The sequence below is a fragment of the Cupriavidus sp. SS-3 genome, assembly GCF_035818815.1.
Classification (GTDB): Bacteria; Pseudomonadota; Gammaproteobacteria; order Burkholderiales; family Burkholderiaceae; genus Cupriavidus; species Cupriavidus taiwanensis_C.
Genome location: NZ_JAYLVT010000013.1, coordinates 54910 through 165607 on the forward strand (window position 1 = coordinate 54910; position 110698 = coordinate 165607).

A 110698-nucleotide genomic window follows, 5' to 3' on the forward strand; every position below is an offset into this window, starting at 1 on the left:
TTCGGCAAGGTGGTGGTGCGGCTGGACTGAGGCGGCCGGGCCGCTACTTGCGGGCCTTCGCCCGCGTATTCTTCCTGGCGGCGGCGCGGGCCGCTTCCTTTTGCGCCGCGGCCGCCTCGTTCAACTGCTCCAGCCACGCCATGCCCTCGACATACGACAGGAAATGCCGCAGGTATTCCGGCGAGGTCTCGCGCATCAGCGACAGCGAGCGATGCACGAGATGGTCGGTATTGAGCGGCCCGGCGTTCTCCGGCACGCGTTCCAGCGACTCGCGGAACTGCTGCTCGACGCTGACCCGGGCCCAGGTCTCGCGGAAGTAGTCGGCGAGGGTGTCGACCAGCGGCGTATCCGCGCCTTGTGCCGGCGCCGGCAGCGCACGGACATCGTTTGAAGCCGTGGCGATGGCCGGCCTCGCGCGCGCGGTGAGGTCGTGGACCAGTGCGCCAAGGGCGCTTGCGGCTTGCACCGGCGCGGGCTGGCCAGTGGCTTCGCCGAAGTTGTCGGCGTTGCGCTGCAAGATGGCGGCGTATGCGGCGACCAGGCCCTGCAGGCGCGCCTCCAGCAACTGGCGCGCCGCGCCGCCGTGTCCGGCCGCGCGGACGGCCAGTGCCTGCATCAGCCGGAAGCGCACCGGGTCGGCACGATCGGCGCCGCTGGCTTGCCAGGCGTCCAGTTGCGCGCGGGCACCGGCCGCCGCGTCGAGCTCAGCCATGCGCCTTCACCGTGCCGGTGGTCACGCGTGGCACCGGCGAGATTTCCACGCGCCGGTTCTTTGCGCGGCCCGCCGCATCGGCATTCGGCGTGACCGGCTGCTGCGAGCCGAACGCGGCCGAGAACACCGACGAGGGCGGGATGCCGGCATCGATCAGCGTACGGGTCACGGTCAGGGCGCGCTGCGCCGACAGTTCCCAGTTGTCGGCAAAGCGCCGGTTGCCCTCGCGCACCTGCTGGTCGTCGGTAAAGCCGCTGACCATCAGGATCTCGTCGCGGCTGCGCAGGTAGGCCGACAGCGGCTGGGCCAGGCTCTTGAGCAGGTCGCGGCCTTCAGGTTGCAATTCGGCGGAATTCAGCGCGAACAGCACGCTGCCGCTGATGCCGATGCGCCCGTTCACCAGCGTCACGCGGCCGGCCGCGAGCGGCCCGGCCAGCGCCTTTTCCAGCGTCTGGCGGCGCTGGGCTTCTTCCTGCCGCTGCTTCACCTCGGCTTCGAGCCGCGCCGACAGCTCCATCTGCACGCCGATGACCCCCAGCAGCACCAGCACGAACGCGCCCAGCAGCACCGACATCAAGTCGCCGAAGACCGCCCAGGCCGGCACGGTGGGCTCAACGCCGGCGTCGAGTTCTTCTCTCATGCCGCCTCTGCGCTGGGCGCCTGCCGGGCTGCGTGCAGCTGCAGGTCTTCCAGGATCTGCTTCTGCGACAGCATGCTCAGGTCCACCACCTCGCGCGCCTGCGCCACGTAGTAGGCCAGTTGCTCGTCGCTGCGCGTCATCGACTTGTCCAGCGCGGCCTCGATGCGCTGCAGGTGGTCGATCAGCTTGCCGTTCGATTCGCTGAACATCTGCACCGCCACGCCGAAGGCTTCGCCCAGGCTGGCCACCTCGACCGCACTGCCGGTGACCTGCGCGGCGATGTCGGTAAGCTTGCCGGTCTCGGACTCCACCTTGTCGGTGAAGCGCGTGCCGATGCGCTCGAGCAGGTCGGCGGTGGTGGCGACCAGCGTATCCACCGCGGTGCGCTGTTCGGTGGAGGCGTGGTTGACGGCGTCAAGCAGCGTGCCCAGCGTTTCCATCATGCGGCTGCGTTCTTCCAGCATGGCGTGGTCGCGCGCCATGCCCTCGGTCAGCTTCTCGCGCAGCTGCGCAATGACCTCGGCGGCGGCGCGGGGCGCTTCGCTCGCGGCCTGCAGCAGGCGCGAGACTTCGGCGACGGTATCGGTGGCCTGGGCCTGGGCCTGTGCCGCCATGTCGCGCGCCGTGACGGCCAGCGTTTCGCAGATCTCTCGCTGGCGCGCGGTGGCGTGCGCGCTGGCCTGCTCCCATTCGCCGCGCAGCGCAGCCGCCATGGTGCCCAGCGATTCGGTCCAGGCGGCCAGGCGCTGCGCGTCCTGCGCCACCAGCTCCGCCTGCAGCGCGGTGGCGGCCTTCGGCGCCTCGGCCGCGGCCTGGACCAGGCGGTCGATCTCGGCGAGGGTGGTGGTGGCGTGCGCCTGGGTCTCGGTCGAGATCGCGCGCGCGGTCTGCGCCAGCGCCTCGCAGACTTCCTGCTGGCGCGCGGCGGCGTGCGTGCTGGACTGCTCCCATTGCTCGCGCAGCGTGGCGGCGATGCTGTGGAGGGTCTCGGTCCAGCCGGCGAAGCGCGCTGCATCGCGCTCGGCCAGTTCCGCCTGCAGCGCGACCGCGGCCTTCGGCGCTTCCGAGGCGGCCTGCACCAGGCGGTCGATTTCGGCGAGGGTGCGGCTGGCATGTGCCTGCGTCTGCGCGGAGATCTCTTGCACGTTCTGCGCAAGCGTCGCGCTGATTTCATCTTGGCGCGAAACCGTCTGCGCGTTCAGCTGCTGCCATTCCTGGCGCAGCGTTGCGGTGATGGTGCCAAGCGTATCGGTCCACGCGGCAAAGCGCGCTTCATCGCGCGACGCCAGTTCGGCCTGCAGCGCAACGGCGGTCTTCGGTGCTTCGGCGGCGGCCTGCACCAGGCGGTCGATCTCGGCCAGCGTGCTGCTGGCATGCGCCTGCGTCTGCGCCGAGACCTCGCGCACGTTCTGCGCCAGCGTGGCGCTGATTTCGTCGTGGCGGCTGACGGTGTGCGCGTTCAGCTGTTCCAGCTGCTGGCGTAGCGTGGCCGTCATGCCGCCGAGCGTGTCGGCCCAGGCCGACAGGCGCTGCGCGTCCTGCGCGGCCAGCTGGGCCTGCAGGCCGGCGTGCGAGGCGTCAACGCTGCGCACCAGCGCCGCGGCGTGCTCGCCAAACGTTGCCGCGGCGGCCGCCAGCGCCTGCTGGTTGTCGCCGGCCAGCTTTTCGCCGGCCTGCTGCTGTTGCGACAGCGCCTCGCGCCAGGCTTCGGCGGTGCTGGCCGCGACGGAGTCGAAGCGGCTGGCGACGCCGTCCAGCAAGCTGGCCGAACGTTGTTCGAAAGTTTGGCTGAAGCCATCGAGCGATGTGCGCAGGTCCGCCGCCAGCGCCTCGCTGGTGCGCTGATGGCCGGCTAGGGCCTGGTTCCAGGTATCGGCGACACCGGCGGTGGCGCGCTCGAACCGGCTCGAAACACCGTCCAGATGCTGTTGCACCGCCTGCGTGACGGTGTCGCGCAGCGCCGTGGTCTCGCGCGCCAGGCCGGCCATGGTCGCGTCCACCGCGGGCTGGATCGCGGCACCGGCGGCGCGGGCGCTGTCGGCAATGCTGTCCTTCAGCGATTGCTCCACCGATGACGCCAGGCGCGCATAGACCGCCTCGGTCTTGCCGTGGAAGGCGTCCTGACTGGCCACCAGCCGCTCGGCCAGGGTCTCGTGCTGTTGCGCCATGGCGCGCATCATGGCCTGCATCTGCTCGGCCAGCGCCGGCATCACTTCGGCCTGGCGCTGCAGCAGCTGCAAGGCCTGGTCGCGCTGATGGCCGCGCGAATAGCTGCGCAGCGTGGTGGCGATGCGGGCGTCGAGCGCCTGCGCGGCCTGGATGCGCTCGCGCCGGCACAGCGCGGACAGCAGGCCCAGCATGGCCGAGGTGGCCACGCCCGCGACCGAGGTGCCGAAGGCAAAGCCCAGCCCCTTGACCGGCGCCGCCAGCGAAGCGCGGATCGCCTGCAGGTCGGTGGCGCCTTCCAGCGCGATGCCGGTGCCGCGCAAGGTGGCCACCATGCCGAGGAACGTGCCGAGCATGCCCAGCAGCACCAGCAGCCCGACCAGGTACGGCGTCAGCGCAGGGCCGGGCAGGCCGACGCGTTCGCCTTCGACGCGCAGCCGCACGCTGTCGCGCAGGCTGGGGTGCAGGCGTTCCAGCCAGCCACCCAGGCTGGCCGGCGCTTCGGCCAGTCCGGCCAGCGCCTGCGCCAGCGTGGCGGTGGCCTGGCGGTAGCGCAGCAGTTCGAGCGCGCCGCCCACGTAGAAGCCGCCGATCAGCAGGGTGACGACCAGCGCCAGGAAATTGGTGCCGGCATAGCCCGCGCCAATCCAGCAGACGACCGCCAGGCCCGCCAGGAACGCAACAATATGAGATAGGTATCGGGTCATGATGTCCGGGTTAGCTGTCTTGCAGCGCCGCCAGCAGGCCTTCGACGGGCTGCCAGCGGATCTCGAGTTCGGCGAGCAGCACGCTCTGCATATCCTTGCGGAACACGCCCAGCCATGCGCCGGCGCGGACCGCCGCGGGTTGTCCTTGTGCCTGGGCCTGCGCCTCCAGTGCCGCGGCTTCGGCCTGGCGCAGGCGCTGGAAGTGCGCCTCCAGCAGGCTCGGCACCGCGCCCAGCAGGCTTTGCTCGCGCGCGCCGAGCACGCGCTCCATCACCGCGTCGACCATGGCCAGCTTGGCCATGGCCGGCGTACCGGCCGACAGCGCCGCCCGCAGGCCGCCGCGCAGGCTGCCGATGCTGGTCTCCATGGTCTGCTGCAACGTCAGGTAGCGCTGACGATGCACCGCGTAGTCGACCTGCGCATCGACCGGGTCCGGCAGCGCCGACGGTCTCGCCGGACCGCGGCGCCGGCCGGCCGGCGCGGCGTCTTCGGCGATGGCGTCGGCCAGCCGGGCGCGCACACGCGCGCATTGCTGCGCTTCGGTGCCGCCGCCGCCACTTGCCGGGGGCGGCATCGCCGGCACTTGGGCCTTCAGCGCCGACGACAGCGCGATCGCATCCGCCCAGCCGAGCCATTGGCTCAGCTGGCTGGAAAGCGAGCTAGCAGGGGCGGGGGCGTCGGCGTCAGCCAGGCGGGCCAGCAGGCGGACCAGCGTGGGTCCGCTCAAGCCTGTGCGCCGGGGCACTTGTAACATTCCGCTGGATTCGAAAAATGCAGCAGTTTACACGCCCCGGGCAGAGGCGCGGCCGGCGGGGGCGGTGGAGGATGGCGGGAAGTCCGCTCCGGACCCGCGCTGATCCGCCAGCATGGGAAGTCGTGGCCTAATCCTCGGCCACCTGGCAGAACCGCAGCCGGTTCCCGAACGGATCGGCCACCTGCAGCATCCGCCCCCAGCCCACATCCTCCACACCGGGCTTCGCGTACGGATAGTCCTTGGCGTGCAGCTCCCGGTGCAGCGCATCGATATCCTCCACCGGCACGAACACGGTCGACCCCGGCGTGGCATCGCCATGGTGCTCGCTCAGATGCAGCGTCAGGCCGCTGCGCCTGACCTGCGCGTAAAGCGGCAACCCGTCTTCGAAGCGATGCTCCCAGTCGAGCGTGAAGCCGAGGAAATCGAGGTAGAACTCCATGGCCTTGTCGACCGAGAAGATGCGGAGGATGGGAATGCCGGCCGACAGGTTCATGGTGTCTGGGTGCGGGAGTGGCGCGGAATCCTGGATGATAGCCGCCGCATAAGCATTGGCAACAATCTTCGTTGGCTCGGCCCGGTTCCGCGACTAAGCTGGCGCTCCGATTTGCCTCCTGGAGCACCGCCATGACCCCGACCCACAATTCCCGTCGCCGCCGGCTTCTGGCCGCGGCGGCTGCAGCCGCTGCGCTGCCTGGGGTCAGCCTGGGGCAGGGCCTGACGACATTGCGCATCGGCTATCAGAAGTCATCCACGCTGATGATCCTGCTGAAATCGCGGCAGACGCTGGAAAAGGCGCTGGCGCAAAAAGGCGTGGCGGTGCAGTGGTATGAGTTCACCTCCGGCCTGCCGCTGCTGGAGGCGCTCAACCTCGGCAACATCGACCTCAGCGCCGACGTGGCCGATGCGGTGCCGCCGTTCGCGCTGGCCGCGGGTGCGTCGCTCACGTATTACGCGACCGAGACCCCTTCGCCGCAGGCGCAGGCGATCGTGGTGCGCGCCGATTCGCCGATCCGCGAGGTGGCCCAGCTCAAGGGCCAGCGCGTGGCGTTTGCCAAGGGCGCCGGCGCGCACTACCTGGTGCTCGAGGCGCTGGCGCGCGCCGGGCTGTCGATCCGCGACATCGAGCCGGCCTACCTCAGCCCGGCCGATGCGCGCGCGGCGTTCGAGCGCGGCAGCGTGGCGGCGTGGGTGATCTGGGACCCGTTCCTGGCCGCGGTGCAGCGCCAGTCCAATGCGCGCGTGCTGCGCGACGGCGAAGGGCTGTCGAGCTATCGCCGCTTCTACCTGGCGGCGACGCCGTTCGCGCGCACGCATGCCGAAGTGCTGGAGGTGGTGTTCGACGCGCTGCGCGACGCGGGCGACTGGGTCAAGCGCAATCCCGCCGAGGCCGCGCGCTGGCACGCGCCGCTGATCGGCCTGGATGCCGCCACGGTGGAGGCCGCCAACGCGCGCCGCAGCTATGCCGTGCGCACCGTCGACGCGGCCGCGCTGGCCGAGCAGCAGCGCATTGCCGACGCCTTTGCCGCGCAAGGCATCCTGCCGCGCAAGGTGGCGGTGTCGGCCTCGCCGGTCTGGCGCAAGGCGTAGGCCGCGGCGCGCCAGCGCAGGCCGGGCATCCGCTGTCCAGCAGGGCGCAGCCAGCGCCCTGTAGGTCCTGAACCGCATCTCATCGTCCGGCTGCAGGCCGAGCCTGCACGCGTGCCCGGCACGCCGACTTTCGCGCCCCACCTCCACCACCGCACGCTATTGCGGGCGCCAGCGCCAAGCCAGCCGCCATGGCCAACCCGCGCACTGAACCTGCGACCGATTCGTAGGGAATAACCCTTGCCGGCCGAAAAATATATCACAACATGATGTATTGTTCGGGACTCCCGAAGCCGACGCCGCCTGTTGGTGTCGTCGCGTCGTCCCCCGCTTCAAGGAGCCTGCATGCGCATACGCAAGCAAACCGACTTTTGTTCCGGCCTGATGTTCATCATCCTTGGCCTCAGCTTTTCCTTCGTTGCCCGCGGCTATTCGATGGGCACCGCCGCCAGGATGGGGCCGGGCTATTTCCCGTTCTGGCTTGGCATCGTGCTGGCGCTGCTGGGCGCCGTGGTCGCGGCCGGATCGTTGTCGCACAAGAGCGATGAAGATCGCATGGCACGCTGGGACATCAAGACGCTGCTGTGGATCCTGGGCTCGGTGGTGCTGTTCGGGCTGGTGCTCAAGCCACTCGGGATGGTGCTGTCGGTGCTGGCGCTGGTGCTGGTGTCGTCGATGGCCAGCCATGAGTTCACCTGGAAGGGCGCCATCCTCAACGCCGCGGTCCTGTTGCTGATCAGCACCGTGGCCTTTGTCTACGGCATCAACCTGCAGATGCCGGTGTGGCCGGCCGCTTTCGTCAACTAGGGGATATCGGATGGAGTTGCTGAGTCATCTTGCGCTGGGGTTTTCCACCGCGCTGTCGCTGCAGAACCTGGCCTATGCCTTCCTGGGCTGCGTGCTCGGCACGCTGATCGGGGTGCTGCCGGGCCTGGGGCCGCTGGCCACCATCGCCATGCTGCTGCCGATCACCTACACGCTGCCGCCGGTGGCCGCGCTGATCATGCTGGCCGGCATCTATTACGGTGCCCAGTACGGCGGCTCGACCACCGCCATCCTGGTGAACCTGCCCGGTGAATCGTCGGCGGTAGTGACCACGCTGGACGGCTACCAGATGGCGCGGCGCGGGCGCGCCGGGGTGGCGCTGGCCACCGCGGGACTGGGCTCGTTCTTCGCCGGCAGCGTGGCCACGCTGATCCTGGCCGCGTTTGCCACGCCGCTGTCGGAACTGGCGTTCAAGTTCGGCCCCGCCGAGTATTTCTCGCTGATGGTGCTGGGCCTGATCGGCGCGGTGGTGCTGGCCTCGGGTTCGCTGGTCAAGGCAGTGGCGATGATCGTGCTGGGACTGTTGCTGGGGCTGGTTGGCACCGATGTGAACTCGGGCGCCGCGCGCTTCTCGTTCGACGTGCCGGAGCTGACCGACGGCATCAGCATTACCGCGCTGGCAATGGGGCTGTTCGGCTTTGCCGAGATCATCGCCAACCTGGAGCAGAAGGAACATCGCGAGACCTTCACCGACCGCGTCACCAACCTGTTCCCGACGCGGGAAGATTTCAGGCGCATGATCCCGGCGGTGCTGCGCGGCACCGCGCTGGGTTCGTCGCTGGGCATCCTGCCGGGCGGCGGCGCCTCGCTGGCTTCGTTCGCGGCGTACTCGCTGGAGAAGAAGGCGTCGAAATACCCGGAAGAATTCGGCAAGGGCGCGATCGAAGGCGTGGCCGGTCCGGAATCGGCCAACAACGCCGCGGCGCAGACCTCGTTCATCCCGCTGCTGACGCTGGGCATTCCACCCAACGCGGTGATGGCGCTGATGGTGGGGGCGATGACGATCCACAACATCCAGCCCGGCCCGCAGGTCATGAGCAGCAATCCCGCGCTGTTCTGGGGCCTGATCGCGTCGATGTGGATCGGCAACCTGATGCTGGTGGTGCTGAACCTGCCGCTGATCGGCGTGTGGGTGAAGCTGCTGACGGTGCCCTACCGCTTCCTGTACCCGGCCATCCTGGTGTTCTGCAGCATCGGCGTCTACTCGGTCAACAACACGGTGTTCGACGTCTTTGCCGCGGCCAGCTGCGGCCTGATCGGCTATGTCTTCCACAAGCTGCGCTGCGAGCCGGCGCCGCTGCTGCTGGGCTTCGTGCTGGGGCCGATGATGGAAGAGAACTTCCGCCGCACCTTGCTGCTGTCGCGCGGCGATTTCTCGGTCTTTACCACGCGTCCGCTGTCGCTGGGCCTGCTGGTGGCCGCGGCGGCGCTGGTGGCGGTGGTGGCGCTGCCATCGATCAAGGCCAAGCGCGAAGAGGCGTTCCAGGAGGAATAACGGGGGAGCGGGGCAAGGCATTCTCGAGCATCGAGAACGACGGGCTGTTTCGTTCCTTGCGGACGAAACAGCCCTGGCCTTGCGCATGCAGGGCGTCTGCGCGCCGCGCCTCTTGCCGCAGGCGATCAGATCACGCCCATGGCCGGATCGCTGACCGTATCCTCGCCGGTCTCCATGCGTCCGGCAAAGCGGCGCGCAAACGCCGGGCTGGCCTCGCAAGTCACGACGAAGTCGTACCAGTTGCCGCTTTCGGCCACCGGCCATTCCAGCGTTTCGACCTTGCCCCGCCTGACCCGCTGCGTCCACGGGCCGTCGTCGCGATAGGCCAGCGCCTTGATGGTGAAGGTCACGTCGGCATCGCCGTCGTTATGCAGCTTGACCTGGATCGTCGGCTTCCTGCACGGGTTGTAGCAGACCTGGATTTCGGCGGAGCTGGTAGCCGCCTCGCCGACATCGCCGGTGAAGGCGCGGTGATAGCCGTTGGGGCCCAGCACCCACAGGTCGTACTTGCCGCCGTCGGCATTGACGTCCCACACGTCGTCCAGCGCCTTGCCGGCCTCGACCACGTAGCGGCGCGGAATGCGGTCCAGGTGCAGCTTGTCGTAGACATGGAACACCGCGCCCGCCTGGTGCGCGCTGTCGTTGGCGAACAGCAGGCGCACGGTGCGGGCGGCGGCATCGACGCGCGCGCTGGTGTGCAGCTCATACGGCAGCTTGCGCGACGGGCGCACGCCGTTGGCCTGCGCCGGCAGCGCCGGCGTGACGGGCACCGGGATGGCGGGCTGCGTCTGCTGCCAGGCGGTCAGGCTGGTGGCGTCGGCGCGCGTGGTGCGCCCCGCCAGCACGGGCAGCGTCTCGGTGTTGGGCGTGGCGAAGTTGAAGGCGCTGGTCAGGTCGCCGCAGACCGCGCGGCGGTAGGCGCTGATCTGCGGCTCCATCACGCCGAAGCGCGCTTCCAGGAAGCGCAGCACCGAGGTATGGTCGAACACCTCGGAGTTGACCCAGCCGCCGCGGCTCCACGGCGACACCACCCACAGCGGCACGCGCGGCCCTGGCCCGAAGGGCTTGCCGTCCTGCGGCGGCTGCCTGGGCGTGGCGGGCGGGAAGTTGAAGTACTCGAAGGCCATCTGCGCATCGTCGAGGGTCGACTTGCCGGCCAGCGTGCCGTCCGGGTTGCGCGACGGCGCGCTCGGCGGCGGGCTGTGGTCGAAGAAGCCGTCGTTCTCGTCGAAGTTGATCAGCAGCACGGTCTTGCTCCAGACCTCGGGCGATGCCGTCAGCGCATCGAGGATGGACTGCACGTACCAGCCGCCCTTGGCCGGGCTGGACGGGCCGGGGTGCTCGCTGAACTCTGCCGGCGGGATAATCCACGATACCTCCGGCAGCCGGCCGTTGACCACGTCGTCGCGCAGCGACTGCAGGAAGCCGCCGTCGGGCATGGTGTTGCAGAAGCCCTTGGCCAGCTCGCTGTACTGGTCGTCGATATCCGGGTTGTAGGGCGGATTGACGCCCGCGCCCGCGGTGTTGGACAACCTGCGCCCTTCCGGCATCTTCTCCATCTCGGCGCGCCAGTGCCGGAAGCTCATCATCTGGTTGCAGCCATAGTTGTCCGGCACGTTCTGGTAGACCTTCCAGCTCACGCCCGCGTCCTGCAGGCGGTCGGCGTAGGTCTTCCAGGTCCAGCCTTCGGTGGACGGGCCCACGTCGGCGCCGGCGTTGAACTCATTGATCATCACCGCGACGTTGTCGCCGGTGGGGCCGTTGCTGCCGGTCCAGTAGAACAGGCGGTTGGGGATGGTGCCGGTGTGCATCGCGCAGTGGTAAGCGTCGCACAGCGTGAAGGCGTCGGCCAGCGCGCGCTGGAACGGGATCTCGGCGTAGTCGTAGTAGCCCATCGACAGCGCCTTCTTGGCCACCGGCCAGCGGTCCATGCGGCCGTGGTCCCAGGCGGCCTGCGCATCGGGCCAGGTGTGCGGCGTGCCGCCGGCGCGCTGCGCGTTGCCCTGGGTTTCGTCGAGGTGGTAGGGCGTCAGCGTATTGCCGTTGGCATCGGTCTGGTAGAACGCGGTCTTGCCGTTCGGCAGCGGGATGGCAAAGCGGTCGCCGTAGCCGCGCACGCCCTTGAACGTGCCGAAGTAATTGTCGAACGAGCGGTTTTCCAGCATCACCATCACGACGTGCTTGACGTCCTGGATGGTGCCGGTGGCGTTGTTGGCCTCGATCGCGAGGGCGCGGCGGATGCTGGGCGGAAAGCTGGCCAGCATCGCGGCGGCGGCGCCGGTGCCGAGGCTGGTCTTGAGGAACTGTCGCTTGGACGGATTGAAGGTCATGGCGTGGGTGGGGTCGTTCTGTCGCTGGATCGGAATGCGGCCCGCGTCAGGGGCAAATCAGAGGGCAAATCAGGGGCCACATCGGGTCAGGGCGCGCAACGCGTGCTGCAACTGCCAGGCTTGCCGGTGTGGCCGGGCTTGCCGGCCGTGTCCGGCGCGTTGCCGTTGGCGGCGGGCTGGTGGGTGCCGCCTCCCGCGCCGGGAGCGTCATCGCCGCCGCAGGCGGCAAGCATCAATGCCAGGGTCAGGGTGCCGGCCGCCAGCCATGGCCGGGCGGAATGCGACAGCAGGGTGGGTCTCATTGGTGCAGGGCCTTTTCTTCTGGTTGAGGAAGAGAACGATGGCCGCGCCCGCTGCGCCGACAGACGGCTGCACGCATCGGACTTCCGCCGGGGCGGATGACAAGCGCGGATCTGGCCGGTTGCTGCCGGGATGGCCGTGGCTTGTCGCGACAGCGGGCGATTGTTGACCGATCAAATGTCAGATGTTTGACAGGGTGCACTTTCGGCAATTTTGCTTTGTAACCAAAAGTGTCAGCAAGCAGGCGTGGCAATTGCAGGCACTGCCGGGTTGCTGCCGTTCATCCGTTCAACCCGACACAGGAGACCGTTATGCCCGACACGTCCGACGCCAAGGCCAAGCCCACGTCAAACTCCACACCCGCCACCACTGCCCAGGGCGCTCCGGCCGGTTACGGCGATGCCCAGCGCGGCACCGGCGGAGAGCTGCACCAGGTTGCCGGCGGCACGCATGTCCCGCTGACCACCAACCAGGGCGCGCCCATCGCGGACAACCAGAACTCGCTCAAGGCCAATCCGCGCGGCCCGACGCTGCTCGAAGATTTCATCCTCCGTGAAAAAATTACACACTTCGACCATGAGCGCATTCCTGAGCGGATCGTCCATGCGCGCGGCACCGCGGCACACGGCTATTTCGAGCTCACCGATTCGCTGGCGCAATTCACCACCGCCAGCATCCTGACCGAGGTCGGCGTGAAGACTCCGGTGTTTGCGCGCTTTTCCACCGTGGCGGGTGGCGCGGGCTCGATCGACACGCCGCGCGACGTGCGCGGCTTCGCGGTCAAGTTCTATACGAAGGAAGGCAACTGGGACCTGGTCGGCAACAACATCCCGGTGTTCTTCATCCAGGACGCGATCAAGTTCCCCGACGTGGTCCACGCGGTCAAGATGGAGCCCGATCGCGCGTTCCCGCAGGCGGCCACCGCGCACGACACCTTCTGGGATTTCATCTCGCTCACGCCGGAGTCGATGCACATGGTCATGTGGATCATGTCGGACCGCACCATCCCGCGCTCGCTGCGCATGATCGAAGGCTTCGGCGTACACAGCTTCCGCCTGCTCGACGACCAGGGCCGGTCCACCTTCGTCAAGTTCCACTGGCGCCCCAAGCTGGGACTGCAGTCCACGGTGTGGGACGAGGCCGTCAAGATCGCCGGCGCCGATCCGGATTTCCACCGCCGCGACATGTTCAATGCGATCCAGTCCGGCAACTTCCCGGAATGGGAACTGGGGGTGCAGTTGTTCACGGAGGACGATGCGGCCAAGTTCCCGTTCGACCATCTCGATGCGACCAAGATCATCCCGGAAGAGACCGTGCCGCTGAAGATCATCGGCCGCATGGTGCTGGACCGCTGGCCCGACAACTTCTTTGCCGAGACCGAGCAGGTAGCGTTCTGCCCCGCCAACATCGTGCGCGGCATCGATTTTTCCAACGATCCCTTGCTGCTGGGCCGGCTGTTCTCCTACCTCGACACGCAACTGCTGCGCCTGGGCGGCCCCAACTTCAACCAGATTCCGGTGAACGCGCCCAAGTGCCCGTTCGCCAACCACCAGCGCGACGGCCATATGCAGATGCAACGGCCCAAGGGACGCGTCGCCTACGAGCCCAACTCGCTGTCCGACGACTCGCCGCGCGAGACGCCGGACCTGGGCTTCCGCCATGCGCTGGTGCCCGAGCAGGGCGACAAGGGCCGCATCCGCGCCGAGACCTTTGCCGACCACTACAGCCAGGCGCGCCAGTTCTATCGCAGCCAGACCCGCGCCGAACAGGCGCATATCGCCTCGGCGCTGGTGTTCGAGCTGTCGAAGGTCGAGCACGTGCATGTGCGCGAGCGCATGGTGGCCCACCTGCTCAATATCGACCCGGACCTGGGCCGGCGCGTGGCCGACGGCCTGGCGCTGGACCAGGTGCCCGAGCCGCTGCCCACCGCCGCGCCGGTGCAGGACCTGCCGCCGTCGCCGGCGCTGCAGATCATCGGCAAGATGAAGGACACGCTGCAGGGGCGCGAGATCGGCATCCTGGTCGCTGACGGCTCCGACGGCGCCACCGTCGAGGCGATCCGGCAGGCGGCCAGCGCCGCCGGCGCGACGGTGAAGATCGTCGCGCCCAAGGTGGGCGGCGCGCTGCTGGCCGATGGGTCGAAGCTGCCGGCGGACGGGCAGCTGGCAGGCACGCCCTCGGTAATGTTCGATGCCGTGGCCGTGGTGCTGTCGGCCGACGGCGCCGCCATGCTGGTAAAGGAAAGCGCGGCGCTGGATTTTGTCTGCTTTGCCTACGCCCATTTGAAGGCGATCGCAGCCGATGCCGGCGGGGACATGCTGCTTGCCCACGCCAAATTGCAGCCGGACGCTGGCATCGTGCCCGCCGGCGACACCGCGCGCTTTATCGCGGCGGCAAAGACCCGCCAGTGGGATCGTGAGCCGCAGGTGCGGATGCTGGCGTAGACAAGCCGTGCCGGGCAGGCACATCACAACGGCAAAACCGGGGCGCCGCCTGGCCCCGAGCCAGTGGCACTGCGCAAGCCTGCGGTGCAGAAGCGGCCGGCGCTGTTCGGACCGGCTGACTTGCCCATGCGGCTGCAGGCGGCCTGCTTGTCGATGCCCCCCACTCCAGTAGGGAACAGTTCCCCGCATCCCTACCGTTAGCCCCCGCAACAAGGAGCACGGATGCGAGACCGCCGCCGGGGCCATGCGCCCCGGCGATCCCGCGTACCGTGCCGACCGGCAGGAACGGGCGCGCAGTGGCATGCCGCAGTCGGGCATGCAACAGGGTTGGAACCATAACAACGGAAGCGCATACGTCTTCTTGGACGGTAAGGGGAGTGATCATGAGTGTTTTCAGGAGTCTGTCTATCCGCACGCGGCTGCTGGCCGGGTTCGGCACGCTGGCGGGCGTGGTGCTGGTGGTGTCGGCGTACTCGCTGCATGCGCTTGGCGATGCGACGGCGGGTTTCAATGACTACCTGAACGGGTTGAATGCCCGGGCGGAAATGGCTGCGCAGGTGCGCAACGCGGTCGACCGGCGTGCCATCGCGGCGCGCAACCTGGTGCTGGTGACGGACGCTGCCGAGCTGGAGCGCGAGAAGGCTGATGCCCTGCGAGCGCACGCAGACGTGCAGGCCCGGCTCGCGCGGCTCAGCGAGATGGTGCGCCAGCCTGGCGTCAGCGATGAGGCGCGCAAGCTGGTGGAGGAGGTCGCCAAGGTCGAGGCGCAGTATGGTCCGGTCGCCACCGGCATTGTCGGGCTGGCGGTCGAGCGCAAGATCGAGGAAGCCATCGGTCGGATCGACAAGCAATGCCGTCCGTTGCTGGCGGCGCTGATCAAGTCGACCGATGCCTACGCCGAGTTCACCAAGACCCGGCAGAAGGAAATGGAGCGCAGGCTGGAGGCGGACTACGAGCGCCAGCGCAACCTGCTGGTGCTGATCTCGCTGGTGTCCGCGGTCATTGCGCTGGCCGGCGGCGTGCTGATCACACGTGCCATCACGCGCCCGATCCAGCGAGCCGTGGAGGTGGCCGGCACCGTTGCCGGCGGCGACCTGGGCGCGCGCATCGAAGTGGACCGCCATGACGAGACCGGCCGGTTGCTGGCGGCATTGCGCGACATGAACGAGCGCCTGACCGCCACCGTCACCCGCGTGCGCGCCAGCAGCGGCAATATCGCCATCAGCACCAGCGAGATCGCAAGCGGCAATGCCGACCTGAGCAGCCGCACCGAGGAGCAGGCGGCCTCGCTGGAGCAGACCGCGGCCAGCATGGAGGAGTTGACCGAGACCGTGCGCCAGAACACCGAGAATGCGCGCCAGGCCAGCGAACTCGCGCGCAGCGCCGCCGATGTGGCGCAACGCGGCAGCCACACGGTGCAGCGCGTGGTCGGCACGATGCAGGACATCAGCGCCAGCTCGGACAAGATCGCCGAGATCACCGGCATCATCGAGGGCATTGCGTTCCAGACCAATATCCTGGCGCTGAACGCCGCGGTGGAAGCGGCGCGCGCCGGCGAGCAGGGACGCGGCTTTGCCGTGGTGGCGAGCGAGGTGCGCGGGCTGGCCCAGCGCTCCTCCAGCGCGGCCAAGGAGATCAAGGAGCTGATCGAGGCATCGGGGCGGCAAGTGCAGGATGGTTCGTCGCTGGCGAGCGAGGCCGGCCAGACCATGGCCGAGGTGACCCAGGCGGTGGCGCGCGTGACCGGCATCGTCGAGGAGATCGCGACGGCGTCGGCCGAGCAGACCCGCGGAATCGAGCAGGTCAACCAGGCCATCGTGCAGATCGACCAGGTCACGCAGCAGAACGCGTCGCTGGTGAGCGAGGCGGCCAATGCCTCGCGCGCGCTGGAAGAGCAGGGCCGCGAACTGAGCGAGGTGGTGGCGTTCTTCCGCCTGCCGGGTGAGGGTGGTGGACGTATCGGGGCGCCCGGTTTGGCGCCGCGTGCGGTGGGTGCGATGGCGACGGCGTAGCGCCGCCGTACTCCCTCTCCCGAAGCGGGAGAGGGGAGTAAACCGGCAGGTGCATGGGCGGCGCGGGGCGGGTAGACTTGCCTGTCCCGCTACACTTCTTCCCCGCCATCGCCATGCCGAACCTGCCGATCTCCTTCGAAGACGTCGTCGCCGCCCACGACCGCATCCGCGCCGCCGCCCACCGCACCCCGGTGCTGACCTCCGCCACCGCCGACGCGGCCACCGGGGCGCAGCTGTTCTTCAAGTGCGAAAATTTCCAGCGCATCGGCGCCTTCAAGTTCCGCGGCGCCTATAACGCCATCGCCCAGTTCACGCCGCAGCAGAAGGCCGGCGGGGTGCTGGCGTTCTCCTCCGGCAACCATGCACAGGCGATCGCGCTGTCGGCGCGCCTGCTGGGCGTGCAGGCGGTGATCGTGATGCCGCAGGACGCCCCCGCGATCAAGATCGAAGCCACGCGCGGCTATGGCGCCGAGGTGGTGCTGTACGACCGCTACCGCGACGACCGCGAGGCCCTGGGCCGGCGCATCGCCGCAGAGCGCGGCATGACCCTGATCCCGCCCTACGACCACCCACACGTGATGGCCGGGCAAGGCACGGCGGCCAAGGAACTGTTCGAGGAAACCGGCCCGCTGGACATGCTGGTGGTGTGCCTGGGCGGCGGCGGGTTGCTGTCCGGCTGCGCGGTCGCGGCACAGGCGATGTCGCCGGGCTGCGCGGTGTACGGCGTCGAGCCCGAGGCCGGCAACGACGGCCAGCGCAGCCTGCGCAGCGGCGAGATCGTCCGCATCGACACCCCGCGCACCATTGCCGACGGGGCGCAGACGCCTTACCTGGGCAGCCACACCTTTGCCGTGATCCGCGAACTGGTCACGGACATCGCTACCGTGTCGGACGCCGAACTGGTCGAGACCATGAAGTTCTTCGCCGGCCGCATGAAGATCGTCGCCGAGCCCACCGGCTGCCTGGCCGCGGCCGCGGTGCTGCATGGCAAGCTCGATGTGAAGGGCAAGCGCGTGGGCATCATCGTGTCGGGCGGGAATGTGGATCTTGGGGCGTTTGCGGGGTTTATCGGCTAAGGCGGCCGGCGCTCAGCGTTTTGCCGCCATGCTCGCGTCCACGGTTTGCTTCACGAAGGCCCTGACCGCGGGCGACATCTCGCGCTGGCGATAGGCCAGTGCGAGATGGACTGCCAGGCGGAAATCCGTAACCGGTTTGTAAAAGACGCCAGGCTGCGAGAAGTTCTGCATTGACTCTGGCACGATCGCGACCCCGTATCCCGCGGAGGCGAGACTGGCGGCCGAAATGAAGTCCTGCACGCGATACTCGAGACGTGGTGTAAAGCCTCCCGCCTTTCCCAGTGCGGTCAATGCGAAGCCGAACCCTTCCTCGTCGGCAAACTGCGGAATGATGAACGGCTGATCGGCAAGCTCCCGGGCCGCAACCGGTCCGCGCCTGGCCAGCGGGTGGTGGCTTGCCATCGCAGTCAGCAAGTGCTCGGTTTGCACGATCTTCGTCACGATTCCTGTCGGGCATAGTCTGCGTGGCCTGACAATCCCCACATCGATCCGGCCATCGTTCAGCGCTTCGAGCTGGCGTGGCGTTTCCATGGGTACGACTTCGACGCGGACCAGTTCATGGTGCTTGCGGAAGTCCGCCAACATCCTTGACAGCAGACCGGTGCTGACGCCGGAGGCGACGTAGCCAATGCGGATAACCCCGGCAAGCCCTCTGGCAGCCAGCCGGCCGACCTGGTCGGCGCGCGCTATGTGGCGCAATGCCGCTTCCGCTTCCGAGTAGAACAGCCGCCCGGCATCGGTCAGCGTGACCGGCTTGCGCTTGTTGCGGTTCAGCAGCGTGACGCCCAGGTCTTGCTCCAGCCGTTGGATCTGGGTGCTCAGGCCTGACTGCGCAACCCCCAGGCGATCCGCCGCCTTCGCAAAGTGAAGTTCCTCTGCCACCGCAAGGAAGCACTGCAGCTGACGGACATCGAGCATCGTTTAATCACAAAAACAGAACAAAGATTACTCCATGCTAGCTGGAACGTATCAAAGATTCCAGATGAAATGACGCCATCGACTAGCGAGAGGCATTACTGGAGACCGCAAATGAATGAGCTTTGGCACCCGCAATTGGGCGAGTCCGAATCGAGGTGGCAACAAAAGGCGCACGCCTTGGCGACGCAAGCGTTTGCGCCGCTGGCCGAGGAAATCGACCGCGACCAACGCTATCCGGTCGAGCATCTGCCCAGGCTGCTTGAGGCGAAGATCTCCGGCATGTTCGTGCCGAAGGCATACGGCGGCGAAGGTGCGTCACTGGCGGCTGTGGCCGCCGTGGTCGAAGCCGTGGCACAGGGTTGCGCATCGACGTCGGCAATTCTGGCGGCGCTGGCGCTGGGCGCGTTTCCGATTCTGCTGGCCGGCAGCGAAGCCCAGAAGCAGGCGCTGCTCGGCGGGCTGGCCCGGCGCGGTGAGGCGGTGAACTTTGCCCTGAGCGAACGCGAAGCGGGTTCGGACCCGTCCGCCATCCAGGCGACGGCGGTGCGCGAGGGCGACGGCTGGCGTATTCGTGGCGAGAAGTGCTGGCTGGGCAACGGTGGCCACTCGAAGCACTTCATTGTCTTTGCCCGCACCGGCGAGGTGGCCGCGCGCAAGGCGATTTCGGCATTCGTGGTGCCGCGGGATACCGAGGGTCTTGTCGTCGATTTCTATGAAGACAAGATGGGCATCCGTGGCACGACGACTACCAACCTGAAGCTCGATGCCTGGGTGCCCGCAGACAGCATTGTGGGCGCCGAAGGCGATGGCCTCAAGCTGGCTCTGGCAACGCTCACCGTCGGGCGGGTGGTGGTGGCGGCCCAGGCCAACGGCATCGCCCTGTGTGCGTACGACGCGGCGCGGCGCTACGCGGTAACGCGCAAGACCTTTGGCCACACCCTGATCGACCATCAGGGCGTCGGCTTCAAGCTGGCCGATGCGGCCATGCGCCTGTCGGCGGCGCGAATGCTCACGTATGAAGCGGCTCGACGTTATGACGAGGGCAAGGACATCGGAACGCTCGGCGCCATGGCCAAGCTCTATGCCAGCGAGGCGTCCCACGATGTCGTGGACGACGCGGTGCAGATCCTTGGTGGCCGGGGCTATGTGAAACCGAATGTCGTGGAGCGATGCTATCGCGACCAGCGCATTGTCGAGATCTACGAAGGTACGTCCGAAATCCAGCGCATCGTCCTTGCACGGGCCGTCAAGAAGGGTGCGCTCGCCGATATCGAGGCCGCGCAATGACGCATACGAAGCCAACGGATGCCAACATGCCGAACCCGGAACCATGCCAGCCGCAGGCAGGCTGGCGCGCCGTCGCCGGCCTCTACCACGCATTTTTCACCGGTATCGTCCTGTCGACCGTAACCCGCAAGGGAACGCCGGCGGCGGCGGAACTGGTCTACGAGATCTTCTGCCGCCAGCGCCGCGAGCGTTTCCTGGCCGGACTGAGCAAGCTGGGCATCGACGGACTGCCGCCAGCCGTGGCGGCGGCCCAGTATCACTACCTCTCCAACCATATCGGTGGCGTCGCCGTGCAGTACATGCATGAGAGTGACCGGAAGGCGTGGATCCGCTACAACGCCCCGCGCTGGATCTGGTCCGGCACGGCGCTTTGCGGCATTCCTTCCGAAGTCTCGCGCGCGATGCTGGCAGGCTGGCATGCCCAGAATGGCGTGACCCTTGGCAAGCCGCGCCTGGGCTTTGTCTGCACCAAGCAGGCAGCAGACGGGCAATCCGGTCTGGAAGGCTACTACTACGAGTACGACCATGATCTCGAGCCTCATGAGCGGCTGCGCTTTGCGCGCAATGAAGAGGCGCCGGACTTCGATGCTGCCGCGGCACCGACCCTGCCTACCGACACCTGGCCGCAAGCACGGCTCGACAAGGCCAAGCGCAACTACGCGATGGAATACGTGCGCACCGCGCTTCCCGTCGCCGCAAACCTCTGGGGTCCGCACGAAGCGGAGCGGCTGCTGCGCCTGACCGCGAGGATGATCGGCATGCAGTTCTATCACGAGACCGCTGCGCAGCTCGGCACGCCGGTCGACAAATCCGCTGCCAGCTTCGCCAGGTTCATGGAGACGCTGGCTCGGGCCCAGGATGATGCGTGCGAGATCGGTGGCTTCGGCAGCCAGGTCTACCAACGCGGCTGGACGCTGATGGATTCGGTGCCCGATGCACATCCCTGTGTGGCCGACGCATGGTGCGGCCTGTTCGAAGGGGCCCTGGCAGCGCATAACCATCGGCTGACCCTGAAAACCAGCTGGCACAAGGGCAAGCAAGGCTATGCCTTTGAGTGGGCGATCGAAGGAGATTGAGATGGCCGATGCAAGCAATGCTGAAGTCCGCCAAGGGGCGCTCTCCGGGCTGCGCGTCGTCGATGCATCGCGCGTGCTGGCGGGCCCGTTCTGCGGGCAGATCCTCGGCGACCACGGCGCTGACGTGATCAAGATCGAGGCGCCCGAGGGCGATGAGTGCCGGGGCTTCGGCCCGCCTTTCGTGGATGGGGCATCGGCCTACTTCCGCGCCGTCAACCGCAACAAGCGCGGCATGATCCTCGACATGAATCGCGAGACCGACAGGGAGACCTTCTGGCAACTGCTGGAGACCGCGGACGTCCTGATCGAGAACTTCAAGGCGAGCACGCTGAGGGCATGGGGCATCGACAATCCGTCCCGCATGACCGAGCGTTTCCCGCGGCTCATCCACTGCCGCATCACGGGCTTTGGCGATGACGGCCCACTGGGGCAACTGCCTGGCTACGATGCGGCAGTGCAAGCCATGGCCGGCCTGATTAGCATCAACGGCGAGCCGGGAGGCAGTCCCATTCGCCTTGGCGTGCCGGTTGTGGATCTGACCACGGGCATGAATGCCGCAATGGCGGTGCTGCTGGCTTTGAATGCGCGCCACCAGACCGGTCGCGGTCAGCTTGCCGACGTGAGCCTGTACGACTCCGCGGTATCGGTCGCCCATCCGTTCCTGGCCAATTTCCTGGCCTCCGGGGTGACGCCGAAGCCGACCGGGAACAGTCATCCGAATATCGTTCCGTACGACGTTTTTCAGACCGCGACTTGCCCATTGTTTGTGGCGGTCGCCAATGACCGCCTGTTCGGGAAGCTGTGTCAGGCATTGGACGCCGGGCACCTGGCGGATGACGAGCGTTTTGCCACCAATCGCCAGAGGGTGATCCATCGCGAAGCGTTGACGACCGAGTTGTGCCGGGCCTTTGCCGTGGTGGATGGCGAATCCTTTGGCAAGGCGCTGCTGGCCCGGAACGTTCCTGCCGCGCCCATCCTGAGCATTGCAGACGTTGCCGGGGCGCCCCATACCCTGCACCGGCAGATGGTGGTCAGGCAAGGCGACTACGTTGGTCCCGGTGTTCCCATCAAGCTGAGCGGGACGCCGGCGTCGGTTCGGAGCGGTCCGCCCGCCTTGGGTAGCTTGAAATGCGTAGCGGGCGCAGCGACCGCCGTGTGGAAGAAGTGAGTCGTCAGCAAGCAGAGAACAACCAGAGGAGACCGAAATGAAGCGCATCGTTCAAGCCGTTCTTTTTTCTGCCGCGTTGTTGGCCAATGCAGCGGTCGTCGCGGCGAACACGTATCCAGGCAACAAGACCATCAAGATTGTCGCGGCGTTCTCGGCCGGCAGCGCCACCGACACCAGCGCGCGGATCCTCGCGGAAGAACTGCGCAAGGACCTGGGGACAACGGTCGTCGTCGAGAACCGCCCCGGTGCCCAGGGCGTGATCGGTACCGAATACGCAGTCAAGTCACCGAAGGATGGCTATACCCTGACCATATCGAGCAGTTCCATCAATTCGATCAATCCCGGGCTGGTGAAGAATCTTCCGTACGATGCGACGCAAGATTTCACCCACATCGCGCGCCTGACCACCATGCCGGCATTGCTGCTGGTTCGGCATGACAGCGATATCAAGACGGTGGCGCAGCTTGTGGAACGGGGCAAGAGCGGCAAGCTGAACTTTGGCTATGGCTCGCCGGGTGGCCAGGTTGCGGCGGAAGCGTTCAACCGGATTGCCGGTATCCAGGCCGTTGGCGTTTCCTACAAGAGCCAGCCTCCGGCGCTGACAGACCTGGCCGGCGGACAGATCGACTATGTCGTCGGCGACCTGTCGGTCGCGACGGCGCTGATGAGGGGAGGAAAGATCCGCGCGCTGGCGGTCAGCACGGAGCATCGCCTGCCCGAGTGGAAGAACGTCCCCACGTTTGCGGAATCGGGCTTCAAGGCCTACGACCTGGTCTTCTGGGTCGGCCTTGCCGGGCCGGCAGGGATGCCGCCGGAAGTCGTGCAGCGCCTGAATGCGTCGGTCAACAAGGCACTGGCCAGGCCTGAGGTGCGCGAGCGCTTCATGGGCATGGGCATGGAGGTCGCGCCCAATGGGGTCGAGGCGCAGCAACAATTTGTGCGCGCGCAGCTGCAAAGCTGGGCCACCCGGATGAAAGAGGCGAACATCAAGCCCGAGTGAACTGGCAATGCGCTCGATCGGGGCCTGGCCCGCCAAGGCTACACGGAGGCCCCGCATTGGCTGCGAGGCGGCGCCGGCCGCGGTCAGTGGACGGTGATGCCAGGCACTCGCCCTTGGAAGTGCTGCAGCAGGCTCTGGATGAGGAAGATGGTGACTAGCCGGACGATACCCTTGGTAGAATGCGGTATGGCTCGCCTGACTCCTCCCTCCTCGCCGAAGTTCCTGCTGCCGCGCGCTGCCGATGCCGTTGGTCCGCAGAACGAGGCGGAACGTCGTCTGTATGAACGCATCGTGGATGGGCTCAACAGCGGCGAAGGGACCGAATACGCGCGGGTTGAAGATTTCGCTGCCGAGTTCCGCGCCCGCCTGCGAAACCGCAAACGCTAAGCCGTGGCGCTGCGCCTGAGGCTGCGTCCCGCCGCGCGCGGTGACGCCGATGCGGCCCAAGACTGGTATGACGATGCCGCGTCAGGCCTTGGCGAGGCCTTTACCGACGAACTGCTAAGCGTGCTGGCCTTCCTGGTCGAGCATCCGACCGTTGGCTCGCGCCGCTATGCCCATCTGCTTCCGGACGCATCGCTGCGCGTCTGGTCCCTCGATCGCTTTCCCTTCCTGGTGTTCTACCGCGTGAGCGGTGAGGTGCTGGACGTCGTGCGCGTTCTGCATGAGCGCCGGGACATCGTGGCGAGTCTGATTGCCCATTGACCCGGCGCACTGAGCACCGTCGACATCCGCGGCAAAGGGTTAGTTGAGCGGGTAACTGCCAGGGAATCCTCGCCGGGCCGGGCTCTCTAAGCTCCAGACCGTGACGATAAAGGCCAAGGCAACCATGTCAGGCAAGACCCAATACGACGTACTCGACACCGGCACCGGCAAGCCAGTCAAGCTGTGGACGCGCGGCGTGCCGGTGGAGGGGGCCGCGCGCGAGCAACTGGTGAACACGGCCCGGATGCCGTTTATCTTCCGCCATCTGGCGGTGATGCCGGACGTACATCTGGGCAAGGGCTCGACCATCGGCTCGGTGATCCCCACGGTTGGCGCCGTTATTCCCGCGGCGGTGGGCGTGGATATCGGTTGCGGCATGATGGCGGTGAAGACTTCGCTGACCGCTTCCGACCTGCCCGACAACCTGGGCCAGCTGCGCAGCGCGATCGAGCATGCCGTGCCGCATGGCCGCAGTGCGCAGGGCGGGCGGCGCGACCAGGGTGCCTGGGGCAATGCGCCGGCGCATGTCGATGCCGCCTGGGCCGAGATGGCGCCGGGCTTTCGCCGCATCACCGACAAATACCCGCACCTGGCGCGCGCCAACCACCGCAATCACCTGGGCACGCTGGGCACCGGCAATCACTTCATCGAGGTGTGCCTGGACGAGGCGCAGTCGGTCTGGTTCATGCTGCACAGCGGCTCGCGCGGCATCGGCAATGCGATCGGCACGACCTTTATCACGCTGGCGCAGCAGGACATGCGCCAGCACCTGGCCAACCTGCCGGACCGCGACCTGGCTTACCTGGTGGAAGGCTCCTCGCACTACGAGGACTACATCTACGCGGTGTCATGGGCCCAGGCCTACGCGCGCCGCAACCGCGAACTGATGATGGAGGCGGTGCTGGCCGCGGCGCAGCGGGTGCTGCGCAAGCCGTTCCAGGCGCAGCTGGAAGCGGTGAACTGCCATCACAACTACGTGCAGAAGGAACATCACTTCGGCGCCGACGTGCTGGTCACGCGCAAGGGCGCGGTCAGCGCGCGCGCCGGCGAGCTGGGCATCATCCCGGGCTCGATGGGCGCGCGCTCGTTCATCGTGCGCGGCAAGGGCAATCCGGAGTCATATTGTTCCTGCAGCCACGGCGCGGGCCGCACCATGAGCCGCAGCGAGGCCAAGCGCCGCTTCACCGTGGCCGACCAGCAGCAGGCCACGCAAGGCGTGGAGTGCCGCAAGGACGCCGCCGTGATCGACGAGATCCCGATGGCGTACAAGGATATCGACGCGGTGATGGCGGCGCAGTCCGACCTGGTCGAGGTGGTGCATACGCTGCGGCAGGTGGTGTGCGTGAAGGGATAGGGCGGGCGTGGTCGGTCGCCCGATGTTCAATCGACGACCAGGCTCATCTTGGCGGTGAATTTCTGCCAGCGATCGATGTCGGCGTTCACCAGCTTCTGGAATTCAGCGGGTGTGCTGGTGGTCGTCGCAAAGCCGAGTTGCGTCAGCGACGCCTTGATCTCCGGCTTGGCGATGGCCTTGGCGATTTCCGCGTTCAGCTTCTGTACGATCTCGGGGGGCGTATTGGCCGGGGCGAGGATGCCGAACCACTGGTCGACGTCGTAGCCGGCCACGCCAAGCTCGCTGACCGTGGGGACGTCGGGCAGGAACGGCGAGCGAGCCTTCGACGTGACGGCCAGCGCGCGCAGCTTGTTGCTCTTCAGGTAAGGAATGGTGTTGGTCAGCGTATTGACGCTGACCTCGGCCTGGTTGCCCAGCACGTCGGCGATGGCCGGAGCGCAGCCCTTGTACGGCACGTGCAGCATGTCGATCTTCGCCGAGAGTTTCAGCAACTCGCCGGCGAGGTGCTGCGGCGTGCCGTTGCCGCATGACGCGTAGCTGGGCGGCGTGTTGCTCTTGCCGGCCGTGAGCAGGTCGTTGAGCGTGCGCAGCTTCGAGTGCGCGGGCACGGCGATCACCGAGGGCACCGAAGCCAAGGTGATGACCGCGCTGAAATCCGACTTCGGATTGAACTGCAGCTTCTTGAAGACGCTCGGGTTGATGGCGAAGCTGCTGTTGACGATCAGCAGTGTGTAGCCGTCACCCGGGCTCTTGGCGACAAACTCCGCACCGATATTGCCGCTGGCGCCAGGACGGTTGTCGACCACCACCGGCTGCCCCAGCGACTTGCTGAGGTCTGCTCCGATCAGGCGCGCCAGCGAATCGGTCCCTCCTCCGGCCGGGAACGTCACCACCATGCGGATGGGCTTCTGCGGGAAGGTACTCGCCAGGTTCGCTTCGGCGCGGCCCGACACGGTTGCCAGGCTGCTTGCGACAAGGAGCAGGGATGCCAGACTGCGGACGACGGATAGGGGTCTCATTGATATGCCTCGTCGGTTAGGGTGAAGGGAAGGGGGAAGCCGGTCAATCGGGATCTATACGCACCGCCTCGCTGCACTCGCCGCCCGCGCGTGCCAGCGCCGCGGCCGCCGCAAGTGCCGCATCGTTGCCCGCATGGATGCGGTAGAGGGGTTGCCCTGGCGCTACCTTTGCCCCGATCGTGCACAGCAGGTCGACGCCCGCACCCAGCTCGCGCGGCGCCCCGGCGGCGCGCGCGACCCCAGAGATGCGCAGTCCATCGATGGCGGCCACGCGGCCTTGCATGGCCGCGCTTACCACGCAGGTATGCGCGCCGGGCGCCACGGGCTCGGTGCGCGCGCCCTGCGCGGCGGCAATGCGGTCGAATGCGGCCTTGGCCTTGCCTTCGCTGAGCAACGCGGTGGCAATGCGCAGGCCCTCCGCGGGCGAGCCCACGCGTGCATCGAAGGCGATGATTTCGCCGGCGAAGCGCAAGGCTTTATCGCGCAGGTCCGCGGGGGCACCGGGATCGTTGGCGAGCACCTGGCGCACATCGCGCACTTCCAGTGCGGGCCCGATGCCGCGGCCGATCGGCCGGCTGCCGTCGGTCACCAGCGCGCGCACGTGCAGGCCGAGCCCCTTGCCGACATGCTCGAACATCGCGCCCAATGCCTCGGCGTCGGCGCGCGTGGCCAGCTTGGTCTGCGCGCCATAGGGCAGGTCGACGATGATGTGAGTGGCGCCGGCGGTGTATTTCTTCGACAGGATCGACGCCACCGACCAGCGCCGCGAGTCCAGGCGCAGCGGGCGCGTGATCGCGTTCATCACGTCGTCGACCACCGAATGGTTGAGGCGACCGTTCCAGGCGATGCAGGCGCGTGCCTGGGCCACGCAACGGCGCACGTCGTCGTGCGCCAGGTCGACGCGCGCCACGGTCTCCATGGCGTCGGCCGTGCCGGCAGCGGAGGTGATCGCGCGCGACGAAGTCTTGGGCATGGCCAGCCCATATGCCGCAACGATCGGCACCACGATCAGCGTGATGCGGCTGCCGGGCACGCCGCCGATGGAGTGCTTGTCGACCACGATGGGCTCGTCCCATTCGATGCGGGGCGTGAATGCCGTACGCGCACGTGCCAGTGCCACCACCTCCTCGTCGCCCAGCGAGCGGGTCGCGGCAACCAGGAACTCGGTCAGCTCGGACTCGGTGTACCGGCCCGCCATGGCGTCCTGCAGCACCGCGACGTAGGCGGCTTCGTCGAGCGGCTCGCCGCGCAGCTTGGCCATCAGGTTGGTGCGGCTGGTCGGTGCTCCGTCACTGAATGCGCGCGTGCCTTGGCGCAGCGCCTGGACGAAGCGGGCCTTGCCCACCTCCAGCGTGCTGTCGTTCGACACCGTCATGCACCGGACTTCCGGAGGCAGCGCCGCACCCGTCCGTGCCACCCGCCTGGCAACCTCCTCGCCCGATTCACGCCCGCGTGCGGCAATGCGGCGTGCCAGCACGTCATGCGGCGCCGTCACCAGGACCACCACGAAGCGCGGCAGGCGGGCGGCAAGTTCCGCGATGACGGCGCGCGAGCCGTTGGCGACGACGTTGCGCCCACGCTCCAGCTCCGACACCAGCGAGCGCGGCAGGCCATAGCGCAGCTCGTGCGCATCCCAGGTCACCAGAAACTCGCCGTTGGCCTGGCGCCGCGCGAACTCCGCCTCCGAGACTCCCTCATGCGCCTCGCCGGCCGCACCCTCGGGCCGCGTGATGACGCGCCGGGCGAATACATAGTTGTCATCGAGCGCCGCCCGCGCCCCGTCCATCAGCGAATCCTTGCCCGCGCCACTGGGGCCCACCACAAAGAAGAACGTGCCGCTCGCGTCCATGGCCAATACCTTAGATGTCGAAGTTGTTTGGCAATGCTAGCACCGGTCCCACGGCTGTCAAGAAAAGTTCGATGTCTAAGGTTATGCAAGCAGCGGGCCAGCGCCCGAAGATCCAGCAGGCACGCGGGATGCGAGCGTTCGTAGGGGAAAACACGGGGGCGCGGCGTGCGCGTTTGCGGTGCCTGGTGCCGCCAATGCGCGCATGGCGCACCGATGGAGTGAACGCTACATTGGAGGGCGCGGCGGCGCGGTCCGCCAACGCCGCTCGCACGGTGGAGGCGCTATCATGTGCGCTGTTGCGGGCACCGTCGATCCGGTGCCGCATGGATGCGTTTCACTTTCCGCTTACCACTATGGCCACAAGAAAGCCGGATGCCCCGGTCACGATCACGCCACCGGAAGAAGCCGATGAAGAGCGGCTTGCCCACCTGGTGAAGGACGCCGCGCGCGCCTATATCCGGGCGCTGCAACTGCGCCTGGCGGAACATTCGGTGTCGTACGGCCACTGGACCATCCTGCGCATCCTGTGGCGCCATGACGGCCTGTCGCAGCGCGAACTGAGCGAGCGCGCCGGCGTGACCGAGCCCACTACCTTTGCGGCGGTCAAGGCGCTGGAGGCGCTTGGCTACGTCGAACGCACGCACCTGCCCGGCAACAAGAAGAAGGTGCATGTGTTTCTCAGCAAGACCGGGCGCGCGCTGCGCCGCAAGCTCGAGCCGCTGGCGACCGAGGTCAATGCGCTGAGTGTGGAGGGCGTGAGCGAACAGGACGTGGCGACCACGCGCCGGGTCCTGATCACCATCGCCAAGCGCCTGGTTGCCGACGAGATCGCCTCGGCGGAAAACGGACGGCGCGTGCCGTCGACGCAGGAAGTCGGGCGGCTGCTGTCGGACCTGTAGCCCGAGGCTGCCATCGCCAATGAAAAGGCCCCCGCCGGCGCGGCCGGCGAGGGCGAATGCCTCGGGTAGAAGGCGTGAAACGGTGTGCGGGCGCCGTCGCGGGCAGGCTCCCGGGCTCGGGGGCTCAGGGGCTCAGGCTTCGTCCAGCCCGATATCCACGGCCGGCGCGGACTGCGTGATCCGGCTGGTCGAGATGTAGTCGACGCCGGTTTCCGCCACCGCCCGGATGGTCTCCAGCCGGATGCCGCCCGACGCCTCGACCTTGGTGCGGCCATTGACGATCTGCACCGCCTCCTTCATGTCGGGCACCGACATGTTGTCCAGCATGATCACGTCGACGCCGGCGGCCAGTGCCTCGCGCACCTGCTCGAGCCGGTCGCATTCCACTTCCAGCTTGGTCAGCACCGGCAGCTTGCGGCGCACGCGTTCCACCGCCGCGGCGATGCTGCCGCAAACGGCGATGTGGTTGTCCTTGATCATCACGCCGTTGTCCAGGCTCAGCCGGTGGTTCAGGCCGCCGCCGCAGGTGACCGCGTGCTTTTCCAGTGCGCGCAGGCCGGGGGTGGTCTTGCGGCTGTCGATCAGGCGCGCCCTGGTATGCGCAATGGCCTGCGCATAGGTGGCGGTCTGGTTGGCGATGCCGCACAGCCGCTGCATGATGTTCAGCGCGGTACGCTCGGCCGTCAGCACGCTGCGCGCATTGCCGCTCACGTTGAGCAGCACTGCGCCCTTGCCGACCTTGTCGCCGTCGGCCACGCGCACGTCGATCGACAAGGCCGGATCGTAGCGGGCGAAGATGCGTGCCGCCACGTCGATGCCGGCGACGATCATCGGCTCGCGGGCGTTCATGCAGAAGGTGCCGGTCTCGCCCGGTTCGATCATGGTCTGGACGGTCAGGTCGCAGAGTCCGATGTCTTCGGTCAGCCAGAGGTCGATCAGCTTGTCGGTGGCATAGAGGTCGTACATGTGAAGGCTCCTGAACGGTGGGTGTCGTACCTCAATAATCTTAGAGATCGAAGTACATGGCGTAATACTAGCGCCTTGCCGCGCCCTGTCAAGGAATATTCGACGTCTAAGTTTATGCGCGCCGGAAGCGGCACGCGGGCGCGCTAGCGCCCGAACTGCCCCAGCACCGTCCCCACTGCCTCCAGCCCGGCCTCGATCATGTGCTGCATGTAGCTGCCCATCTGCGGCATCACCAGCATCAGCACCAGCAGCCCGCCCGACAGCGTCACCGGGAAGCCCACCGCGAAGATCGACAGTTGCGGCGAGGCGCGGTTGAGGATGCCCATGGCGAGGTTCAGGATCAGCAAGGCGGCGATCATCGGCAGCGCCAGCAGCAGTCCCGAGGCGAACACCATGCCGCCGGCCCGCGCCACGGCCAGGGCGCCGCCCGCGGACAGCGGGGTGCCGCCGGGGTTGCCACCAATAGGCAGGCTGTTGAAGCTGTCCACCAGCGCGCCCAGCATCAGCAGGTGGCCGTCCAGCGCGAGGAACAGCAGCACCGCGACCAGGTTCAGGAAGCGCGACAGCACCATGGTCTGGCCGCCGGCGGCGCGGTCGAAGAAGGAGGCGAACGACAGGCCCATCTGCAGCCCGATGATCTCACCGGCCTGCTGCACCGTGGCAAACACCAGGCGCATGACGAAGCCCGTGGCCAGGCCGATGCCGACTTCATTGAGGATGATCATCAGCCCGCCGAAGGAGTACACCGGCACCACCGGCAGCTGGGCGATGGTGGGCGAGACCACCATCGCGATCATTGCCGACAGCGCGATCTTGGCGCGCCGCGGGATGGTCGACTCACCGAACAGCGGCGCGGTGCCGACCAGCGCGAGGATGCGGAAAAACGGCCACAGGAAAGCCGCAAGCCAGCCGTAGAGCTGGGCTGAGGTGAACTCGATCACGGCGGCGGGTCAGCGGGCAGGCAGGGGGAGGGACGGCAACGGGGGCAGTGGCGGATGGCGGCCGCCGTCAGTGCGCCAGCGCGGGAATGCTCTGGAACACCTCGCGCATGTAGTCGACCATCGCGTTGATCATCCACGGGCCGGCCAGCACCATGGTGGCGAACAGCGCGATCAGCTTGGGGATGAAGCTCAGCGTCATCTCGTTGATCTGGGTCGCGGCCTGGAACAGGCTGACCACCAGGCCGGCGGCCAGTGCCACCAGCAGCAGCGGGGCGGCCAGCAGCAGGGTCATCTTCATCGCCTGGGTGGCGATGGTCATTACGGTCTCTGGGGTCATGGCTCTTGCGAAGAAAAGGCTGGCGCTGGCGGCCGGCGTCAGCCCATGAAGCTCTGCGCCAGCGAACCCAGCAGCAGCTGCCAGCCATCCACCAGCACGAACAGCATCAGCTTGAACGGCAGCGAGATGGTCGCCGGCGGCACCATCATCATGCCCATCGCCATCAGCACGCTGGCGACTACCAGGTCGATGATCAGGAACGGGATAAAGATGGTGAAGCCGATCTGGAACGCGGTCTTGAGCTCGCTGGTAACGAAGGCCGGCACCAAAATGCTGAGCGGCACTTCCTCCGGCCCCTGCATCTCGGGCGCCTTGGCCATCTGCGCGAACATGGCCAGGTCTTTCTCGCGGGTCTGGCGCAGCATGAAGGCCTTGAGCGGCTCGGCGGCCTTGGCCGCGGCGGCTTCGAGGCTGAGCTTGTTTTCGGACAGCGGCTTGTAGGCGTCGTTGTAGACACGGTCGAACACCGGCGCCATCACGAAGAAGGTCAGGAACAGCGACAGCCCCACCAGCACCTGGTTGGGCGGCGAGGTGGCCGTGCCCAGCGCGTTGCGCAGCAGCCCCAGCACGATGATGACGCGGGTGAAGCCGGTCATCATCAGCATCGCCGCGGGCAGGAACGACAGCGAGGTCAGCAGCACCAGCGTCTGCACCGGCAGCGACCAGATCTGGCCGCCGCCCGGGGCGGGCTTGCTGATCACGCCGGGCAGCGCCTGGGCCCAGGCTGGCGCGGGCGCCAGCGCGGCAATGGCCAGCGTCAGCGCCAGCAGGCACAGCAGCGGCAAGGACAATAACGAGGCCGGGCGCGCGGCGCGGGCAGGGCGCGGCAGCGGTCGCCACAGCGTGGCACGCGGGGAAGTCATGATTTGAAGTGGGCCTGCATCGAGCGCAGCAGCTTTTCAGCAAAAGTGCCGCCGGTGGGCGGTTGCGACGGTCCGGCGACGACGTGCGCGCCGGTCTGGCCGGCGGCCGGCGAGCCGGCCGCCATGGTGTGCAGCGGCCGGATCTCGCCGGGGCTGACGCCCAGCACCAGCCAGGTATCGCCGACCTCGACCAGCACCAGGCGCTGGCGTGCGCCCAGCATGGTGCTGCCGACCACCTTCATCGCGCCGCCGGTGGCGTGGCGCACCAGGCCGGCACGCCGTGCCATCCAGGCCAGGCCCAGGATCAGCGCGATGATGGCGAACAGCCCCAGCCCGGCCTGCGCCAGGCTGGCCGCGCCGCTGATGGCTGGCGCCGGCGTGCCTTCGGCCGCCATTGCGGCGCCGGGAAGCGCGGCAAGCGCAGCCAGCGGGGCGCGGGTTGCGGCTGTCATTTGTTCAGCTTCCGGATGCGTTCGGACGGCGTGATGATGTCGGTCAGGCGGATGCCGAACTTGTCGTTGACCACCACCACTTCGCCCTGGGCGATCAGGTAGCCGTTGACCAGCACGTCCATCGGCTCGCCGGCCAGGCCGTCCAGCTCCACCACCGAGCCCTGCGCCAGCTGTAGCAGGTTCTTGATCGGCACCTTGGTGCGGCCCAGTTCCACGGTCAGCTGCACCGGGATATCGAGGATCATCTCGATATCGTTGCGGAAGCCGCTCGGCGCTTCCTTGGCCAGCGGCGGGAAGACCGTGGCGGCGGCGGGCGTGGCGGCTGCCGATGCCGGCGCGGCAGCGGCGGGGATCTCGGCGGAAGTGGCGCTGGTCTGCTCGGCCAGCGCGCTGGCCCAGTCGTCCATCGGGTCGACCGGCTTGTCCTCGATGCCGTCAGTCATAATCGGTGTCCTCGGTATCCAGGTGGGAATCGCCGTCCTGGTGATTGATCATTCGTTCTACCCGCAGCGCGTACTGGCCGTTCATGGTGCCGAAGCCGCATTGCATCACGGGCACGCCGTCGACCTTGCCGAACACTTTCTCGGGCAGCTCGATCGGCAGCACGTCGCCGGCGCGCATCGCCAGCACCTCGGCCACGGTGCTCTGCAGGTGCGCGAACTCGGCCACCAGCTCGACCTCGGCCGCGCGCAGCTGCGTCGACAGTTGCGTGACCCAGCCCTTGTCGACCTCTTTCTCGTCCTGCAGCGGATTCATCAGCAGGTCCTTGAGGGGCTCGATCATCGCGTACGGCAGGCATACGTGCAGCTGGCCGCCGACGGCGCCCAGCTCGATGTGGAAGGCGGTGGTGACCACGGCCTCGTTGTGCGTGGCGACGTTGGCAAACTTGGGGTGCATCTCCGAGCGGATGTACTCGGTCTCGATCGGGTGCACGGTGCGCCAGGCATTGCCGTAGCTGGTCAGGGTCAGCTCCAGCATGCGCTGGATGATGCGTTGCTCGGTCTGGGTAAAGTCGCGGCCTTCCACGCGGGTGTGGAAGCGGCCGTCGCCGCCGAACAGGTTGTCGACCACCAGGAAGACCAGGTTGGGATCGTAGACGAACAGCGCGGTGCCGCGCAGCGGCTTCAGGTGGACCAGGTTGAGGTTGGTCGGCATCGGCAGGTTGCGCGCGAAGTCGCCGAACTTCTCGATCCTGACGCTGCCCACGGAGATGTCCGCGCCGCGGCGGATGAAGTTGAACAGCGCCGTGCGCAGCGAACGCGCAAAGCGCTCGTTGATGATTTCCAGCGTATGCAGGCGGCCGCGGATGATGCGTTCCTGCGTCGCCAGGTTGTAGGGGCGGACCCCGCCCTCGTCGGGCGCAGTCTCGCTGGCCTTGGGCGTATCGGCCTCGCCGGATACGCCCTTGAGCAGCTCGTCTACCTCGTCTTGCGAGAGGAACTTGTCGTAGGCCATCTAGTGTCCTGCCCCTTGTGCGGCGTTATGGATGAAACGTGCTGCCCTGGCTTGCGCTTACTGCACCACGAACGAGGTGAACAGCACGTCCAGCACGTGTTGCGCCGGCAGGCCGCCGGCAAACGGCTTGCTGATGGTGTCGCGGATGTCGTCGGCCAGCTTGCGCTTGCCGTCGACGGTGGCCAGTTCGGCCGGCTGCCGCGCGGACAGCAACAGCAGGATGCGGCTGCGCGCCTCGGGCAGGTACTGGGCCAGGCGCGCCTGGGTGGCGGCGTCAGCCACCTTCAGCGACAGCCCGGTATGCAGGAAGCGGTCGCCGTCCTCGCTGCGCAGGTTGACGGTGAACGCGTCCAGCGGCACGAAGATCGGCGGCGGGACAACCGGAGCGGCGGGCGCAGCGGGCGCCGCCGGCTGGCGGTTGCTCAGCACGCTGCCCAGCACGAAGCCTCCGGCACCCAGTGCCACCACCAGCACGCCGGCGCCGATCAGCAGCAGCCGGCCGCGCTTGCCTGTGTTGCCAGTCCGGGGAGGGGAAGCCGTGTTCGCCATGAGAAGCCTGTATCGGAATGCCTGCCATTCTTCCGGAATCGCAGGCCAGCAAAGGGCCGAAAAAAAGGGGGAAACCCTTTCAGCTTGGCCATTTGAGCGGAAAGGGAGCAGGCACGGCTACGCGAGCGGGCGCCTTTGTGTTGCGCGCCTGCAGGCTGGTTAACGCAGCTTGGTCGGGGAACTTGAGGGCGCCGGGGCAGGGGATGGCGGGACGGCGCACCACAGAGCGGGATGGGATGGACATTATGGCCGGCCCTGCCGCGCTGGACAGTGCCCTGTTTCCCCATTCCCTACTACGCTACTCGGGTAGCAGACCATGCAAAACAACAACTCTTCCATTTGCCAAGCCGTTGTTTGGTATGAGTTTTTTCTCAAATAGTCTTATATAAGATATAAGACATTTGACCCACGAGCCGCTTCGGACTACAATCGCGACGTACCGAGTCTTTCTAAACCTAATTACTCAGCAGGTTCCCATGCTTGAAAACTATCGCGCACATGTGGCCGAGCGCGCCGCGCTTGGCATCCCCCCTCTGCCCCTGACTGCCAAGCAGACGGCCGAGCTGATCGAACTGCTGAAGAACCCGCCCACCGGCGAAGAACAGACCCTGGTGGACCTGATCTCCAACCGCGTGCCGGCCGGCGTCGATGACGCCGCCAAGGTCAAGGCCTCGTACCTGGCCGCCGTGGCGCTGGGCAAGGAGAAGTGCGCGCTGATCTCCCGCGCCAAGGCCACCGAGCTGCTCGGCACCATGCTGGGCGGCTACAACATCTCGCCGCTGATCGAGCTGCTGGACGACGCCGAAGTCGGCACCGTCGCCGCCGATGCGCTGAAGAAGACCCTGCTGATGTTCGACGCCTTCCACGACGTGAAGGAGAAGGCGGACAAGGGCAACGCCAATGCCAAGGCCGTGCTGCAAAGCTGGGCCGACGCCGAGTGGTTCACCAGCCGTCCGGAAGTCCCGCAAAGCCTGACCATCACCGTGTTCAAGGTGCCGGGCGAAACCAACACCGACGACCTGTCGCCGGCCCCGGACGCCACCACCCGCCCGGACATCCCGATGCACGCGCTGGCCATGCTGAAGAACAAGCGCGAAGGCGCTGCGTTCCAGCCTGAAGAAGACGGCAAGCGCGGCCCGATCAAGTTCATTGAATCGCTGAAGGACAAGGGCCACCTGGTCGCCTACGTGGGCGACGTGGTCGGTACCGGCTCCTCGCGCAAGTCCGCCACCAACTCGGTGCTGTGGTTCACCGGTGAAGACATCCCCTTCATCCCGAACAAGCGCTTCGGCGGCGTGTGCCTGGGCAACAAGATCGCCCCGATCTTCTACAACACCATGGAAGACGCCGGCGCGCTGCCGATCGAGCTGGACGTGTCCCAGATGGAAATGGGCGACGTGGTCGAACTGCGCCCGTACGAAGGCAAGGCCCTGAAGAACGGCGCAGTGATCGCCGAGTTCAAGGTCAAGTCCGACGTGCTGTTCGATGAAGTCCGCGCCGGCGGCCGCATTCCGCTGATCGTCGGCCGCGGCCTGACCGCCAAGGCGCGCGAGGCACTGGGCCTGGCCCCGTCGACGCTGTTCCGCCTGCCGCAGAACCCGGCCGACACCGGCCGCGGCTACACGCTGGCGCAGAAGATGGTCGGCCGCGCCTGCGGCCTGGCCGAAGGCAAGGGCATCCGCCCGGGCACGTACTGCGAACCGAAGATGACCTCGGTGGGCTCGCAGGACACCACCGGCCCGATGACCCGCGACGAGCTGAAGGACCTGGCCTGCCTGGGCTTCTCGGCCGACCTGGTGATGCAGTCGTTCTGCCACACCGCCGCCTATCCGAAGCCGGTCGATGTCAAGACCCACCACACCCTGCCCGAGTTCATCAGCACCCGCGGCGGCATCTCGCTGCGCCCCGGCGACGGCGTGATCCACTCGTGGCTGAACCGCATGCTGCTGCCGGATACCGTCGGCACCGGCGGCGACTCGCACACCCGCTTCCCGATCGGCATCAGCTTCCCGGCAGGTTCGGGCCTGGTGGCCTTTGCCGCCGCCACCGGCGTGATGCCGCTGGACATGCCGGAATCGGTGCTGGTCCGCTTCAAGGGCCAGATGCAGCCGGGCGTGACCCTGCGCGACCTGGTCAACGCGATCCCGCTGTACGCGATCAAGCAAGGCCTGCTGACCGTGGCCAAGCAAGGCAAGAAGAACATCTTCTCCGGCCGCATCCTGGAAATCGAAGGCCTGCCCGACCTGAAGGTCGAGCAAGCGTTTGAACTGTCGGACGCCTCGGCGGAACGTTCGGCCGCCGGTTGCACGGTGCGCCTGAACAAGGACCCGATCATCGAATACATCAACAGCAACATCACGCTGCTGAAGTGGATGATCGCCCAGGGCTACCAGGATCCGCGCAGCCTGCAGCGCCGCATCAAGGCCATGGAAGCATGGCTGGCCGATCCGAAGCTGCTTGAGCCGGACGCCGACGCCGAGTACGCCGCCGTGATCGAGATCGACCTGGCCGACGTGCACGAGCCGATCGTGGCCTGCCCGAACGACCCGGACGACGTCAAGACCCTGTCGGACGTGGCCGGCGCCAAGATCGACGAAGTCTTCATCGGTTCGTGCATGACCAACATCGGCCACTTCCGCGCGGCTTCCAAGCTGCTGGAAGGCAAGCGCGACATCCCGGTCAAGCTGTGGGTGGCCCCGCCGACCAAGATGGACCAGAAGCAGCTGACCGAGGAAGGCCACTACGGCGTGTTCGGCACTGCCGGTGCGCGCACCGAAATGCCGGGCTGCTCGCTGTGCATGGGCAACCAGGCACAGGTGCGCGAAGGCGCGACGGTGATGTCGACCAGCACCCGCAACTTCCCGAACCGCCTGGGCAAGAACACCAACGTGTACCTGGGTTCCGCCGAACTGGCGGCGATCTGCTCGCGCCTGGGCCGCATCCCGACCAAGGACGAGTACATGGCCGATATTGGCGTCATCAACCAGAATGGCGACAAGATCTACAAGTACATGAACTTCGACCAGATCGAGGACTTCAAGGAAGTGGCCGACGGCGTGACGGTGTAAGTTGCCGTAGCTTAGCTGGCGTAAGGAAGGGGCCCCACGGGGCCCCTTCCTTTTTGCAGGATGGCACGCATGGGCGGAGGCACCCGGCACTGCCGTGCAGCTGCCCTGCAAGCCTGCCAACACCGGTTTATGATCGGGCTCTTTCGTTGTCCGGCAGCTTCCCCACGATGCGGAAGCGCCTGAACCAGGAGCCCGTGTGCCCGATCTGTCCGCTTTTCCCATCACCCGCAAATGGCCGGCACGGCATCCCGACCGCATCCAGCTCTATTCGCTGCCCACGCCCAACGGCGTCAAGGTGTCGATCATGCTGGAGGAAACCGGGCTGCCGTACGAGCCGCACCTGGTGCGCTTCGACACCGATGACCAGTTGTCGCCGGAATTCCTGTCGCTGAACCCGAACAACAAGATCCCGGCCATCCTCGACCCCCACGGCCCTGGCGACAAGCCGCTGGCGCTGTTCGAGTCGGGCGCGATCCTGCTGTACCTGGCCGACAAGTCGGGCAAGTTGATCCCCGCCGATCCGGCGCGCCGCTACGAGACCATCCAGTGGGTGATGTTCCAGATGGGCGGCATCGGCCCGATGTTCGGCCAGCTGGGCTTCTTCCACAAGTTTGCCGGCAAGGACTACGAGGACAAGCGCCCGCGCGACCGCTACGTGGCGGAAAGCCGGCGCCTGCTCCAGGTGCTGGAGCAGCGCCTGGAAGGCCGCGCCTGGATCATGGGCGACGAGTACACCATCGCCGACATCGCCACCTTGCCGTGGGTGCGCAACCTGGTCGGCTTCTACGAGGCGGGCGACCTGGTCGGCTTCAAGGACTTCGTCAATGTGCGGCGCGTGCTGGATGCGTTCGTGCAGCGTGCGGCGGTGGTGAAGGGACTGGATACGCCGCATCGGGGCTGAGCGCGCCGGGGCAGGGCCGCGCCCGGGGTGGGGCATCGTCCTGCATGGTGGCTTCCGCGGCGCCTACAGAGCGCCGGTCGCGCTACGTCCTATAGTCCAGGCACAGGCGCGCGGCCTTGCGTGGCCTGAGGAGCCCGGACCATGCCGATGCCCACCCCCTTGCGCCTGTTGCGCACCGCCATGCTGGCGGGCGCCGTGCCCGTGATCGCCACGCTCGCCGCCTGCGGCGAATCCGCCAAGCTGCCGTCCGAAGCCGGCTTCGGACCCACGCCGCAGCTGCCGCCGCCGCACGAGACCGCCATTCCCACCGTCAAGATCGCTCCGGCCATCGGCTGGGCCTCGGGCCAGCGTCCGATGCCGGCCGAAGGCATGGCGGTGACGGCCTTTGCCGACCAGCTGGACCATCCGCGCTGGGTCTATGTGCTGCCCAACGGCGACGTGCTGGTGGCCGAGAGCAATGCCCCGCCCAAGCCCGACGACGGCAAGGGCATCAAGGGCTGGATCATGAAGATGGTGATGAAGCGCGCCGGCGCCGGCACGCCCAGCGCCAACCGCATCACGCTGCTGCGCGACAGCAACGGCGACGGCGTCGCCGACCAGCGCTCGGTGTTCCTGAAGGATGTGAATTCGCCCTTCGGCATGGCGCTGGTCGGCAATGACTTCTACGTGGCCGCCACCGATGCGCTGCTGCGCTTCCCCTACCAGCCCGGCCAGACCGAAATCAGCGCCGCGCCGCAGAAGGTGGTCGACCTGCCCGGCGGACCGCTCAACCATCACTGGACCAAGAGCCTGATCGCCAGCCGCGATGGCAGCAAGCTGTATGTGACGGTGGGCTCGAACAGCAACGTGGGCGAGAACGGCATGGACAAGGAAGTCGGCCGCGCCGCGATCTGGGAGGTCGACCGCAGGACCGGCACGCACCGCATCTTCGCCAGCGGCCTGCGCAATCCCAACGGCATGGCGTGGGAGCCGGTCACCGGCATGCTGTGGACCGCCGTCAACGAGCGCGACGAGATCGGCAGCGACCTGGTGCCGGACTACATCACCTCGGTGCGCGACGGCGGCTTCTACGGCTGGCCCTACAGCTACTACGGCCAGCACGTGGACCAGCGCGTGAAGCCGCCGGCACCGGACCTGGTGGCCAGGGCGATCGTGCCCGACTACGCCGTGGGCGCGCACACCGCCGCGCTCGGCCTGGCCGCGGCCAGCGGCAACAGCTTGCCGGCGCGCTTCAGCGAAGGCATGTTCGTCGGCCTGCATGGTTCGTGGAACCGGCGCCCGCTGGCGGGCTACAAGGTGATCTTCGTGCCGTTCAGCCAGGGCCGGCCGCAGGGCGCGCCGTTCGACGTGCTGACCGGGTTTGTCGACGACGACGGCAAGGCGCGCGGGCGCCCGGTGGGCGTGGCGATCGACCAGCGCGGCGGCCTGCTGGTGGCCGACGATGTCGGCAATACGGTCTGGCGGGTCAGCGGCGCCAGATAGTCGGGCCGCGGCGCGGCACGCCGGCGCGGCTAGAATGGCGCGATCCCGCGCTGCCTGCCGGCGCCGACTTCGCTGCCGCCCATGTCGCTCACCGTCTTCGCCGTCGTCCTGCTTGCCGCCTTCCTGCATGCCGCGTGGAATGCCGTGGTCAAGGGCGGCGGCGACAAGCTGCTGTCCACCGTGATGGTGGCGGTCACGGCTGGCCTGATGGCCGCGCTGGCGCTGCCGGCGCTGCCGCAGCCGGCGGCCGTCAGCTGGCCCTTCATCGCCGCGTCGGTGGGCGTGCACGTGGTGTACTTCGCGCTGGTGGCGCGGATCTACCGCAGCGCCGACATGAGCCTGACCTACCCGCTGATGCGCGGCTGCGCGCCCTTGCTGGTGGCGCTGGCCAGCGTGGGCTGGCTGGGCGAGCACCTGTCGTCGCTGGCATGGGGCGGCATCGCCGTGATCAGCCTGGGCATCCTGGCCATGGCCGGCGGCGCACGCGGCCACCGTGGCCTCCCGGGTAGCCGCGAGGGCGTGTGGCTGGCGCTGCTGAACGCGCTGGTGATCGCCACTTATACGCTGATCGATGGCACCGGCGTACGCCGCTCCGGCGCGCCGGTAGCCTATGCCTTCTGGATCTTCGTGCTTACCGCGGTGCCGCTGGCGGCGTGGGCACTGGCGACGCGCCGGCGGCAACTGGCCGGCTACGTGCGCCGCAACCTGGTGTTCGCGCTGGTGGGCGGGGGCGGCACGCTGGCGTCCTACGGGCTGTCGCTGTGGGCAATGACGCGCGCGCCGGTGGCGCCGGTGGCCGCCTTGCGCGAATCTTCGATCCTGTTTGGCGCGCTGATCTCCGCGCTGCTGCTCAAGGAGCACGTCGGCGCCGCGCGACTCGGCGCGGCCTGCCTGATCGCCGCCGGCGTGGCCACGCTGCGCTTCGCCTGAACGGGTGAAGCCCGGTTCCGGGTGCTCGCCTGAGCGCCTGGCTGCTGCCTGTGCGCGGCGCTGTCTATACTTGGCTTGACCGGGTTCTCAGGACGCATCAGTGCTGCGTCCGCACACCAACATCACCAACACACGCCCGCCCGTCTGGACATCGTCGCCGAGGAGTAGGCATGGACCACACCGCAGATTCGTTTCGCGCCTTTGAGCTGGCTGGCTGGGAAGACCCGGAAGTCGTCAGCCGGTACCAGGAGCACCTGTCGCACGTGACCCGGCAATCGGTCGAGGCCCTGCTGGACGCCGCGCATGTAGCCGGCGGGCAGCGCGTGCTCGATGTCGCGTCCGGCTCCGGCTACGTCGCGGCCGGGGCGGTGCAGCGCGGCGCCGAGTCGGTCGGCATCGATTTCGCGCAGGCGCAGGTGCAACTGGCGCGCAAGCTGCATCCCGAGGTCCAGTATCAGCAGGCCGACGCGCAGGCGCTGCCGTTCGACGATGCCAGCTTCGACGCCGTGGTCAACGGCTTTGGCCTGTGCCATATGTCCGACCCGGACGCGGCGCTGGCCGAGGCCTTCCGGGTCCTGCGCCCGGGCGGGCGCATCGCCTTCACGGTATGGGATACGCCCGAGCGCGCGGTCGGCTTCGGCGCGGTCTATGCCGCGATCCGCGCCTATGGCTCGATGGATGTCGATATCCCGGTCGGGCCGAACTTCTTCCTGTTCAGCGATCCTGGCCATTGCCGCAGCGCGTTGCAGCAGGCCGGCTTTGTCATGCCGACCTGCCGCAGCGTGCCGCAGGTCTGGCGCTTCTCCACGCCCGACCAGCTGTTCGACGCGCTCGCCCAGGGCACCGTGCGGGCAGCCGCCACGCTGCGCGCGCAGACCCCCAAGGCGCGCGACGAAATCCGCGCCGTGCTGCGCGGCACCGTTGCCGGGTACATGCGCGGGAGCGGCTTCGAGGTGCCGATGCCGGCGGTGCTGGCGGCGGCGGTCAAGCCCTGAGGCGGCACGGGATTGTCGGGTCTCCGCCGACACCGGCGCCGCTAGCGTCGGCCAGACCCCACCACTCCATCCCGGGAAAGTGCAGCAATCCCCGCTGTAGCCGGCATTAGTCCGGTGGCACGGTCGTTGCGGAATGGACCGCGAGCGCGGCGCCGCGGCTCGTTGTGCCACCCGCCAGCAATGGCTTCCCGGAGAGTCCCGATGAATACCCGATCCCCATGCCAGAACGGGCAGGCCGCGTCGCGCCCGTCCGCCATCCGACACCGTTCGCGCCAGGCCATGGCGCTGCTGCGTGTGCTGGGCCTATGCCTCAACAGCGTCGCCTGCGCGCAGTCCGAGGCGCCGCAGGCCGCCACGGCGCCCGCCGTGCAGGCAGTGACACCGGAGCGCAAGTTTGCGCCCGGCTACCTGGAGGCCGTTGCCACCGGCTATGACAATGGCCTGGCGTGGCAGGAGCCGGAAGGCATCGCCCCGTTGCGGCCGCCGCGCGAGGCGCGCGGTGTGCTGGCGGCGCAGACCGGCGCGGTGCCGGTTGCCATGCCGGCGGGAGTCCGGCCGCAGCCGGTGCGCTGAAGCTGGACCGGGGGCCGTCAGCGATCAGGAAGTGGTGTGGGATATTGGTGCTGCGCCAGCGTCGCCGGTTTTCCCGTCAGGCGCCCTGGCCCTCGGTCCAGTCTTCGACGCGCAACCCCGGGTATGCCGTAAAGTCGCGGACGTTGCGCGTGACCACGGTCAGCCCTTCGGCAATGGCATGGGCCGCAATCAGCTTGTCCAGCGCGTCGGCCTTGCGTTCGCGCGTGGCGGCACGGACCGGACCATAAGCGCGCGCCGCCGCGGCATTCAGCGGCAGCACCGGCACGCGCCCGATCAGCGCCTGCAAGGCGCGCCGGGCTCGCTGCGGATCCCGCGACACGGTAACGCCGAACTCCAGTTCGGCCAGGCTGATGGCGGACAACACCACGTCACCCTCGAAGCACCGGGCAAGGCGTTCGGCAACCCGGGGCGGCTGGTTCTTCATCAGGTAGATGCACATATTGGTGTCGAACATATACCTGGCCATCAGAACCCCTCCCGCTCGGACTGGGCCTGGTCTTCGCGCCCTGGCGCCATGAAGTCGTCCGGGAAGTCGGCGAACACATCGAGCAGTCCGGTCAGGCGCCGTCGCGCGGGCCGGATGCGCAGCTCGTCGCCGATCCGCTCAATTTCAAATTGCATGTCGGTGTCGGGATAGGCCAGTTCCGCGGGTATGCGCACCGCCTGGGAATTACCGTTGCGGAAGATACGGGTGAAAGGCATTGAGAGTTCCATGTACATCCCTGTATGTACAAAGCATAGCACCATGACAGCAGAAGTACATCCTTGTGTGTATGGGCTGATTCTCAATCGGCTACTGTCTACAATGCGCCACGTCGTCCCGGATCCCTTGCCACCATGGATATCGAACTCGCCCGCACCTTCCTGCAAGTCGTGCGCGACGGCAGCCTGCTGGCCGCCGCCGACAAGCTGCATGTCACCCAGACTGCCGTCACCGCGCGCATCAAGAGCCTGGAGGCGCAGCTGAACTGCCGCCTGTTCGAGCGCAACAAGGCCGGGGCGCGGCTGACGCCGGACGGGCAGCGTTTCCTCGGCTATGCCAGCCAGCTGGTGCAGACCTGGGAGGCGGCGTGCCGCGAGCTGCCGTTGCCGGCGGGGCTGGCCAGCCTGTTCCGCTATGGCACCGAGATCAGCCTGGGGAATCCGCTGGTGCTGCTGTGGGCGACGCGCCTGCGCCAGCGCATGCCGGCGCAGGCGGTGCGGGCGGAAGTGGGCGAGGGGGCTGAGCTGCAGCGCAGGCTGCAGTCGGGCGCGCTCGATGCCGCGCTGGTGTACCAGCCGGAATACGCGCCCGGCATGCACGTTGAAGCGCTGATGGAAGAGAAGCTGGTGCTGATCCGCTCGACGCAGCGCGACGGCGGCTATGTCTATGTCGACTGGGGCCCCGAGTTCCGCCGCCAGCATGACAGCGCGCTGCCGGAGCATGCGCGCGCGTCGCTGTACTTCAACCTGGGGCCGCTGGCGTTGCAGTACATCCTGCAGTACGGCGGCAGCGGTTATTTCCGCACGCGCGTGGTGCAGAGCTACCTGGACAGCGGGGCCTTGGCGCGCGTCGCCGGCGCGCCGGAGTTTTCGTATCCCGTGTTCCTGGTTTGCGCCGAAGCGCCCGCGGGCCCGGCGCGCGAAGCCGTGGATATCCTGCGCGAGATCGTGCGGGAAGAATCCGATTGGTCGCAGCGCTGGGACTTCCCGCAATAGGGCTCAGGGGTTGCCGCCCGGCAATCAGATTCGCACCGGCACCAGCTGACCCGAAGGTGCGGGCACGGCCACCAGGCGCCACTGGCGCACGCGCCGCGTCCGGCCGCCGCCACCCCGGCGTGGCGGGCGCGGTTCCAGGCCGGCAAAGCGTCCGTGCAACTGCGCGCGCGCAAACACGGGTTCCGGCACCCGCGTGCCGATCAGCCACGTGACGCTCCCCCCCAACGCCACCAGCCCCAGCGCAAGCCCTATCCAGAGGATGGCTTCCATGTTCCCGCTCCGTCGAATCGTTGTCTGTGGTTCCAGTATTGGCACAAAGCGTGCCGACGGGTAAATGAAAGTTATTTGCGCTTCATATCAATAAAATTGCACTCAACGGGCTTTTCGCTGCGGGCGGGGCGGTCCGCCGACGGTAAGAAAAATCATCTGTTCCGACGAATCTCCCGGGCGTGGCTCGGCCGACACTGGCCCGGTCAATGTCAAAACCCCCTGGAGACCCCCGATGCAACGCCTGATCTTCGAAGCCGAACACGACGCCTTCCGCGAATCCGCCCGCCGCTTCTACCAGCGCGAGGTCGGCCCGCACGGCGAGCGCTGGCGCGAACAGGGTTGCGTGGACCGCGAGGTGTTCCGCAAGGCCGGCGAGCAGGGCTACCTGCTGATGTGGGCCGACGAGCAATACGGCGGCGCCGGTGTGCAGGACTTCCGCTACGAGCAGATCCTGATCGAGGAAAATGCGCGCCACGGCGACTCCGGCTTCTTCGGCACGCTGCACTCGCGCCTGGTGGCGCCCTACATCGGCCGCATCGGCAATGAAGAGCAGCGCCAGCGCCTGCTGCCCGCGGCCGCGCGCGGCGAGTCGATCTTCGCCGTGGCCATGACCGAGCCCCAGACCGGCTCCGACCTGGCCGGCATCCGCACCCGCGCCGAGGACCATGGCGACCACTGGGTGCTGAACGGCGCCAAGACCTATATCTCGAACGGCCAGCTGGCCGACGTGGTGGTCGTGGTGGCCCGCACCGACCCGGAGCGCAGCCATGGCCTGACGCTGTTCATCGTCGAACGCGGCATGCCCGGCTTCGAGCGCGGGCGCAAGCTGCGCAAGCTGGGCCTGCACTCGCAGGACACCTCGGAGCTGTTCTTCGACAACGTCAAGGTGCCCAAGGCCAACGTGCTGGGCGAGCCGGGCCAGGCCTTCCGCTACCTGACGCGCCACCTGGCCGAGGAGCGCCTGATCGGCGCCTGCGGCTACATGGCGTCGGCGCAGGTGGCCTTCGACATCACGCTGGACTACGTGCGCGAGCGCAAGGCCTTCGGGCGCGCCATCGGCACGTTCCAGAACTCGCGCTTCAAGCTGGCCGAATTGCGCGCGCAGCTGGATGCGCTGCAGACCTTTGTCGACCAGTGCGTGCTGCAACACAATGCCGGCACGCTGACGGTGGAGACGGCTGCATCGGCCAAGCTGCTGACCTCGGAGCTGCAGGGACGCATGGTCGACGAGGGCGTGCAGCTGCACGGCGGCGCCGGCTATATGGAGGAGTACCGCATCTGCCGCATGTATGCCGATGCGCGTATCTCGCGCATCTATGCCGGCAGCAGCGAGATCATGAAGGAGATCATCGGCCGCGGCCTGGGGCTGGATGACCGGGTGAAGGCATAAACGCATTCAGGACAGATCCGACGGCACGGCCGGCAACGGCCGTGCCGTTTGTCGTTTTTGGCGAATGGTCAGGGTTTTCGCGTACCTAAAGGCTTTTGTCAGGCGAATGAAAGCCGTTTGTAAAGCGGTTCGGTTTGAATGCGGGCGGGAGATCGTGTCCGGGTGGCGTAGACAGCATCAGGACAGCGGGCGAGGGCGCACCAAGACAGCCACGCCGCGCAACCGCATCGCGGACGGTGGCGCAGGATGATTTTTTGCGCTGGCGGTGAACCGTTGGGCGGGCACGGTCGTTTAACCGCAGACCGTTTTCGAACCGAGCCTGACTGACCGTGCCTTTTGCCTTATCCCGTATTGCCGCAGGTTCCCTGCTGGTATTGGCGGCCGTAGCGAGCCTGGCTGCCGAACGTCCCACCGATCCGCAAGCTTCCGCAAACTCCGCGGATTCCACCCAAGCCGCACCGGCCGATGGCCCGTGCGCGCCGCCACCCGCTGGTGCTGCGCTGACCCTGGCCCAGGTGCGCCTTGACGCGTTGCGCTGCAACCGCACCATCATCGCCGCGCGCCGTGGCGTGGAAGCCAGCCAGGCCGATGTCCAGATCGCGTCGCAGCGCCCCAATCCCGTGCTGAGCCTGGGCGTGGAGAACATCAACCCGCATGCCGGCGTCGGCGCGGGCAACCTGCGCAGCAAGACGGTGGATTCCACGGTGCGCGTGGACCAGCTGATCGAGACGGCCAACAAGGGCAACCTGCGCGTCGACGCCGCGCGCAAGGCCAGCGCCGCCGCCGGCGAAGTGGTGCAGGCCGTGGTGGCGCAACAGGCCGGCATGGTGGAGCAGGCCTACTTCGATGCCCTGGCCAGCCAGGAACGCGTCGCCGTGCTGCGCGAAACGCTGGCGCTGTACGAGCGCACCCGCCAGGCCAGCGAGACGCGCCTCCGGGCCGGCGACGTGGCGCGCGCCGACGTGACCAAGCTGCAGCTGGACGCGCTGCGCGCGCAGAGCGATATGCGCCAGGCCATCACCGACCATTACCGCGACAAGGCCCTGCTGGCGCAGGCGATGGGCGTGCCCGGCACGCTTGCCGACAACCGGCTGGTGGCTGACTGGCCGGCGCTCGATGCCGCCGTGCCGCCGCCGGACGCCGATACGCTGCAGCGCCGCCCCGACGTGACTGCCGCCGAGGCGCGCCTGGCCGCCGCCGCGGCGTCGCGCGACCTGGCGCGAGCCGGTCGCGTGCCCGACGTGACCATCGGCGCGCAGGCCGAGCACTATCCGACCTCGCCAAGCAACAACTATGGCTCCGGCAACAGCTTCGGCGTGTTCCTGTCGATCCCGCTGCCGGTGCGCCACAGCAACGGCGGCGAGGCGCGCCGCGCCGAGGTCGATTACTACGCCGCGCTCGACGACCGCAACCGCGTGATGCTGGAAGCCGGCAACGAGATCGACCGGCTGCGCAGCCAGTTGGAAACCGCGCGCCAGTCGCTGCGGCAGATGCGTGATGAAGTGCTGCCCGCCGCGGAAAGCGTTGCTGGCAGCGCGGAGTTCGCCTACAGCAAGGGCGCCACCGGTGTGCTCGATTTGCTCGATGCGCGCCGCGCGCTGCGCCAGACCCGGCTCGATGCGGTGGCGGCGCAGGGCGAATACGCCAAGGCACTGTCGGCGTACCGCGCTGCGCTGCAGACTTCGACCACCGCGGCGCCGGCCCGCACTGCCGCCACGCCCGCGCGTCCCTGAACCGCCGTTCCCGCGATCCCCTTCATGTCTTTCCTGTCACGCATGTCCCGTCGCATGTCATTCCCCAGCGCCGCCTTGCCGGCCCGCATTTCCGCCCTGTTGGCGATGTCGTTGTGCGCGCTCGCGCTGGCCGCTTGCGGCAAATCCGAAGCCCCCAAGGCCGATGATGATCCCAAGGTCAGCGGCAACACCATCCAGTTCCCCGCCAGCGTGAAGACGCTACCCGGCATCGCCGGCGAGGCCGCCACCACCGGCGGCGAGCGCATGCTGAGCCTGCCCGGCCGGCTAGTGTGGAACGAAGACAAGACCGTGCGTGTGGCGACGCCGTTTGCAGGGCGCGTGACCGAGGTGCTGGTGCAGCCCGGCGCCACCGTCAAGGCCGGCCAGCCGCTGGCGATGCTGACCTCGCCGGATTTCGGCGTGGCCCAGGCCGATGCGCGCAAGGCTGCCGCCGACAGCGCGGTCGCGGCCAAGGCGCTGGCGCGCCAGCGCGAGCTGTATGGCGCCGGCATCATCGCGCAGAAAGAACTGGAGCAGGCCCAGGCCGATGCCGCGCGTGCCGCGGCGGACCTGCAGCGCACCCGGGCGGCGCTGAGCCAGTACGGCGCGGCCGCGGCAGGCCCGGATGGCGTCAACCAGCGCTTCGCGCTGCGCAGCCCGATCGACGGCCTGGTGGTCGAGCGCAACATCAACCTCGGCATGGAGCTGCGCCCCGACCAGCCTCCCGCCGCGCCGCTGTTCCTGGTGACCGACCCGACCACGCTGTGGGCGCAGGTCGATGCGGGCGAGGCCGACCTGAAGCTGTTCAGGCCCGGCGTCGACGTGCAGCTGACCACCGCCGCCTGGCCCGGCGAGACCTTTGCCGGCACCGTGGTCAAGATTGCCGACTATGTCGATCCGACCGCGCGCAGCATCAAGGTGCGGCTGAACGTGCCCAATCCCGAACGCCGCCTGAAGGCGGAGATGTTCGTTACCGCCAGGCTGCCGGCGGCATCGTTCAAAGGCATCGCGGTGCCGTCCAAGGCGGTGTTCCTGGCCGACAACCGCAACTATGTGTTCGTGCGTACCGCGCCCAATACCTTCGAGCGTCGCCAGGTGCGCGTGGGCGTGACGCTGCCCGGCACCACCGAACTGCTCGAGGGCGTGAAGGACGGCGAGACCGTGGTCAGCGAAGGCAACCTCTACCTGCAGGACATCCTGCGCGATGCCACCGCGGTCAACGCGGCGCGCGCGGCGGAAAAACGTTGAGGACGATCGCCACATGATTTCGCGTATCGTCAGCTTTGCCCTGCACCAGAAGCTCTTTGTCTGGCTGGGCCTGATCCTCTTCGTCGGTGGCGGCATCGCCGCGTTCAAGAACCTGCCGATCGAAGCCTTCCCGGATGTCTCCGACATCCAGGTCAACGTCATCACGCTGTACCCGGGCCGCGCCGCCGAAGAGGTGGAGCGCCAGGTCACGATCCCGATCGAGACCGCGCTGGCCGGCACGCCCAACGCGGTGCGGGTGTTCTCGCACACGCAGTTCGGCCTGTCGTTCATGATGGTGACCTTCAACGACAAGGCGACCGACGTGGCCGCGCGCCAGCAGATCCTGGAGCGCCTGCGCAGCGTTGACCTGCCCGACGGCGTGCATCCGGACCTGGCGCCGCTGTCCACTGCGATCGGCGAGATCTACCGCTTCCGCCTGACCGGCAAGGGCTATACGCCGCAGGAGCTGCGCACGCTGCAGGACTGGGTGGTCGAGAAAAACCTGCGCCAGGTGCCGGGCGTGGCCGACCTGGTGACCATCGGCGGCACCATCAAGCAGTATGAGGTCAACCCCAACCTCGCGCGCATGCGCGACGCCAAGATCTCGCTGTCGCAGCTGTTCACCGCGCTGCAGCGCGCCAACTCGAATGCCGGCGGCGGCGCGGTCGCGCACGGGCGGCAGCAGTTCCTGCTGCGCTCGCTGGGCAGCTTCCGCACCTCGGCCGATATCGCCAACGTGGTGGTGGCCGAGAACAACGGCACCCCGATCCTGGTCAAGGACATCGCCGAGGTGCGCGTCGGCAGCGCGCCGCCGCAGGGCCTGATGGGGCAGGACGACGAAGAGGATATCGTCTCGGGCATCGTGGTGATGCGCAAGGGCGAGAACCCGTCGCTGGTGCTGGAGGCGCTGAAGCAGAAGATCGATCTGCTGGACGACCAGATCCTGCCCAAGGGCGTGAAGATCGTGCCGTACTACGACCGCTCCACGCTGATCGACAAGACCCTGCATACGGTGTTCGGCAACCTGGTCGAGGGCGCGCTGCTGGTGATGGCGGTGCTGTACCTGTTCCTGGCCAACGTGCGCGCCGCGGCGATCGTGGCGCTGATCATTCCGCTGGCGCTGCTGTCCACCTTCATCGGCCTGACCTGGGTCGGGATTCCGGCCAACCTGCTGTCGCTGGGCGCGATGGACTTCGGCATCATCGTCGACGGCGCGGTGATCGTGGTCGAGAACATCTTCAAGCGCCTGGGCGAGCTCAAGGCGCAGCAGATCCAGGACAGCCGCGCGCGGCTGCATGCGATCCTGCAGGCCACCACCGAGGTGGGCCGCCCGACCGTGTTCTCGATGGTCATCATCATCGCGGCGCACATCCCGATCTTTACGCTGCAGCGGCACGAGGGCAAGATCTTCGCGCCGATGGCGTACACGGTGACGGGCGCGCTGATCGGTTCGCTGATCCTGTCGCTGACGCTGGTGCCGCTGCTGTGCCACCTGCTGCTCAGGAAGAACATCGCGCACGACGACAACTTCCTGGTGCGCCACTGCAAGCGGCTCTACGAACCGATGCTGGCCTGGGCGCTGGACCACAAGAAGCTGGTGGTGGGCGCGGCGCTGGGCTTGCTGGTGGTGACCGTGGGGGCGGGCAAGTTCCTCGGCAGCGAGTTCCTGCCCGAGCTGGACGAGGGCTCGATGTGGGTCAGCTTCGACCTGCCGGCCTCGGTCTCGATCGACGAGGCGCGCGACCAGGCGCGGCGGCTGCGCAGCGTGATCCGCCGGACGCCGGAGGTCAATACCACCATCTCCAAGGTGGGCCGCCCCGACGACGGCACCGATCCCAAGCTGATCAACACCGTCGAGATCCTGGTCGACCTCAAGCCCGAGAAGCAGTGGCGCCCCGGCCTGGACAAGCGCGCCATCATCGGCGAGATCGACCGCAACCTGCGCCGGCTGCCCGGCATCGAGCCCAATTTCTCGCAGCCGGTGCGCGACAACATCCTCGAGAGCATCTCGCAGATCAAGGGCCAGATCGTGATCAAGGTGCAGAGCGACAGCCTCGAGCAGAACAAGAAGGTGGCCGACCAGATCCTGGCCAACGTGCAGTCGGTCAAGGGCGTGATGCGCGCCTTTATCGACCGCGACGGCGAGCTGCCGCAGTACGTGCTGGAATTCGACCGCGCCCAGGCCGCGCGCTACGGCATCAACGTGGCCGACGTGCAGGACCTGATGGAAACCGCGCTGGCCGGCAAGGCCGCGACCGAGCTGTGGGAGGGCGAGAAGCACTTCAGCGTGGCGGTGCGCCTGAAGCCGTCGGAACGCGCGCTGCCCAACCTGCCCAATATCTTCATGCAGACCGCCGACGGCGCGCAGGTGCCGCTGTCGCAGCTGGTGAGCTTCCGCGCGGCCTCCGGCGCCATGAACATCAGCCGCGAGAACGGCCAGCGCACCACCTCGATCGGCATCTTCATCCATGACCGCGACATGGGCAGCGTGGTCAAGGACATGCAGAAGCTGGTGGCAAAGAATGTCAGGGCCGACGACGTCAAGATCAGCTGGTCGGGCGAGTTCGAGAACCAGGAGCGCGCCATGGCGCGGCTGTCGATCGTGGTGCCGCTGTCGGTGCTGGTGATCTTCCTGCTGCTGTTCAATGCGTTCAAGTCGTTCAAGAGCGCCACGCTGATCATCTCGAATATCCCGTTCGCGCTGATCGGCGGCGTGTTTGCGCTGCTGCTGACCGGCATCCCGCTGTCGGTGTCGGCGGCGATCGGCTTTATCGCGCTGTTCGGCCAGGCGGTGCTCAACGGTGTGGTGATGGTGACCTACTTCAACCAGCTGCGCGAAGAGGGCATGCCGGTGCGCCAGGCCGTGCTGACCGGGTCGATGGACCGGTTGCGCACGGTGCTGATGACGGCGCTGCTGGCTATGCTGGGCCTGTTCCCGATGGCGGTCTCGCGCGCCATCGGCTCGGAGACGCAGCGTCCGCTGGCCATCGTGATCATCGGCGGGCTGATCACCGCGACCGTGCTGACGCTGATCGTGCTGCCGACGCTCTATGAATGGATGGTGGGCCGGAACTGGCCGGACGAGGAGGGCGCGGCGCCCGACGAGAACCGGATCACGCCTTCGATTTCAGGCTGATGACAGCGCCGCGCGAGAGCCCTTGCCTCGCGCAGCCTGTCTGGCATCGCAGACATGGCGATGCGCGGCGCCGCCCCGCAGTGGGCGGCGTTTTTCATGGCGAGGCGCAATCCACAAGCCCGGCGCAAGCCGGTATCGCCAGGCATGTGCAGCGCGCGAATCTATGTCGGAATAGTCTGACGTTCCTTTCGGAGCCGAACGCCTGCTGACCCCATCCCCCCGGGCCTACTCTGTACATACGGCATGGCCAGCAGCATAGCCGCCGGCCTCTCATGCGTACCCTTACGCAATCACCCGGAAAGGAGCTCGACATGATGAAGAAATGGCTGACCGCAGCAGTGTGTTCGATGATGGTTGCCGCCCCGGCAGGCTTTGCCCTGGCGCAGACGACGGCACCGGCAACGACGGCCGGAACGGCTGCAACCGGCGCAAGGGCCGACTATGACGCCGCGGTGAAGCAGGCCGACGCGGACTACAAGGCTGCCTCCGCCAAGTGCGACGGCATGAAGGACAACGCCAAGGACGTCTGCAAGGCCGAGGCCAAGCGCGACCGCGATGTTGCCAAGGCCCAGGCCGAGGCCCGCCGCGACGGCACGCAAAAGTCCATGGCCAAGGCCGAGAAGACCAAGGCCGACCGCGACTATGACGTCGCCAAGGAAATGTGCGACGACAAGAAGGGCAACGACAAGGACGTCTGCAAGAAGGACGCCAAGGCCGCACATGAAAAAGCCCTGACCGCCGCCAAGGTCGACAAGGCCGCCGCGACCGGTTCGCGCGCCGACGTGGCGGAAGCCCGCGCCGATGCGAAGAAGGACACCACCGACGCCGCCTACAAGGCCGACAAGGAACGCTGCGACGCACTGTCCGGCGAGTCCAAGGACAAGTGCCAGGCCGACGTGAAGGCCAAGTACGGCAAGTAAGCCGCTTCAGCACGGCCTGCCCCGCGGGGGCGGGTCGTACACCGCACCACTCGCAAGGGGACGCTGCCGCGCCCCCTTGCCATGACATCAAGGAGCAAGCGATGAACTGGGATCAGATCGAAGGCAAGTGGGAACAAGCCAAGGGCAAGGTCAAGGAGAAGTGGGGCAAGCTGACCGACGACGACATCACGCAGATCAACGGCAAGCGCGACCAGCTCGCCGGCCGCATCCAGGAGCGCTATGGCTACACCAAGGAGCAGGCCGAGGAAGAGATGAAGGCATGGGAACGGGATGTGCGGTGGTAAGACGCCGTACAACGGTCTTGCAAAGCGCCTGCGGGCGCTTTTTTTTGGGGCCAGACGGCTCAAAAGCCAAAGGAGCCAAGGTAAACCCTAGTAGTCTACATATATAGACTTTTTATACTGTCCCCCCACCACCCGCCGGCATCCGCCGGCGCCGCAATCTGCCCGGCACCGGGCTCCCGTCCATGCCGGAACCTCTTTCCAGCGAACTGCTGTCCCGCAGCCGCCAGCCGGTCTACCTGCAGCTGGCCACCATCTTTCGCCGCCAGATCGAAAGCGGCGCGTGGCGCCAGGGGGCGCGCATACCGTCGCTGGAGCAGCTGTGCCGCCAGTACGGCGTGGCGCGCATGACCATGCACCATGCGCTGTCGATGCTCGACGAAGAAGGGCTGCTGGAGCGCTCGCGCGGGCGCGGCACCTTCGTCAAGGCGCCGTGCCAGGCGCGGCGTCAGGTGTCGCTGTCGACCAGCTGGGACGAGGCCGTCGCCGTCGGCGCGCAGCTCGATACCGAAGCCATGGTCGAGTCGGCCGGCAAGGTGCCGCTGCCCGAGGATCTGGGCATGCCCTGCAGCGGCGCACGCGCACCGGCCTACCACTTCCTGCGCCGGCTGCACCGCCTCGACGGAAGCCCCTTCGCCGTGGGCGAGGTCTATATCGACGCGGATGTGTTCGCGCGCGACCCCGAGGCCTTCCGCCACGGCGCGTCGGTGCCGGTGCTCGACCGCTTTCCCGGCCTGTCGGTCAGCACGGCGCGGCAGCGGCTGTCGATCGTCGCGGCCGGCGCCGAATCGGCGGCCGCGCTGGCACTGGCGGTGGGTGCGCCGGTGGCCGAGCTGCGCCGCTTTGCCTGCGTGCCGTCGGCCACCGCGGCGGGCGCCGAGCGCATCGTCTATTTCGCCCGCATTGAATTCCCGACCGAGTTCGTCTGCCTGGATTTCGACCTGCTGGCCGCGCGCCCGCATCCGGCATGACTGACCGGCCCCAAGCCAACCCTCCAACCACCGGACCCCTGATGGACAACGCACAACCGATGAACGGCGCCGAGAGCCTGGTCAAGACCCTGCTGGCCAATGGCGTGGACACCTGCTTTGCCAACCCCGGCACCAGCGAGATGCATTTCGTCGCGGCGCTGGACCGCATTCCCGGCATGCGCTGCGTGCTGGGGCTGTTCGAGGGCGTGGTCACCGGCGCGGCCGACGGCTACGCGCGCATGGCCGGCAAGCCCGCCGCCACGCTGCTGCATTGCGGCCCCGGGCTGGCCAACGGGCTGGCCAACCTGCACAACGCGCGCCGCGCGCAGACGCCGGTGGTCAACCTCATCGGCGACCAGGCCACCTATCACCGGCCGCTGGACGCGCCGCTCACCGCCGATACCGAAGGCTGGGCCCGGCCGGTCTCGGTGTGGACGCGCACCGCCACGCGGGCGGCTTCGGTGGGGGCCGATGCCTCGGCCGCGGTGCAGGCTGCCTGCACCGCGCCGGGCGGCGTCGCCAGCCTGATCCTGCCGTCCGACGTGTGCTGGGATGCGGGCGGCGTGGTGGCGGCACCGTTGCCTCCGCTGCCGGTTCCCAGGGTCTCGCCGGACGCCGTGCAGCAGGCTGCGCGCGTGCTGCGCTCGGGCCAGCCGACGCTGATCGTGCTGGCCGGCAGCGCGCTGCGCGAGGCGCCGCTTGCCGACGCGCACCGCATTGCCGCAGCCACCGGCGCGCGGCTGATTTCGCCCATGTCCAATGCGCGCGTGGCGCGCGGGCGCGGGCGCCTGGCGCTGGACCGCGTGCCGTATTCCGGCGATGCCGCGCGCGACAAGCTGGCCGGCATCCGCAACGTGATCCTGGTCGGCGCGCCGGCACCGGTGACCTTCTTCGCCTACCCGGGCAAGTCGCCGCGCCCGTATCCGGAGGACGCCGCGGTGCATGTGCTGGCCCGCCCGGAAGAAGACCTGGCCGAAGCGCTGGCGCGGCTGGCCGATGCACTCGGCGCGCGCCAGGCGCAACTGCCCGCCGCCGCCGCGCCCGCGCCGGTGGAGCCCGCGCGCGGCGCGGTCACCTCCGAGGCGGTGGCGCGCACGCTCACCGCGCTGCTGCCCGAGCAGGCCATCGTGGTGGAAGAGAGCGTCAGCTTCGGCCGTGCGTTCTATCCCGGCACGGTGCACGCGGCACCGCACGACTGGCTGCAGCTGACCGGCGGCGCCATCGGCGCTGGCCTGCCGCTGGCGCTCGGCGCGGCCGTCGCGGCGCCCGGCCGGCGCGTGGTGGCGCTGCAGGCCGACGGCTCGGCCATGTACACCCTGCAATCGCTGTGGACCATGGCGCGCGAACAGCTCGACGTGACCGTGGTGGTGCTGGCCAACCGCAAGTACGCCATCCTGCTGGGCGAACTGGCCGGCGTCGGCGCCAACCCGGGCAAGACCGCGCTGGACATGCTCGACATCGGCAACCCGGACCTGGACTGGGTCAAGCTGGCCGGCGGCATGGGCGTGGAAGGCGCGCAGGCCACCGACATGGAGCGCTTTGCCGACCTGTTCCGCATGGCCAATGCGCGCAAGGGGCCGTTCGTGATCGAGCTGGTGATCTAGTCAGTCGCGCGTTTCAGTCGGTCAGGTCCGGCCACCCCGGCGCCTCGTTGGCGCCGGGCAGTTGCTGCACCACGTATTCATGCAGGCGCGAAAGCTCCAGCGCGATGCCCTCCGGAAAACCCTGCCGCCCGCCGCGCTTGTCGATCAGCAGCTCGACCAGGAAGGCATGCAGCGCGGCCGGATTGGCGGACAGCGCCGCCAGCTGGTTGCCGATGCGCGGATAGCGGCGGCACAGCACCAGCGGGCGCGCCCCGGCCGGCAGCGACACCAGCCAGCGCATGGCCACGTCCGAGAGCGCCGCATCCTCTGGCGACGGCGCACGCCGCAGCTCGCTCCAGTCCGGCGCGGCCTGCACCGGCGGCTCGCCGTCCAGGATCTTCTTGGCTTCCTCGACGGTGACGAATTCAAAAGAGAGGGGTTCCATGCCGGCTCCGGGGGGCAGACCAACGCGCGACGCGGGTCTCTTGCTGCATTCTAGCGGGGTACGTGATCGAGTCTGGCGTTTTGCGGCGACCTGCGGGCAGGCCGATCGGGATCGATGTGCCGGCGCGGGTCGAGTAAAGTATGGCCCCGTCCGCTCTCATCGATAGCTAAAACAAATGGCAGGCATGCAAAGAAAACAGGCAACGCTGGTCGGGCTCGTCGCGGTGCTCCTGTGGAGCTCGATTGTCGGCCTGATCCGCGGCGTCAGCGAGAGCTTCGGCGCGACGGGCGGTGCCGCGCTGATGTACACGGTTGCCTCCGTGCTGCTGTGGGTCTCGGTGGGCCACGTCCGGCTGCGGGCATTGCCCCGCGCCTACCTGGTCTGGGGCAGCGTGCTGTTCGTGTCGTACGAGCTGTGCCTGTCGCTATCGATCGGCTACGCCAACAGCGGCAGGCAGGCGATCGAAGTAGCCATGGTCAACTACCTGTGGCCCAGCTTCACCTTGCTGGCCGCCATCCTGTTCAACCGGCAGCGGGCCGGCTGGCTGATCGTGCCGGGATTGCTGGTGGCTATCCTGGGGATCTGCCAGGTACTGGGCGGCGATCAGGGACTGGATGTGGCGGGCATGGCGGCCAACGTGCGCGACAACCCGCTCAGCTACGGACTGGCCTTCGCGGGCGCGGTCATCTGGGCCGGCTATTGCACCGTCACGGCCCGCATCGCCCAGGGCAAGAACGCCGTCACGCTGTTCTTCATGCTGACCGCGCTCGCGTTGTGGGCCAAGTACCTGTTCACCGGCGGCGAAGCGATGGCGTTCAGCGTTGCGGGCGTGGTCTACCTGGCCCTGGCGGCCTGCGCGATGGGCTTCGGTTATGCGGCGTGGAACGTCGGCATCCTGCACGGCAACGTGACCGTGCTCGCCGGTGCATCGTATTTCATTCCGGTGCTGTCGGCCGCCCTGGCCGCGGCGCTGCTGCATGCGCCGCTGTCCTTCGCGTTCTGGAAGGGGGCGGCGATGGTGGTCGCGGGGTCCATCCTTTGCTGGCTCGCCACGCACGGCAGGGGCGAGCGCGCCGCGACAGCCGCTGGATCCAGCCAGGCGACATAGCGTAGCGGGGCACCGGCACCACCAGGATGGCTGCCGGAGCAGCGATGGCGCATCGAGATGCGTGAGCGGCCTACCGCGTGTGGCCCGGCAGCCCCAGCGCGTGCTCGATACACCGGATGATCTCGGTATCCTCGAACGGCTTGCCGATAAAGCACGCCGCCCCTGCCGCCTGCGCGCGCGCTTCATAGCCCTGCTTGTCGAAGGCCGTCATGAAGATCACCGGCATGCGCAGGCCGCGCGCGCGCAGCGCGGCGCAGAGCGCGAAGCCGTTCATGCCCGGCATCTGCACGTCCGCGATCACGCAGTCGATGCCGTCGAGCGACGGCGACGCCAGCAGCTCCGCCGCGCCGGGGTAGAGCTCCACGGCCAGGTCGAAGGCGCGCAGCAGCCGCCCCATGGCCTGCCGCACGGCGGCGTCGTCGTCGACGATGGCAATCACGGGCGTGGCATTCACGCGAACTCCTCGAACAGGCGTGCGCGGTGGCAGGGGTCACGCACGCCCCCTTGCTGCGTGGGCGGCACTAGAAGGTGTGCCGCAGCCCCAGCGCAAACGTCTGCGGATCGGCGCCGGCGCGGACGCCGAGATCGTTGATGGCGAAGTCGTAGATCGCGTTGTCGGCATTGTCGATGCGGCTGTAGTAGGCATACAGCGCGGTGCGCCGCGACAGCGGATAGTCGTAGCCGACCGTGAACTGCGTGGCGTGGGTTTGCGCGCCGCTGCGGAAGAAGCCGATGGTATCCGTCGACGATCCGGTGCCGTTCGCCGCATAGGCCACGCCGATGCGCACGCTGCCGGTCCCGATCTGCTGCACCAGCGAGGCGTAGTACGCATTGCGCTGCAGGTCGCCGGTATCGGTGCGGTAGTGCAGGTGTTCGACCACCGCGGCCAGGCGCGTGCCGGGCAGCAGCTGCCACGCCACGCCGGCCTTGAGTGCGTCGTCGTTGCGGCCGGCGGCCTGGTAGTGCTGGTGGCGTTCCCAGGCCAGGGTCGCGTTGAGCGGGCCGCGCTCATAGACCGCCGCCACCGAGTACAGCGCGGGATTGCGCGCGACGGTGGTCTTCTCCTCCGGCAAGCCCCAGCCCAGCCACAGGCTGACGCCGGCCCAGGGCGGCGTGCGGTACTGCACGATGTTCTTCTGGCGCCGGTCGAACGAGCTGGTGTTCTCGACATTGTCGGTGCTCGAGGCCGAGCCGTTGCCGATCAGCGCCATATAGCCGGCGGTGGTCGGATAGTACGGGTCGTAGCCCATGGTCGCCTCGGTGTAAGGCGTGTGCCAGTGGCCCAGGAACAGCAGGCCATGGCTGCCCTGCAGGCCGATGCGCGAATTGCGGCTGGCGATCTGGCCCTGGCCGGAATCGAGCGACAGTGCGCTTTCGATCTGCCACACGGCCTTGAGCGCGCCGCCCAGGTCTTCTTCGCCGCGCAGGCCGAATACCGAGCGGTTGTTGTTCAGGCGCACGACACTGCCGAGGGCGGTGCCGTCGGTCGCGGTGCTGGCACGGCTGTACTCGAGGGACGTGTTCAGGCGGCCGTAGACGGTGACGCTGCCGGCCGCCAGCGCAGGCGCGCACAGCACGGCGCAGCACGTGCCCAGCAGCGCGCAACGGGCCGGGCTAGTTCGCGGCATCGTCGGCGGGCGGCTTGCTGGCGGCGTTCAGGGTCGGACCCGGGGTTCCGGTGATCTTGGGCATGCACTCGGCGTGGAACCACGCGGCCGTCACCGGTTCGCCGGCAAGCATGCGCTTGATCGGCGGCACCACCTGTTCGCCGATCAGCATGCCAAGCAGGCCGACCAGCGCCACCACCGGCGGCGCCGGCGAGCGGACCTGCATCAGTGCGTAAATGATGCCGACGAGGATGCCGGCGGCCAGGGAGACAAGGTAGAGCTTCATGGAATCGGATTCCTGACGAGGTTGGCGAATCAGCGCGTCGCCGACGGCGCGGGCGGCAGGCCCACGCCCAGCAGGTGCCGCACGCGCGGCGGCGTCTCGCGCGCATGGAAGCGCGTGATCTCGCGCTGCAGGTCGGCATCGGCATGCGGCACGCGGCGGTGCTGGCGCAGGTGCTCGGCCCAGGATTCGACCAGGAACCATTCGGTCAGCAGTTCCGGATCGGCCGGGTCTTCCATCACGCCCCAGTTGAAGGCACCGTCGCGCAGCCGTTCTTCCGAGAGCTTGTGCACCGCGCGCAGGAAGGCATCGCGGTCTTCCGCGCGGACGCAATATTCGATCAGGATCATCACCGGTCCGCGGTCATGCGCGATCTCGTCGGCGCCCTCCGGCTCCGGCCAGTGCTGGGCCGGTGCGAGGTCTTCCTCGCCACGCGGCAGGCGCAGCCGATGCAGCAGCAGCGCCGCGGCCAGCAGCCCGCCGGCGGCGACCAGCAGCCCGCCGGAGATGCCCAGCGCCTGGGCCACGAAGCCCCACACCAGGCTGCCCGCCGCCATCGCGCCGTTGAACACCATCTGGTAGACCGCCAGCGCGCGGCCGCGCACCCAGTTGGGCAGGATCGCCTGCGCCACGCCGCCCAGCGTCGTCAGTGCGGTGATCCAGGCGGCGCCAAGGAACAGCAGCAGCGGCAGCGCCACCCACACCGGCGGCGCGATGCACAGCGCCGCCATCACCACGGCGGTGACGATGGCCGACAGCAGCACCAGGCCGTCGGCGTCGAGGCGCCGCTGCAGCCGCGGCATCACCAGCGCGCCGAGGATCGCGCCGAGGCCGACCGCGCCCAGCAGCACGCCATAGAGGCTGGCGCCGCCCTGCAGCAGCTGCTTCGCCACCAGCGGCAACAAGGCCCAGATGCTGCTGCCGAAGGCGAAGTGCACGGCCGCGCGCGCCAGCACGATATGCAGCTTGCTGTGCGCGCGGGTAAAGCGCAGCCCCGCGCGGAACGCGCCCAGGAAATGCTCGCGCAACGGGTCGGCGGCGCGCTGCGGGCGCTTCCACCACAGCAGCGCGGCGATCACGAAGACATAGCTGACCAGGTCCACGCCATAGGTCGTGGCCGCGCCGAACGCCGCCAGCAGCAGGCCGCCGGCGGCCGGGCCGATCGCGCGCGCGATATTGACGCCCAGCGCATTGAGCGCGACCGCGCGCTTGAGCTCCTGCTGCGGCACCAGTTCCGGCACGATCGATTGCCAGGTCGGGCCCATCATTGCCGCGCCGATGCCGCCGAGGAAGGCCATGCCGATCAGGATCTCGATCGTCAGCGCCTGGCGCCAGGCCAGCACCATCAGCGTGCCGCTGACCATGGCCAGCCCCACCTGCACCGCGATCAGGAAGCGCCGGCGGTCGAGGATGTCGGACAGCACGCCGGCCGGGATCGCCAGCAGGAACACCGGCAGCGTGGCCGCGGCCTGGATCGTGGCGACCGCGGCGGGCGAGGTGGAGAGGTCGGTGGCCAGCCACGCGCTGGCCACGTCGCGCATGAAGCTGCCGATGTTGCCGAGGATGGTCGCGGCCCACAGCACCGCGAAGGTGGCCTGCGCCAGCGGCGCGAAGGTGCCGCCACCGGCGGGCGTGGGCGGGGGGCGGAGTGCTTGTTCTGCCATGCGGGTCACCGGTTCGCCTGCGCAGCAAGCGTGCGCCGCGCGCGTTCGCGCAGGTCGTGCCAGGCCACCAGCAGGAAGCCGCCCACCAGTCCCAGGTGTTCGAAGAAGGCGTTGGCCATCATGAACCTGGCCTCGGGCGGTGCCTGCCAGAAGCGGTTGGCGACGAAGGTCGCGGCCAGCGTGAACGCCGCCAGCGCCAGGGCTCCCAGCCAGCGGCGCCAGCCGAGCAGGATCATGGCGCACGCGCCCAGCTCCAGCACGATGGTCGCGATCGCCATCGGCGCCGCCGGCGCCAGGCCGAAGTGCTGCATCTCGGCGATCGCGCCGCGGAAGTCGGCCAGCTTGACCAGGCCGCCCTGCAGGTAGGCCGCGCACAGCAGCAGCAGCGCGAGCCAGTGCAGCCAGCGCGGCATGGGGAGTGTGGCTGCGCCGGAGGAAGCCGGCGTCAGCGTGGTAGTCGGTTCAGGCATGGCCGGTCTCCGGGTGGGGCGTTGGGGAAGTGGCTGGGATCAGAACGCCCAGCACGAACAGCCGAGTGCGCCCCAGAAGGTGCTTTCGTCCGCGGTCGGCACGCTCGCGGTCCAGGCCCTGGCATGCGCGTGTCCGTGCACGCCGCAGCTGCTGGCGCATCCGCACGCGGTGTTCATGGCCAGCTTGCGTGCCTGCGGCCGCGGCTGGTAGCCGCCCACATGCCGCACCGGCGACCAGTCCGGCATCGCCGGCGGAATCTGCGGCGACAGCTTGCCGAAGTCGCCGTCGCCATAGACCACCTTGCCGCCGAGGATGGTCAGCACCGAGGCGATGTCCTGGATCTCGTCGCCCGGCACGCTGAAGTAATCGGCCGACAGCACCGCCAGGTCGGCAAGCTGGCCTACCTTGATCTGGCCCTTCTTGCCTACTTCGGACGAGAACCAGGTATTGGCCTCGGTCCACAGCCGCAGCGCGGTCTCGCGGTCGAGCAGGTTGGCCTGCGGGTACATCGGCATGCCGCCCACGGTCTTGCCGGTGGTCAGCCAGTACAGCGACACCCACGGGTTGTACGAGGCCACGCGCGTGGCGTCGGTGCCGGCGCCGACCTTGACGCCTTTCTCCAGCATCTTCTTCACCGGCGGCGTCGCTTCGGCCGCGCGCGCGCCGTAGCGCTCGACGAAATACTCGCCCTGGTACGCCATGCGGTGCTGCACGGCGATGCCGCCGCCCAGCGCGGCAATGCGGTCGATATTGCGGTCGGAAATGGTCTCGGCGTGGTCGAAGAACCAGTTCAGGCCATCGAACGGGACCTCTTTGGCGACCTTCTCGTAGACGTCGAGCGCGCGCGAGATGGTCTGGTCATAGGTGGCATGCATCCGCCACGGCCAGCGCTTTTCCGCCAGCAGGCGGATCACCGGCTCGAGGTCGGCTTCCATCGACGGCGCCATCTCGGGGCGCTCGACGCGGAAATCCTCGAAGTCGGCGGCGGTGTAGACCAGCATCTCGCCGGCGCCGTTGTGGCGGTAGAGGTCGTCGCCCTGGCCGGGCCTGACCTGGGAGCTCCAGGACTTGAAGTCGTTGAGCTCTTCCTTGGGCTTCTGCGTAAACAGGTTGTAGGCGAGCCGCACCGTCAGCTGGCCTTCCTTGTGCAGTTCCTCGATGATGCTGTAGTCCTCGGGGTAGTTCTGGTAGCCGCCGCCCGCATCGATCACGCCGGTGACGCCAAGCCGGTTCACCTCGCGCATGAAATGGCGGGTCGAGTTCTTCTGGTACTCCGGCGGCAGCTTCGGGCCCTTTGCCAGCGTCGCGTACAGGATAGTCGCGTTGGGCTTGGCCAGCAGCAGGCCGGTGGGGTTGCCGCGCGCATCGCGCATGATCTCGCCGCCCGGCGGATTGGGCGTGTCCTTGTTGTAGCCCACCGCGCGCAGCGCGGCGCCGTTCAGGATGGCGCGGTCGTACAGGTGCAGGATGAACACCGGCGTATCGGGCGCCACGGCGTTCAGTTCCTCGATGGTGGGCAGGCGCTTCTCGGCGAACTGGTGCTCGGTGAAGCCGCCCACCACGCGCACCCATTGCGGCGCGGGGGTGCGCGCCACCTGGTCCTTCAGCATCCGCATCGCATCGGCCAGCGAGCGCACGCCGTCCCAGCGCAGCTCCATGTTGTAGTTCAGGCCGCCGCGGATGATATGCATGTGGCTGTCGATCAGCCCGGGAATGGCCCGCCGGCCATTCAGGTCGATGACCTTCGTCTGCGCCCCGGCCAGCTTCATGATGTCCTGGCGCGTGCCGACGCCGACAAAGCGTCCGTCGCGCACGGCCACGGCATCGGCCTGCGGGTTGGACTTGTCGAGCGTGGCGAACTTGCCGTTGACGAGGATGAGGTCGGGGGTGCCTGGTGACATGGCGAAGATCTCCGAGGAGGCGGCCGCGCCGAGCGCGGCGGCGGAGGCGATGAATTGCCGGCGGGTGACTGACATAAGCTCAGGCGTTCAGGAAGGCCAGCAGGTCGGCATTGACCTGGTCGGCGTTGATCACGCACATGCCGTGCGAAGCACCCGGGTAGACCTTCAGGGTGGCGTCCTTCACGATCTCGGCCGACAGCCGCGCCGAATTGCCGATGGGCACGATCTGGTCGTCGTCGCCATGCAGGATCAGCGTCGGCACATCGATTTTCTTCAGGTCCTCGGTGTAGTCCACCTCCGAGAATTCCCGGATGCAGGCGTACTGGCCGACGATGCCGCCGGCCATGCCCTGCGCCCAGAACGCGTCGATGGTGCCCTGCGAAACCTTGGCGCCGTCGCGGTTAAAGCCGAAGAACGGCACCGCCAGGTCCTGGTAGAACTGCGAGCGGTTGTCGGCGACGCCCTTGCGGATGCCGTCGAACACCGCCATCGGCAGGCCGTTGGGGTAGGCCGTGGTCTTCAGCATCACCGGCGGCACCGCGCCGATCAGCACCGCCTTGGCCACGCGTTTGGTGCCATGGCGGCCGATGTAGTGCGCCACCTCGCCGCCGCCGGTGGAGTGGCCCACCAGCGTCGCATCCTGCAGGTCCAGTGCATCCAGCAACGCCGCCAGGTCGTCGGCATAGGTGTCCATGTCGTTGCCCCGCGCGGGCTGGTCCGAGCGGCCATGGCCGCGGCGGTCATGGGCGATCACGCGAAAGCCCTGCTGCACCAGGAACAGCAGTTGCGCGTCCCAGGCGTCGGCATTGAGCGGCCAGCCGTGCGAGAACACGACCGGGCGGCCCGAGCCCCAGTCCTTGTAGAAGATCCGGGTACCGTCTTGGGTAGTAATAAAGCTCATGATTCACCTTTGCGATGGAGGAGGACGACAGGGGGCGACGAGATCGCCAGGCTTAGCGGGCCGGCACCGGCGCGATCGACTCGTGCGGCGTGGCGGTGCGTTGCGGGGCCTTGTGGACCATGGTGTAGGCATAGTCGACGCCCATGCCGTAGGCCCCCGAATGCTCCTTGACCAGCTTCATCACGGCGTCATACGTGTCGCGCTGGGCCCAGTCGCGCTGCCATTCCAGCAGCACCTGCTGCCACGTCACCGGCACGGCGCCGGCCTGCACCATGCGCTGCATGGCGTAGTCGTGCGCTTCCTTGCTGGTGCCGCCCGAAGCGTCGGCCACCATGTAGATCTCGTAGTTGCCTTCCAGCATGGCACACAGCGCGAAGGTGGTGTTGCAGACCTCGGTCCACAGGCCGGCGACGATGACCTTGTTGCGGCCGTTGGCCTTGAGCGCGTCGCGCACCTTCTGGTCGTCCCACGAATTCATCGAGGTGCGCTCCAGGGTCTTCTGCTCCGGGAACACGTCCAGCAGTTCCGGATAGGTGAAGCCCGAGAACGACTCGCTCTCGACGGTGGTGATGGTCGTCGGGATATTGAAGATCTTGGCCGCCTTGGCCAGGCCGACCACGTTGTTCTTCATGGCCTGCCGGTCCATCGACTGCACGCCGAAGGCCATCTGCGGCTGGTGGTCGATGATGATCAGCTGGCTGTTCTGCGGGGTGAGGACTTCGAGCTTCGGGTTGGACATGATGTCAGTTCCTTGGGAACAGGGTTGGGCCCGGGTGCGGTCCTTGCTTCAAGGCAAGGCCGCCACCCGGTAGGGGGGCGAAGCAGGGCGGCGTGGTCGCGTGACCGCAGCGCTGCCGGAGGGAAGACTAGTCGGTGCCGGCGCCAACGCAAATCGTATGTTCGTATTACCGGCCGCGGCGCCCGTGCCCGGGCATGGTGCGCCGTGCGCGGCGTACACGCTGTCGCCGCGCGTGCCCGCGACTAACACCATGGTATGGGTGACCGGTGCATCACTGCGGTGACCCCGTACCCTTCCTTGCGATGACATGCCCGCTGGTTATAATCCGCAACACCTTTTCGAGCGCACTGGAGATCTGACCGTGACATCACCGAGCCTGGAGCCAGCCGACACCAGTGCGAACGATGACGCGACGGTGCTGGTGGTCGACGACGATGCCGCGCTGCGCCGGGCGCTGGGCAACCTGTTCCGCTCGGTCGGCCTGAACGTGGCATTGTTCGCCTCGGCCGCCGAACTGCTGGCAACGCCCTTGCCCGATACGCCATGCTGCCTGCTGCTCGATGTCAGGCTGCGCGGTCAGAGCGGACTCGACCTGCAGGCGCGGCTGGGGCAGCTGGGTGTCCACATCCCCATCATCTTCATGACCGGCTATGGCGACATCGCCATGACGGTCGCCGCCATGAAGGCCGGCGCCGAAGACTTCATGCCCAAGCCGTTCCGCGACCAGGACCTGCTTGATGCGGTCGCCGCCGCGCTGGAGAAAGACCGGCTGCGGCGCCACGGACTGCGCCAGCTCGAGTCGTTGCGCGCGTGCTACCAGTCGCTGACGCCGCGCGAAGGCGAGGTCATGGGCCTGGCGGTGGCGGGCCTGCTCAACAAGCAGATCGCCGCGCAGATCGGCATCAGCGAGGTGACGGTGAAGATCCACCGCGGCCAGGCCATGCGCAAGATGAAGGCGCGCACCTTTGCCGAGCTGGTGCTGATGGCGCAGCAGCTGGGCCTGTGCAAGGTCGGCGGCTGAGTGCGCCGTGGCGCCAAGCCTGCCATCATTCCCGCCCCCATGACGCCTGGCATTCCCGCGCAGCGAAGCCCCGCACCGGCCTTTGACGACGCCTGGCTGGCGCGGGCCGCGCAGACCGTGCTGCACGTGTCGGACGGCATCGGTTACCTGCAACTGTCCGACCCCGACACCGGGCTGCGCTGCTTTGCCAGGAGTGCGCCGCCGGCCCACAGCGGGCCACTGCAGGACGAAGCCCGGCTGGCGGCCCGCTTGCAGGCGGACTGGGCCGCGGTGCCGGTGGCCACGCTGCGCAACGCGGAACGGATGGTGGTGGTGTATGGCGGCGCGCCCGCATCGACCCTTGCCGCGACACTGGGGGACGCCCCGGTTCCCGTCGCACGCTTCCTGGAGCTTGCCATCGGCAGCGCGCGCGCGCTGGCGGGCGCGCATGGGCACGGCCTGCTGCATGGCGATATCCGGCCGCACAACCTGCTCGTCGACGACAGTGACGACAACAGCGCCAACGACAGCGCCAACGACAGCGCCAACGACAGCGCCGGCGTGCGCCTGACCGGCTTCGACCATGCCACCGCGCTGGACGCCATGCCGCCCGTGGTGCCGCGCCCCGGCCCCGCATCGTGGGCATACCAGTCGCCCGAAGTGGCCCGCGCCGACCAGGCGCGCACCAGTGCCCGCTCCGACCTGTATTCGCTCGGCGTCACCTTCTACCGGATGCTGACCGGCACGCTGCCGTTCACGGCGGATTCGCCCGCGGCGTGGCAGCACGCCCATCTCGCCGTCGAGCCCGTGCCGCCGCATGTGCGTGCGTCCGGCCTGGCGCCGTTGCTGGGCGCGATCGTGCTCCGGCTGCTGGCCAAGGACCCGGCTGACCGCTATGCCGGCGCCATGTCGCTGCTTGCCGACCTGCTGCGCTGCCAGGCGGACTGGCGCGAACGCGGCGAGATCGCGCCGTTCAGGCTCGATGCCGCAGGCGCGACCTCGACGCTGAACGTGTCCGGCGAACTCTTTGGCCGCGCGCGTGAAACCGCGCAGCTCGCCGATGCGCTGGCGCGCGTGCGCCACGGCGGCCAGTCCGAGCTGGTGCTGATCGCCGGCGCCGCGGGCACCGGCAAGTCGGCGCTGGCGGCGTGGCTGTCGTGCCAGGCGGGGCAGCACGGCATGCGCTTTGCCAGCGGCAAGAGCGACCAGTTGCAGCTCGACATTCCGTATGCGCCGGTCGCGCAGATGATCCGTGCGCTGACGCTGCCGCTGCTGGGCGAGCCCGAAGCCGTGCTGGCGCCGGTGCGCGAGCGCTGGCTGCGCGCGCTCGCGGGGCAGGGCCGGGCCATTGCCGTACTGGTGCCCGAGGCCGAGCAGGTGCTGGGACGCACCGCGCCGCTGGCGGAGGTGCCCGCCCAGCAGGCGCAGGCGCGCGCGCAGCAGGCCATCCTTGCCACCTTCGCCACCTTTGCCGACCAGGGCGCGCCACTGGTGCTGTGCTTCGATGACCTGCAATGGGCCGATGCGTCGACCATTGCGCTGCTCGAAGCCATCACCACGCAGCGCCCGGGCAACCTGCTGCTGATCGCCGCCTATCGCGACCATGGCAACGATGTCGAGCAGCGCTTCTCGTGGCTGCTGCACGCCAGCCGCGCCGGCGCGCTGCCGGTCACGCGCATCGCCGTGCGGCCGCTGGCCGTATGGGAACTGACCGAACTGGTGGCGGCCGCCCTCAACGAGCCGGCGCCGCGCGTGGAAGCGCTGGCGCAGCTGGTGCATGCGAAGACCGGCGGCAATCCCTTCTTCTCATACCAGTTGCTGCGCGCGCTGGTCGACGACGGCGTGCTGGCCTACCGCAACGAGCGCGCCGGCTGGCACTGGGACGAGGCCGACGCCGCGCAGCATCGCTACACCGACAGCGTGACCGACCTGATGACACGCCGCTTCGCGCGGCTCCCGCAGGAGGGTACGGAGCTGCTCAGGCAGCTGGCCTGCGTGGGCATACGCTGCGAGCAAAGCCTGCTCGCGTGCGTGGCGCAAGTCGGCGCGGCGCAGCTCGGCGAGCGGCTGCGCCCCTTCGTCGATGCCGGCCTGCTGGTACGGACCGGCGACGGCTACGCATTCCAGCATGACCGCGTGCTGGAAGCCGCCTACGCCATGATCGCGCCACGCGAGCGAGCCGCCGCGCATGCGCGCATCGCGGACATCATGATCCAGCACTGGCAGGGCGAGCTGGCCGCGCATGCCTTCGAGATCGGCAACCAGATCGAGCGCGCCGCCGGCCAGCCGCTGCCGGAGCCGCAGCGCGTGGCGTTCGTGCAGGTGCTGCTGGTCGCGGCCAGGCGCGCCCGGCGCAGCGCGGCGATGGCGCAGGCGACGCGCTACACCGACGCCGCGTTCGCGCTGATGCAGCCGTCATGGTGGACCACGCACTGCGCGCTGGCCTACGCCGCCAGCGTGCTGCACTGCGAATGCCTGCTGGCGCAGGCACGGCTGGAGCCGGCCTCGCAGGAGATCGACGCGCTGCTCGCGCGCGACCTGCCGCCGGTGGACAAGGCCGCCGTGCATCGGCTCAAGGCCAGCCTGCAGACCGTGCGCTCCGACTATGAGGGCGCGATCGACGCCGCGCTGTCGGGATTGGCGCTGCTCGATATCCACCTGGAGCGCGGGCCCAGCCCGGCGCGCATGCGCGCAGCCTATGACGCGGTAAAGCACGCGCTGGGCCGGCGGGCGATCGACAGCCTGGGCCGGTTGCCCGCGACCGAAGACAGCCGCATCCAGACCATCATGGGGCTGCTGTCGACGCTGATCTCGTCGCTGTTCGTGCGCGATGGCATCAGCTTCCTGCACCTGGCCAAGATGGTGGAGCTGACGCTGGAACACGGCGCCACCGCGGAATCGCCATATGGGCTGTCGTGGTTCGGGGTGTTTATCGCCAGCCTGTACGAGGAATACGAGGACGGCCTGGCCTACGGGCTGGCGGCGATGGACCTGGCCGACCGCCATGGCTACGAGGCCGAGCGTATCGCCACGCTGGTGGCGGTCGACCAGGTCAGCGCCTGGACCCGGCCACTGTCTTACGCGCTGGCGCATGCGCAGCGCGCGGTCACGCTGGGCCTGGCTTCCGGCGATCTCGGCATGGCCTGCTATGCCTGCAACCATATCGCGTCCGACCTGCTCGCCATGGGCGAGCACCTGTGCCTGGTGGAGGAGGAGATCGGCCGCGGGCTGGCGCTGACGCGGCTGGTGCAGTACCGGGATATCGAGCTGATCCTGTATTCGCAGCACCATTTCCTGCACCGGCTGCGCAGCGGCGACGAAGCCGCACCGCAGGGCGAGGCCGCGCACCGGATGAGCGCCGCGCAGCGGCTGGCGCGCGCCAACTCGCTGCCGACCCGGTTCTGGATCTGGCTCTACGACGGCATGGCGGCGGTGTTCCGGCAGGAGTGGCAGCACGCCGTGCGCAGCCTGCGCGAGGCGCAGGCGCTGATCTGGTCGGCGCCGGCCCATATCAACATCGCGGATTGCCGGCTGTATCTGGCCCTTGCGCTGTCGCACGCAACTACCGGCGCGGCGTCGGACGACGTGATGGCCGAAGTCATGGCCGAAGTCATGGCCGAGCTGGCCGCGCATCGCGACTGCTTTGCCCGCTGGTCGGCGCTGAACCCGCTGACCTTCCGCGGCAAGCTGGCGCTGGTCGACGCGGAGCTGGCGCGCTTGCGCGGCGATCCGCTGCAGGCACTGACCGGCTACGAGCAGGCGGCGGGGGCTGCCGCCGCGGCCGGCTTCGTACATGAGGCGGCGCTCGCGCACGAGCTGGCCGGCATGCTGTGCGAAGCGCGCGGCCTGCCGACCGCGGCCGCGCAGCACTGGCGCCTGGCCCATGCCGGCTACCGGCGCTGGGGCGCCGACCACAAGGCGATGCTGCTGGAGGCGCGCGATCCGCAACGCGACGTGGCGGGGCACGAGCACGGCGGCGCCGACGGCCAGCTCAGCGCGCAGCGCTGGGAGCTGGGCATGAAGGCGGCCAGGGCATTGTCCAGCGAGATCGTGATGGACCGGCTGATCGAAACGCTGATGACCCATGTGGTGGTCCATGCCGGCGCGCAGTACGGCTTGCTGCTGCTGATGCGCGGCGGGCAGCCCATGATCGAGGCCTCGGCACGCGTGGCAGATGGCAAGGTGGCGGTGACGCTCGGCAGCGCGGTGCCGACCGAGCAGGCCCTGCCGCTGGCGGTGCTCAACAGCGTGCTGCGCACCCGGCAGACGCTGGCGCTGGACGACGCCATGGTCGATGCGCCGTCGATCCGCACCAAGGGCGCGATTGCCGGTGGCCCGCGCTCGGTGCTGTGCCTGCCGCTGCTGCGCGGCGGCAGCCTGTTCGGCGTGTTCTACCTGGAAAACAGCCTGGCGCCGGCGGTATTCGACGCGACCCGGATCGCCGAACTCGAGGTGCTGGCGCCGCAGGTGGCGATCTCGCTCGAGACCGCGCGCCTGTACCAGCAGCTGATCGAAGAAAGCAACCGCCGCGTCGCCGCCGAAATGCGGCTGCGCAGCGCCAGCTCGGCACTGGCGCGCACCTCGCACCTGACCGTGATGGGCGGCCTGGCCGCCTCGATCGCGCATGAAGTGAACCAGCCGCTCACCGCCATCGTCGCCACCGTCGACGCCAGCCTGCGCTGGCTGAACCGGCCCAGGCCGGAAGTGGCCGAGGCGCTCGACGGCTTCACCGACATCAAGCAGTACGCGCTGCGCGCCGCCGACATCATCCGTGCGCTGCGCGCGCTGGCCAGGCAGGTGCCGGCGGTGCTGGCGCCGCTGCATCCCGACGATGTCCTGCGCGAAGTGCTGGAGATGGCGCGCCTGGAGCTCGACGCGCACGAGGTGCGGGTCGTCGCACGGCTGGCGGCGGGAGCCGCCGTGGTCGAAGCCGATCGCGTCCAGCTGCAGCAGGTGGTGCTGAACCTGATCACCAAGGCGCTCGACGCCATGGCGCAGACCCCGCCCGCGCAGCGCGAGCTGATCGTGACCTCGTACCGCGAGCAGGACACCGTCGTCGTCAGCGTGCAGGACCACGGCGCGGGCATTCCCGACGACGTGCTGGGCCAGGTGTTCGAGCCGTTCTTCACCACCAAGGACGATGGCATGGGCATGGGTCTGGCCATCTGCCGCTCCATCATCGAGGCGCACGGCGGCACGCTGGAAGTGCGCAACCGGCGCAGCGGCGGCAGCGAGTTCATGTTCCGCCTGCCGGTATGCGAGATGTTGCCGGCGGCGGAGCCCTGAAAGAGCCACCGCCGCGGCGCTGCGGGACGGTGGTTCTCACGCGTCCCGCATCCCCTGCATCACCCGCAGTTCCCGTCGGCCACGCACAGCCCGTGCACCACCATCTCGCCCATGAAATCCATCGAGGCCTGGTCGGCGATGGCTTCGCGCAGCGCGTCCAGCGCGGCATCGTGGGCATCGCCGGTATTGCCGGCCTGCAGCGGGGTGTCATGCCAGCCCCGCGGGATGGCGGCAGGGTCGACATCGACCCCGGCCCCCGCGGCCAGCGCCGCCAGCACGGCGCTTTCCGCTTCGGCCAGCGCTTGCGCTGACAGGCCCTTGGCGCTTGCCGTGCCGAAGCCGTCGAAGGCCTGGGCCGGCGGGCCGCCGGTCAGCTTCCACAGCGCCAGCTCGGTCAGCGGCGTGCAGTTCACGGTGCGCCCGCCCAGCACCAGGCCGTGCAGCCGCTGGCGGTTCGGCTCACCCTGCGCGAGCCCGCCCTCGCAGCGCACCATCAGCGCGCCGTCCGGCAAGCCGGACAGGCGGAAGGCGCCGCTGGCATCGGCCGTGGCGTGGCGCACCTGCCCTTGCGTGTCGCGCACCTGCACGGTGGCGCCGGCCAGCGCGGCGCCGACGGCCGCGGTGCCGCTCACATCCTGCGCCGGCTCATCCCCGCATGCCGCGACGGCCGCGACCCCGCATGCGAGCACGAGGTGGCGCCAGTGTCGAAGTTGCTTGTCCATGGTATCGGTGCTCACGGAGCCAGGTTGGCCAGCTCGCGGCGCGAGCGGTTGAACAGCCCGCGCGCCAGCGGCGTGGGGCGGAAGTCGACATCGAGCGGCGAGATGGTGATGTACTTCGCCAGGAAGGCGGGCGTCTCGGCCGTATTCGCCAGCGCGGCCGGTTCGGTCTCGGCCGCGCCCACGTCGATCGAGACGGTGTTGTCGGCATTGCGCTTGTAGGCCGTGGTAAAGGAATCCACGGTGCCGGGCACGGTCAGGCGCACGCCGGCCGGGGCGCCGCCGACCGGGTAGTTGATGCTGAGCGGGTGGGCTACAGGCAGCAGCGGCTGGCCGGCGGGGCGACTGGCCTCCAGGGTCGCGACCACGCGGGCCAGGAAGGCGCCGGCCTTCGGGAACGCGGCGATGGTGCCGGGGAAGCCCGAGCGTGCCTCGGCAAAGTCCACCCCCACGCTCAGCGCGATGCCGGGCACGCCGCGGCGCGCGGCGTACAGCACGTTCATTACCGTGCCCGAGTGCGGGATCGAATCCGACAGGTTCTCGCCGAAGTTGGCGCCCGACACCACCAGGTCCGGCGTCATGCCGCTTTCCGGCGCGACGATCTTCAGGCCGATGGCGGTGGCGTCCACCGGCGAGCCGCTGCCGATATAGTCCGGGTTGGTGCTGTTGAGCGCGCTGCCCGCGACAAAGGTGGGCTTGACCCGGTGCACGCAGAAGGTATCGGCGCTGCCGGCGAGCGGGTCCACCACCAGCCGGGTACGGCCATCGGGCACGGCATAGGCCGCGCCCGAGCCGCTCTGGTTGGTGGCGGGGCCGACCGTGACCACGCGGTGGCCGGCGTCCTGCAGGGCCTTGCGCACCGCGGCGATGCCGGGCGCGGCGCAGCCGTCGTCATTGGTCAGCAGGATATTGAGCGCATGGGCGGGGCTGGCCGCGGCCAGTGCCATGGCGGCGATGGCGAAGCCGGCAAGCCGCGGGCGGGCACGAAGTCTGAGCATGGGTACCTGTCTCCTCTTTCTTTGTGGGTGATGAAAGCAGTGCCCGGCGTGCCGGGCCGGATCGAAAGCGTCCTTACGCGACGGGCAGGCCGCGCGCGCGCGCCAGCGTGATCGCGGTGTCCTCGATCATGTCTTCCTGGCCGCCCACCAGCCGCTGCCGGCCCAGCTCCACCAGGATTTCGCGCGCGGGAATGCGGTACTTGGCCTCGGCGCGCTTGGCAAACAGCAGGAACGACGAATACACGCCGGCATAGCCCAGCGTGAGCGCGTCGCGGTCGATGCGGATGGGGTGGTCCATGATCGGCACCACCAGGTCCTCGGCTACGTCGGCAATGCGGAATACGTCGACGCCGGTCTCGATGCCCATGCGCTCGCACACGGCCACCAGCACTTCCATCGGCGTGTTGCCGGCGCCGGCGCCCAGGCCCGCGGCGGCGGCATCGATGCGGGTCGCGCCGCAGGCGATCGCGGCGAGCGAATTGGCCACGCCCATGGCCAGGTTGTGATGGCCGTGGAAGCCCAGTTCGGTCTCCGGGCGCAGCGCCTGCCGCACCGCGGTGAGCTTCTCGGTGACGTCGTGCGGCAGCATGTGGCCGGCGGAATCGGTGATGTACAGGCAGTTGGCGCCGTAGCTTTCCATCAGCAGCGCTTGCTGCACCAGCGTCTGCACCGGCGCCATGTGCGCCATCATCAGGAAGCCGACGGTATCCATGCCGAGCTTGCGCGCCATGCCGATATGCTGTTCCGAGACATCGGCCTCGGTGCAGTGCGTGGCCACGCGGATGGTCTGCACGCCGATCTCGTGCGCCATGCGCAGGTGGTCGACGGTGCCGATGCCGGGCAGCAGCAGCGCCGACACGCGTGCCTGCTTCAGTTCGCCCAGCACCGCGCGCAGGTATTCCTCGTCGCTGTGCGCGGGGAAGCCGTAATTGACCGAGGCGCCGCCCAGGCCATCGCCGTGGGTGACTTCGATCAGCGGCACGCCGGCGGCATCGAGGCCGCGCGCAATGCCTTTCATCTGCTCCAGCGAGATCTGGTGGCGCTTCGGGTGCATGCCGTCGCGCAGGGTCATGTCGTGCAGGGTGATGCGTTGGGCCATGGCCGGGCTCCTCAGGCAGTGGCGGTTTCAGGGCTGCCGGCGCGCATGGCGGCGGCGATGCATTCGGCGGTGCGGGCGGCCGAGGCGGTCATGATGTCGAGGTTGCCGGCGTATTTGGGCAGGTAGTCGCCCAGTCCTTCCACCTCGAGGAAGATCGAGACGCGCTTGCCGTCGAACACCGGGCCGTTCTTCAGCGTGTAGCCGGGCACGTACTTGCGCACCTCGGCAATCATGTCGTGTACCGACGCGGTGATGGCGGCAACGTCGGGCGCGTCTTCGGTCAGGCAGTGGATGGTGTCGCGCATGATCAGCGGCGGCTCGGCCGGGTTGATCACGATGATGGCCTTGCCCTGGCGCGCGCCGCCCACGGCCTCGATCGCGCCCGCGGTGGTGCGGGTGAACTCGTCGATATTGCGGCGCGTGCCGGGCCCGACCGAGCGCGACGACACCGTCGCCACGATCTCGCCGTACGCCACCGGCTGCACGCGCGATACCGCATACACCATCGGGATGGTGGCCTGCCCGCCGCAGGTGACCATGTTGACGTTCATCTCGTTGCTGCCGATATGGGCCTCGAGGTTGACCGGCGGCACGCAGAAGGGCCCGATCGCCGCCGGCGTCAGGTCGATCACGCGCACGCCGCGCGCGGTCAGCTTGGCCGAGTGCTCGGCGTGGACGTAGGCCGAGGTGGCATCGAAGGCGATGCGGATATCGTCGGCCTCAAGGTGCGGCAGCAGGCCGTCGATGCCGTCGCTGGTGGTCTTCAGCCCCAGTTCGCGCGCACGCGCCAGGCCTTCGGAGGTCGGCTCCACGCCGACCATCCAGACCGGTTCCAGGATATCGCTGCGGCGCAGCTTGTAGAGCAGGTCGGTGCCGATATTGCCGGGACCGATCAGGGCGCATCGGATCTTGTTCATGGTGTTTGGGATCGCAGGGTCAGACAGTCAGGAGAACACGGCGGCGCAGCCGCCGATGCCGGTGATATGCATGGACAGGCGGTCGCCCGCCTGCACGGGAATCAGCGCCGCCAGCGAGCCCGACAGAATGGTCTCGCCGGCCAGCAGGGGAATGCCGTAGCTGCCGAGGGTGTTGGCCAGCCACGCCACCGCGTCGGCGGGATGGCCCAGCGCGGCCCTGCCCAGGCCGCTGGCGACGCATTCGCCGTTCTTGTCGAGCGTCATCGCGCACGCGGCCAGGTCCACCGCATGCGGGCTCACGCGCTCGTCGCCGAGCACATAGACGCCGCACGAGGCGTTGTCGGCAACGGTGTCCTCGATGCGGATGCGCCAGTCGCGGATGCGCGAATCGACGATCTCGAAGCAGGCCGCCACCGCCTCGGTGGCATCGAGCACGTCGTCGCGCGTCACGCCCGGGCCGCGCAGGTCGCGCCGCAGGAAGAAGGCGATCTCGCCCTCGGCGCGCGGCTGTATCAGCGACGCGGCGGGAATAGGCTGGCCGGCGGCGTAGTGCATGCTCTGCAGCAGGATGCCGAAGTCGGGCTGGTGCACGTCCAGCATCTGCTGCACGGCGGCGCTGGTCACGCCGATCTTCTTGCCGGTGACGCGGTCGCCGGCCGCCAGCCGGTGGGCGACAAAGCCCTGCTGGATGCGGTAGGCGGCGCTGACATCCAGCGCCAGGCCGCGCCCGCTGAGCGGCGGCACCGGCGTGCGCGTGACCAGCGCCTGGTGGAGTTCGTTGCTGAGCGTGGTGATCAGGTCGGCATTCATGGCGGAAAAGAGGGCGGTCCGCGCGGCCATGCAGGCGGCGCGGACCGGGACGAGGGGTCAGAACGAGTACTTGGCGTTGAAGGCCACGTAGTCGCGATCGGCCAGCGGGCGGTTGACGATATTGGCGCCGCCGATGAACGCGGCGTAGGTCAGGTTGAGCTCCAGGTTGTTCAGGTACTTGAAGGTCAGCCCGACGCTGGCGCGCTTGTCGCCATAGCCCATCAGCGTGCCGAAGGCGCCGGCCACCGCCGACCTGCCGCTGAACTGCTGCGCATAGGTCAGCGGCACGGTGACGTCCCAGCCGTCGAACACATTGTTGTAGGTCAGCGACCAGCCCACCTGGAACGCCGCCGAGTTGCGCGTGTTCGACAGCTTGCTGAAGCCCATCACCGGGTCCACGTCCAGCACGTGCAGGTACGAGACTTCGCCCAGCAGCGACTGCGAATCGGCCAGGAAGGTCGGCCCCACCGAATAGATCGCGGACAGGTTGCCCTGCAGCGCCTTGCCGCGCGAGGCGGTGGGCGACCCCGCCACGTCCACCAGCATCGGTATGCCGTCCTTGTAGCTGACTTCACCGGCGACGTTGGCGCCGAGCAGCTGCGTCGAGAAGCTGGCGCCGGTCAGGTTGATGCCGCCGTAGAACTTCTGCTGGTACTGCAGCGTGGGGAACAGCGAGGTGACCACGCTCGGGTTCTTGTCGTGGTAGCGCAGCTGGTAGATCCCGATCTCGGTGTCCTCGAACACGCGGAAGCGGGCGCCGACACCCCACTGGCCCCAGTCGGACGGGCGGATATCCGGGCCGCGCGGGATGTTGAAGCCGGGCCCGATGATGAACTCTGCGCCGGGCCCGACCACGTCGGTGGTGCTGAAATAGCTGCCCGGGGCGAACATCTGGTTCGGCTTGTAGGTGAACTGGTAATAGCCCATCACGCTGAACGTCGGCGTCACCTGCAGCTGCAGCGAGGCCTGCGGCACCGGCAGCAGGATGTCCTTGACCTCGGCGCCGGGCACGAAGGCCTTGGTGGCATCTGCGGGCCCTTGCGCGCCGGCGATGTTGGCGAAGAACAGGCTCTCGCCCCACGCCACCACCTGGTTGCCCAGCTTGAAGCTCAGCTGCGTGCCGCCGATCGGCGTGGCGCCGTAGACATAGGCGTCGAGCAGCTGCGCGCGGTGCTCGTGGTAGTCCTTCGCCGACTCGGTGAACTGGTTGAACGGCCCGCTGTGGTTGACCGTGAAGGGCGCGTTGTTGGAGTTGGTGCCGCTGTAGGCCCAGTCGTAGAACACGCTGCCGCGCAGCAGCGCACCGAATTCGCCCCGCTTCAGGTGCGCCTCGCCCAGCAGCGAGACGCGGTTCGCGGTCATGTCGCCGCGCTTGAAGTTGCGATCGCCGTCGTCGCCGTTGATATTGGCCGGGCTCAGCAGCGCGTCGCTCTGGCGGCCGGTGCGCAGCGCCGCGCCGTAGGACGCGGTGACGCTGTAGTCGAGCGTGGTGTCGTTGCCGAAGTCGATGGTGTCGCCGGCTTGCGCGGGCTGCGCAAGCAGCGCGGCCAGCGCCGTCAGGGCCGCTGCCGCGGCGATGGGCCGCAGCCGGTTGCGGCGCTGCTGTGGCCCGCGTGGTGGTTGGTGCATGGTGGTCTCCCCGTGAAATCGGTGTTGGTTCATTGCCTGGCACTTCGATCGGCCCTCGCCTGGACGAGAAGCGTAGAGAGGGGGAGCCATGCACAAATCGGCAGAACGGACTAGGCTGTTTCCCTACGGGCAACGGCTCAGGTGGCGGCTCAGGTGCGATTGATCGAGGCTGCTTCGAGGAAGACCGGCCGCTCGCCGCCGCCATCGATGACGAGATTGGCGCCGCTCACGTACGAGGCCTGCGGCGACGCAAGGAACAGGCAGGCCGCGGCGATGTCGTCCGGCAGCGCCAGCCGGCCCAGCGGCACCGTCGCCGCCATGCTGCGCAACGCCGCCGGGTCGCCGTAATGCTGCTGCTGCGAGGTATCGGTCAGCACCATGCCCGGGCTGACCGCGGCCACGCGCACGCGCGGCGCCCATTCCACTGCGAGCGTGCGCACCGCATTGAGGATGCCCGCCTTGGCGGCGCCGTAGGCCGCGGTGCCGGGCGACGGGCGCAGTGCACTGACGCTGCCCACGAACAGCTGGGTGCCGCCGCCGGCCTGCTGCTGCATGCGCGCATTGCAGCGCTGGGCCAGCTGCAGCGGCGCCACCAGGTTGAGCCGGATCACTGACTCGAGCAGCCGCGGCGAGGCGTCGGCAACCAGGGCGAACGGCGCGCCGCCGGCGTTGTGGACCACCACGTCCAGCGTCGGGCTGGCCTGTGCGATCTGCGCCAGCATGGCCTCGGCCTGCTCCAGGTCGCGGATGTCCGCGGCAATGAAGCGGGCGCTGCGGCCATCCGCGGCCGGCAGCTCGCTGTCGTCGGCGGGCGCGGTACGGCCGCATACGAAGACCTGCGCGCCGGCCCGCAGGAAGGCCTCGCTGATGGCGCGGCCGATGCCGCGCATGCCGCCGGTGACCAGCACGGTCTGGCCGGTGTAATCGAATCCTGTCATGGGCTTGCCCCGTTTTGCATGGAGCGCCCATCGTAGGAGAAGTGGCGCGGCGGCTCGTAGTCCGAATGAACGATGCCCGCGGCGGTGGCGCTGCGCAAGATGCTGGCAAACCCAGGGAGACGCCCTCATGTCCGCTACCTCGCAGCACACGTCCTCGACACCCTCGTCCACGTCAACCAAGCCAGCTTCGCTCCACCCCAACCTGCCGGTGGGGCGCTTCATCACTACCGCCAAGGGGCTGCGCCTGCACTGCCTGGACGCCGGCGCCGGCGAGCCGGTGGTCTTTATCCACGGCAGCGGACCAGGCGCGAGCGGGCACAGCAACTTCCGCCACAACGTGCCGGCGTTCGCCGCGGCGGGCTTGCGCACCGTGGTGGTGGACCTGCCGGGCTACGGACTGTCGTCCAAGCCGGACGATGTCGAATACACGCTGGACTTCTTCGTCGCCGCGCTGCGCGAGCAGCTGCTGGCGCTGGAACTGCCGCGCTGCGTGCTGGTGGGCAATTCGCTGGGCGGCGCGATCGCGCTGCAGTACGCGCTCGATTACCCCGAGCATGTCAGCCGCCTGGTGATGATGGCGCCCGGCGGCGTGGAGGAGCGCGAGACTTATTTCGAGATGCCGGGCATCCAGCGCATGGTGTCGCTGTTTACCGGCGGCCACATGAACCCCGATACGATGCGCCAGCTGCTGCAACTGCTGGTGCACGACGCCAGCCTGGTCACCGACGCGCTGGTCGACGAGCGCATGGCGGTATGCCGCGAGCAGCCGCGCGAGGTGCTGGCCACCATGAAGGTGCCCAACCTGACCGCGCGGCTGGGCGAGATCCGCTGTCCGGTGCTGGGCTTCTGGGGCACCGAGGACCAGTTCAATCCCGCCTCGGGCGCGGCGAAGTTGCTGAGCGGCTGTGCCGATGCGCGCTTTGTCATGATCAATCGCTGCGGGCATTGGGTGATGGTCGAGCACGCGGCGTATTTCAACCGCGAATGCCTGGGCTTCCTGGCCGATACCGCCCCGGGCGGCGCGGCATAATTGCCTGCGCCCACACGATAAATACCAAGGAGACATCATGGATTACCCGTATGACCTGTTCGGCCTGCGTGGCAAGGTGGCGGCCATCACCGGGGCCGCGCGCGGCATCGGCGCCGAGACCGCGCGCATGCTTGCGGCCGCTGGTGCCAGGGTGGCCGTGCTCGACGTGCTGGAAGCAGACGGCAAGGCCACGGCCGAAGCGATCTGCGCGGCCGGCGGCGAGGCCGCGTTCTGGAAGCTCGACGTCACCCGCGAAGACGAGGTGGCGCGCGTATTCACCGAGATCGCCGAGCGCTTCGGCGGCCTTGGCATCCTGGTGAACAACGCCGGCATCGAGGGACCCAATGCGCCCACCCATGAACTGGCGCTGGAGCAATGGCAGCAGGTGATGGCGGTGAACGTGACCGGCACCTTCCTGTGCACCAAGCACGCCATCGGGCATATGGAGCGCGCCGGCGGCGGCGCCATCGTCAATGTGTCGTCGATGTACGGCATCGCCGGCGGGCCGGACGTGCCGCCGTATCACGCGTCGAAGGCGGCGGTGCGGATGATGGCCAAGACCGACGCGCTGCTGTACGCGGGCAAGAACATCCGCGCCAATTCGATTCATCCCGGCTTTATCCGCACGCCGATGCTGGAACACGTGGCGCAGGCCTCGGGGCAGGGCGAGGGGCTGTTCGACTACCTGGGCGGACTTACGCCCGCGGGCAAGGTGGGCCAGCCGCGCGACATCGCGGCGGGCATCCTGTACCTGGTGTCCGACGCGGGACGCTACGTCACCGGCGCCGAACTGGTGATCGACGGCGGCTACACCGCACGCTGACACCCACGACCCGGAGAATCCCATGCCCCAGTCTCCCGATAGCGCCGCGATGAAGGCGACGCTGCTCGCCTATGTCGAGCGCTTCAATGCCGGCGACGCCCAGGGCGTTGCCGCGCTTTACGCCGACGACGCCACCGTGGAAGATCCCGTCGGCGCGCAGCCCATCGTTGGCAAGCCCGCCATCCTCGCGTTCTACCAGCACGCCACCGCGCTGGGCGCGCGGCTGGAGGTGGTGGCGCCGCCGCGCGGCTCGCATGGCAATGCCGCCGCGCTGACCTTCGCCGTGCATGCGCGCCTGGAAGGGCGGCCGGCGCGCATCGACGTGACCGACATCATGAGCTTCGGCGACGACGGCCGCATCCGCAGCATGCGCGCCCACTGGGGCCCGGACGACGTCCATTTCGTGTAAGCGCGCCGCGCCGATGGCCCGCCACACCCGCGAGGATGCCGCCGTCACGCGCGCACGCATCCTCGCCAGCGCGCAGCAGCTGATCCGCCACCGCGGCCTGCACTGCGTCACCGTCGACGACGTGGCGCGTGCCATCGGCATGACGCGCGGCGCCGTCTACGGGCATTTCCGTTCCCGCGCCGAGCTGCTGGGCGCGCTGCTGTCCTGCGCCGAAGCCGACTTCGCCGCGCGGCTCGCGCCGCTGGCGCAGGGTGGTGCCGGCCCGGACGCATTGGCGCAGGCATTGCAGGCCTTGCTGCACGGCGACGAACTCGCGCGCCATGTCAGCCTGATTGCCGCGCTGCTGCAGCACAAGTGCGGCGAAGCGTGCGAACTGTGTCCGCTGCGCGAGCGCGTGCTGCGCGGCCTCGAGTCGCTGCGCGTCACGTTCGCGATGCTGTTGCCCACTCCGGACCTGGCCGGCCTGCTGGTGGCACACCTGTGGGGCCTGCTGGGCGCGCACGCCATGCATCTGGCGCCCGCAGGGCTATCCGGCAGCGCCGCCGCGCTGGCCCGGCTGTATCAAGGCGGGCCGGCGCTGTCCGGCGCGCGCGCTTCCTGTCGATCCCACGCCACTTCCGGCCCCGCGCTGATGCGGGATACCCCTTAGTCTGCTCGGACGAAGAGCTCCGGCGCGCCGCTGACTACGATGCTCTCAATAGCCCGGATAAAAGCAGGGCAAGCGGAGGAGACAGCGATGAAGCGGCTCGGGTTTCGTTGGGCGGCAGGCCTGGTCGGGGCTGGCGCTGCCATGGGCGTGGCCTGGGGGCTGGCGATGGATGCCGGCCAGGACGATCGGCCCACGGTGACACTGCACTCCGCCGAAGCCGTCCTGGAGCGCTGCGATGACGCCTGCGTGCGCAGCCGCGGCGCCGCGGCGCTGGTGGTGCTGAGCCAGCGCCCGCCGCAGTAACGCAGTGACGCTGTGAGTCCGACCCCGTGACCGGCCCGGGCTCCGGGCCGGCCACGCGCCGCCTGCTCAGTTGCGGCTGGCCTGCCGCTGGGCCTGCAGCGCTTCCGCGCGCGCCTTGACGTCGCGTGCCACCTGGTCGAAGCCCTGCTTCACCCAGGCACCGTGCTCGCGCATGATGGTCTCGGCATTCAGGCCCAGGAACAGGTCGGTGGTGAAGTAGCGGCTGCGTCCCGGGCCGATCGCTACCAGGTACTGGTCGCGCCGCGCGGCGTCCTTGTTGTCGTCGGTGGGGCGCTGCTCCCACGACAGCAGCCGCTCCGGTTCCCACGCTACCAGGTACTCGTTGACCGGGATCACCTGGTCGGTGCCGGGAATGCGCACCTGCATGTGCACCATGTCGCCGAGCCGCCCGGTGGTCTCCAGCCCGGGACAGAACGTGTTCCATTCGCCGTAGCGCGCAAAGTCGGTCAGTACCTCCCACACCAGCGCTGCCGGCGCCTCGATTTCTACCTGGATCGACGTCACCAGATTCTCGGCCTTGGCCATGTCTCCTCCTTCATCAAAGTCATTGGGAAGGGAAACACTAGAGCCACCCGCCGGCGCGCCGCATACCCCGAACGGACGAGTCCGGGTGGACGAAGGCGACGCCATCGCGCTGATGCAAATTGAGGCTGGCCCCGCGCTCGCGCTGTCCGGCGGCGGCGATGCGCGGCGGGGCCGCATTTCTCCATCTGCTGTGAGCTTGGGCCGGCCATCGGCGATGGCCGGCTTTTCTTTGGGGGCTCGCGGCGCACCGGTGGGCCCGCGCGCAGCGCCCGCAGCGTTTCATCCCGGACACATACCTCGGTCATCCTTCGAGCGGATTTTCCATTCCATTCCCGCCAACTAGATTGGGTTCATCGATGGCGCCTTCGCAGCCGTCGACCTTTACGACCGCAGAGTCCGAGGAAGGGGAGCCCATGAAAAACGCCCACATCAAGCTGGCCGCCGTGCCATTCGCCTGCCTTGTCATCACGCTCGCCGGCTGCGGCGGTGGCGGAGGGGGCGACTCCCCGTCTACCAGCGCCGCTGCGAGCCCGGGCACTTCAACGGGCACTTCAACGGGCACGTCGCCTGGCACTTCGACAGGCACGTCGCCAGGCACGACCACCGCGCCGACTACGCCCGCTCCGGCCGCGGCAACGACCAGTGCCATGCTGTCCGGCACCACCGACCCGGGACCCGAGATCGGCAAGGACGGGGACTACTACCTGAACACCGTGACGTGGATGATGTTCGGGCCCAAGGCCAATGGCGTGTGGCCCGCAGGGGTCTCGCTCGCGGGTCCGGGAGGCAATACCGGTGCGGCGGGGAGCACCATCCTGTCCGGCTCGGTCGATCCGACCGACAGCGTCGGCAACAACGGCGACTACTACATCAACACCTCGACCTCGACGCTGTTCGGCCCCAAGGCCAACGGCACGTGGCCGGCGGGCGTGCCGCTCGGCAGTGCCACCGGCACGCCGCCTCCCAGCGGCGGCACGGTGCTGTCGGGTACCGGCGCGCCGGCGAACAGCCTCGGCAACAATGGCGACTACTACCTCGACACCAGCACCTGGACGCTGTACGGGCCCAAGGCAGACGGTGTATGGCCGGCAGGGGTCTCGCTGGTCAGCCAGTCGGGCGGCAGCGGCGGCACCGGCGGCACCGGCGGCACCGGCGGCACCACGGTCGGCAATGGCGGCCATGTCCTCTACGGCAGCGGCGCACCGACCGACGACATCGGCGTGAACGGCGACTTCTACTTCGACACCACCACGTGGACGATGTACGGTCCCAAGCAGGACGGCAAGTGGCCGACGACGGGCGTGACCATGGCCAACGGCACCGTCTACAACGGCAACTTCAACGTGCCGGATACGCTCAGCCGCGGCCGCTATGCCATGACCGGCGCCGGCGGGGCGGTAGCGCTGCCGTCGGACTTCGGCGTCGTGATTCCCTACGATTGCACGCGCGTCACGCTTACGGCGAGCACGCTGGGCAAGGTGCAGGGCACGCTCGACATCTCGGTGCACAAGGTGAGCGGTTCCGGGGCTTCGGTGGTGCTCGCACAGGTCAGCGACCTGAGCTGCAAGATCACCAATGGCCTGCAGAACTGCAGCAAGGAGGCGCTGGCCGGGACGGTTACCCATGGCGACAAGCTGCAGGTGCAGGTCGACAACAACCAGGCTACCGATTGGGGTGGCCTTGCCGTGAACCTAGCCTGCATCAAGTAGGCGGGACCGGCGGCGGGGGCATGGACCCCTGCCGCCATCTTCTGCGCAGACAGCAGGCGGCGTGAAGCCGGTGAAGGCGTGGGCAGGTCACGCCGCGCCGGACGGGAGGGTCGCGCCGATCCTGCATTCCAGACTGCGCCCGGGCAGCGAAGCGCGCTTCGCCTGATCCCGCACCCCAGGCCGGCGCCGCGCGAAGCGCGGTTCGCCGCCGGCCGCCGGGGGCTTTCCCAATATCTTGCCTTTTCAGGGACTTAGACCTTCTGCGCGGGCTGGCACGGCGCGTGCACAAGGTGGTCACGCGAGTTCCGCTGCGGCTCGCCAACCTAACCTGAAAGGAGCTGCAAATGCACGATATCGGGACTTCCAGGCCGGGCGGTTGGGGCACCGGCTACAACGAGCTCGAACAGGAGCTGGCCTCGGAGCTGATGGAGGCAGGCGAGCTGGGCCAGGAACTCGGCGGCATGGCGACGGAGTTCGAAGGCGAATTCGAGGGCGAGGGGGAATTCGAGAACGAGTTCGAGCAAGAGGTCTCCGGCGAGATGCAGGAGATGGAACTGGCGGCCGAGCTGCTGGCCGTCAACAGCGAACAGGAAATGGAGCAGTTCCTGGGCGGCCTGGTGCGTTCGGTGGGGCGCGCCGCCAGCAGCTTTGCCAGGTCGTCGGCGGGCAAGGCGCTGGGCGGCATCCTGCGTTCGGCGGCCAAGGCGGCGTTGCCGGTGGTGGGCAGCGCGCTCGGCAACCTGGTGGTGCCCGGGGCGGGCGGCGCGATCGGCGGCAAGCTGGCCAGCATGGCCGGCAGCGCGCTCGGTCTGGAGCTCGAGGGCCTGAGCAACGAGGACCGCGAATTCGAGGTGGCGCGCCGCGTGGTCCGCATCGGCCAGCAGGCGACCCGCAATCTGCTGACCATGCCGCGCAACGTGCCGCCGTCGCGTGCCGCGCGCGCGGCGTTCCTGCAGGCTGCGCGCCAGGTGGCGCCGGGGCTGTTGCCCGCCATGCGCACGATTTCGCAGAACGGCGTGGCGGCGGCGCGGCAGATGGGCACGGCGCCGATCTTCGGGCCGGCGGCCAGCGGCGCTGCCGGGGCGCAGCCGGTGGCCAGCCTGGCCGCGGCGGTGCGCAGTCCGTATGCGGGCTACGCCAATGGCGGCGCGGGGTCGTGCCCGTCGTGCGGCAACGGAGCCGCGCAAGGCGGCCTGGCCGCGGCGGCGCTGCCGATGGGCGGGCAGTGGCGGCGTTCGCGCAACGGGCGCGCGCTGATCCTGTACCTGGCACCGCCTCGGCCGATGTTCTGAGCCGTCCCCATCCGCCTTCGACATTCGCGCTACGACCCCGAGGCTGCCGTCATGAACGCTTGTGCCAACGCCCTGCGGTTGCTGGAACAGGAGGTGCTCGGCATCCGCGCCCGCCTGGACGCGCAGCTGCCCTACGCGCTGCAGATGCCGATGGTCCCCGCCGCCAATATCAGCGACGAAGCCATGAGCGCCATCGAGCGCCATATGCAGGCGGCGCGGCACCAGCTGCGCCGGCGCATCGGGCGCTTCCTCGGCGCGCTGCGCGCCGCGCGGCCTGAACCCGCCGCGGTGGCGCGCGCACAGCAGCGCTACGCCATGCTCAAGCTGTATTTCCACGCCGCGCTCACGCATTTCGAGATCTTTGCCGAAGTGCTGACGCAACGCAGCCAGCATGGCACCGGCGTCTGGCTGGCGGGGCTGGACGTGGCCGCGCGCGACGGGCTGCGGCAGCCCGGCGTGGCGATCGACCTGCCGCAGGTGATCTGCTATGTCGAGCGCGGCCATGGCGGCGCGATCCGGCGGGCGCGGACGCGCCTGCCCGGTGGCGGCGCCAATCCGGTGGCGGTGATCCGCATGCCGCGCGAGCGCATGGTGGGCACCGGCCTGGCCGCGTCATTGTTCCACGAGGTGGGGCACCAGGCGGCCGCGCTGCTGGACCTGGCCAATGCGTACCGCCGTGCCGCCGCAGGCGGCCAGCGGACGCTGCGGCTGGTGTCTGGCGGCGCCGGTGCGATGCGGAGCGACAGGCCAGCGGCGACGGCGCCGCCGCAAGTCTGGCGCGCCTGGGAGCGCTGGATCAGCGAGATCGTCGCCGATCTGTGGGCGGTGTCGCGGGTGGGCATCACCGCCACGTGCGGGCTGATGAGCGTGGTGAGCCTGCCGCGCGCCTTCGTGCTGCGCATCAACCTCGACGACCCGCATCCGGCACCGTGGATCCGCGTCAAGCTGTCGGTGGCGATGGGCCGGGCGTTGTATCCGCATCCGCAGTGGGATGCGCTCGAGCAGGTGTGGGAACGGCTCTATCCGCGCTGGCAGATGAGCGCCGCGCAACGGCGCGCGTTCGCGCAGCTGGACCAGTCGATCCCGGCGTTCGTGACCAGGCTGCTCGCGTTGCGCGCGCCGCGGCTGGGCGGGCGCACGCTGGGCCAGGCGCTGCGGCTGCCCGGCCGCGATCCCGCCAACCTGTTGCGGCTGTGGCGCCTGGTGCGGTCGCGCCCGCACCAGTACCTGGCCGATACCCCGACGCTGGCGTTCGCGGTGCTGGGGCAGGCCCGCTACAGCGGCCTGCTCGCGCCAGACGTCGAGTTGCGCACCATCTCGGCCTTGCTGCAGCGCTGGGCACTGGCCGGCTATCTGCCCTGGAGCGCCGGCAGCGCGCAGCTGAGCGAGGCGCTCAACCAGCGACGGCAGCCGCTGCGCATGCCAGTCGCGGCCTACGCGTGATTTGCTGAAGGAGAACGTGATGAACACAAACACGGAGTCGGGTCGCGTGGAGTACGCGCTGGTGCCGATAGGCAATACCGACGGTGACTGGCACTATGACTTCACCAGGCTTACCGAGGGCCACAAATACCTGAAGCTGGCGGTCTACGCACGCGAAGGCGAGCCGCGCGAGATGGAGCAGCTGCGCCTGAAGCCCGGCACCGAGGCCAGGCTGGAGATCCGCGTCGGGCCTTCGGACGCCTGGAGCCAGAGGGAAGAGGGTCTGTCCGCGGCGCTCGGCGAGGTGGCGCGCACCATGCGCAAGCTGGCGGCGCTGGGCATTCCGGACGATATGCTGTTCGATGCTGCCGCGAAGCTGGGCGGCCGGCGCGAGGTCACTGTGCCGGGCCGGCTGAAGGCGCCGCCGTACCCTGACGCCGGCGAGGGCGCCGAACCGCAAGGCGACGAAGCGAGCGGCGCCGAGGTCGACCCCATCGGGGCGCGTTCCGGCCCGGTGGGAGTAAAGGACTACCACGAGCCGTCATTCAGCCTCAAGCGCACCTCGCGCGACCTGACGGGGGACTGGGCGCTGTGGCTGCTGATCAAGCGCAACGCGGACATGCTGAGCTGGGCGAACTACGCGCGCCAGGTGGACCTGCTGTTCTTTGGCACCAGCCCGCTCCCCGCCCGCGCCGGCGCACCCGCCGGCCCGGCGCTGTACGACGAAGCCGCGCGGCTGAGCCGGCGTCGTTTCCTGCCGTTCTCGGACACCGACGCCTACCGCGCGCTGAAGGTGGCCACCGAGGCCTTCGTGGTGACGTGGGGCGCCGTGGTGCCGTCCCCGCACGACAGCGGCGCCATCGCCAGGCTGCTGCGGACCGATGAAGCGGCGATCCGGCTGGCCAATGAACGGCTCGGCTTGCGGCTGGAGCTGGCACAGGTGGAGGACATCGCCAGCCAGTATTTCGGCAAGAACGGGTCGCCCACGCTGCCCTACCTGGAGCGCGTGGTGCAGGGCTTGCAGGGCACCGACGCGGGGCGCACCGTCGACAGCATGCGCGAGTCCTTCGCGCGGTCCGGCGCCACGGAACCCGCCATGCATCCCACCGAGCCGCTGTCGGAATCGCGCGAACTGGTGCCGCGCGACGACGGCCCGTGCGGCGACGGCTGCCTGTGGCTGCAGCACTGGAACAACGACATCTCGGCCAAGCTGAGCGCCCCGCCGCTGATCGAACTGATCTGGAGCTACTGGATGGAGGAGCTGCAGCTGGTGCAGACCATGAACGCCATCTCGCGCCGCTTCCAGAATCTGTCCGGCGGGCCCAGGGACCCGCTCAACCAGCTCGAGCTGGATCCGCTGCGGCCGGTGAGCAACATCATCTGGGGCTGGGTACAGGATGAGCAGCACCGGCTGCCGATCGAGCGGCGTGCGGCCGAGTATCTGCACGAGTATGGCTTCCGCCTGTTCGGGCGCGCGGTGCCACGCATCCAGCCGGCCGACAGCCGCAGCAAGTTCCTGGGCGCGTTCCATACGCTGCTGAACCTGTGCGTGCCGTTCTTCCGGCAGGCGGACGATACCACCGTGGTGCCGGATGGCTTCCCGCTGCTGAACGCACTGCGCGAGGTGCACCTGATCCTGTCCGAGGGCGCGCATAACCAGTTCGGCGACCTGCCGACCACCTCGCGCATCGAGATGATGATGCAGCAGTGGATCCTGGCGCGGCCGGAGTTCCGCGAGTTCCTGCCGCGGCGCTCGATGATCGCGTATCCGGAGCCGTGGATGCACTCGGTGGAAAGCATGCGCAAGCTGCAGGGGTGGGGCGACACCAACACCTACCAGTTCTGGCAGCTGGCCACCACGGGCGAACAGATCGTGTCGTCGATCCGCTGGAGCGACTGGAATTCGGTCACGGATCCGTCCAACGCGGCGAACTGGGCGGCGTATTTCCGCCCCGAGATCCAGACCTATATCCACTCGTACCGGGCCGTCACCGGCGTCGACATCGGTGCCGAGCCGGTCGACGTGCAGGTGCCGGGCATGCACCTGCTGCGCCGGCTGCAAGAGCACCGAGGTGCGCAGGTGGCCTGAGCGTGGCAGGCGGGAACGGCAGTGACAGCGATGCAGGCGAGAGGAGAGGCAGGCGGCCATGATCGATTTCGCGTCGGCGCTCTACCTGGGCATGTCGCATCCCGCCGCGCAACTGGGCAGCTATGCGGCGCTCACGACCGGCACGCCTGCCGCGCTGGCCGTGTCGCCGCTGGCCGGCACGCTGGCGGCGCAGGCGGCGGCGCTGCAGGGTTGCGAGGCGGGCCTGGCCGGGCCGTCGACGCTGCACCTGTCGCTGGACCTGTTCGACCGGCTCGGGCGCACGCATGCACTGGTAGCGGATGACACCCTCTATCCGGTGATGCGCTGGGGGCTCGAGCGGGTGCGCGGGCTCGGCGCCCCGGTCACGCTGTTCCGCCATGCCGACCTGGCCGACCTGGCGCGGCGCTTGCGCCAGGGCACCGGCACCCGTCCGCCCGCGGTGGTGACCGACGGCACGCGCCGCGAAGGTGCCCCGGTGGCGCTGCGCCGCTATCTGGCGCTGGTGCGCGAGCGTGGCGGTCTGGTGGTGGTCGACCACACGCAGCTGCTGGGCCTGGCCGGCGCGCAACCCGGGCCGGGACGTCCGTGGGGCAGCGGTGGTGGCGGGCTGCTGCGCTACGCGGGCCTGGCGCCCGCCGAGCCGGTGCTGCTGCTGGCATCGTGGGCCAAGGCCTTCGGCGCGCCGCTGGCCACGCTGTGTGGCCCCGCCGCGCTGGTGGGCGAGATCGCCCGCGACGGCCCGACCCAGGCCCATTGCAGCGCTGCTTCGCAGGCCGCGCTGCTGGCCGGCCTGAACGCGCTGGCGCGCAACGGTTGCGACGGCGACGCGCTGCGCGCGGCGTTGCTGGAGCGCGTGCGGCGCCTGCGGCGGGGTTTGCGCTGGCTGGCGCAGCACCGCTTGCCGGACCTGCAGGTCAGCGTGCCGCTGCACCCCATGCAGCAGCTGCGGCTGGGCTCTGCCGGGCGCACGCGCGCGCTGCACGCGGGGCTGCGCGCCGCGGGCTTCCGCACGGCGTTGCTGCGGCAGGCCGAAGGGCGCTGCGCCGTGGCGGTGGTGGTGCGTGCCAGCCATGCACCGCAAGAGATTGACGGCCTGCTGCAGGCGCTTGCCTTGCTGGCGGGCCAGCCGGCCGTGCCGCGCGGGTGGGCGCCGCCGGCCTATCGGGAGAGATTCCATGTTCAAGACTGCGGAAGGTGAAACACTGGAACTGGCGCCGTGGCGCATGCGCCGGCTGCTGCGGCTGCTGGCGGAGGTGCGCCGCTATCCGGCCGGCACGCCGCCGCAGGCACTGCTGACCGACCTGCGCCAGCTGGTGGCCCGCGCACGGCGCATCGGCACGCCTTCGCGCCGCGGTACGGCGCGGTATGAGAGCCGGCTGGACAGCGGCGGCGCGTGCTGCCGCGCCTGCCTGCTGGCCCGGCAGCAGGCGGGGCGGCTGTCGCTGGTGGGGCTCAGCCTGGACCGGTGGCGCGCGCCGGCGAGCCGCTACGAGAGCGAGCCAGCGCTTGCGGAACTGGCATTCGAGTCCCAGCCCAAATCCGCCAACGTGACGCTGCAATGGCGGCGCTGGCCGAGCCTGGACGCCGCCGCGCGCGCCACGCGCGGCGGCGGCGTCTACCTGTTCCAGCGCGGTGCGACGCCGGTCTATGTCGGCACGGCGGCCAGCCTGCCGGCACGGCTGGGCGTGCATGGCTGGTACCACGCGCGCCAGGGCAGCGCGCGCGCCGGCGCCGCGTGCACTTGCGCGCCGCCGCTGACGGTATGGACGGCCAACGTGGCCAGCGCCGGCGAGCGCGCGGCGGTCGAGCACGCGATCGTGCGCACGCTTGCCAACAAGGGCTTCGCGCTGGCCAATGACAAGCTGCGCGGCACGGTCACCGTCGGCAGCGGCCTGTCGATCCGCAACCTGGTCCCGGCCGGCATCCTCGGCGCCGGCAATGACCTGCAGTACGGGCCCGGCCAGCGCTTCGAGCTGTCGCGATGATCGTCGATTTCCATGTCCATGCCGGGCAGGGCGACGGCATGACGGGCCCGTGGGACACCACCGCGCCGCTGGCCGATTATGTCCGGCGCGCACGGCAGGCCGGCATCGCGCATGCGGTGCTGCTGCCCGTGTTCCAGTCGGACTACCTGCGCGGCAACCGCGACGTGGCGGCGCTGGCGCGCGCCGATCCCGGGCGCTTTACCGGCTTTGCCATGATCCATGCCGAACGTGACCGGCACCGCGTCCATCGCATGATCGAGGAAGCCGTGCTGCGGCTGGGCCTGCGCGGCATCAAGGTGCATCGGCACGATGCCCCGATCCACCGGCAGGTCTGCGATGCCGCGCGCCACTGGCGGCTGCCGGTGCTGTACGACCCCGGCGGCGAGACCGGCGCGCTGCGCCTGCTGGCCCAGACCCATCCCGAGGTGGCGTTCGTGTTCGCGCACCTGGGCAGCTTTGCCGACGACTGGGCGGCGCAGCGGCAAGTGGTGGACCTGATCGCACGCTATCCCAACCTGTTTGCCGATACCTCGGGCGTGCGGCGCTTCGACGTGCTGGAGGAAGCGTTCCGGCGCGCCGGCCCCGGCAAGCTGCTGTTCGGTTCGGATGGACCGTGGCTGCACCCTGGCCTGGAGCTGGCCAAGCTGCGTGCCCTGCGTCCCACGCCCGACGCATTTGCGCGCATGGCCGGTGGCAATGCCTTGCGCCTGCTGGCGCGGGTAGCGTTGCCGCCGCAAACGCCGATCCGAAACAGCGCGCGCATCGGCCAGCGCTTCACGCCGACGGCGCGGGCCGCACCTGTCGCCGCAACTGCAGCGCCCGCGGCGTGACCTGCAGCAACTCCGCCGCGCGGCTGGTGCAGCCGTGGCGGCTCTCGGCCACCTGCACCGCCATGGACTCGGCGATCTGGCCGATATGCTTGAGGCCGAGCCCGGCATCGAGTGCGCCCTCGATGGCATGCCGCAGCGCTTCCGGCCACGGATTGACGATGTCCGTCGCGAGCCCGTTGCGCAGCTGCGGCACGGGGCCGTCGAGCCCGCCGGTGCTGATCACCTGGAAGCCGCGCTGGCGCTCGGCCAGGCGCGACACCACATTGCGCAGTTCGCGCACATTGCCCTGGTAGTCGCGCATCACCAGGTAATGCATGACCTCCGGCATCACCAGCGGCAGGCCTGGCCCGGTTCCGGCCAGGCTTTCTGCAAGGAAATGCCGCACCAGCAGCGGGATATCCTCGCGACGCTCGGCCAGCGAGGGCGCGCGCACGGTCCACTGGGTAATGCGGAAGTACAGGTCGCTGCGAAACCGGCCGGCCTGCACCTCGGTCTCGAGGTCGCGGTTGGTCGCGCACGTCAGCCGGAAATCCGACTTGCGCCAGGTGTCCTCGCCCACGCGCTTGTACATGCGCTCCTGGATCACGCGCAGCAGGCGTGCCTGCAGCGGAAGCTGGAGCTCTCCCACTTCATCCAGGAACAGCGTACCGCCATCGGCCATCGCCACCGCACCATCGCGTGCCGAGACGGCGTGGGTGAAGGCGCCCTTGGCATGGCCGAACAGTTCGCTGCCCGACAGCTCCGGGCTGAGCGTGGTGCAATCCACCACCACGAACGGCGCGCGATGGCGCTCCGGATCGAGATCGTGGATCAGCCGTGCCAGCAGCTCCTTGCCGCAACCGCTTTCGCCCAGCAGCAGGCAGGTGCCGCGGCCATAGCGGCCCACCTGCGCCACTGCGCGCAGGGTGGCGCGCCAGGCCGGCGAATCCCCGACGGCGCGCTCGCGCAACCACGGTGCGTCCAGCACCGCTTCGATCTCGGCCAGGCGGCACAGCCGCGCGGCCAGTTCGGTCAGCAGCGCGTCCTGATCGGGCGCGCAGACCAGATCGCAGAGCGCCGCCGGCCACCATGCCTCCGGAATGCAATGGCAGCGGGTGGCGGCGGTGCAGCCGGCGATAAAGGCGTCGGCGCGCGGCTCGGCGCGCAGCCAGCGCTGCGCCGCCTCGGTGACGCGATTGCCGTCCGCCACCACCAGCACCGCCAGCATGCCGCGCGCGTTGTCGTTCAGCGGCACCTGGTCGGGCAGCCCATGCTCGCGCAGATCGCGCTCGAGCCTGGCACGATCGTCGTGATACAGCACTACGCGCATCTTGCCCCCGCACGAAAAGGAGATCATCGGCAGGGGCTGCGGGGCGGGCGTGCTATCTGCGCACGCCATGCGCTGCGGCGCTGCCGGCCTGGATCAGGCGGCGGGCAGGGGGTGTCGGTAGCGATGAGGCCGTCGGCGGCGTGACGCCGCGGACGCGTCGGAGAGGATAGTCAGGCCGGGGCAGGCCTGTGCGTGCAGCCAGTGGCCGGAGCATCGCCTGCCTGCGAGGGAAACCTGAATTGGCCGCATGGAAGCCCCCCTTAGTTTTTGTCTCAGAATACTAGTCAGCGCCAGCGGGGCAGGCAATATGAAGTTAATTTAAGACTGAGATGCTGCGGCGTTACTGGCGGGCGGAGAGGTGGGAACACCGGCGTTTGTTCCGGGTGCAACGCCTACGGCAACCGCAAGGCCCACAACACGTCCAGTACGTGTTGCGTGGAGCGCTCAAGGTAACCCGCACGACAGGCAATACCGAGCCGTCGCCACAACGCCGGCCGCAGCGGACGCATGACAATGCGGCTGTCGGGCAATGGCGTAGTGGCCTCATGCGGCAACAGCGCTGCGCCATAACCTGCCGCTACCAGGCTCTTGATCGCGTCGTTGTAGTTCAGTTGAATGCGGGGCGCGGGATGGTGCCCGGCGGTTGCGAACCACTCCGTAGTCAGGCGCGACAGGCGCGTGGTCGCGTCATTGAGGATGAGCGGTTGGGCGGCCAGCCATTCCGGGGTAACGCGGGCCGGGCACCGCCAGTGCGCCGGCACAAAGGCCATCACCGGGTCGCGGCGCCAGGGCTTTATCGCCAGTCCGGCCACCGGGGGCTGAGGCAGCGCGACCACTCCGATATCGAGCGTTCCATCCACCAGCCGGGACAGGGTTTCTTCCGAAGTATGCACGGCAATCTGGATGTCGATGGCGGGATGGTGCTCGCGCAGGGCCTCGAGCGCTTGCGGCAGCAGGTGCGCGATCACGCCGGTGGACGCGCCCAGGCGCGCACGCCCTTCGAGCCCGTCTACCTGGCGCTGGATATCGTCCAGTGCCTGCTCCGCGTCGGCCAGCAGCCGGCGCGCGCGTTCCACCAGCAGCGCGCCGATCGGCGTCGGCCCCACATGGCCGCGCTTGCGCAACAGCAGCGGCGCCCCGATGCGGTGTTCGAGTTCGGCGATGTGGAGGCTGACCGTGGGCGGCGCCAGGTGCAAGGCGCGCGCCGCCTCGGCAAAGGAACCCCGCTCGGTCACGGCGACCAGGGTGCGCAAGCGGTCCAGGCTGATCTCTCGCATGACGAAGTCCGGATTCAGGAAAACTGAATGTTTGCTTTACGAAATTCAACTTTCTCTATTCTAGTCGCCCGCGCAACATAGTGGCTCGGTTTTACCTGTTCAACCCCCACAGTCAGCGGAGACATCCAGCTATGAGCTCTCCCGTAGTTTTCATCGACGGCGACCAAGGCACCACCGGGCTGCAAATCCACGAGCGGCTGCGCAACCGCACCGACATCCGGCTGTTCACACTTCCCGCAGCGGAGCGCAAGGATGCGCGGCGCCGCGCGGAAGCCATCAACGCCTGCGACATCGCCATCCTTTGTTTGCCGGACGCCGCTGCGCGCGGGGCCGTGGGCGCGATCGTCAATCCTGCCGTGCGCGTGATCGACGCCAGCTCCGCCCATCGCACACAGCCGGACTGGACTTACGGTTTTCCGGAAATGGCGCCGGGGCAGTCCGAGCAGATTGCGAATGCATCCCGGGTCACCAATCCCGGCTGCTATCCGACCGGTGCCGTCGGCCTGCTGCGTCCGCTGGTGCAGGCCGGGCTGATACCGGCCGATTACCCGGTCAGCATTCACGCGGTATCCGGGTATTCCGGACGCGGCCGTGCCGGCGTGGCGGAATATGAGGGGCCGGGCGCTGCCAACGCGCCTGCATACCAGGTCTATGGCCTGGAACTCGCGCACAAGCACGCGCCCGAGATCCGGCAGCACGCCTGCCTTGCGCAGCGTCCCATTTTCGTCCCGGCGTACGGATCGTTCCGCCAGGGCATCGTGCTGACGGTGCCGCTGGCATTGCGGCAGCTGGCACCTGGCGTGGACGGCGCCACGTTACACGCCTGCCTCGCGCGCCACTATGCCGCGGCCACGCACGTACGGGTCTTGCCGCTGCACGAATCGGCCGCCCTGACACACCTGGATCCGCAAGCGCTGAATGGTACGAACGACATGCACTTGAGCGTATTCCACCACGTTGAAAACGGGCATGTGCTGCTGTCCGCGGTGTTCGATAACCTTGGCAAGGGCGCATCCGGAGCCGCGGTGCAGAACCTGGACCTGATGCTCATGCGGCAATAGTGGCCGGTGGGGCGGAGCCAGCGTTCGGTGCTGGACGCCCCCGTAACCTGGTCAGGCCGTTGCAACCACTTGCACCTCGACAAGGAAGCCAGGCGCGAAAAGCGTCTGGACCCCGACGACGGTACTCGTGGGCGGAACCGACCCTGGCGGCCGTGCCGATGCGAGCGCGGCAACCAGTTCACCGGCGGTATCGGGCGAATAGTCGACCAGGTAGATCACCTCGTTCACGATCCTTTCCCGCGAAGACCCTGCGGCCTGGAGCACGAGATCGATGTTGGCATAGGCCCGGTGAAACTGCTCGATCATCGTGCCTTCGACCAGGGCACCGCTCTCATCCCATGACAGCTGGCCCGAGGTATAGATCAGGCCTGCCGGCTCCACGATGATCGCGTGGGAGATCACGCTCTCAAGCTGCGGAAGCCCCGGCGGGTTGATCCTGCGTACGCTGTTTCCCATCAACTCAACTCCTCTTGTACCTTGTCGCCCCGGATGTTGACGACTTGAATCTGGGTAAACTCCAGAAGGCCTTCGCCGCCAAGCTCTACGCCGAAGCCGGACTGCTTTGCGCCCGCCTGCGGAATATGCGGTGCCAGATCGAGATGCTGGTTGATCCAGACGCTGCCGCATACCAGTCGCTCCGCCACCTCCCGGGCCCGGCTCACGTCCGAGGACCACACCGACGCGCCGAGTCCGTATTCGCTGGCATTGGCGCGCCGGATGGCGTCGTCGAGATCGGTGTAGCGAATGAGCGGAAGCACCGGGCCAAACTGCTCCTCGTCGACCAGTCGGGCACCTTCCCCGATGTCAGCGACAATGGTCGGACGGATGAAGTAGCCTTCGCTATCGTCAATCTGGCCGCCAGTTACAATCCGTCCCTTCGTAGCGGCGTCCGCCAGAATGCCCTTGACCTTTTCATACTGGGCACGATTCTGGAGGGGCCCCATGGTCGTCCGGCTGTCCGATCCGTCGCCAACCGTGACGCCTGTGGCAAGGCTGACCAGCTCGGCGCAAAGCTCGTCGTAGATGGATGCGTGGATGTACAGGCGCTTGATGGCAATGCACGCCTGACCTGCATTGAAGAACGCAGCACGGAAAATGCCCTGCGCGATGTCTGCGGGAACGGCGTCATCCAGCACGATGGCCGGGTCGTTTCCGCCCAGCTCGAGGGTGACACGCTTCAGCGTCTTCGCCGCATTGGCCATCACCGAGTACCCGGTTGCCGTGGACCCGGTAAACGACACCTTCGCGACATCCGGATGCGAGGTCAGGATGCTGCCCAGATCGTTGCTGTCGGTAATCACATTGAGAACGCCGGCCGGAACGATGGAGGCAACCAGCCGGGCGAACATCAGTGTCGTCAGCGGGGTTGTCGCGGCGGGCTTGATCACGACAGTGTTACCGGTCAGGAGCGCGCCAGGAACCTTGAAGGCCATCAGCAGCAACGGGAAATTCCAGGGCACGATGACCGCGACCACGCCCAGCGGCCGTCGATGCAGTTCGACCTGGCGGACCCCGCTGTGCTCGAGGAGAACCGGCGCCAGTTCGGCCTCGGCGACATGCCGGAAGAACGTGGCTGTGCCCTGGACTTCCATCATCGCATCGGCAATGGGTTTGCCCTGTTCCTGCGTGAGCAGCCATGCAAGCCGGCCGGCATTCGCGTCGACGGCGTCGGCAATATCCCGCAGCACACTGCGCCGGTGCGCCAGATCGCTGCGCGACCACTTCTCCAGCGCTGCTTTGGCGCTGGCTATGGCCTGCTCGACCTGTTGGGCCGAGGCGCGCGGCGCGACAGCGAAGGCCATGCCGGTGGCCGGATTCACTACGTCCATGGTGGTGGCGCCCTTGACCAGGGCGCCGTCGACAAGCATACAGTCGGGCAAGACTGTTGATCCGCCGTCGGCCTTGAGCGCTTGCGTCGAGTACGGGTTCATCAGTGGACCTCCGCTGTGATCGAGGCTGCCGAGGCTGGTGCAAACGTTGCGCTGCCTGCCCTGGCTAACCCGGCTTTCAGTGCCGCGGTCTCATGGTCCTCGCTGGCCCAGGCAAGATATCCATCCGGACGCACCAGCATGGCGGTGAGACCGGCCCAGGGGGCGGGCGCATCGGCTGTCAACGCAGTGAAATGCACGTCGACGCAAGAGCTGGCGTGGCGACCAAGGTCATCGCCGCTGAGCGGGCTGGAACATGCCGTATTGGCTCGCAGATCCAGCATGACATAGCGCCCGTTGTGAAGCTTCTGGAAGACCCCCTCGCCGGAGCGCTGGAACATCAGGTTTGGAACACGCTGTCCGACGAGAGCATGAGCCGGCTCGGCGGACGGGTAGGCAACCGACAGGCCAGTCAGCCGCTTGACCAGGCTCATCTCGAGCGCCGGGTTCTCCAGGATCAGCTTCTGGAGCAATGAACGCAGATCCCGGCATTCATTGGTGAACACACTCATCAGGAGCGTCTGCGCCTGGGTGTGCTCAAGCAGGTTCTGACCGACCGGATGGCGTTCGGCGTGGTAGCTGTCGAGCAGGCCCGCCGGGGCCCAGCCATGGATCGTCGCGGCGAGTTTCCAGCCGAGGTTCATGGCGTCCTGGATGCCGACGTTCAGGCCGACGCCGCCGGCCGGCATATGCTGGTGCGCAGCGTCGCCGGCCAGCAGGATGCGTCCCTTGCGGTAAGCCTCGGCTTGCCGGGCGGTATTGCTGTAGCGCGACAGCCACGAAGGACTGTGCATGCCATAGTCAGTCCCCATGATCGCGACAGTTTTTGCCCGCAGTTCATCGAGCGTGAACTCGCCGGGACGATCCGTCCGGACGTCATCGGGCGAGATACCGACAAGCCGATGACGCCCTCCCGGCAGCTTGACTACCGCAATCGCGCCGGCGGACGTCCATTTGTTGATGGCAACGTCGTCGGGCGGGGCGTCCAGAATGACGTCGCCCAACCATCCATAGACGGTGGCATCGGTACCGGGGAAGGGAATCCCGGCGCAGTTCCGTACCGTGCTTCGCACGCCATCGCAGCCGACGAGGTACTCCGTGTCCACGGAATAGGGCCCACCTGGACCTTGCACCGCGACGGCGACCGCCGAGTCGGTTTCCGCAAATGACTGGACTTTGTGCCCGCGTCGGATCTCGGCGCCGAGATCGCGTGCGCGCTGTTGCAGCAACTCGGTTGTCCGCGCTTGAAGAATCGCCAGGGTAAAGGGGTACGGCGACTCGAGCGGACGGAAATTGAGCCGGTAATCCAGAAGCCCGAAATGTCCGGCAGGGATTGCAACTCCCTCATCGAGAAACGCCTTTTCCACGCCTCGCGATGCGAAGGTCTCGATCGTGCGTGGGTGCACAGTCAAAGCCCGCGACTGAGGATCGATCGATTCGCTTTGCTCCAGCACTAGTGTCGAGATTCCGGCGAGTTGCAATTCTCCCGCCAGCCAGCACCCTACCGGACCAGCACCGGCAATGACGACTTGATATTTGGTAAGCATTTTCTACTCCCGAAGGTATTGGTTTCTGGGTCGGTCGTTGTCGGTGGCAATTTCCGACGTGTTTCGACATGACGGCTAGTCAGGAAGCCCGGCCAGCCCATGGCGTTGGCAAACCGGCGCGGAGCGCCCGTCGGCCGAACATGGCAAAGCTCGCCCGGACGATTTCCGGGCGCAGCAGAAAGTCATGGGATTCCCTTGCAAGGCCAGGATCCAGTTCGGCAATCGAGCCGGTCGACTCAGCCAACAGTTGCAGCTGCGCAGCGTTCTCGATCAGCATCGACAGATAAGCCGACTCCTCGATGGAGCCGGTGGCGCAGAGAAAACCGTGATGCGCAAGCAGCACGCTTCGGTTTTTTCCGAGTGCCGTGGCAATGATCTCGCCTTCGCTGTCGGCGATCGGCAGTCCTGGCCATTCGGCGAGAAAGCCGCAGTCATCGGCAAACGGCGTGGCATCCATGTGGGCCACGCGCAAGCGCCGCCCGGTCATGGACAGGGCCGATACGTATGGCGGATGGGTATGGATGATGCAATTGACGTCTGGACGGGCGCGGTATATCCACAGGTGAAAGCGGATCGCCGGATTGGCGGCGCCGCTGCCCTGGATGACGTTGATCGATTCGTCGATGCGAAGGATCTGGCTGGTGTCTACCTCGTCGAAACCCACTGCCAGTGGCGTTGTCAGGAACGTGTCGTCGGCGCTTCTCACCGTAATTTGTCCCGCGAGTGTGCGCGAGTGTCCTTCCAGCGCCAGCATGCGGCATGCAAGCGCGATCTTCTCCTCCTCCGTCCAGGTGCCGGGTTGAAGGCCGCCGGCCAACCGTCTGATCTGATCCTCCGTGAAGCTCTTCCGGTCCTCATGCGTCATCTGTTGCCTCCTTTGGTTTTCCTGCCATCCCTCGCTCGGCGGCGCACGTCTGTCCGGCGTGCCTAAGCGGGATCAAACCTAACGATGTTAGATAATCGCGATCGATGGTACACTAACGGTGTTAGATTGCAAACACGGATTGGAATGAAAGCTCCAAAGATTCAACGTGACCAGGTCATTCAAGCTGCCTTGGACCTTTTGGATCAGGAGGGTCTTGATGGCTTGACGCTGCGCAAGCTGGCGCTGGCCCTCGACATACAGGCCCCTTCGCTCTATTGGCATTTCAGCGGGAAACAAGAACTTATTGATGCCGTGGCGGACGCACTGGTCATCAATGTTGTCCTGCCCCAGGGCCCGGATCAGCCGTGGGACAGCCGGCTCAGGCAAATTGCTGCCGCGCTGCGGCAGGCGCTACTGCAGCGCCGTGATGGTGCCCGCGTCTTTGCGGGCACCTATGTCGTGTCGGACAACGTGCTGCGCATCAACGAGTCGATGCTGGAAGCATTCGCGCTGGCCGGCGTCGATGTGGGCCGTGCCTCGACGTATTCGTTCAGCGTTCTCTACTACATCCTGGGCTTTGTGATGGAAGAACAGGCACTCGGCCCCCACAGCGCGTTCGATGTCGCTTCACGCAAGACTGCCTTCGAAGAGTTGGCGCAGCGCAGCTATCCGAGGAATATGGCGGCCCGGGAGGCCATCTTCTCCACCGATTTCGACGCACGGTTCAGTACGGGGCTGGAACTGATCATCGCAGGCGTCAAGCAGCAGGCCGGCGAGCCCCCGAGCAAGGCTGCTCCATCCCTGAATGCAGGCAAGAGCGTCACCAGTCCGGCAAGAAGACGTTCTGAACGTCGCGGATAATGGAAGCCTGGCGCGCCCGATTCGCTTATAAAAATCATCCCGCCGTGCGCTTCAGGCGAGTCGTAACGGAGAACGTTTCTGCGGGATGGATGGTCACCGATACCTCGAACGTTTCCCCCGCTTCGTCGATATAGCGGCGCACGATCTTCAGCACAGGCGATCCCAACTCCAGCCCCAACGCATGGCCGATGCGCGTGTCCTGCAGCGTCGAAGCTCGTACGTCCTGCTCGATCTCGGCGATCGGTCGACCGTGGCGTGACTCGATCAAGGAGCTGACCAGCACGTCCGGCATGCCGCGCACGATCCGCCCGATATCCGCATAGCCGGCTGCGGTGCTCCGTGCGATCGGCAAGCGACAGCGCAAGAGGCAGGTAAGAGGGCTGAGATCTCGATATTGGCGGCAACTGTGACTGCCATTGGCGGAAATAGCGCTCTGCAACATTTGCGTCCCTGCTTCCCCACGGTGGAGCGTCCACGATCTGATTTTCCCTCACCCTAAGGCGCATTCGTGCTTTATGGGTTCTGTCCATCAGCTTCAGGCCGTCGCAGTGGAGCGCGATTCCCAGGAACCGCCGCCAGCGTCTGGCGGATGCCTTGCGCATATGGCGTCTTGTGGATCGGGCCGATCAGCTGGTGCAGCGCCGAGTCGTCCAGGATCAGCGGCTCGGTCAACAGGTAGTGCATCTCCACCATCTCGCGCATGAAGGGGTTGAACAGGCCAATGAGCCGCAGCATCGTCTTGCCCGCCACGCGCAGCCTGAGCTTCGCGCCGGTCTGGCGCTCCATTTCGGTTACCAGGTCGCGCTGGGTCGTCGTACCGGCACCCCCGAGGTGCCAGATCTTGCCGAAAGCGGCGGGTGTATCGGCAAGCCGCGCGACCACCGGGCCGACATCCGGCACGAACACGAACTCGTGCGGGCGGTCGATCGGGCCGACCATGTCGGCGGTGCCGCCATGCACCGCTGCCTGTGCGGCGCGATGCAGCAGGCTGGCCTCCACGCCGGGGCCGTAGAAGTCCGGCAGGCGCAACACGGTCGCGCGGATGTGGCCGTCGGCATGGGCCTGCATCAGCAGGTCCTCCTGGGCCTTGCGCATGCGGCCTTTAAAAGTGTGCGGTTCGCGGGGATGGCTTTCGCGTACCGGGTTGGATCCCGCCCGTCCGTAGGGATACACGGTACCAATCAGGATCAACTGTCTGACGCCGGCGGCCACCGCCCCATCGAGAGTCTGGCGCATCAGCTTCGGGTGCAAGTCGAACTGCCAGTAGTCCACGCCGACCATGTAGATCAGCGTGTCCACGCCGTCCGCTGCGGCGCGCACCGAGGCCGGCGAATCCGGATTCCAGGTAACGATTTCGGCCAATGGGTCGGCGCCGAAGGCCTCGCGCAGGCTGGCGTCATTGCGGCCGACGACGCGGTAGGCGCGGCCTTGGCTGCGCAAAGCCGAGGCGATGCTTTGGCCAATGACGCCGGCGGCGCCGAACAATGCGATCCTGGACATGGTGGATCCCTTTGGGTTGGGCGAACGGGTTGCGAATCACTGCAGTGTGCGCACGGACAGTGAAAAAGAAAATTGCGTAGAATCCGCTAGGAGCTAAACAAATTTGCATACCATGGCCGACAGCGAACCGAATTGGGAGTGGTACCGCAGCTTTCTCCAGGTGATGGAGACTGGCTCGCTATCCGCGGCGGGGCGGGCGTTGGGCCTGACGCAACCGACTGTAGGGCGGCACATTGACAACCTCGAGGCGGCTCTCGCGCTGACGCTCTTTACCCGATCCTTTGATGGCTTCGCGCCCACGGACGCCGCGCTGGAACTGAGGCCCTATGCCGCCGGTATCGCTGCCACGGCGGCCGCCCTGCGCCGGGCGGCAAGTGGCCATGGAGCCGGCGTGCGAGGCACGGTCCGCGTGACGGCCAGCGAGGTCATCGGCGTCGAAGTGCTGCCGCCGATCCTGGCCGCGCTGCATGGCGAGCATCCGGAACTGGTGATCGAGCTGGTGTTGTCGAACCGGGCCGACGATCTGCTGCATCGCGAGGCGGACATTGCGGTACGCATGTTCCAGCCGGTGCAGCAGGCACTGGTGGCCAAGCGCGTCGGCAGGATCGAGCTCGGTCTGCATGCCCATAAGCGTTACCTTGCGGCCCGGGGCGTTCCCAGGTCGATGGAGGCATTGTCCGGCCACGCGCTGATCGGCTTCGATCACGAGAACGCCTATATTCGCCGGTTCCAGGAAAAGGTCCCTCAGTTTTCGCGAGACCGCTTCGCCTTCCGGGCCGACAGCGACCTGGCTCAACTGGCGGCTATCCGCGCGGGCCTGGGCATCGGTGTGTGCCAGTCAGCGTTGGCCGCGCGGGACAGCCAGCTGGTGCGGGTTCTCCACCGCCAGTTTTCGCTGACGATGGACACCTGGATTGCCATGCATGAAGACCTGCGGGCAAGCGCGCGCTGCGCCGTGACCTTCGCGGCACTGGCGGCAGGGTTGTCCGCTTATAGCAAGAGCGCGTAGCTCCAATGGCGCTAATCAGGTTAGCCCTGGCGCTGCCGACGCGTGAATGTCGAATTGGTCCCCGATCCGTTTGGGATGCTAGTGGCGGCTGGCGACGGCGGCGTTGATTCGCGCTGCCTCGGCGCGTGCGTCGGGCACGCCGATCACCAGGCGGGCCCAGTCATTCCGGGCAAGTTCGATCACGATGGTCTGGAGCTTGCGCGAGGTGTAGACGAACTGCTTGTCGCCGCCGTTGATAAAGGTGCCGGCGGCGATCAGGCCCGGGAAGTAGGTGCCTGGAAGGCGCAGGCCTAGCGCTCTGCCATCGAAGCCATTGTCTTCGGTAGCGCCGCGAACCTGCGCCAGCGGCACGCGAAAGCCACGGCGCAGCGACCAGATCGATTCCCACGGTGTCAAACGGACAACAAGTTCGCGGTTGGTTAATTCAAGGCGAGGCATCGCTACTCCTTGTTGGGATCGTGAGGGGGCAGGTGACCGAGCAGACGCGCGCCGAGCAGTTCGGCAGCATCTTGTCCATAAGCCTGCAGGGCGTCCCGGCAACGGGCAGCGATCGGCAGATCGGCCGGTGCGAGTTCGCGCAGGGCGGTGATGAGGAGATCGAGTGCGGCCGGGTCCCGGTACCATTCGCCGACAAGAACCCGGTCCAGCACCTTTTCGAATAGGCCGCGCTTGGAACCGAATGCCTTGTACAGGCTGCCTCGTTGCAACGCCGTGGCCTCCACCAGGTCGTCCACCGAGCAGGCGTTGTAGCCAATACGGCCGAAAACCTCCGCCGCGCAGGCGATAACAACGTCTTCGTCGAACGTCCTTGGCCGACCCATGCAACACCATTGACCTGTTATGGAACGATTGTTCAATAACGCCAGTGTGAGGGTTTTTGAACGACCAGTCAACATCAAGCAGGGCAGCATCCGGGCCGAATAACGATTGGTCTGATGTCACGCAGACCGAGAGCATCGACCGGGCCTTGGAGGCCGCTGGCCCCATCGATGTACTGAAGCCTTACGAGCCTGTCGCTCATGAAGTGTTCGCGGGATTCAGCCAGCTCTGCGCAGTGACGACTGCGACGGATGTCGCCGAAGGCGTCTGGAATGCCGCCAACGACACCTCTGATCGGCTGCACTTCCCGGCGGGTGCCGACGCCGTTGCACTGGCGCGGGCTGTCTGACGGCGAGCGTCGCCGCGACTCGCCTGGTGCGGCGGGCGGTCAATGTGGACGAAAGTAAGCGTCTCCGGCAAGGCACTTGCCCCAACGCGCGGCGCAAACTTGTCCCTTTGAAATTTGGCTGCCCAATTACTGCTCAGCCGGACACTGGCTCTGGTCGCGCCGCCCACGCGAACGAGGCGAGCGCCGAGAAGAAGGGCGAAGACGTGGAGGATGTCGAGTTCAAAGAAGCGGGCGCCAGGCAGTAAATTAGCCGAGGTCGGTCAAACTTGGTGCCTTCAAGAAGCGGTTGTTTCGTACGTTAGCGCCTACGGCCACCTTGTCAACGCAGGACTCCGTTGTGTTTTGCCTGTGAAGTCAGGAAAAGCGGAAGTTCTACGGTGAATCCGTTTTTGCAGTACCCCTCTCACTGGACCGCAATTGGGTTCCCGTCTTTTTGCAGTCCCGGTCACTATTTCAATTCGCATTGCATGCAGACTCCCGCTGGCATTCCCGGCGACGTCAATGTATGCGAATTCCGTAGGCTGACAGGCAGAGAGGTCGTCGAAACAAGGGAAAAACCGTAACGCGAAAAGAAGCCGGGGCATTTTGCGGTGGCGAGGACCGCGCGTTCGCAGCCCTCTGCACGCGCGCGCACCAGAACGGCAGATACCAGGTGTTTGGCAATTCCGCGATCCCGATATGGGGGCAGCACCGCTACCGAACAGACGACTATCACTTGCCCGTGCCGCTCCGCTCCGGCACAGGCGACAACGCGCCCCTCCATTAACGCAATGTGGAACGAATACTGCGGCCACAATGTGTTTTGCATTAATCCGCATTCGTCTAGCACCGCAGTAATTGCAGGCAGGTCCGCAACGGTGGCGGATCGAATCTGTAACGATCTAATCATTGCTGCACAGCGCCCTCAAAAGCACCTTTATTCATGAGGCAGTTACTTAATAGACCGCTCCACCATACCGTCACGCGGTTCGTTTGCATACGTGTCCGAAATTCCGGAGGGGTAGATCTACGGGTAAATCCTTATAAAGCAGAAATGGATGTGCGCATCTGTGCCATGGATCTCGGACTCAGAGGTGGCGTCCTGGCCCCATCACGAAAAAAACGGGCATTGGGCGACGGCGCCGCTGACCGCGCCGAAGTAGGTGTGGAAGATCGTCGGCGAGAACACGTACGAGTCGACCAGCGGGTTGAACAGGATGGTCGAAATGAAGTACGGCGTAATGCCGCATGGCATCGTAGGCGCGCCGTCGTCACTGGAAAACCGGTGCGGGAGCTGCCGAAGGTGTAAGGCGCGCTCCACGTCAGCCAATCCCCTCCTCCTGCAATGCCTGCTTCACCGCCGGTCGTGCCCCGACCCTCGCCCGATACGCCTGCAGCGCAGGCCAGCGATCAAGCGACAGCTTGAAATGGTCCGGCCATCTCAGGATCGTGAACAGGTAGGCGTCCGCGACGCTGAACTCTGCCATCAGATAATCCTTGTCCGCGAGCTGCGGAGCCAGCCAGTCGAACCGCTGTGACAGGCGCGCCCAGGTCGCCTCTTTCTGCTCCTGCGGCGTGCCGGGTTTCCAGAACGGCCCGAAGCCCTTGTGCAGTTCGGACGAGATGAAGTTCAGCCATTCCTGCAAGCGATAGCGCTCAAGCGTACTGCACGCCGGGGCAAGTCCTTGTTCCGGAGCCTGGTCGGCGATGTACTGGACCACCACGGCCGCCTCGGTCAGCCGGTCGCCCTGATCGAGCTCCAGCGTCGGCACATAGCCCTTGGCGTTGATGGTCTTGTAGTCGGCGCCGCGCTCGGTTTTGTGCGGCTCGGCGCGCAGGTCGACGCGCTCGGTAGAGAAGGGAAGGCCGGTCTCGATGAGGGCGATATGTGCCGCCAGGGAACATGCGCCGGGAGCGTAGTAGAGCTTCATGATGGGTGCCTCCTTGGTAATGTGCGCCAGCTAGAGGACGTCAGGTGAGATTTAGCAATCGACATGCCCAAGCCGTTTCTCTGCGCGCTGGTTGCCGAAGTCGGAAGCTCGCAATCACGGCGGCGCAGTGCTTCCCCTGCCCTCGGCGGCCGGTGCCTGCGCGCCGGAATGGATTGCAAGGCGCGTAGCAGAAATTGCCACGCGGGTGCTTGCGGCCGCTGTTCCGCGCCATCGATGCCGTCGGCGTCGATGCCATGCATGCGCACCATGGTCCGGCGGCGCAGGATCCGTCCATCCCGGAAAGCGAGCAGGAGGCCGCCCGCCTGGCGCCGCATGCCCAATATCCCGCGGCTGGTGGAGCTGGTGCGCACCGGTGCGGTCGATCCGGCCACCATCCTGACGCGGCGCGAGCCGATGACCTCGGCGATCGAGGCCTACCAGGCCTTCGACCAGCGCCAGCCTGGCTGGATCAAGGTCGAACTGCAGCCCGGGTCGGTCCACTAGCCGTGGGTGCCGCCGTCGGGAGCGGCGACATGCGGCCAGGCGCGCCTACTTGCGCTGCATGTCGATGACGGTCGGCTTGCCGTCGATCTTGTCGAAGGTGACGGAAACCGCGTCGCCCTCCTTGAAATTCCTCAGCGAGGCGCGGTCCTTGACCGGGAACGCCATGGTCATGGCGGACATGCCGAGGTTCTCGATGGGGCCGTGCTTGAGCGTCACCTTGCCGGCCGACGCATCGATCTTCCTGATCTCGGCTGGCACAGGCTGGGAAGCCTGCTTTGACGCCGCGGGTGCCCTGCTGTCCATGCCGTGCATGTTGTGGCTGTCCATGGATCCCGCTGCGAATGCGGTGGAGACGGTCGAGGCGGCGACGATGGTGAGCGCGAGTGCGAGGGTCTTGCCGGGTTTCATTGCGATTCGTCCTGAAGTGGAGAGTGGGTAGGGACTGGGGGAACTCGGGTCTGCCGTCGGCGCATCAGCCAATACACCGCCGGCACGACGAACAGGGACAGCAATGGGGCAGTCACCATGCCGCCGACCATCGGTGCGGCAATGCGCTGCATCACTTCCGAGCCCGTGCCATGCGACCACATGATGGGGATCAGGCCGCCGAGGATTACCGCGACCGTCATGGCCTTGGGGCGCACACGCTGCACCGCTCCTTCCTGGATCGCGTCGAGAAGTGCCGACTGCGTGGTTTCGCCACGGTTTTCGCGTTCATTCCAGGCTTGTTTCAGATAGAGCAGCATGATGACACCGAATTCCGCCGCCACGCCGGCCAGCGCAATGAAGCCGACGACGCCAGCCACGGAGAGGTTATAGCCCAGCAGATAGAGCAGCCAGAAGCCGCCGATCAGCGAAAGTGGCAGCGTGCCCATGATCAGCAGCGCCTCATCCAGGCGGCCGAAAACCATGTAAAGCAGCACAAAGATGATCAGCAGCGTGAACGGCACCACCAGCTTGAGCCTGGCCGTGGCCCGTTCCAGGTACTCGAATTGTCCTGACCAGCTCAGCGCATACCCCGCCGTCATCGGCACCGTCTTTGCCACCACGGCCTGCATCTCGCGCACGGCTGAACGGAGATCCCGTCCGCGAATGTCGACATAGATCCAGCCGGACAAGCGTGCATTCTCGCTGCGCAACATCGGCGGGCCTTGCACGACCTCGATGCGCGCCACGTCCGCAAGCGTGATCTGCAGACCCTTGTCGGTGACGATGGGCAGGGCGCGCAATTGCTCGATGGAATCACGATAGTCGCGCGGATAGCGGACGTTGATCGGAAAGCGCGCCAGCCCGTCGACCACATCACCGACATTCTCGCCCCCGATCGCGGATGACACGATACTCTGCACGTCCTCGATGTTGAGACCGTACCGGCCAGCGGCGCCGCGGTCGATATCCACATCGATATAGCGGCCGCCGGTGAGACGTTCGGCAAGCGCCGAGGTAACTCCCGGTACCGTCCTGACCGCTTCTTCTATCCTTGTGGCGAGCCGGTCGATCTCTTTCAGGTCCGTGCCGGCCACCTTGATGCCAACCGGGCTCTTGATCCCCGTGGCGAGCATGTCGATGCGATTGCGTATTGGTGGCACCCAGACGTTCGACAAGCCAGGCACCCTGACCACGCGATCCAGTTCCTCCGCCAGCTTGTCGGTCGTCATGCCCGCGCGCCACTGGTCCCGCGGTTTGAACTGGATGGTGGTCTCGAACATCTCGATGGGCGCCGGGTCGGTGGCGGTATCGGCGCGGCCGGCCTTGCCGAATACTGTCGCCACCTCGGGCACGGTCTTGATGAGCCGATCGGTCTGCTGCAACAGCTGCGCCGCCTTGCCGGCGGATAGGCCCGGCAGCGCCGACGGCATGTACAGCAGGTCCCCCTCGTCGAGCGGCGGCATGAACTCCCCGCCGATGCGCATCGCGGGCCAGGCGGTTGCCGCCAGCAGCAGTACCGCGATCGCAATGGTGGTCTTGGGGTACGCCAGTACTCTGGCAAGCAAGGGCTGGTAGCCGCGGATCAGCCAGCGGCTGAGCGGATTGGCCTGTTCCGATGGAATCCTGCCGCGAATCATGTAGCCCATCAGGACGGGCACCAGCGTGACCGACAGGCCGGCCGCAGCCGCCATGGAATAGGTCTTGGTAAACGCCAGCGGCGAGAACAGCCGCCCCTCCTGCGCCTCCAGCGTGAATACGGGAATGAACGAGAGCGTGATGATCAGCAGCGAAAAGAACAGGGCCGGGCCCACTTCCGCCGCGGACTCGCCAGTGACGCGCCAACGCTCCTGTGCGCTCAATGGTCGTTCGGGATGGTCGGCGTGCCAGCGTTCCAGGTGCTTGTGGGCGTTCTCGATCATCACCACCGCCGCATCGACCATTGCGCCAATGGCGATGGCGATACCGCCAAGCGACATGATGTTGGCGTTCACGCCCTGGTAGCGCATCACCAGGAACGCGGCCAGCACGCCGAGCGGCAGCGAGACGATGGCGACCAGCGCGGACCGCAGGTGGAACAGGAACACCAGGCACACCAGCGCCACCACGATGAATTCCTCGATCAGCTTGCCAGCCAGGTTATCCACCGCACGCTGGATCAGCGCTGAGCGATCATAGGTCGTCACCACCTCCACGCCCTTGGGCAGGCTCGTTTGCAAGGAGGCGAGCCTGGCCTTGACCGCGTCGATGGTCTCCAGCGCATTCTTTCCGGAGCGCATCACGATGATGCCGCCCGCGACTTCGCCCTGGCCGTCGAGTTCCGCGATGCCGCGCCGCATTTCCGGGCCGATCTGAATCGTGGCGACGTCTCCCAGCCGTACCGGGATGCCGGCCTCGCTGGTGAGCAGCGGGATCTGGCGGAAGTCATCGAGCGTCTTCAGGTAGCCGCTGGCGCGCACCATGTATTCGGCTTCGCCCAGCTCCAGCACCGATCCGCCGGTCTCCTGGTTCGCCCCCTTGAGCGCCGCCAGCACCTTGGCCTGCGACAGGTTATAGGCCCGCAGCCGGTCCGGCATCAGGACGATCTGGTACTGCCTGACCATGCCGCCCAGCGACGCGACTTCGGCCACATTGGGCAGCGACTTGAGCTCGAAGCGCAGGAACCAGTCCTGCAACGCACGCAACTGGCCGAGGTCGTGCTGCCCGGTCCGGTCGACCAGGGCGTACTCGTAGATCCAGCCTACGCCGGTGGCGTCCGGGCCCAGGGCCGGCCTGGCAGCGGCGGGCAGCCGGGATTGCACCTGGTTCAGGTATTCCAGCACGCGCGAGCGCGCCCAGTAGAGATCGGTGCCATCCTCGAACAACACATAGACATAGGAGTCACCGAAGAACGAATAGCCGCGCACGGTCCTGGCCCCGGGCACGGACAGCATCGTCGTGGTAAGGGGATAGGTGACCTGGTTTTCGACGATCTGCGGGGCCTGGCCGGGAAACGGCGTGCGGATGATCACCTGCACGTCGGACAGGTCCGGCAGCGCGTCGAGCGGCGTGCTGCGCGCGGCCCACAAGCCCCACGCGGTCAGCACGACCGTGGCCAGCAGCACCAGGAAGCGGTTGCGGATCGAAGCCAGGATAAGCCGCGCGATCATGGCCGGGCTCCCGGGGCAGAAGCTGCGCGTTCCACCGATGACAACGTCGCCGCACCGTCGCGGTCGAGTTGAAAGCGAAAGCGGATGCGGTCGCCGGGCTTGAATCCTTGCGGCATGCCGGAAGCGGGTGCGGCAAAGTCCATGGTCATGGCCCCCCAGCTGGCCGACGGGATCGGCTCGTGGGAAATCGTCATGCTTTGCGCGCTGACCGCCTCCACGCGTCCGGTGCCTTCGTGCTCCGGGCCTGCGGCGGCGGCTGCCGGCGCGGCTGGTGCTGCGGTCATGCGCTGCGTGGCACCGCGCAGGCTGGCTTCGGAGTCGAGCAGGAACTGGCCGGAGACCACTACCTTTTGTCCGGACTCGAGGCCCTCGAGCACTTCGGTCTGTCCGCCGGAAGCTGCGCCAGTCCTGACCTCGACCGGGCTATACCCGCCGGGACCGGTTTCCACCATGACGATGGTGCGCGTGCCGGTGCGGATCAGCGACTCGGTCGGGACCAGCAGCCGGTCCGTGCCAGCTGCGGCCTCGAAGCGGGCCGTCACGAACATGCCTGGCAACAGCTGACGGCCCTTGTTCTGCAGTTCGATCCGCACCCTGACAGTACGGGTGCCGGGGTTGATGTCGGGCAGGATGGCGTCGACCTTGCCGGGCAGCGCTTGTCCAGGCAGGGCGGCCGCGAGCGCGGACACCGCCTGTCCGGGCCGTAGCCGCGAGACATAGGTCTCCGGCACCTCGGCCAGTACCCATACCGTCGCCAGGCTGGCAAGGCGAAAGAGCGTCGTGCCGGGGGAGACCGTCATGCCGTCGCGCGCGCCGACCTCGGTGACGATCCCGTCCACCGGACTGGTGATGGCAAGCCGCGGCTGCAGCTTGCCGGTGTCCTGCACCAGGCGGATGTGGCTGTCGGTCATGCCGGCCTGCCGCATGCGGGCCATCGCGGCTTCGCGCAAATCGCCCTGCAGGGTTGCGCCCATGCGGACCACCGCCAGGTATTCCTCTTGCGCAGTGACCCATTCCGGCGAATAGATCTGTGCCAGCGGCTGGCCTTTGCGCACCGGATCCAGCGTCGTCCTGGCATACGCGTGCTCGACGAACCCGCTGGTACGGGCCTGCAGCACTTCGATGCCGCGCTCGTCGATCGCAACATTGCCCGGAACTTCGAACGCGGAGGCCAGCCGGCCCGTCTTGACCTCTGCCGTGCGAACGCCAAGGTTCTGCGCCACGCGGCTGTCAACGGTGACGGTCGCGCTGCCACCCGCTTCCTCGTACACGGGCGACAACGGCATATCCATGAAGGGCGACTTGCCGGGTTTGTCGAAGCGCTGGCCCGGCACCATCGGATCATGCCAGTAGAGGATGCGCTTGCCCGTGCCCGGATCGATATCGCCGGCCTTCAGGTTCGCCGCCCCGGTGCCGCTGGCCGGCGTGTCCGACGCGGCGATCTGCCGGCGCCCCTGTTGATGGCCGAGATAATAGGC

At 67.9% G+C, this 110698-nt stretch carries 104 protein-coding genes and 1 pseudogene (2 of these 105 running past the window's edge); 50 read left to right on the forward strand and 55 right to left on the reverse strand.

Annotated elements, in window-relative coordinates; genetic code table 11:
- Window positions 1-30 carry the 3' end of a zinc-dependent alcohol dehydrogenase family protein gene (locus U9J39_RS20075; RefSeq protein ID WP_326347859.1) on the forward strand. Its footprint begins 984 nt before the window's first position, so 30 of the gene's 1014 nt are visible here — the last part of the coding sequence; its start codon lies beyond the left edge, outside the window; the stop codon is at window positions 28-30.
- Window positions 31-43: 13 nt separating this feature from the next.
- On the opposite strand, the gene U9J39_RS20080 is transcribed toward U9J39_RS20075, so the two are convergent.
- From U9J39_RS20080 to U9J39_RS20100, 5 genes are all read right to left on the reverse strand, one after another.
- On the reverse strand, window positions 44-712 hold the full coding sequence (locus tag U9J39_RS20080; protein ID WP_326347860.1) for a DUF2894 domain-containing protein: 669 nt from the start codon (window positions 710-712) through the stop codon (window positions 44-46).
- The gene (locus tag U9J39_RS20085) at window positions 705-1352 is read right to left on the reverse strand and encodes an OmpA family protein (RefSeq protein WP_115681837.1); all 648 of its coding nucleotides are present in this window, start codon (window positions 1350-1352) and stop codon (window positions 705-707) included. Before U9J39_RS20085 ends, U9J39_RS20080 begins: the two co-directional genes overlap by 8 nt.
- On the reverse strand, window positions 1349-4225 hold the full coding sequence (locus U9J39_RS20090; RefSeq protein ID WP_326347861.1) for a DUF802 domain-containing protein: 2877 nt from the start codon (window positions 4223-4225) through the stop codon (window positions 1349-1351). The genes U9J39_RS20085 and U9J39_RS20090 overlap by 4 nt, the downstream gene beginning before the upstream one ends.
- A 10-nt stretch (window positions 4226-4235) precedes the next feature.
- The gene (locus tag U9J39_RS20095) at window positions 4236-4979 is read right to left on the reverse strand and encodes a DUF3348 domain-containing protein (protein WP_115712292.1); all 744 of its coding nucleotides are present in this window, start codon (window positions 4977-4979) and stop codon (window positions 4236-4238) included.
- Window positions 4980-5106: 127 nt separating this feature from the next.
- Window positions 5107-5472, reverse strand: coding sequence for a glyoxalase superfamily protein (locus tag U9J39_RS20100; RefSeq protein ID WP_116313465.1), 366 nt, complete (start codon window positions 5470-5472; stop codon window positions 5107-5109).
- Between the two features lie 131 nt (window positions 5473-5603).
- Between U9J39_RS20100 and U9J39_RS20105 the strand changes: the two genes are divergently transcribed.
- From U9J39_RS20105 to U9J39_RS20115, 3 genes are all read left to right on the forward strand, one after another.
- Window positions 5604-6566, forward strand: a complete 963-nt coding sequence (locus U9J39_RS20105; RefSeq protein WP_116313466.1) for an aliphatic sulfonate ABC transporter substrate-binding protein — start codon at window positions 5604-5606, stop codon at window positions 6564-6566.
- 342 nt (window positions 6567-6908) lie between these two features.
- Window positions 6909-7370 carry a tripartite tricarboxylate transporter TctB family protein gene (locus U9J39_RS20110; RefSeq protein ID WP_326347862.1) on the forward strand — a complete coding sequence of 154 codons (462 nt, stop codon included), beginning with the start codon at window positions 6909-6911 and terminating at the stop codon, window positions 7368-7370.
- Between the two features lie 10 nt (window positions 7371-7380).
- Window positions 7381-8883 (forward strand): tripartite tricarboxylate transporter permease, encoded by a 1503-nt coding sequence (locus U9J39_RS20115; protein WP_112774725.1) that lies wholly within the window; start codon window positions 7381-7383, stop codon window positions 8881-8883.
- 125 nt (window positions 8884-9008) lie between these two features.
- Here the strand turns inward: U9J39_RS20115 and U9J39_RS20120 are convergent, their stop codons facing one another.
- Complete coding sequence (locus U9J39_RS20120) at window positions 9009-11213, reverse strand: phosphocholine-specific phospholipase C (protein WP_326347863.1); 2205 nt, start codon at window positions 11211-11213, stop codon at window positions 9009-9011.
- Between the two features lie 86 nt (window positions 11214-11299).
- A complete protein-coding gene (locus tag U9J39_RS20125; RefSeq protein ID WP_326347864.1) occupies window positions 11300-11515 on the reverse strand; it encodes a hypothetical protein in 216 nt (71 codons plus the stop codon).
- A gap of 309 nt (window positions 11516-11824) precedes the next feature.
- Between U9J39_RS20125 and U9J39_RS20130 the strand changes: the two genes are divergently transcribed.
- The 3 genes from U9J39_RS20130 (at window position 11825) to U9J39_RS20140 (ending at window position 17045) form a co-directional block, all read left to right on the forward strand.
- Window positions 11825-13957, forward strand: a complete 2133-nt coding sequence (locus U9J39_RS20130) for a catalase (protein WP_326347865.1) — start codon at window positions 11825-11827, stop codon at window positions 13955-13957.
- Window positions 13958-14340: 383 nt separating this feature from the next.
- Window positions 14341-15969, forward strand: coding sequence for a methyl-accepting chemotaxis protein (locus tag U9J39_RS20135; RefSeq protein ID WP_326347866.1), 1629 nt, complete (start codon window positions 14341-14343; stop codon window positions 15967-15969).
- A 113-nt stretch (window positions 15970-16082) separates the two neighbouring features.
- A complete protein-coding gene (locus U9J39_RS20140) occupies window positions 16083-17045 on the forward strand; it encodes a threo-3-hydroxy-L-aspartate ammonia-lyase (protein WP_326347914.1) in 963 nt (320 codons plus the stop codon).
- Between the two features lie 12 nt (window positions 17046-17057).
- On the opposite strand, the gene U9J39_RS20145 is transcribed toward U9J39_RS20140, so the two are convergent.
- Complete coding sequence (locus tag U9J39_RS20145; RefSeq protein WP_326347867.1) at window positions 17058-17963, reverse strand: LysR family transcriptional regulator; 906 nt, start codon at window positions 17961-17963, stop codon at window positions 17058-17060.
- Window positions 17964-18074: 111 nt separating this feature from the next.
- Here U9J39_RS20145 and U9J39_RS20150 point away from each other — a divergent pair, with 111 nt between their 5' ends.
- The 7 genes from U9J39_RS20150 (at window position 18075) to U9J39_RS20180 (ending at window position 24553) form a co-directional block, all read left to right on the forward strand.
- Window positions 18075-19250 (forward strand): acyl-CoA dehydrogenase family protein, encoded by a 1176-nt coding sequence (locus U9J39_RS20150; RefSeq protein WP_116313469.1) that lies wholly within the window; start codon window positions 18075-18077, stop codon window positions 19248-19250.
- Window positions 19251-19276: 26 nt separating this feature from the next.
- Complete coding sequence (locus U9J39_RS20155; RefSeq protein WP_116314696.1) at window positions 19277-20326, forward strand: hypothetical protein; 1050 nt, start codon at window positions 19277-19279, stop codon at window positions 20324-20326.
- A gap of 1 nt (window position 20327) precedes the next feature.
- On the forward strand, window positions 20328-21494 hold the full coding sequence (locus tag U9J39_RS20160; protein ID WP_326347868.1) for a CaiB/BaiF CoA transferase family protein: 1167 nt from the start codon (window positions 20328-20330) through the stop codon (window positions 21492-21494).
- Window positions 21495-21531: 37 nt separating this feature from the next.
- Window positions 21532-22494, forward strand: a complete 963-nt coding sequence (locus tag U9J39_RS20165; protein ID WP_116313471.1) for a Bug family tripartite tricarboxylate transporter substrate binding protein — start codon at window positions 21532-21534, stop codon at window positions 22492-22494.
- Between the two features lie 186 nt (window positions 22495-22680).
- Window positions 22681-22881 (forward strand): hypothetical protein, encoded by a 201-nt coding sequence (locus tag U9J39_RS20170; RefSeq protein ID WP_115714193.1) that lies wholly within the window; start codon window positions 22681-22683, stop codon window positions 22879-22881.
- 3 nt (window positions 22882-22884) lie between these two features.
- Complete coding sequence (locus U9J39_RS20175; protein WP_326347869.1) at window positions 22885-23199, forward strand: type II toxin-antitoxin system RelE/ParE family toxin; 315 nt, start codon at window positions 22885-22887, stop codon at window positions 23197-23199.
- Window positions 23200-23323: 124 nt separating this feature from the next.
- The gene (locus U9J39_RS20180) at window positions 23324-24553 is read left to right on the forward strand and encodes an RtcB family protein (RefSeq protein ID WP_326347870.1); all 1230 of its coding nucleotides are present in this window, start codon (window positions 23324-23326) and stop codon (window positions 24551-24553) included.
- A gap of 26 nt (window positions 24554-24579) precedes the next feature.
- On the opposite strand, the gene U9J39_RS20185 is transcribed toward U9J39_RS20180, so the two are convergent.
- On the reverse strand, window positions 24580-25572 hold the full coding sequence (locus U9J39_RS20185) for a tripartite tricarboxylate transporter substrate binding protein (RefSeq protein ID WP_326347871.1): 993 nt from the start codon (window positions 25570-25572) through the stop codon (window positions 24580-24582).
- Window positions 25573-25615: 43 nt separating this feature from the next.
- On the reverse strand, window positions 25616-27421 hold the full coding sequence (gene phnN / locus U9J39_RS20190; RefSeq protein ID WP_326347872.1) for a phosphonate metabolism protein/1,5-bisphosphokinase (PRPP-forming) PhnN: 1806 nt from the start codon (window positions 27419-27421) through the stop codon (window positions 25616-25618).
- A gap of 353 nt (window positions 27422-27774) precedes the next feature.
- Between phnN and U9J39_RS20195 the strand changes: the two genes are divergently transcribed.
- Window positions 27775-28320 carry a MarR family winged helix-turn-helix transcriptional regulator gene (locus U9J39_RS20195; RefSeq protein WP_012355207.1) on the forward strand — a complete coding sequence of 182 codons (546 nt, stop codon included), beginning with the start codon at window positions 27775-27777 and terminating at the stop codon, window positions 28318-28320.
- 132 nt (window positions 28321-28452) lie between these two features.
- Here the strand turns inward: U9J39_RS20195 and nadC are convergent, their stop codons facing one another.
- From nadC to fliL, 8 genes are all read right to left on the reverse strand, one after another.
- The gene (gene nadC, locus U9J39_RS20200; protein ID WP_326347873.1) at window positions 28453-29286 is read right to left on the reverse strand and encodes a carboxylating nicotinate-nucleotide diphosphorylase; all 834 of its coding nucleotides are present in this window, start codon (window positions 29284-29286) and stop codon (window positions 28453-28455) included.
- 143 nt (window positions 29287-29429) lie between these two features.
- On the reverse strand, window positions 29430-30227 hold the full coding sequence (gene fliR / locus U9J39_RS20205; protein ID WP_115712306.1) for a flagellar biosynthetic protein FliR: 798 nt from the start codon (window positions 30225-30227) through the stop codon (window positions 29430-29432).
- Between the two features lie 67 nt (window positions 30228-30294).
- Window positions 30295-30564: a flagellar biosynthesis protein FliQ gene (gene fliQ / locus U9J39_RS20210; RefSeq protein WP_012355210.1), complete on the reverse strand. Its 270-nt coding sequence runs from the start codon at window positions 30562-30564 to the stop codon at window positions 30295-30297.
- Between the two features lie 38 nt (window positions 30565-30602).
- Window positions 30603-31427, reverse strand: a complete 825-nt coding sequence (fliP, locus tag U9J39_RS20215; protein ID WP_373429549.1) for a flagellar type III secretion system pore protein FliP — start codon at window positions 31425-31427, stop codon at window positions 30603-30605.
- Complete coding sequence (gene fliO / locus U9J39_RS20220) at window positions 31424-31879, reverse strand: flagellar biosynthetic protein FliO (RefSeq protein WP_115712307.1); 456 nt, start codon at window positions 31877-31879, stop codon at window positions 31424-31426. Before fliO ends, fliP begins: the two co-directional genes overlap by 4 nt.
- Complete coding sequence (gene fliN, locus U9J39_RS20225; RefSeq protein ID WP_111520041.1) at window positions 31876-32322, reverse strand: flagellar motor switch protein FliN; 447 nt, start codon at window positions 32320-32322, stop codon at window positions 31876-31878. The genes fliO and fliN overlap by 4 nt, the downstream gene beginning before the upstream one ends.
- The gene (gene fliM / locus U9J39_RS20230; protein ID WP_012355214.1) at window positions 32315-33334 is read right to left on the reverse strand and encodes a flagellar motor switch protein FliM; all 1020 of its coding nucleotides are present in this window, start codon (window positions 33332-33334) and stop codon (window positions 32315-32317) included. The genes fliN and fliM overlap by 8 nt, the downstream gene beginning before the upstream one ends.
- A gap of 57 nt (window positions 33335-33391) precedes the next feature.
- A complete protein-coding gene (fliL, locus tag U9J39_RS20235; RefSeq protein ID WP_326347874.1) occupies window positions 33392-33883 on the reverse strand; it encodes a flagellar basal body-associated protein FliL in 492 nt (163 codons plus the stop codon).
- Window positions 33884-34359: 476 nt separating this feature from the next.
- Here fliL and acnB point away from each other — a divergent pair, with 476 nt between their 5' ends.
- The 6 genes from acnB to U9J39_RS20265 all read left to right on the forward strand — a co-directional run bounded on the left by acnB (window position 34360) and on the right by U9J39_RS20265 (window position 41832).
- A complete protein-coding gene (gene acnB / locus U9J39_RS20240; RefSeq protein WP_326347875.1) occupies window positions 34360-36951 on the forward strand; it encodes a bifunctional aconitate hydratase 2/2-methylisocitrate dehydratase in 2592 nt (863 codons plus the stop codon).
- Between the two features lie 196 nt (window positions 36952-37147).
- Window positions 37148-37852, forward strand: a complete 705-nt coding sequence (locus U9J39_RS20245; protein WP_116313480.1) for a glutathione S-transferase N-terminal domain-containing protein — start codon at window positions 37148-37150, stop codon at window positions 37850-37852.
- 141 nt (window positions 37853-37993) lie between these two features.
- Entirely contained in the window at window positions 37994-39334 is a 1341-nt protein-coding gene (locus U9J39_RS20250; RefSeq protein ID WP_115712312.1) for a PQQ-dependent sugar dehydrogenase, read from the forward strand.
- 81 nt (window positions 39335-39415) lie between these two features.
- On the forward strand, window positions 39416-40264 hold the full coding sequence (locus tag U9J39_RS20255; protein WP_326347876.1) for an EamA family transporter: 849 nt from the start codon (window positions 39416-39418) through the stop codon (window positions 40262-40264).
- A 170-nt stretch (window positions 40265-40434) separates the two neighbouring features.
- Window positions 40435-41259, forward strand: coding sequence for a class I SAM-dependent methyltransferase (locus tag U9J39_RS20260; RefSeq protein ID WP_115712316.1), 825 nt, complete (start codon window positions 40435-40437; stop codon window positions 41257-41259).
- A 201-nt stretch (window positions 41260-41460) separates the two neighbouring features.
- The gene (locus U9J39_RS20265; protein WP_115712318.1) at window positions 41461-41832 is read left to right on the forward strand and encodes a hypothetical protein; all 372 of its coding nucleotides are present in this window, start codon (window positions 41461-41463) and stop codon (window positions 41830-41832) included.
- 76 nt (window positions 41833-41908) lie between these two features.
- Here the strand turns inward: U9J39_RS20265 and U9J39_RS20270 are convergent, their stop codons facing one another.
- Entirely contained in the window at window positions 41909-42319 is a 411-nt protein-coding gene (locus U9J39_RS20270) for a type II toxin-antitoxin system VapC family toxin (protein ID WP_116313482.1), read from the reverse strand.
- Window positions 42319-42555: a type II toxin-antitoxin system VapB family antitoxin gene (gene vapB / locus U9J39_RS20275; protein ID WP_115681774.1), complete on the reverse strand. Its 237-nt coding sequence runs from the start codon at window positions 42553-42555 to the stop codon at window positions 42319-42321. The genes U9J39_RS20270 and vapB overlap by 1 nt, the downstream gene beginning before the upstream one ends.
- A gap of 135 nt (window positions 42556-42690) precedes the next feature.
- On the opposite strand from vapB, the gene U9J39_RS20280 reads away from it, so the two are divergent.
- Window positions 42691-43551 (forward strand): LysR family transcriptional regulator, encoded by an 861-nt coding sequence (locus U9J39_RS20280; RefSeq protein ID WP_116313483.1) that lies wholly within the window; start codon window positions 42691-42693, stop codon window positions 43549-43551.
- A 24-nt stretch (window positions 43552-43575) separates the two neighbouring features.
- Here U9J39_RS20280 and U9J39_RS20285 read toward each other — a convergent pair whose 3' ends face one another.
- Window positions 43576-43821, reverse strand: a complete 246-nt coding sequence (locus tag U9J39_RS20285) for a hypothetical protein (protein ID WP_115712324.1) — start codon at window positions 43819-43821, stop codon at window positions 43576-43578.
- Between the two features lie 232 nt (window positions 43822-44053).
- Here U9J39_RS20285 and U9J39_RS20290 point away from each other — a divergent pair, with 232 nt between their 5' ends.
- The 8 genes from U9J39_RS20290 (at window position 44054) to U9J39_RS20325 (ending at window position 55125) form a co-directional block, all read left to right on the forward strand.
- Window positions 44054-45211 (forward strand): acyl-CoA dehydrogenase family protein, encoded by a 1158-nt coding sequence (locus tag U9J39_RS20290; protein WP_111520052.1) that lies wholly within the window; start codon window positions 44054-44056, stop codon window positions 45209-45211.
- 374 nt (window positions 45212-45585) lie between these two features.
- Window positions 45586-46944, forward strand: a complete 1359-nt coding sequence (locus U9J39_RS20295; RefSeq protein WP_442784911.1) for a TolC family protein — start codon at window positions 45586-45588, stop codon at window positions 46942-46944.
- 54 nt (window positions 46945-46998) lie between these two features.
- Window positions 46999-48192, forward strand: coding sequence for an efflux RND transporter periplasmic adaptor subunit (locus U9J39_RS20300; protein WP_326347878.1), 1194 nt, complete (start codon window positions 46999-47001; stop codon window positions 48190-48192).
- Between the two features lie 13 nt (window positions 48193-48205).
- A complete protein-coding gene (locus U9J39_RS20305) occupies window positions 48206-51328 on the forward strand; it encodes an efflux RND transporter permease subunit (protein ID WP_326347879.1) in 3123 nt (1040 codons plus the stop codon).
- Between the two features lie 311 nt (window positions 51329-51639).
- On the forward strand, window positions 51640-52248 hold the full coding sequence (locus U9J39_RS20310; protein ID WP_115712331.1) for a hypothetical protein: 609 nt from the start codon (window positions 51640-51642) through the stop codon (window positions 52246-52248).
- Window positions 52249-52349: 101 nt separating this feature from the next.
- Window positions 52350-52553, forward strand: a complete 204-nt coding sequence (locus U9J39_RS20315; protein WP_115681766.1) for a CsbD family protein — start codon at window positions 52350-52352, stop codon at window positions 52551-52553.
- 182 nt (window positions 52554-52735) lie between these two features.
- Window positions 52736-53521 (forward strand): GntR family transcriptional regulator, encoded by a 786-nt coding sequence (locus U9J39_RS20320; RefSeq protein ID WP_326347880.1) that lies wholly within the window; start codon window positions 52736-52738, stop codon window positions 53519-53521.
- Window positions 53522-53580: 59 nt separating this feature from the next.
- Window positions 53581-55125, forward strand: coding sequence for an acetolactate synthase large subunit (locus U9J39_RS20325; RefSeq protein WP_326347915.1), 1545 nt, complete (start codon window positions 53581-53583; stop codon window positions 55123-55125).
- Window positions 55126-55138: 13 nt separating this feature from the next.
- Here the strand turns inward: U9J39_RS20325 and U9J39_RS20330 are convergent, their stop codons facing one another.
- Entirely contained in the window at window positions 55139-55549 is a 411-nt protein-coding gene (locus tag U9J39_RS20330; protein ID WP_116313488.1) for a hypothetical protein, read from the reverse strand.
- Window positions 55550-55733: 184 nt separating this feature from the next.
- On the opposite strand from U9J39_RS20330, the gene yddG reads away from it, so the two are divergent.
- The gene (yddG, locus tag U9J39_RS20335; protein WP_115681757.1) at window positions 55734-56657 is read left to right on the forward strand and encodes an aromatic amino acid DMT transporter YddG; all 924 of its coding nucleotides are present in this window, start codon (window positions 55734-55736) and stop codon (window positions 56655-56657) included.
- 70 nt (window positions 56658-56727) lie between these two features.
- Here the strand turns inward: yddG and U9J39_RS20340 are convergent, their stop codons facing one another.
- From U9J39_RS20340 to U9J39_RS20375, 8 genes are all read right to left on the reverse strand, one after another.
- On the reverse strand, window positions 56728-57111 hold the full coding sequence (locus U9J39_RS20340; protein ID WP_326347881.1) for a response regulator transcription factor: 384 nt from the start codon (window positions 57109-57111) through the stop codon (window positions 56728-56730).
- Window positions 57112-57178: 67 nt separating this feature from the next.
- Window positions 57179-58285, reverse strand: a complete 1107-nt coding sequence (locus tag U9J39_RS20345) for a porin (protein ID WP_326347882.1) — start codon at window positions 58283-58285, stop codon at window positions 57179-57181.
- Window positions 58272-58550 carry a XapX domain-containing protein gene (locus U9J39_RS20350; RefSeq protein ID WP_115681754.1) on the reverse strand — a complete coding sequence of 93 codons (279 nt, stop codon included), beginning with the start codon at window positions 58548-58550 and terminating at the stop codon, window positions 58272-58274. Before U9J39_RS20350 ends, U9J39_RS20345 begins: the two co-directional genes overlap by 14 nt.
- A gap of 29 nt (window positions 58551-58579) precedes the next feature.
- Entirely contained in the window at window positions 58580-60211 is a 1632-nt protein-coding gene (locus tag U9J39_RS20355; RefSeq protein WP_326347883.1) for an MFS transporter, read from the reverse strand.
- A gap of 5 nt (window positions 60212-60216) precedes the next feature.
- Window positions 60217-60681: a DoxX family protein gene (locus U9J39_RS20360; RefSeq protein ID WP_115712343.1), complete on the reverse strand. Its 465-nt coding sequence runs from the start codon at window positions 60679-60681 to the stop codon at window positions 60217-60219.
- A gap of 39 nt (window positions 60682-60720) precedes the next feature.
- The gene (locus tag U9J39_RS20365; protein WP_115681752.1) at window positions 60721-62658 is read right to left on the reverse strand and encodes an amidohydrolase; all 1938 of its coding nucleotides are present in this window, start codon (window positions 62656-62658) and stop codon (window positions 60721-60723) included.
- A gap of 4 nt (window positions 62659-62662) precedes the next feature.
- Window positions 62663-63484 carry an alpha/beta fold hydrolase gene (locus U9J39_RS20370; RefSeq protein ID WP_115712344.1) on the reverse strand — a complete coding sequence of 274 codons (822 nt, stop codon included), beginning with the start codon at window positions 63482-63484 and terminating at the stop codon, window positions 62663-62665.
- A gap of 52 nt (window positions 63485-63536) precedes the next feature.
- Window positions 63537-64223 (reverse strand): hydrolase, encoded by a 687-nt coding sequence (locus U9J39_RS20375; protein ID WP_115699726.1) that lies wholly within the window; start codon window positions 64221-64223, stop codon window positions 63537-63539.
- Between the two features lie 361 nt (window positions 64224-64584).
- On the opposite strand from U9J39_RS20375, the gene U9J39_RS20380 reads away from it, so the two are divergent.
- Entirely contained in the window at window positions 64585-65244 is a 660-nt protein-coding gene (locus U9J39_RS20380) for a response regulator transcription factor (RefSeq protein ID WP_115712345.1), read from the forward strand.
- 39 nt (window positions 65245-65283) lie between these two features.
- Window positions 65284-70509, forward strand: a complete 5226-nt coding sequence (locus U9J39_RS20385; protein ID WP_326347884.1) for a trifunctional serine/threonine-protein kinase/ATP-binding protein/sensor histidine kinase — start codon at window positions 65284-65286, stop codon at window positions 70507-70509.
- A 59-nt stretch (window positions 70510-70568) separates the two neighbouring features.
- Here U9J39_RS20385 and U9J39_RS20390 read toward each other — a convergent pair whose 3' ends face one another.
- From U9J39_RS20390 to U9J39_RS20420, 7 genes are all read right to left on the reverse strand, one after another.
- Window positions 70569-71231: a hypothetical protein gene (locus U9J39_RS20390; RefSeq protein ID WP_326347885.1), complete on the reverse strand. Its 663-nt coding sequence runs from the start codon at window positions 71229-71231 to the stop codon at window positions 70569-70571.
- Window positions 71232-71242: 11 nt separating this feature from the next.
- Window positions 71243-72226 carry a 5'/3'-nucleotidase SurE gene (surE, locus tag U9J39_RS20395; RefSeq protein ID WP_326347886.1) on the reverse strand — a complete coding sequence of 328 codons (984 nt, stop codon included), beginning with the start codon at window positions 72224-72226 and terminating at the stop codon, window positions 71243-71245.
- 73 nt (window positions 72227-72299) lie between these two features.
- Window positions 72300-73325 carry a 4-hydroxy-2-oxovalerate aldolase gene (gene dmpG / locus U9J39_RS20400; protein WP_025583241.1) on the reverse strand — a complete coding sequence of 342 codons (1026 nt, stop codon included), beginning with the start codon at window positions 73323-73325 and terminating at the stop codon, window positions 72300-72302.
- 11 nt (window positions 73326-73336) lie between these two features.
- Window positions 73337-74242 (reverse strand): acetaldehyde dehydrogenase (acetylating), encoded by a 906-nt coding sequence (locus tag U9J39_RS20405; RefSeq protein ID WP_115699730.1) that lies wholly within the window; start codon window positions 74240-74242, stop codon window positions 73337-73339.
- 27 nt (window positions 74243-74269) lie between these two features.
- Window positions 74270-75052, reverse strand: coding sequence for a 2-oxopent-4-enoate hydratase (gene dmpE, locus U9J39_RS20410; protein WP_326347916.1), 783 nt, complete (start codon window positions 75050-75052; stop codon window positions 74270-74272).
- A gap of 57 nt (window positions 75053-75109) precedes the next feature.
- Entirely contained in the window at window positions 75110-76681 is a 1572-nt protein-coding gene (locus tag U9J39_RS20415; RefSeq protein WP_115712354.1) for a DUF1302 domain-containing protein, read from the reverse strand.
- Between the two features lie 149 nt (window positions 76682-76830).
- On the reverse strand, window positions 76831-77619 hold the full coding sequence (locus U9J39_RS20420; RefSeq protein WP_326347887.1) for an SDR family oxidoreductase: 789 nt from the start codon (window positions 77617-77619) through the stop codon (window positions 76831-76833).
- A gap of 127 nt (window positions 77620-77746) precedes the next feature.
- Between U9J39_RS20420 and U9J39_RS20425 the strand changes: the two genes are divergently transcribed.
- The 5 genes from U9J39_RS20425 to U9J39_RS20445 all read left to right on the forward strand — a co-directional run bounded on the left by U9J39_RS20425 (window position 77747) and on the right by U9J39_RS20445 (window position 80833).
- On the forward strand, window positions 77747-78649 hold the full coding sequence (locus U9J39_RS20425) for an alpha/beta fold hydrolase (protein WP_326347888.1): 903 nt from the start codon (window positions 77747-77749) through the stop codon (window positions 78647-78649).
- A 37-nt stretch (window positions 78650-78686) separates the two neighbouring features.
- On the forward strand, window positions 78687-79472 hold the full coding sequence (locus tag U9J39_RS20430) for an SDR family NAD(P)-dependent oxidoreductase (protein ID WP_326347889.1): 786 nt from the start codon (window positions 78687-78689) through the stop codon (window positions 79470-79472).
- 22 nt (window positions 79473-79494) lie between these two features.
- Window positions 79495-79881 (forward strand): nuclear transport factor 2 family protein, encoded by a 387-nt coding sequence (locus tag U9J39_RS20435; protein ID WP_115699735.1) that lies wholly within the window; start codon window positions 79495-79497, stop codon window positions 79879-79881.
- Between the two features lie 13 nt (window positions 79882-79894).
- Entirely contained in the window at window positions 79895-80530 is a 636-nt protein-coding gene (locus U9J39_RS20440; protein ID WP_326347890.1) for a TetR/AcrR family transcriptional regulator, read from the forward strand.
- Window positions 80531-80617: 87 nt separating this feature from the next.
- Window positions 80618-80833 (forward strand): hypothetical protein, encoded by a 216-nt coding sequence (locus tag U9J39_RS20445; protein WP_018005122.1) that lies wholly within the window; start codon window positions 80618-80620, stop codon window positions 80831-80833.
- 66 nt (window positions 80834-80899) lie between these two features.
- Here U9J39_RS20445 and U9J39_RS20450 read toward each other — a convergent pair whose 3' ends face one another.
- Both U9J39_RS20450 and U9J39_RS20455 read right to left on the reverse strand, forming a co-directional pair.
- Window positions 80900-81379 (reverse strand): SRPBCC domain-containing protein, encoded by a 480-nt coding sequence (locus U9J39_RS20450; protein WP_326347891.1) that lies wholly within the window; start codon window positions 81377-81379, stop codon window positions 80900-80902.
- A gap of 301 nt (window positions 81380-81680) precedes the next feature.
- The gene (locus tag U9J39_RS20455; protein ID WP_240987734.1) at window positions 81681-82028 is read right to left on the reverse strand and encodes a hypothetical protein; all 348 of its coding nucleotides are present in this window, start codon (window positions 82026-82028) and stop codon (window positions 81681-81683) included.
- On the opposite strand from U9J39_RS20455, the gene U9J39_RS20460 reads away from it, so the two are divergent.
- From U9J39_RS20460 to U9J39_RS20490, 7 genes are all read left to right on the forward strand, one after another.
- On the forward strand, window positions 82027-83088 hold the full coding sequence (locus U9J39_RS20460; RefSeq protein ID WP_326347892.1) for a hypothetical protein: 1062 nt from the start codon (window positions 82027-82029) through the stop codon (window positions 83086-83088). The genes U9J39_RS20455 and U9J39_RS20460 overlap by 2 nt on opposite strands.
- A 344-nt stretch (window positions 83089-83432) precedes the next feature.
- Window positions 83433-84380, forward strand: coding sequence for a hypothetical protein (locus U9J39_RS20465; RefSeq protein ID WP_116313500.1), 948 nt, complete (start codon window positions 83433-83435; stop codon window positions 84378-84380).
- 51 nt (window positions 84381-84431) lie between these two features.
- On the forward strand, window positions 84432-85823 hold the full coding sequence (locus U9J39_RS20470; RefSeq protein WP_115712369.1) for a hypothetical protein: 1392 nt from the start codon (window positions 84432-84434) through the stop codon (window positions 85821-85823).
- A 19-nt stretch (window positions 85824-85842) separates the two neighbouring features.
- Window positions 85843-87891, forward strand: a complete 2049-nt coding sequence (locus U9J39_RS20475) for an 8-amino-7-oxononanoate synthase (protein ID WP_326347893.1) — start codon at window positions 85843-85845, stop codon at window positions 87889-87891.
- 58 nt (window positions 87892-87949) lie between these two features.
- The gene (locus U9J39_RS20480) at window positions 87950-89089 is read left to right on the forward strand and encodes an aminotransferase class I/II-fold pyridoxal phosphate-dependent enzyme (RefSeq protein ID WP_326347894.1); all 1140 of its coding nucleotides are present in this window, start codon (window positions 87950-87952) and stop codon (window positions 89087-89089) included.
- Window positions 89067-89876, forward strand: coding sequence for a hypothetical protein (locus tag U9J39_RS20485; RefSeq protein WP_326347895.1), 810 nt, complete (start codon window positions 89067-89069; stop codon window positions 89874-89876). The genes U9J39_RS20480 and U9J39_RS20485 overlap by 23 nt, the downstream gene beginning before the upstream one ends.
- A complete protein-coding gene (locus U9J39_RS20490; protein WP_115712375.1) occupies window positions 89873-90706 on the forward strand; it encodes an amidohydrolase family protein in 834 nt (277 codons plus the stop codon). Before U9J39_RS20485 ends, U9J39_RS20490 begins: the two co-directional genes overlap by 4 nt.
- Here U9J39_RS20490 and U9J39_RS20495 read toward each other — a convergent pair.
- Window positions 90651-92042, reverse strand: a complete 1392-nt coding sequence (locus U9J39_RS20495; RefSeq protein ID WP_326347896.1) for a sigma 54-interacting transcriptional regulator — start codon at window positions 92040-92042, stop codon at window positions 90651-90653. The two genes, U9J39_RS20490 and U9J39_RS20495, sit on opposite strands and share 56 nt — an antisense overlap.
- 365 nt (window positions 92043-92407) lie before the next feature.
- Entirely contained in the window at window positions 92408-93292 is an 885-nt protein-coding gene (locus U9J39_RS20500) for a LysR family transcriptional regulator (protein WP_326347897.1), read from the reverse strand.
- A 131-nt stretch (window positions 93293-93423) separates the two neighbouring features.
- Between U9J39_RS20500 and argC the strand changes: the two genes are divergently transcribed.
- Window positions 93424-94353, forward strand: a complete 930-nt coding sequence (argC, locus tag U9J39_RS20505; protein ID WP_326347917.1) for an N-acetyl-gamma-glutamyl-phosphate reductase — start codon at window positions 93424-93426, stop codon at window positions 94351-94353.
- 51 nt (window positions 94354-94404) lie between these two features.
- Here argC and U9J39_RS20510 read toward each other — a convergent pair whose 3' ends face one another.
- The 4 genes from U9J39_RS20510 to U9J39_RS20525 all read right to left on the reverse strand — a co-directional run bounded on the left by U9J39_RS20510 (window position 94405) and on the right by U9J39_RS20525 (window position 98693).
- Window positions 94405-94809 (reverse strand): RidA family protein, encoded by a 405-nt coding sequence (locus U9J39_RS20510; RefSeq protein WP_115712382.1) that lies wholly within the window; start codon window positions 94807-94809, stop codon window positions 94405-94407.
- Entirely contained in the window at window positions 94809-96284 is a 1476-nt protein-coding gene (locus U9J39_RS20515; RefSeq protein WP_326347898.1) for an aldehyde dehydrogenase family protein, read from the reverse strand. Before U9J39_RS20515 ends, U9J39_RS20510 begins: the two co-directional genes overlap by 1 nt.
- Window positions 96284-97828, reverse strand: a complete 1545-nt coding sequence (locus tag U9J39_RS20520) for an FAD-dependent monooxygenase (RefSeq protein ID WP_115712394.1) — start codon at window positions 97826-97828, stop codon at window positions 96284-96286. Before U9J39_RS20520 ends, U9J39_RS20515 begins: the two co-directional genes overlap by 1 nt.
- Before the next feature lie 79 nt (window positions 97829-97907).
- Window positions 97908-98693, reverse strand: a complete 786-nt coding sequence (locus U9J39_RS20525) for an aldolase (protein WP_326347899.1) — start codon at window positions 98691-98693, stop codon at window positions 97908-97910.
- Between the two features lie 144 nt (window positions 98694-98837).
- Between U9J39_RS20525 and U9J39_RS20530 the strand changes: the two genes are divergently transcribed.
- Window positions 98838-99554 carry a TetR/AcrR family transcriptional regulator C-terminal domain-containing protein gene (locus tag U9J39_RS20530; protein WP_326347900.1) on the forward strand — a complete coding sequence of 239 codons (717 nt, stop codon included), beginning with the start codon at window positions 98838-98840 and terminating at the stop codon, window positions 99552-99554.
- 34 nt (window positions 99555-99588) lie between these two features.
- On the opposite strand, the gene U9J39_RS20535 is transcribed toward U9J39_RS20530, so the two are convergent.
- Window positions 99589-99996: a UTRA domain-containing protein gene (locus tag U9J39_RS20535; RefSeq protein ID WP_326347901.1), complete on the reverse strand. Its 408-nt coding sequence runs from the start codon at window positions 99994-99996 to the stop codon at window positions 99589-99591.
- A gap of 71 nt (window positions 99997-100067) precedes the next feature.
- Window positions 100068-101054 carry an NAD-dependent epimerase/dehydratase family protein gene (locus U9J39_RS20540; RefSeq protein ID WP_326347902.1) on the reverse strand — a complete coding sequence of 329 codons (987 nt, stop codon included), beginning with the start codon at window positions 101052-101054 and terminating at the stop codon, window positions 100068-100070.
- Between the two features lie 112 nt (window positions 101055-101166).
- On the opposite strand from U9J39_RS20540, the gene U9J39_RS20545 reads away from it, so the two are divergent.
- A complete protein-coding gene (locus tag U9J39_RS20545; protein ID WP_326347903.1) occupies window positions 101167-102063 on the forward strand; it encodes a LysR family transcriptional regulator in 897 nt (298 codons plus the stop codon).
- Window positions 102064-102141: 78 nt separating this feature from the next.
- Here U9J39_RS20545 and U9J39_RS20550 read toward each other — a convergent pair whose 3' ends face one another.
- A complete protein-coding gene (locus U9J39_RS20550) occupies window positions 102142-102501 on the reverse strand; it encodes a hypothetical protein (RefSeq protein ID WP_326347904.1) in 360 nt (119 codons plus the stop codon).
- Window positions 102502-102503: 2 nt separating this feature from the next.
- On the reverse strand, window positions 102504-102959 hold the full coding sequence (locus U9J39_RS20555) for a TetR/AcrR family transcriptional regulator (RefSeq protein ID WP_240988356.1): 456 nt from the start codon (window positions 102957-102959) through the stop codon (window positions 102504-102506).
- Between U9J39_RS20555 and U9J39_RS20560 the strand changes: the two genes are divergently transcribed.
- Window positions 102941-103231, forward strand: coding sequence for a hypothetical protein (locus U9J39_RS20560; RefSeq protein WP_326347905.1), 291 nt, complete (start codon window positions 102941-102943; stop codon window positions 103229-103231). The genes U9J39_RS20555 and U9J39_RS20560 overlap by 19 nt on opposite strands.
- A 448-nt stretch (window positions 103232-103679) precedes the next feature.
- On the opposite strand, the gene U9J39_RS20565 is transcribed toward U9J39_RS20560, so the two are convergent.
- The 3 genes from U9J39_RS20565 to gstA all read right to left on the reverse strand — a co-directional run bounded on the left by U9J39_RS20565 (window position 103680) and on the right by gstA (window position 105141).
- Entirely contained in the window at window positions 103680-104120 is a 441-nt protein-coding gene (locus tag U9J39_RS20565) for a GNAT family N-acetyltransferase (RefSeq protein ID WP_115712416.1), read from the reverse strand.
- 201 nt (window positions 104121-104321) lie between these two features.
- Entirely contained in the window at window positions 104322-104465 is a 144-nt protein-coding gene (locus U9J39_RS20570) for a hypothetical protein (protein WP_326347920.1), read from the reverse strand.
- Between the two features lie 67 nt (window positions 104466-104532).
- Window positions 104533-105141 (reverse strand): glutathione transferase GstA, encoded by a 609-nt coding sequence (gene gstA, locus U9J39_RS20575; RefSeq protein ID WP_326347906.1) that lies wholly within the window; start codon window positions 105139-105141, stop codon window positions 104533-104535.
- Between the two features lie 345 nt (window positions 105142-105486).
- On the opposite strand from gstA, the pseudogene U9J39_RS20580 reads away from it, so the two are divergent.
- A pseudogene (locus U9J39_RS20580) lies at window positions 105487-105645 on the forward strand (glutathione-dependent formaldehyde dehydrogenase); the annotation flags it as partial.
- 45 nt (window positions 105646-105690) lie between these two features.
- Here the strand turns inward: U9J39_RS20580 and U9J39_RS20585 are convergent.
- The 3 genes in view from U9J39_RS20585 to U9J39_RS20595 are tightly spaced (each overlapping or abutting the next) and all read right to left on the reverse strand, a layout consistent with a single transcriptional unit that may run on beyond the window.
- Window positions 105691-106053 carry a copper-binding protein gene (locus U9J39_RS20585; RefSeq protein WP_116313514.1) on the reverse strand — a complete coding sequence of 121 codons (363 nt, stop codon included), beginning with the start codon at window positions 106051-106053 and terminating at the stop codon, window positions 105691-105693.
- The gene (locus U9J39_RS20590) at window positions 106050-109220 is read right to left on the reverse strand and encodes an efflux RND transporter permease subunit (protein ID WP_326347907.1); all 3171 of its coding nucleotides are present in this window, start codon (window positions 109218-109220) and stop codon (window positions 106050-106052) included. The genes U9J39_RS20585 and U9J39_RS20590 overlap by 4 nt, the downstream gene beginning before the upstream one ends.
- Window positions 109217-110698: the 3' portion of an efflux RND transporter periplasmic adaptor subunit gene (locus U9J39_RS20595; RefSeq protein WP_116313516.1), read on the reverse strand. The gene runs 63 nt beyond the window's last position; only the last 1482 of its 1545 coding nucleotides appear in the window; the start codon falls outside the window, past its right edge; the stop codon is at window positions 109217-109219. The genes U9J39_RS20590 and U9J39_RS20595 overlap by 4 nt, the downstream gene beginning before the upstream one ends.

What these genes read in the sequence shown, in the direction of transcription:
- U9J39_RS20515 (WP_326347898.1), bottom strand. Translation starts at nt 96,284, where the DNA reads ATGAACCCGTACTCGACGCAAGCGCTCAAGGCCGACGGCGGATCAACA.
- U9J39_RS20430 (WP_326347889.1), top strand. Translation starts at nt 78,687, where the DNA reads ATGGATTACCCGTATGACCTGTTCGGCCTGCGTGGCAAGGTGGCGGCC.
- U9J39_RS20475 (WP_326347893.1), top strand. Translation starts at nt 85,843, where the DNA reads ATGAACACAAACACGGAGTCGGGTCGCGTGGAGTACGCGCTGGTGCCG.
- U9J39_RS20315 (WP_115681766.1), top strand. Translation starts at nt 52,350, where the DNA reads ATGAACTGGGATCAGATCGAAGGCAAGTGGGAACAAGCCAAGGGCAAG.
- U9J39_RS20120 (WP_326347863.1), bottom strand. Translation starts at nt 11,213, where the DNA reads ATGACCTTCAATCCGTCCAAGCGACAGTTCCTCAAGACCAGCCTCGGC.
- U9J39_RS20455 (WP_240987734.1), bottom strand. Translation starts at nt 82,028, where the DNA reads ATGGCACTGGTCGTTGCCGCGGCCGGAGCGGGCGTAGTCGGCGCGGTG.
- surE (WP_326347886.1), bottom strand. Translation starts at nt 72,226, where the DNA reads ATGCTCAGACTTCGTGCCCGCCCGCGGCTTGCCGGCTTCGCCATCGCC.
- U9J39_RS20285 (WP_115712324.1), bottom strand. Translation starts at nt 43,821, where the DNA reads ATGGAAGCCATCCTCTGGATAGGGCTTGCGCTGGGGCTGGTGGCGTTG.
- U9J39_RS20540 (WP_326347902.1), bottom strand. Translation starts at nt 101,054, where the DNA reads ATGTCCAGGATCGCATTGTTCGGCGCCGCCGGCGTCATTGGCCAAAGC.
- U9J39_RS20485 (WP_326347895.1), top strand. Translation starts at nt 89,067, where the DNA reads ATGTTCAAGACTGCGGAAGGTGAAACACTGGAACTGGCGCCGTGGCGC.
- U9J39_RS20405 (WP_115699730.1), bottom strand. Translation starts at nt 74,242, where the DNA reads ATGAACAAGATCCGATGCGCCCTGATCGGTCCCGGCAATATCGGCACC.
- U9J39_RS20270 (WP_116313482.1), bottom strand. Translation starts at nt 42,319, where the DNA reads ATGGCCAGGTATATGTTCGACACCAATATGTGCATCTACCTGATGAAG.
- U9J39_RS20250 (WP_115712312.1), top strand. Translation starts at nt 37,994, where the DNA reads ATGCCGATGCCCACCCCCTTGCGCCTGTTGCGCACCGCCATGCTGGCG.
- U9J39_RS20360 (WP_115712343.1), bottom strand. Translation starts at nt 60,681, where the DNA reads ATGCCTGAACCGACTACCACGCTGACGCCGGCTTCCTCCGGCGCAGCC.
- U9J39_RS20330 (WP_116313488.1), bottom strand. Translation starts at nt 55,549, where the DNA reads ATGGAACCCCTCTCTTTTGAATTCGTCACCGTCGAGGAAGCCAAGAAG.
- U9J39_RS20375 (WP_115699726.1), bottom strand. Translation starts at nt 64,223, where the DNA reads ATGTCCAACCCGAAGCTCGAAGTCCTCACCCCGCAGAACAGCCAGCTG.
- U9J39_RS20185 (WP_326347871.1), bottom strand. Translation starts at nt 25,572, where the DNA reads ATGAGACCCCTATCCGTCGTCCGCAGTCTGGCATCCCTGCTCCTTGTC.
- phnN (WP_326347872.1), bottom strand. Translation starts at nt 27,421, where the DNA reads ATGGACGCGAGCGGCACGTTCTTCTTTGTGGTGGGCCCCAGTGGCGCG.
- U9J39_RS20585 (WP_116313514.1), bottom strand. Translation starts at nt 106,053, where the DNA reads ATGAAACCCGGCAAGACCCTCGCACTCGCGCTCACCATCGTCGCCGCC.
- fliN (WP_111520041.1), bottom strand. Translation starts at nt 32,322, where the DNA reads ATGACTGACGGCATCGAGGACAAGCCGGTCGACCCGATGGACGACTGG.
- U9J39_RS20255 (WP_326347876.1), top strand. Translation starts at nt 39,416, where the DNA reads ATGTCGCTCACCGTCTTCGCCGTCGTCCTGCTTGCCGCCTTCCTGCAT.
- U9J39_RS20080 (WP_326347860.1), bottom strand. Translation starts at nt 712, where the DNA reads ATGGCTGAGCTCGACGCGGCGGCCGGTGCCCGCGCGCAACTGGACGCC.
- U9J39_RS20350 (WP_115681754.1), bottom strand. Translation starts at nt 58,550, where the DNA reads ATGAAGCTCTACCTTGTCTCCCTGGCCGCCGGCATCCTCGTCGGCATC.
- U9J39_RS20445 (WP_018005122.1), top strand. Translation starts at nt 80,618, where the DNA reads ATGAAGCGGCTCGGGTTTCGTTGGGCGGCAGGCCTGGTCGGGGCTGGC.
- U9J39_RS20345 (WP_326347882.1), bottom strand. Translation starts at nt 58,285, where the DNA reads ATGCCGCGAACTAGCCCGGCCCGTTGCGCGCTGCTGGGCACGTGCTGC.
- U9J39_RS20370 (WP_115712344.1), bottom strand. Translation starts at nt 63,484, where the DNA reads ATGAGCTTTATTACTACCCAAGACGGTACCCGGATCTTCTACAAGGAC.
- U9J39_RS20545 (WP_326347903.1), top strand. Translation starts at nt 101,167, where the DNA reads ATGGCCGACAGCGAACCGAATTGGGAGTGGTACCGCAGCTTTCTCCAG.
- U9J39_RS20140 (WP_326347914.1), top strand. Translation starts at nt 16,083, where the DNA reads ATGCCGAACCTGCCGATCTCCTTCGAAGACGTCGTCGCCGCCCACGAC.
- U9J39_RS20115 (WP_112774725.1), top strand. Translation starts at nt 7,381, where the DNA reads ATGGAGTTGCTGAGTCATCTTGCGCTGGGGTTTTCCACCGCGCTGTCG.
- U9J39_RS20425 (WP_326347888.1), top strand. Translation starts at nt 77,747, where the DNA reads ATGTCCGCTACCTCGCAGCACACGTCCTCGACACCCTCGTCCACGTCA.
- U9J39_RS20440 (WP_326347890.1), top strand. Translation starts at nt 79,895, where the DNA reads ATGGCCCGCCACACCCGCGAGGATGCCGCCGTCACGCGCGCACGCATC.
- U9J39_RS20460 (WP_326347892.1), top strand. Translation starts at nt 82,027, where the DNA reads ATGCTGTCCGGCACCACCGACCCGGGACCCGAGATCGGCAAGGACGGG.
- acnB (WP_326347875.1), top strand. Translation starts at nt 34,360, where the DNA reads ATGCTTGAAAACTATCGCGCACATGTGGCCGAGCGCGCCGCGCTTGGC.
- fliM (WP_012355214.1), bottom strand. Translation starts at nt 33,334, where the DNA reads ATGGCCTACGACAAGTTCCTCTCGCAAGACGAGGTAGACGAGCTGCTC.
- U9J39_RS20415 (WP_115712354.1), bottom strand. Translation starts at nt 76,681, where the DNA reads ATGCACCAACCACCACGCGGGCCACAGCAGCGCCGCAACCGGCTGCGG.
- U9J39_RS20125 (WP_326347864.1), bottom strand. Translation starts at nt 11,515, where the DNA reads ATGAGACCCACCCTGCTGTCGCATTCCGCCCGGCCATGGCTGGCGGCC.
- U9J39_RS20325 (WP_326347915.1), top strand. Translation starts at nt 53,581, where the DNA reads ATGAACGGCGCCGAGAGCCTGGTCAAGACCCTGCTGGCCAATGGCGTG.
- argC (WP_326347917.1), top strand. Translation starts at nt 93,424, where the DNA reads ATGAGCTCTCCCGTAGTTTTCATCGACGGCGACCAAGGCACCACCGGG.
- U9J39_RS20100 (WP_116313465.1), bottom strand. Translation starts at nt 5,472, where the DNA reads ATGAACCTGTCGGCCGGCATTCCCATCCTCCGCATCTTCTCGGTCGAC.
- U9J39_RS20520 (WP_115712394.1), bottom strand. Translation starts at nt 97,828, where the DNA reads ATGCTTACCAAATATCAAGTCGTCATTGCCGGTGCTGGTCCGGTAGGG.
- U9J39_RS20265 (WP_115712318.1), top strand. Translation starts at nt 41,461, where the DNA reads ATGAATACCCGATCCCCATGCCAGAACGGGCAGGCCGCGTCGCGCCCG.
- yddG (WP_115681757.1), top strand. Translation starts at nt 55,734, where the DNA reads ATGCAAAGAAAACAGGCAACGCTGGTCGGGCTCGTCGCGGTGCTCCTG.
- dmpG (WP_025583241.1), bottom strand. Translation starts at nt 73,325, where the DNA reads ATGGCCCAACGCATCACCCTGCACGACATGACCCTGCGCGACGGCATG.
- U9J39_RS20085 (WP_115681837.1), bottom strand. Translation starts at nt 1,352, where the DNA reads ATGAGAGAAGAACTCGACGCCGGCGTTGAGCCCACCGTGCCGGCCTGG.
- U9J39_RS20435 (WP_115699735.1), top strand. Translation starts at nt 79,495, where the DNA reads ATGCCCCAGTCTCCCGATAGCGCCGCGATGAAGGCGACGCTGCTCGCC.
- U9J39_RS20090 (WP_326347861.1), bottom strand. Translation starts at nt 4,225, where the DNA reads ATGACCCGATACCTATCTCATATTGTTGCGTTCCTGGCGGGCCTGGCG.
- U9J39_RS20135 (WP_326347866.1), top strand. Translation starts at nt 14,341, where the DNA reads ATGAGTGTTTTCAGGAGTCTGTCTATCCGCACGCGGCTGCTGGCCGGG.
- U9J39_RS20130 (WP_326347865.1), top strand. Translation starts at nt 11,825, where the DNA reads ATGCCCGACACGTCCGACGCCAAGGCCAAGCCCACGTCAAACTCCACA.
- vapB (WP_115681774.1), bottom strand. Translation starts at nt 42,555, where the DNA reads ATGCCTTTCACCCGTATCTTCCGCAACGGTAATTCCCAGGCGGTGCGC.
- U9J39_RS20165 (WP_116313471.1), top strand. Translation starts at nt 21,532, where the DNA reads ATGAAGCGCATCGTTCAAGCCGTTCTTTTTTCTGCCGCGTTGTTGGCC.
- fliQ (WP_012355210.1), bottom strand. Translation starts at nt 30,564, where the DNA reads ATGACCCCAGAGACCGTAATGACCATCGCCACCCAGGCGATGAAGATG.
- U9J39_RS20490 (WP_115712375.1), top strand. Translation starts at nt 89,873, where the DNA reads ATGATCGTCGATTTCCATGTCCATGCCGGGCAGGGCGACGGCATGACG.
- fliO (WP_115712307.1), bottom strand. Translation starts at nt 31,879, where the DNA reads ATGACAGCCGCAACCCGCGCCCCGCTGGCTGCGCTTGCCGCGCTTCCC.
- U9J39_RS20150 (WP_116313469.1), top strand. Translation starts at nt 18,075, where the DNA reads ATGAATGAGCTTTGGCACCCGCAATTGGGCGAGTCCGAATCGAGGTGG.
- U9J39_RS20555 (WP_240988356.1), bottom strand. Translation starts at nt 102,959, where the DNA reads ATGTTGACTGGTCGTTCAAAAACCCTCACACTGGCGTTATTGAACAAT.
- U9J39_RS20355 (WP_326347883.1), bottom strand. Translation starts at nt 60,211, where the DNA reads ATGGCAGAACAAGCACTCCGCCCCCCGCCCACGCCCGCCGGTGGCGGC.
- U9J39_RS20510 (WP_115712382.1), bottom strand. Translation starts at nt 94,809, where the DNA reads ATGGGAAACAGCGTACGCAGGATCAACCCGCCGGGGCTTCCGCAGCTT.
- U9J39_RS20310 (WP_115712331.1), top strand. Translation starts at nt 51,640, where the DNA reads ATGATGAAGAAATGGCTGACCGCAGCAGTGTGTTCGATGATGGTTGCC.
- U9J39_RS20160 (WP_326347868.1), top strand. Translation starts at nt 20,328, where the DNA reads ATGGCCGATGCAAGCAATGCTGAAGTCCGCCAAGGGGCGCTCTCCGGG.
- U9J39_RS20180 (WP_326347870.1), top strand. Translation starts at nt 23,324, where the DNA reads ATGTCAGGCAAGACCCAATACGACGTACTCGACACCGGCACCGGCAAG.
- U9J39_RS20535 (WP_326347901.1), bottom strand. Translation starts at nt 99,996, where the DNA reads ATGTTGCAGAGCGCTATTTCCGCCAATGGCAGTCACAGTTGCCGCCAA.
- U9J39_RS20590 (WP_326347907.1), bottom strand. Translation starts at nt 109,220, where the DNA reads ATGATCGCGCGGCTTATCCTGGCTTCGATCCGCAACCGCTTCCTGGTG.
- fliL (WP_326347874.1), bottom strand. Translation starts at nt 33,883, where the DNA reads ATGGCGAACACGGCTTCCCCTCCCCGGACTGGCAACACAGGCAAGCGC.
- U9J39_RS20450 (WP_326347891.1), bottom strand. Translation starts at nt 81,379, where the DNA reads ATGGCCAAGGCCGAGAATCTGGTGACGTCGATCCAGGTAGAAATCGAG.
- U9J39_RS20570 (WP_326347920.1), bottom strand. Translation starts at nt 104,465, where the DNA reads ATGCCATGCGGCATTACGCCGTACTTCATTTCGACCATCCTGTTCAAC.
- U9J39_RS20420 (WP_326347887.1), bottom strand. Translation starts at nt 77,619, where the DNA reads ATGACAGGATTCGATTACACCGGCCAGACCGTGCTGGTCACCGGCGGC.
- U9J39_RS20530 (WP_326347900.1), top strand. Translation starts at nt 98,838, where the DNA reads ATGAAAGCTCCAAAGATTCAACGTGACCAGGTCATTCAAGCTGCCTTG.
- U9J39_RS20305 (WP_326347879.1), top strand. Translation starts at nt 48,206, where the DNA reads ATGATTTCGCGTATCGTCAGCTTTGCCCTGCACCAGAAGCTCTTTGTC.
- U9J39_RS20155 (WP_116314696.1), top strand. Translation starts at nt 19,277, where the DNA reads ATGCCGAACCCGGAACCATGCCAGCCGCAGGCAGGCTGGCGCGCCGTC.
- U9J39_RS20385 (WP_326347884.1), top strand. Translation starts at nt 65,284, where the DNA reads ATGACGCCTGGCATTCCCGCGCAGCGAAGCCCCGCACCGGCCTTTGAC.
- U9J39_RS20110 (WP_326347862.1), top strand. Translation starts at nt 6,909, where the DNA reads ATGCGCATACGCAAGCAAACCGACTTTTGTTCCGGCCTGATGTTCATC.
- U9J39_RS20145 (WP_326347867.1), bottom strand. Translation starts at nt 17,963, where the DNA reads ATGCTCGATGTCCGTCAGCTGCAGTGCTTCCTTGCGGTGGCAGAGGAA.
- U9J39_RS20195 (WP_012355207.1), top strand. Translation starts at nt 27,775, where the DNA reads ATGGCCACAAGAAAGCCGGATGCCCCGGTCACGATCACGCCACCGGAA.
- U9J39_RS20170 (WP_115714193.1), top strand. Translation starts at nt 22,681, where the DNA reads ATGGCTCGCCTGACTCCTCCCTCCTCGCCGAAGTTCCTGCTGCCGCGC.
- U9J39_RS20500 (WP_326347897.1), bottom strand. Translation starts at nt 93,292, where the DNA reads ATGCGAGAGATCAGCCTGGACCGCTTGCGCACCCTGGTCGCCGTGACC.
- U9J39_RS20365 (WP_115681752.1), bottom strand. Translation starts at nt 62,658, where the DNA reads ATGTCAGTCACCCGCCGGCAATTCATCGCCTCCGCCGCCGCGCTCGGC.
- U9J39_RS20470 (WP_115712369.1), top strand. Translation starts at nt 84,432, where the DNA reads ATGAACGCTTGTGCCAACGCCCTGCGGTTGCTGGAACAGGAGGTGCTC.
- U9J39_RS20525 (WP_326347899.1), bottom strand. Translation starts at nt 98,693, where the DNA reads ATGACGCATGAGGACCGGAAGAGCTTCACGGAGGATCAGATCAGACGG.
- U9J39_RS20390 (WP_326347885.1), bottom strand. Translation starts at nt 71,231, where the DNA reads ATGGACAAGCAACTTCGACACTGGCGCCACCTCGTGCTCGCATGCGGG.
- U9J39_RS20280 (WP_116313483.1), top strand. Translation starts at nt 42,691, where the DNA reads ATGGATATCGAACTCGCCCGCACCTTCCTGCAAGTCGTGCGCGACGGC.
- U9J39_RS20300 (WP_326347878.1), top strand. Translation starts at nt 46,999, where the DNA reads ATGTCATTCCCCAGCGCCGCCTTGCCGGCCCGCATTTCCGCCCTGTTG.
- U9J39_RS20105 (WP_116313466.1), top strand. Translation starts at nt 5,604, where the DNA reads ATGACCCCGACCCACAATTCCCGTCGCCGCCGGCTTCTGGCCGCGGCG.
- U9J39_RS20095 (WP_115712292.1), bottom strand. Translation starts at nt 4,979, where the DNA reads ATGTTACAAGTGCCCCGGCGCACAGGCTTGAGCGGACCCACGCTGGTC.
- fliP (WP_373429549.1), bottom strand. Translation starts at nt 31,427, where the DNA reads ATGACTTCCCCGCGTGCCACGCTGTGGCGACCGCTGCCGCGCCCTGCC.
- U9J39_RS20550 (WP_326347904.1), bottom strand. Translation starts at nt 102,501, where the DNA reads ATGCCTCGCCTTGAATTAACCAACCGCGAACTTGTTGTCCGTTTGACA.
- U9J39_RS20495 (WP_326347896.1), bottom strand. Translation starts at nt 92,042, where the DNA reads ATGATCTCCTTTTCGTGCGGGGGCAAGATGCGCGTAGTGCTGTATCAC.
- U9J39_RS20290 (WP_111520052.1), top strand. Translation starts at nt 44,054, where the DNA reads ATGCAACGCCTGATCTTCGAAGCCGAACACGACGCCTTCCGCGAATCC.
- nadC (WP_326347873.1), bottom strand. Translation starts at nt 29,286, where the DNA reads ATGTACGACCTCTATGCCACCGACAAGCTGATCGACCTCTGGCTGACC.
- gstA (WP_326347906.1), bottom strand. Translation starts at nt 105,141, where the DNA reads ATGAAGCTCTACTACGCTCCCGGCGCATGTTCCCTGGCGGCACATATC.
- U9J39_RS20465 (WP_116313500.1), top strand. Translation starts at nt 83,433, where the DNA reads ATGCACGATATCGGGACTTCCAGGCCGGGCGGTTGGGGCACCGGCTAC.
- U9J39_RS20480 (WP_326347894.1), top strand. Translation starts at nt 87,950, where the DNA reads ATGATCGATTTCGCGTCGGCGCTCTACCTGGGCATGTCGCATCCCGCC.
- dmpE (WP_326347916.1), bottom strand. Translation starts at nt 75,052, where the DNA reads ATGAATGCCGACCTGATCACCACGCTCAGCAACGAACTCCACCAGGCG.
- U9J39_RS20320 (WP_326347880.1), top strand. Translation starts at nt 52,736, where the DNA reads ATGCCGGAACCTCTTTCCAGCGAACTGCTGTCCCGCAGCCGCCAGCCG.
- U9J39_RS20260 (WP_115712316.1), top strand. Translation starts at nt 40,435, where the DNA reads ATGGACCACACCGCAGATTCGTTTCGCGCCTTTGAGCTGGCTGGCTGG.
- U9J39_RS20565 (WP_115712416.1), bottom strand. Translation starts at nt 104,120, where the DNA reads ATGATTAGATCGTTACAGATTCGATCCGCCACCGTTGCGGACCTGCCT.